General features: G+C 32.1%; 86 protein-coding genes and 2 tRNA genes (2 of these 88 running past the window's edge). 32 read left to right on the plus strand and 56 right to left on the minus strand.

The annotated features are described in order from the left end of the window. The 3 genes from ACSIGE_RS07850 to ACSIGE_RS07860 all read right to left on the minus strand — a co-directional run. A protein-coding gene (locus ACSIGE_RS07850; RefSeq protein ID WP_440879321.1) for a Fur family transcriptional regulator crosses the window boundary here: on the minus strand, positions 1–21 show its beginning. 369 nt of this gene lie to the left of the window's left edge; only the first 21 of its 390 coding nucleotides appear in the window; the start codon lies at positions 19–21; its stop codon lies off the left edge, out of view. 304 nt (positions 22–325) lie between these two features. After that, the gene (locus tag ACSIGE_RS07855) at positions 326–1471 is read right to left on the minus strand and encodes a cystathionine gamma-synthase (RefSeq protein ID WP_440879322.1); all 1146 of its coding nucleotides are present in this window, start codon (positions 1469–1471) and stop codon (positions 326–328) included. 115 nt (positions 1472–1586) lie between these two features. Then, on the minus strand, positions 1587–2042 hold the full coding sequence (locus ACSIGE_RS07860) for a DinB family protein (RefSeq protein WP_440879323.1): 456 nt from the start codon (positions 2040–2042) through the stop codon (positions 1587–1589). Positions 2043–2091: 49 nt separating this feature from the next. Between ACSIGE_RS07860 and ACSIGE_RS07865 the strand changes: the two genes are divergently transcribed. Continuing rightward, positions 2092–2439 carry an arsenate reductase family protein gene (locus ACSIGE_RS07865; RefSeq protein WP_440879324.1) on the plus strand — a complete coding sequence of 116 codons (348 nt, stop codon included), beginning with the start codon at positions 2092–2094 and terminating at the stop codon, positions 2437–2439. A gap of 35 nt (positions 2440–2474) precedes the next feature. Here the strand turns inward: ACSIGE_RS07865 and ACSIGE_RS07870 are convergent. Continuing rightward, positions 2475–2545, minus strand: a tRNA-Gln gene (locus ACSIGE_RS07870). A 66-nt stretch (positions 2546–2611) separates the two neighbouring features. Beyond that, positions 2612–2682: transfer RNA gene (locus ACSIGE_RS07875), tRNA-Gln, on the minus strand. Positions 2683–2849: 167 nt separating this feature from the next. Here ACSIGE_RS07875 and ACSIGE_RS07880 point away from each other — a divergent pair. Then, positions 2850–5972, plus strand: coding sequence for a glycosyltransferase family 117 protein (locus ACSIGE_RS07880; protein WP_440879325.1), 3123 nt, complete (start codon positions 2850–2852; stop codon positions 5970–5972). Between the two features lie 3 nt (positions 5973–5975). After that, entirely contained in the window at positions 5976–6617 is a 642-nt protein-coding gene (locus tag ACSIGE_RS07885) for a polysaccharide deacetylase family protein (protein WP_440879326.1), read from the plus strand. Here ACSIGE_RS07885 and ACSIGE_RS07890 read toward each other — a convergent pair. Further along, a complete protein-coding gene (locus ACSIGE_RS07890; RefSeq protein WP_440879327.1) occupies positions 6614–6907 on the minus strand; it encodes a thioredoxin family protein in 294 nt (97 codons plus the stop codon). The two genes, ACSIGE_RS07885 and ACSIGE_RS07890, sit on opposite strands and share 4 nt — an antisense overlap. An 85-nt stretch (positions 6908–6992) precedes the next feature. Then, on the minus strand, positions 6993–8216 hold the full coding sequence (locus tag ACSIGE_RS07895; protein WP_440879328.1) for a metallophosphoesterase: 1224 nt from the start codon (positions 8214–8216) through the stop codon (positions 6993–6995). 150 nt (positions 8217–8366) lie between these two features. Between ACSIGE_RS07895 and polA the strand changes: the two genes are divergently transcribed. Beyond that, complete coding sequence (polA, locus tag ACSIGE_RS07900) at positions 8367–11195, plus strand: DNA polymerase I (protein ID WP_440879329.1); 2829 nt, start codon at positions 8367–8369, stop codon at positions 11193–11195. A 551-nt stretch (positions 11196–11746) separates the two neighbouring features. Here the strand turns inward: polA and ACSIGE_RS07905 are convergent. The 8 genes from ACSIGE_RS07905 to ACSIGE_RS07940 all read right to left on the minus strand — a co-directional run bounded on the left by ACSIGE_RS07905 (position 11747) and on the right by ACSIGE_RS07940 (position 20031). Continuing rightward, a complete protein-coding gene (locus ACSIGE_RS07905; protein ID WP_440879330.1) occupies positions 11747–12109 on the minus strand; it encodes a Na(+)-translocating NADH-quinone reductase subunit F in 363 nt (120 codons plus the stop codon). Beyond that, complete coding sequence (locus tag ACSIGE_RS07910) at positions 12109–13467, minus strand: DEAD/DEAH box helicase (RefSeq protein WP_440879331.1); 1359 nt, start codon at positions 13465–13467, stop codon at positions 12109–12111. Before ACSIGE_RS07910 ends, ACSIGE_RS07905 begins: the two co-directional genes overlap by 1 nt. A gap of 438 nt (positions 13468–13905) precedes the next feature. Continuing rightward, the gene (nqrF, locus tag ACSIGE_RS07915) at positions 13906–15213 is read right to left on the minus strand and encodes an NADH:ubiquinone reductase (Na(+)-transporting) subunit F (RefSeq protein ID WP_440882195.1); all 1308 of its coding nucleotides are present in this window, start codon (positions 15211–15213) and stop codon (positions 13906–13908) included. Positions 15214–15227: 14 nt separating this feature from the next. Beyond that, the gene (nqrE, locus tag ACSIGE_RS07920; protein ID WP_440879332.1) at positions 15228–15989 is read right to left on the minus strand and encodes an NADH:ubiquinone reductase (Na(+)-transporting) subunit E; all 762 of its coding nucleotides are present in this window, start codon (positions 15987–15989) and stop codon (positions 15228–15230) included. A gap of 90 nt (positions 15990–16079) precedes the next feature. Next, positions 16080–16724, minus strand: a complete 645-nt coding sequence (locus ACSIGE_RS07925; RefSeq protein WP_440879333.1) for an NADH:ubiquinone reductase (Na(+)-transporting) subunit D — start codon at positions 16722–16724, stop codon at positions 16080–16082. A gap of 2 nt (positions 16725–16726) precedes the next feature. Further along, the gene (locus ACSIGE_RS07930; RefSeq protein WP_440879334.1) at positions 16727–17467 is read right to left on the minus strand and encodes a Na(+)-translocating NADH-quinone reductase subunit C; all 741 of its coding nucleotides are present in this window, start codon (positions 17465–17467) and stop codon (positions 16727–16729) included. A 2-nt stretch (positions 17468–17469) separates the two neighbouring features. Further along, positions 17470–18675, minus strand: coding sequence for an NADH:ubiquinone reductase (Na(+)-transporting) subunit B (locus ACSIGE_RS07935; RefSeq protein WP_440879335.1), 1206 nt, complete (start codon positions 18673–18675; stop codon positions 17470–17472). A 3-nt stretch (positions 18676–18678) separates the two neighbouring features. Then, complete coding sequence (locus ACSIGE_RS07940) at positions 18679–20031, minus strand: Na(+)-translocating NADH-quinone reductase subunit A (protein ID WP_440879336.1); 1353 nt, start codon at positions 20029–20031, stop codon at positions 18679–18681. 158 nt (positions 20032–20189) lie between these two features. Here ACSIGE_RS07940 and ACSIGE_RS07945 point away from each other — a divergent pair, with 158 nt between their 5' ends. The 3 genes from ACSIGE_RS07945 to ACSIGE_RS07955 are packed head-to-tail and all read left to right on the plus strand — an operon-like array spanning position 20190 to position 22976. Continuing rightward, entirely contained in the window at positions 20190–21416 is a 1227-nt protein-coding gene (locus ACSIGE_RS07945; RefSeq protein ID WP_440879337.1) for a DUF5103 domain-containing protein, read from the plus strand. Between the two features lie 55 nt (positions 21417–21471). Further along, on the plus strand, positions 21472–21858 hold the full coding sequence (gene apaG / locus ACSIGE_RS07950; protein WP_440879338.1) for a Co2+/Mg2+ efflux protein ApaG: 387 nt from the start codon (positions 21472–21474) through the stop codon (positions 21856–21858). Beyond that, positions 21855–22976 carry a DUF3667 domain-containing protein gene (locus ACSIGE_RS07955; protein WP_440879339.1) on the plus strand — a complete coding sequence of 374 codons (1122 nt, stop codon included), beginning with the start codon at positions 21855–21857 and terminating at the stop codon, positions 22974–22976. The genes apaG and ACSIGE_RS07955 overlap by 4 nt, the downstream gene beginning before the upstream one ends. Before the next feature lie 35 nt (positions 22977–23011). On the opposite strand, the gene ACSIGE_RS07960 is transcribed toward ACSIGE_RS07955, so the two are convergent. After that, positions 23012–23725: an NRDE family protein gene (locus ACSIGE_RS07960; RefSeq protein ID WP_440879340.1), complete on the minus strand. Its 714-nt coding sequence runs from the start codon at positions 23723–23725 to the stop codon at positions 23012–23014. Positions 23726–23849: 124 nt separating this feature from the next. Between ACSIGE_RS07960 and pruA the strand changes: the two genes are divergently transcribed. Continuing rightward, positions 23850–25475 (plus strand): L-glutamate gamma-semialdehyde dehydrogenase, encoded by a 1626-nt coding sequence (gene pruA, locus ACSIGE_RS07965; RefSeq protein ID WP_440879341.1) that lies wholly within the window; start codon positions 23850–23852, stop codon positions 25473–25475. A 233-nt stretch (positions 25476–25708) separates the two neighbouring features. On the opposite strand, the gene trhA is transcribed toward pruA, so the two are convergent. Both trhA and ACSIGE_RS07975 read right to left on the minus strand, forming a co-directional pair. Beyond that, positions 25709–26335, minus strand: coding sequence for a PAQR family membrane homeostasis protein TrhA (trhA, locus tag ACSIGE_RS07970; RefSeq protein ID WP_440879342.1), 627 nt, complete (start codon positions 26333–26335; stop codon positions 25709–25711). Between the two features lie 79 nt (positions 26336–26414). Further along, positions 26415–27305 carry an Omp28-related outer membrane protein gene (locus ACSIGE_RS07975; RefSeq protein WP_440879343.1) on the minus strand — a complete coding sequence of 297 codons (891 nt, stop codon included), beginning with the start codon at positions 27303–27305 and terminating at the stop codon, positions 26415–26417. Between the two features lie 142 nt (positions 27306–27447). On the opposite strand from ACSIGE_RS07975, the gene ACSIGE_RS07980 reads away from it, so the two are divergent. Together ACSIGE_RS07980 and ACSIGE_RS07985 are read left to right on the plus strand one after the other, a co-directional pair. Beyond that, positions 27448–27927: a TlpA family protein disulfide reductase gene (locus ACSIGE_RS07980; protein ID WP_440879344.1), complete on the plus strand. Its 480-nt coding sequence runs from the start codon at positions 27448–27450 to the stop codon at positions 27925–27927. A 22-nt stretch (positions 27928–27949) separates the two neighbouring features. After that, positions 27950–29602, plus strand: a complete 1653-nt coding sequence (locus ACSIGE_RS07985) for a DUF6029 family protein (RefSeq protein ID WP_440879345.1) — start codon at positions 27950–27952, stop codon at positions 29600–29602. A gap of 31 nt (positions 29603–29633) precedes the next feature. Here ACSIGE_RS07985 and rsmG read toward each other — a convergent pair whose 3' ends face one another. Continuing rightward, on the minus strand, positions 29634–30263 hold the full coding sequence (gene rsmG / locus ACSIGE_RS07990; RefSeq protein WP_440879346.1) for a 16S rRNA (guanine(527)-N(7))-methyltransferase RsmG: 630 nt from the start codon (positions 30261–30263) through the stop codon (positions 29634–29636). A gap of 145 nt (positions 30264–30408) precedes the next feature. Between rsmG and ACSIGE_RS07995 the strand changes: the two genes are divergently transcribed. After that, the gene (locus tag ACSIGE_RS07995; protein ID WP_440879347.1) at positions 30409–31500 is read left to right on the plus strand and encodes a fatty acid desaturase family protein; all 1092 of its coding nucleotides are present in this window, start codon (positions 30409–30411) and stop codon (positions 31498–31500) included. Between the two features lie 26 nt (positions 31501–31526). Beyond that, the gene (locus tag ACSIGE_RS08000; RefSeq protein ID WP_440879348.1) at positions 31527–32738 is read left to right on the plus strand and encodes a pyridoxal phosphate-dependent aminotransferase; all 1212 of its coding nucleotides are present in this window, start codon (positions 31527–31529) and stop codon (positions 32736–32738) included. Positions 32739–32964: 226 nt separating this feature from the next. Here the strand turns inward: ACSIGE_RS08000 and ACSIGE_RS08005 are convergent, their stop codons facing one another. From ACSIGE_RS08005 to ruvB, 4 genes are all read right to left on the minus strand, one after another. Then, the gene (locus ACSIGE_RS08005; RefSeq protein ID WP_440879349.1) at positions 32965–33267 is read right to left on the minus strand and encodes a rhodanese-like domain-containing protein; all 303 of its coding nucleotides are present in this window, start codon (positions 33265–33267) and stop codon (positions 32965–32967) included. Between the two features lie 76 nt (positions 33268–33343). Next, positions 33344–34753 (minus strand): MBL fold metallo-hydrolase, encoded by a 1410-nt coding sequence (locus ACSIGE_RS08010; RefSeq protein WP_440879350.1) that lies wholly within the window; start codon positions 34751–34753, stop codon positions 33344–33346. 23 nt (positions 34754–34776) lie between these two features. Further along, complete coding sequence (locus ACSIGE_RS08015; protein WP_440879351.1) at positions 34777–36507, minus strand: SulP family inorganic anion transporter; 1731 nt, start codon at positions 36505–36507, stop codon at positions 34777–34779. 108 nt (positions 36508–36615) lie between these two features. After that, positions 36616–37638 carry a Holliday junction branch migration DNA helicase RuvB gene (ruvB, locus tag ACSIGE_RS08020; RefSeq protein ID WP_440879352.1) on the minus strand — a complete coding sequence of 341 codons (1023 nt, stop codon included), beginning with the start codon at positions 37636–37638 and terminating at the stop codon, positions 36616–36618. Between the two features lie 260 nt (positions 37639–37898). On the opposite strand from ruvB, the gene ACSIGE_RS08025 reads away from it, so the two are divergent. Beyond that, the gene (locus ACSIGE_RS08025) at positions 37899–40565 is read left to right on the plus strand and encodes a GEVED domain-containing protein (protein WP_440879353.1); all 2667 of its coding nucleotides are present in this window, start codon (positions 37899–37901) and stop codon (positions 40563–40565) included. A gap of 312 nt (positions 40566–40877) precedes the next feature. Here ACSIGE_RS08025 and ACSIGE_RS08030 read toward each other — a convergent pair whose 3' ends face one another. The 8 genes from ACSIGE_RS08030 to ACSIGE_RS08065 are packed head-to-tail and all read right to left on the minus strand — an operon-like array spanning position 40878 to position 52167. After that, complete coding sequence (locus ACSIGE_RS08030; RefSeq protein ID WP_440879354.1) at positions 40878–42647, minus strand: cytochrome c oxidase subunit I; 1770 nt, start codon at positions 42645–42647, stop codon at positions 40878–40880. Positions 42648–42669: 22 nt separating this feature from the next. Further along, on the minus strand, positions 42670–43677 hold the full coding sequence (locus ACSIGE_RS08035; protein ID WP_440879355.1) for a cytochrome c oxidase subunit II: 1008 nt from the start codon (positions 43675–43677) through the stop codon (positions 42670–42672). 38 nt (positions 43678–43715) lie between these two features. Continuing rightward, a complete protein-coding gene (locus ACSIGE_RS08040) occupies positions 43716–45158 on the minus strand; it encodes a quinol:cytochrome C oxidoreductase (RefSeq protein ID WP_440879356.1) in 1443 nt (480 codons plus the stop codon). A gap of 23 nt (positions 45159–45181) precedes the next feature. After that, on the minus strand, positions 45182–45727 hold the full coding sequence (locus ACSIGE_RS08045; protein ID WP_440879357.1) for a c-type cytochrome: 546 nt from the start codon (positions 45725–45727) through the stop codon (positions 45182–45184). A 10-nt stretch (positions 45728–45737) separates the two neighbouring features. Then, positions 45738–46265, minus strand: a complete 528-nt coding sequence (locus ACSIGE_RS08050) for a DUF3341 domain-containing protein (RefSeq protein WP_440879358.1) — start codon at positions 46263–46265, stop codon at positions 45738–45740. Continuing rightward, complete coding sequence (nrfD, locus tag ACSIGE_RS08055; RefSeq protein WP_440879359.1) at positions 46255–47655, minus strand: NrfD/PsrC family molybdoenzyme membrane anchor subunit; 1401 nt, start codon at positions 47653–47655, stop codon at positions 46255–46257. The genes ACSIGE_RS08050 and nrfD overlap by 11 nt, the downstream gene beginning before the upstream one ends. 26 nt (positions 47656–47681) lie before the next feature. Beyond that, positions 47682–50840, minus strand: a complete 3159-nt coding sequence (locus ACSIGE_RS08060; protein WP_440879360.1) for a TAT-variant-translocated molybdopterin oxidoreductase — start codon at positions 50838–50840, stop codon at positions 47682–47684. 31 nt (positions 50841–50871) lie between these two features. After that, positions 50872–52167 (minus strand): c-type cytochrome, encoded by a 1296-nt coding sequence (locus ACSIGE_RS08065; protein ID WP_440879361.1) that lies wholly within the window; start codon positions 52165–52167, stop codon positions 50872–50874. A gap of 228 nt (positions 52168–52395) precedes the next feature. On the opposite strand from ACSIGE_RS08065, the gene ACSIGE_RS08070 reads away from it, so the two are divergent. Next, on the plus strand, positions 52396–52746 hold the full coding sequence (locus ACSIGE_RS08070) for an SPOR domain-containing protein (protein WP_440879362.1): 351 nt from the start codon (positions 52396–52398) through the stop codon (positions 52744–52746). A gap of 24 nt (positions 52747–52770) precedes the next feature. On the opposite strand, the gene ACSIGE_RS08075 is transcribed toward ACSIGE_RS08070, so the two are convergent. Beyond that, a complete protein-coding gene (locus ACSIGE_RS08075; RefSeq protein WP_440879363.1) occupies positions 52771–53283 on the minus strand; it encodes a CvpA family protein in 513 nt (170 codons plus the stop codon). A gap of 88 nt (positions 53284–53371) precedes the next feature. On the opposite strand from ACSIGE_RS08075, the gene ACSIGE_RS08080 reads away from it, so the two are divergent. Together ACSIGE_RS08080 and ACSIGE_RS08085 are read left to right on the plus strand one after the other, a co-directional pair. Continuing rightward, on the plus strand, positions 53372–53728 hold the full coding sequence (locus tag ACSIGE_RS08080) for a hypothetical protein (RefSeq protein ID WP_440879364.1): 357 nt from the start codon (positions 53372–53374) through the stop codon (positions 53726–53728). A gap of 189 nt (positions 53729–53917) precedes the next feature. Continuing rightward, positions 53918–55285: a TlpA family protein disulfide reductase gene (locus tag ACSIGE_RS08085; protein WP_440879365.1), complete on the plus strand. Its 1368-nt coding sequence runs from the start codon at positions 53918–53920 to the stop codon at positions 55283–55285. 44 nt (positions 55286–55329) lie between these two features. Here ACSIGE_RS08085 and ACSIGE_RS08090 read toward each other — a convergent pair whose 3' ends face one another. From ACSIGE_RS08090 to ACSIGE_RS08100, 3 genes are read right to left on the minus strand one after another with little or no spacing between them, the layout of a single operon-like run. Then, a complete protein-coding gene (locus ACSIGE_RS08090; RefSeq protein ID WP_440879366.1) occupies positions 55330–55692 on the minus strand; it encodes a YraN family protein in 363 nt (120 codons plus the stop codon). Positions 55693–55702: 10 nt separating this feature from the next. After that, positions 55703–56689: a S66 peptidase family protein gene (locus ACSIGE_RS08095; RefSeq protein WP_440879367.1), complete on the minus strand. Its 987-nt coding sequence runs from the start codon at positions 56687–56689 to the stop codon at positions 55703–55705. Then, positions 56689–57126 carry a GNAT family N-acetyltransferase gene (locus ACSIGE_RS08100; RefSeq protein ID WP_440879368.1) on the minus strand — a complete coding sequence of 146 codons (438 nt, stop codon included), beginning with the start codon at positions 57124–57126 and terminating at the stop codon, positions 56689–56691. The genes ACSIGE_RS08095 and ACSIGE_RS08100 overlap by 1 nt, the downstream gene beginning before the upstream one ends. 145 nt (positions 57127–57271) lie before the next feature. Here ACSIGE_RS08100 and metG point away from each other — a divergent pair, with 145 nt between their 5' ends. The 11 genes from metG to ACSIGE_RS08155 all read left to right on the plus strand — a co-directional run bounded on the left by metG (position 57272) and on the right by ACSIGE_RS08155 (position 77620). Then, complete coding sequence (gene metG / locus ACSIGE_RS08105; protein WP_440879369.1) at positions 57272–59335, plus strand: methionine--tRNA ligase; 2064 nt, start codon at positions 57272–57274, stop codon at positions 59333–59335. Beyond that, positions 59329–60231 carry a histone deacetylase family protein gene (locus ACSIGE_RS08110; RefSeq protein ID WP_440879370.1) on the plus strand — a complete coding sequence of 301 codons (903 nt, stop codon included), beginning with the start codon at positions 59329–59331 and terminating at the stop codon, positions 60229–60231. Before metG ends, ACSIGE_RS08110 begins: the two co-directional genes overlap by 7 nt. A gap of 253 nt (positions 60232–60484) precedes the next feature. Next, positions 60485–63565: a SusC/RagA family TonB-linked outer membrane protein gene (locus tag ACSIGE_RS08115; RefSeq protein WP_440879371.1), complete on the plus strand. Its 3081-nt coding sequence runs from the start codon at positions 60485–60487 to the stop codon at positions 63563–63565. A 6-nt stretch (positions 63566–63571) separates the two neighbouring features. Then, complete coding sequence (locus tag ACSIGE_RS08120) at positions 63572–64957, plus strand: RagB/SusD family nutrient uptake outer membrane protein (protein ID WP_440879372.1); 1386 nt, start codon at positions 63572–63574, stop codon at positions 64955–64957. Positions 64958–64969: 12 nt separating this feature from the next. Next, entirely contained in the window at positions 64970–66214 is a 1245-nt protein-coding gene (locus ACSIGE_RS08125; RefSeq protein WP_440879373.1) for a DUF4929 family protein, read from the plus strand. Between the two features lie 23 nt (positions 66215–66237). Beyond that, positions 66238–69027, plus strand: coding sequence for an insulinase family protein (locus ACSIGE_RS08130; RefSeq protein WP_440879374.1), 2790 nt, complete (start codon positions 66238–66240; stop codon positions 69025–69027). 525 nt (positions 69028–69552) lie between these two features. Next, positions 69553–70434, plus strand: a complete 882-nt coding sequence (locus ACSIGE_RS08135; RefSeq protein WP_440879375.1) for a DUF2911 domain-containing protein — start codon at positions 69553–69555, stop codon at positions 70432–70434. 19 nt (positions 70435–70453) lie between these two features. Continuing rightward, complete coding sequence (locus ACSIGE_RS08140) at positions 70454–71329, plus strand: DUF2911 domain-containing protein (protein ID WP_440879376.1); 876 nt, start codon at positions 70454–70456, stop codon at positions 71327–71329. A gap of 316 nt (positions 71330–71645) precedes the next feature. Continuing rightward, the gene (locus ACSIGE_RS08145) at positions 71646–73094 is read left to right on the plus strand and encodes a hypothetical protein (RefSeq protein ID WP_440879377.1); all 1449 of its coding nucleotides are present in this window, start codon (positions 71646–71648) and stop codon (positions 73092–73094) included. Between the two features lie 193 nt (positions 73095–73287). Then, the gene (locus ACSIGE_RS08150; RefSeq protein ID WP_440879378.1) at positions 73288–75411 is read left to right on the plus strand and encodes a Tex family protein; all 2124 of its coding nucleotides are present in this window, start codon (positions 73288–73290) and stop codon (positions 75409–75411) included. 139 nt (positions 75412–75550) lie between these two features. Continuing rightward, positions 75551–77620 (plus strand): PAS domain-containing sensor histidine kinase, encoded by a 2070-nt coding sequence (locus ACSIGE_RS08155; protein ID WP_440879379.1) that lies wholly within the window; start codon positions 75551–75553, stop codon positions 77618–77620. 96 nt (positions 77621–77716) lie between these two features. On the opposite strand, the gene ACSIGE_RS08160 is transcribed toward ACSIGE_RS08155, so the two are convergent. Then, positions 77717–78244 (minus strand): hypothetical protein, encoded by a 528-nt coding sequence (locus ACSIGE_RS08160; RefSeq protein ID WP_440879380.1) that lies wholly within the window; start codon positions 78242–78244, stop codon positions 77717–77719. A 322-nt stretch (positions 78245–78566) separates the two neighbouring features. Then, positions 78567–78902, minus strand: a complete 336-nt coding sequence (locus ACSIGE_RS08165; RefSeq protein WP_440879381.1) for a single-stranded DNA-binding protein — start codon at positions 78900–78902, stop codon at positions 78567–78569. Between the two features lie 185 nt (positions 78903–79087). On the opposite strand from ACSIGE_RS08165, the gene ACSIGE_RS08170 reads away from it, so the two are divergent. After that, on the plus strand, positions 79088–79588 hold the full coding sequence (locus tag ACSIGE_RS08170; RefSeq protein WP_440879382.1) for a GNAT family N-acetyltransferase: 501 nt from the start codon (positions 79088–79090) through the stop codon (positions 79586–79588). A gap of 27 nt (positions 79589–79615) precedes the next feature. After that, entirely contained in the window at positions 79616–79966 is a 351-nt protein-coding gene (locus ACSIGE_RS08175; protein WP_440879383.1) for a hypothetical protein, read from the plus strand. An 18-nt stretch (positions 79967–79984) separates the two neighbouring features. Here the strand turns inward: ACSIGE_RS08175 and ACSIGE_RS08180 are convergent, their stop codons facing one another. Beyond that, positions 79985–80458, minus strand: coding sequence for a CBS domain-containing protein (locus ACSIGE_RS08180; RefSeq protein WP_440879384.1), 474 nt, complete (start codon positions 80456–80458; stop codon positions 79985–79987). A gap of 109 nt (positions 80459–80567) precedes the next feature. On the opposite strand from ACSIGE_RS08180, the gene ACSIGE_RS08185 reads away from it, so the two are divergent. Then, complete coding sequence (locus tag ACSIGE_RS08185; protein WP_440879385.1) at positions 80568–82862, plus strand: M28 family peptidase; 2295 nt, start codon at positions 80568–80570, stop codon at positions 82860–82862. A 64-nt stretch (positions 82863–82926) separates the two neighbouring features. On the opposite strand, the gene ACSIGE_RS08190 is transcribed toward ACSIGE_RS08185, so the two are convergent. From ACSIGE_RS08190 to ACSIGE_RS08225, 8 genes are all read right to left on the minus strand, one after another. Then, complete coding sequence (locus tag ACSIGE_RS08190; RefSeq protein ID WP_440879386.1) at positions 82927–86418, minus strand: DUF4347 domain-containing protein; 3492 nt, start codon at positions 86416–86418, stop codon at positions 82927–82929. A 233-nt stretch (positions 86419–86651) separates the two neighbouring features. Continuing rightward, complete coding sequence (locus ACSIGE_RS08195; RefSeq protein ID WP_440879387.1) at positions 86652–87362, minus strand: hypothetical protein; 711 nt, start codon at positions 87360–87362, stop codon at positions 86652–86654. 179 nt (positions 87363–87541) lie between these two features. Next, a complete protein-coding gene (locus tag ACSIGE_RS08200; protein WP_440879388.1) occupies positions 87542–88081 on the minus strand; it encodes a hypothetical protein in 540 nt (179 codons plus the stop codon). A gap of 680 nt (positions 88082–88761) precedes the next feature. Then, positions 88762–90189, minus strand: a complete 1428-nt coding sequence (gene pyk / locus ACSIGE_RS08205) for a pyruvate kinase (RefSeq protein WP_440879389.1) — start codon at positions 90187–90189, stop codon at positions 88762–88764. A 3-nt stretch (positions 90190–90192) separates the two neighbouring features. After that, positions 90193–90660, minus strand: coding sequence for an IPExxxVDY family protein (locus ACSIGE_RS08210; protein WP_440879390.1), 468 nt, complete (start codon positions 90658–90660; stop codon positions 90193–90195). An 81-nt stretch (positions 90661–90741) separates the two neighbouring features. After that, positions 90742–91479 (minus strand): ribonuclease III, encoded by a 738-nt coding sequence (gene rnc, locus ACSIGE_RS08215; RefSeq protein WP_440879391.1) that lies wholly within the window; start codon positions 91477–91479, stop codon positions 90742–90744. A 5-nt stretch (positions 91480–91484) separates the two neighbouring features. Beyond that, complete coding sequence (gene fabF / locus ACSIGE_RS08220; protein WP_440879392.1) at positions 91485–92735, minus strand: beta-ketoacyl-ACP synthase II; 1251 nt, start codon at positions 92733–92735, stop codon at positions 91485–91487. Positions 92736–92742: 7 nt separating this feature from the next. Continuing rightward, positions 92743–93180, minus strand: coding sequence for an acyl carrier protein (locus ACSIGE_RS08225; RefSeq protein ID WP_440879393.1), 438 nt, complete (start codon positions 93178–93180; stop codon positions 92743–92745). 180 nt (positions 93181–93360) lie between these two features. Between ACSIGE_RS08225 and purN the strand changes: the two genes are divergently transcribed. Next, entirely contained in the window at positions 93361–93930 is a 570-nt protein-coding gene (gene purN, locus ACSIGE_RS08230; RefSeq protein ID WP_440879394.1) for a phosphoribosylglycinamide formyltransferase, read from the plus strand. After that, positions 93923–94561 carry a ribonuclease H1 domain-containing protein gene (locus ACSIGE_RS08235; protein ID WP_440879395.1) on the plus strand — a complete coding sequence of 213 codons (639 nt, stop codon included), beginning with the start codon at positions 93923–93925 and terminating at the stop codon, positions 94559–94561. Before purN ends, ACSIGE_RS08235 begins: the two co-directional genes overlap by 8 nt. 10 nt (positions 94562–94571) lie before the next feature. Here ACSIGE_RS08235 and ACSIGE_RS08240 read toward each other — a convergent pair whose 3' ends face one another. The 10 genes from ACSIGE_RS08240 to ACSIGE_RS08285 form a co-directional block, all read right to left on the minus strand. Next, a complete protein-coding gene (locus ACSIGE_RS08240) occupies positions 94572–94916 on the minus strand; it encodes a toxin-antitoxin system YwqK family antitoxin (RefSeq protein ID WP_440879396.1) in 345 nt (114 codons plus the stop codon). 422 nt (positions 94917–95338) lie between these two features. Then, a complete protein-coding gene (locus tag ACSIGE_RS08245) occupies positions 95339–97405 on the minus strand; it encodes an OmpA family protein (RefSeq protein ID WP_440879397.1) in 2067 nt (688 codons plus the stop codon). Positions 97406–97416: 11 nt separating this feature from the next. Further along, positions 97417–98340, minus strand: a complete 924-nt coding sequence (locus ACSIGE_RS08250; protein WP_440879398.1) for a PorP/SprF family type IX secretion system membrane protein — start codon at positions 98338–98340, stop codon at positions 97417–97419. Between the two features lie 39 nt (positions 98341–98379). Further along, positions 98380–101301: a DUF7507 domain-containing protein gene (locus ACSIGE_RS08255; protein ID WP_440879399.1), complete on the minus strand. Its 2922-nt coding sequence runs from the start codon at positions 101299–101301 to the stop codon at positions 98380–98382. A gap of 135 nt (positions 101302–101436) precedes the next feature. Further along, positions 101437–106845 carry an Ig-like domain-containing protein gene (locus tag ACSIGE_RS08260; RefSeq protein ID WP_440879400.1) on the minus strand — a complete coding sequence of 1803 codons (5409 nt, stop codon included), beginning with the start codon at positions 106843–106845 and terminating at the stop codon, positions 101437–101439. Between the two features lie 114 nt (positions 106846–106959). Then, complete coding sequence (locus ACSIGE_RS08265; RefSeq protein WP_440879401.1) at positions 106960–111489, minus strand: hypothetical protein; 4530 nt, start codon at positions 111487–111489, stop codon at positions 106960–106962. An 845-nt stretch (positions 111490–112334) separates the two neighbouring features. Further along, complete coding sequence (gene tsaB, locus ACSIGE_RS08270; RefSeq protein WP_440879402.1) at positions 112335–113015, minus strand: tRNA (adenosine(37)-N6)-threonylcarbamoyltransferase complex dimerization subunit type 1 TsaB; 681 nt, start codon at positions 113013–113015, stop codon at positions 112335–112337. A 72-nt stretch (positions 113016–113087) separates the two neighbouring features. Further along, positions 113088–114413, minus strand: a complete 1326-nt coding sequence (locus tag ACSIGE_RS08275) for a TolC family protein (protein WP_440879403.1) — start codon at positions 114411–114413, stop codon at positions 113088–113090. A gap of 214 nt (positions 114414–114627) precedes the next feature. Then, on the minus strand, positions 114628–114834 hold the full coding sequence (locus ACSIGE_RS08280; protein ID WP_440879404.1) for a hypothetical protein: 207 nt from the start codon (positions 114832–114834) through the stop codon (positions 114628–114630). Beyond that, on the minus strand, positions 114827–115343 hold the 3' portion of the coding sequence (locus tag ACSIGE_RS08285; RefSeq protein WP_440879405.1) for a DUF420 domain-containing protein. 14 nt of this gene lie beyond the right edge of the window; the window shows 517 of its 531 coding nt (coding positions 15–531); its start codon lies beyond the right edge, outside the window; it ends in the stop codon at positions 114827–114829. Before ACSIGE_RS08285 ends, ACSIGE_RS08280 begins: the two co-directional genes overlap by 8 nt.

A 115343-nucleotide genomic window follows, 5' to 3' on the forward strand; every position in this document is an offset into this window, starting at 1 on the left:
TAACGAAGTTGTTTTCCTCATACCTGTCATTTTTATCGTTTATATCTTCAAAAGTAATATAACAAAAATAATAATTCTATTTTCTTAATATATAAAATAGGTGCCGAAAAAATCGGCACCTATTGAAGACAATAGAATTTAATAACTTTAAACCCAAACAAAGCTAATTAATGAGGTAAATTGTCTCTTAAAAAATATTAAATTAAACAGTTGCAAAAATCGCAACACGGTTGCAATATAGTGTATTTTTTTCAATACAGCAAGTTAGTTGCAATAAAAAAAGACATGCTATACACATGCCTTTTATTTTAAATAATTTTTATGACTAAATTAATGCTTGTTCTATGTCAGAAATAAGATCACTAATATCTTCTATTCCTACACTCAAACGAATTAAAGAATCAGTAATACCAATCTTCTCTCTCGTTTCTTTTGGGATTGATGCATGTGTCATTGAACTAGGATGATTTACAAGGCTTTCAACACCTCCGAGCGACTCTGCAAGTGTAAAAACTTTTGTATTCTCTAAAAACTTAAAAGCTGCCTCTTTACTTTCATCTTTTAATATAAAAGATACCATACCTCCAAAATCATCCATTTGTTTCTTTGCTATTAAATGGTTTGAGTGATTTTCAAGACCTGGATAATAAACTTTCAAAACTTGTGGGTGCTTTGCAAGATAAGCAGCAATTGCCTTACCATTTTCACAATGTCTTTGCATTCGAATATGCAATGTTTTGATACCGCGTAATGCTAAAAATGAATCCATTGGTGATGCAACAGCTCCTCCTGCAAACTGGATAAAATGAAGTTCTTCTGCCAATTTACTATTTTTAACCATTAAAGCCCCCATAACCAAATCTGAATGCCCCCCTAAATACTTTGTTGCCGAATGCATTACTATGTCTGCCCCCAAATCCAAAGGACGCTGCAAATAAGGAGTAGCAAAAGTATTATCCACAGCAATTAATATAGCACTATTTACTTCCTTTACAGCAGTCGTTATTCCAGCTATATCTGCAATTTTCATCAAAGGATTCGTAGGAGTTTCTAACCAAATTAATTTAGTTTTTTCATTTATCACGTTTGTTACATTTGTGACATTATTCATATCTACAAACTGAAATTTAAGTCCATATTGACTAAACAGCTTTGTAAACATCCTGTAAGTTCCTCCATACAAGTCATCACCAGCAACAACCTCATCTCCAGGCTTTAAAAGACGAAGAACACAATCTATCGCTGATAGCCCAGACGAAAAAGCAAAACCATGTGTTCCATTTTCAATGGATGCAAACGCATTTTCCAAAGCTGTCCTAGTAGGATTTGCAGCTCTTGAATATTCGTATCCCTTATGGATACCAGGGCTGGACTGAGCATAAGTAGATGTTTGAAAAATAGGAGGCATTACGGCTCCTGTCGCCTCCTCATGCTTTTGTCCACCATGGATAGTTTTTGTATTAAATTTCATTATTTTTCTTTTTTATTGACCTAATTCTACCTAATAGTTTAATTATAAAGAGTAAATTCTTACTACTCATTAACATTAATAAACAGGGCTATTATACTTAACAAATCTACAAAAGTTAAACTAATTTTTTCATAGCCATCACGACTCCTAAATGTATACCTTCATGAAGATTATTAAAAGTAATTGCATGCTCAAGAGAACGTAACACATACCCTGTACTAGTTTCATACTCCTCATAGCCGTTAAAGATACCAGCTCTGTAATCTTCTCTCAATGTATCCGGTAACCCCATTAACAACTCCTTAACTTCTTGAAATTCCTCTTGAGAAAAACATTTACTTGGCCTTGTTCCTTTTCGGTGACTATCAATTAATTCATCAGGAATTAAACATGGTAAACCTGATAATTTATAATGAAGTAATTGCTGTGTAACAACTAAATGAGCCACATTCCAGGCAATATTATTATTAAATCCTTTCGGCACCAAATGTAATTGATCCATAGTTAAACCATCTATCATGTTAACAACTATTTCCCTTGATTTTTTCAACACATCAAACTGTACATTCATTTTTCTGATTATTTTAGCCCAAATATATTATTATCATTCGTATACATACATGAAGAAAGTTTATTTTTTAAAAAGCTGTGACACCTGCAGAAAAATTTTGAAAGAGGTAAATATCGAAGGTTTCGAAAAACAAGAAATAAAAACCGATCCTATTAAAATAGATCAGTTAGAGCAAATGCACTCCTATAGCAATAGCTATGAAGCGTTATTTAACAAACGAGCTAAACTCTACAAGGACCTAAAGAGCAAACAACCAAACCTATCTGAAATAGATTATAAAAACCACATTTTAAAAGAATATACATTTTTAAAACGACCTGTGTTTATTGTCGATAATGATATATACATCGGAAATAATAGAAAAGTAATTGAAGCTCTCAAAGAAAAGTTAAATTAACAAAAAAGTTCTGATATTAATTATCAGAACTTTTGTTGGCCTACAAGGACTCGAACCTTGAATATCGGTACCAAAAACCGGTGTGTTACCATTACACCATAGGCCAATATAGCTTTACAAATATAAAACTTTAGTTTAAATTTCACAAACTAGATATAACTAAAGCTTTTTGTTGGCCTACAAGGACTCGAACCTTGAATATCGGTACCAAAAACCGGTGTGTTACCATTACACCATAGGCCAATTACTTATTGCGGGTGCAAATATAAGGTAGAAATTTATTTTGACAAATTTTTTTAATAATTTCTTTTAACAGAAATTTATTCTAATAAAAAAATCAAAATTATATTTTTGCTTTCAATAAAAAACGCTAGTTATTAGTACATTCGCAACAACTTATTAAAATTAATATGAACAAATTCAACTACAAAAAGTGGAATATTATTTTAGGCTGGGTTTCATTTATCGTAGCTTTAATCACTTATACGCTTACGTTAGAGCCTACTGTTAGTTCTTGGGATTGCGGAGAATACATTTCTACATCCGTTAATTTAGAAGTTGGACATCCTCCTGGAGCTCCTTTATTTCAAATGCTAGGCGCATTTTTTGCTATATTCAGTAAAGATACAAGTCAACTTGCAATAATGGTTAATTTCATGTCTGGGTTAGCAAGCGCATTTACCATTCTGTTTATGTTTTGGACAATTACGAATTTAGCAAAAAGAATTGTTGAAAAGAATGGCAAATTAGAAGTTAACGAAGCTTATGCTGTTTTAGGAAGTGGTTTAGTTGGTTCTTTAGCCTACGCCTTCTCTGATAGTTTCTGGTTCAGCGCTGTAGAAGGCGAAGTGTATGCTATGTCTTCTTTTTTAATGGCACTACTCTTTTGGCTAGGTTTAAGATGGGAAAACGAAATAAACTCTCCTAGAGGAAATAAATGGCTTGTTATTATTTGTTTTATAGTAGGACTTTCTTTCGGAGTTCATATATTATCTCTGTTGGTAATTCCATCAATATTTATGCTTTATTTTTTTAAAACTTATCCTAAGATAACTATAAAAACTACTGCTATTGCTACAATTATTTCAATTCTTATTCTTGCTTTCGTTTTTAAACTTTTATTTCCATATACTTTAAAATTCTTCAGTACCTCTGAGTTATTTTTTGTAAATCAAATCGGGTTACCCTACAACTCTGGTACTATCATTGCAGGATTTACCTTAATTGGATTTTTTTACTTTGCAATTTCATATACTAGGAAAAAAAATTTAGTTACCATTAACACACTAATAATTTCTGTTTTATTTATTGTAATCGGTTTTTCTTCATGGTTAATGCTACCTATTAGAGCTAATGCTGACACTGTTATTAACGAAAACAATCCCTCTAGTGCACGTGAATTACTAGCCTATTATGAACGAGAACAATATGGCGATGCAAATGTTTTTTACGACAAATACTACTCTTTTGCTTACAAACAGGAACGAGATCCAAATACTCCTACTAGAGACGAAAAACCAAAATATGAACAAAAAAATGGTAAATATGTAATTGTTAACAAATATAAAAATGTCTTACCCAACTACTCCGACAAACATAAAGGGTTCATTCCTAGAATGGTAGACCCTGGGTCTCAAGAACACTATAAGAAAATTGCTGGAATACCATTAAAAAGTACAAGAAGACCAACTTTTGGAGAGAATATAAAGTTTATGATTGACTTTCAGTTTGGATATATGTATGGTCGTTATTTTATGTGGAACTTTGTAGGTAGACAGAACGATATTCAAGGACATCTAGATATAGAAAACGGAAACTGGTTAAGCGGTATTGACTTTATAGACGAGATGCGCTTAGGCTCTCAACAAAACTTACCTGAAGATATTAAGAATAATAAAGGTAGAAACACTTATTTTTTCCTGCCATTAATTTTAGGTCTTATTGGATTATTATATCAAGCAGGTAGAGATCAAAAAAGCTTATATACACTAGCGCTGTTTTTTGCGTTTACTGGTTTTGCAATTATATTTTACACAAACCCCAAACCTTTTGAACCAAGAGAGCGAGACTATGCCGTGGTGGGTTCATTTTATGTATTTGCAATTTGGATCGGTTTTGGCGTGCTTGCACTGTATGATTATTTTAAAAAATATGCAAACAATAAAACGGTTGCATTTGGTGTCTCAATAATATCTTTGGTTACGGTTCCATTATTAATGGCAAATCAAAATTGGGATGACCATGACAGATCTAATAGATATTTAGCTCAATTAAATGCTCAAACATATCTTGAAAGCTGCGATCCTAATGCAATAATCTTTACAATTGGAGACAATGACACTTTCCCTTTATGGTATATGCAGCAAGTTGAAGGCGTTAGAAAAGATATTAAAATTGTAAATACGAGTCTTTTTCAAACAGACTGGTATATTGACCAAATGAAAAAGAAAACGTATGATGCAGACCCCATTCCTTCAAAATTAACACATGACCAATACAGATACGGAACACTTGATGTTGCCTATCATATTCAACATCCAAGATTTAAAGACTCCATAATATCTATTAATAACTTCATGAGGTGGATTGAAAGTGACAATGATGGAACTTATTATATAGATGAAGAGAATAATATTCACGAAAAATTCTATCCAACAAATCGTATTAGAATTCCAGTAAATAAAGACAATGTATTGAAAACAGGTCTTGTTTCAAAAAAAGATGCTGATAGAATCGTTGATTTTATTGATATTGAGATTGATGAAAGTGCCATTACCAAAAATCGAATTTTAATGCTCGATATTTTGAATAATTTCAACTGGGAACGTCCAATTTATTTTACCGGTGGGGCTAACGCCGATGAAGAATATATTTGGTTAAAAGATTACCTGCAACTGGATGGTATGGCTTATAAATTAGTACCTATAAAAACACCTAATAAAGGTAAGTCTATGTTTGAAATGGGACGAATAGACCCTAATAAAATGTATGAGAATGTAAAAAAATGGGATTGGAAAACTATTAATGACGGAAAAATTTATTTAGATGAACAAAGTAAACGGAATGTAATTTCATTAAGAAATAATTTAATGAGACTCTCTGAAGAGTATATAGCAAGGAAAGACACATTAAAAGCTAAAGAAATTTTAGACCTGTCTTTAGATAAAATGCCTATTAAGGATTTTGGACATTTCAGTTTATCTCTTGGTTACCCTGAACTTTATTATAAAGTTGGTGATATTAAAAAAGCAAGACAAACGGCTGCAACCTTAATTGATATTTTTCAGCAATACCTAAAGTATTACAGTACCTTTCAAGAATCAGACATTGAGCTTATTATTGAAAATATCGACACGAAATTGTATATGTATAGAAATATCGTCATGCAAATAATTGAATACGATACTAAAGAATACTCTGATACCGTTTTTAATAACTTTGTGAATATAGGGCGCTTATTCAAATACTTAATGCCAGATGAAAATAAAGCTCCTTCTTCTTTAAAGAATGAGTCTGATACTATTATTCCTTAACTAATGAGGTTATACCCTTTAAGGACACCATATATATTTAGAAAATATTTTTCTAAATATATATGGTGTTTTAAATCCAGTACTCAAAAAGCTTATCTTACTTTCGATGATGGACCTATTCCAGAAGTTACAGAATTCGTTTTAGATAAACTTAAAAAGCACAATGCAAAAGCTACCTTTTTTTGTGTAGGCGATAATATCCAAAAACATCCTTCTATTTTCAAAAAAATAATCGAAGGCGGACACAGTATTGGAAATCACACTTATAATCATTTAGATGGATGGAAAACTAAAAAAAAGGACTATTTAAATAATATTTTAAAAACTGAATTATTAATAAGTAACTTTAATAATGTTATTCAACCAAAAATATTCAGACCTCCCTATGGAAAAATCAAAAACTCTCAGACATCAGCCCTAATTAAAAAAGGGTATAAAGTGATTATGTGGAGTCTTCTCTCAGGTGATTTTGACAAAAATATTTCAAAAGAAGAATGTGTTTCGAATATCTTAACAAAAATAAAAAACGGAGATATCATTGTTTTTCATGATAGTGAAAAAGCTAAAGAAAACATTTACTATTCTCTTCCAATTATACTAAAAGAATTAAGTATTAGAGGCTATCAGTTTGAGAGAATTATTTAGAAAAACTGTTTGACTAAACCAATAAGAGTATTAGCATCTTGCTCTCCTGTTTGTCGCCATTTCATTTCACCATTTTTATATATTATAAAGGTCGGATTACCCTTAACCCTTAGTGCTTCTGCTAAAATTTGATTTTTCCTGATATCTATTTTAATAACTTTTGCTTTATCTCCTAGAGCAGCTGCGACATCACGAAGTGTTTGAAGACTTGGCTCAGAATCACTCCAGTCTGCATAAAAATCAATTAAAACAGGTTTATCAATTCCTATAATATCTCCAAATTTTGTCATAAAAACAAATTTTTACTGTAAAAACCTTAAAAGTACAAATTTTTATTTTCATTAAAAGTCATATCCTTAATAAAAACGATCACTTTCAAGATTTTTTTAATTCTATCACTGTAATTTCAGGCCATATGCCTACTCTCCCTGGAAATGCATGGTAACCAAACCCTCTATTAACATTTATATATCTTCCAAACTCTTTATATAAACCAGCCCATTGCTTATAAACATATTGTGAAGGGCTCCATCTAAATAGGCCTGGAATTTCAATGCCAAACTGAAGACCATGTGTATGACCACTAAGTGTTAATTGATAATTAAATTTATCTTGTTTAACCTTATACTCCCAATGACTTGGGTCATGACTCATCAATATCTTAAAATCTTTCTTGTCTACTCCTTTCGAAGCTTGTTTCAAGTCCCCTGCCTTATTAAAACCTTTTCCCCAATTCTCAACACCTACTAATGCTATTCTTTGTCCATTTTTTTCAAGATACCTATGTTCATTCAGTAATAAATCAAAACCTATTTTAGGATGAATTTCTTTTATTGCCTGAAAGTTAGCAGCTTTATCTTCATCACTTTTCCATTCCGCATAATCACCATAGTCATGATTTCCTAAGATCGAAAATTTCCCAAAGGGGGCTTCTAATTTAGAAAAAGCTGAAAGCCATGTATCCATTTCGCTAGCAAAATTGTTAACTATATCACCCGTAAAAAGTATAATATCTGACTTTTGTTCATTAATTAAATCAATTCCATAAGCGATTTTCTGATTATTGTCAAAGCTTCCAGAATGAATATCTGTAATTTGGGTAATTTTAAAACCATCAAAAGCTTCAGGTAAATCATCAAAATTCAACTGATACTTTATGACTTTATAATTATACTTTCCCTTAAAAATACCATATAAAATACCCGCAAAAGGAATTGAAGCTAAACCTAATGCTAGCTGGGAAATAAATTTTCTTCTACTTACTAAGCTTTTTGTTTCTCCATTAGAAAAATAAGTAAACCCTTTCTGAATATACCTAAAAATATCTTCTCCTAGCATAAAAACTAAAACAATCAATTTTGGCAAGAGTACTAGTAAAAGTAAACCAACAGCCCACTGAAACTCTCTTGTTTGACCAGCACTTCTATCATATCGAAATATGACATAAAAGAAATTGACATAAGCTATGCCTCCAAGTAATAACCACGAATATCGAAAAACTTTATTTTTTGATACTATTTTTATAGCTTGAAATGCGTAAACTTCAAAAACAATAATAAAAGCAGAGAATATTATCAGAGGAATTAACCAGCGTAACATAAATTTGTTTTAAATATCTCGTAAAGATACATTTATTAAAAAAAATCAGTTTTTAACTTCTTGTTAAAGTTTTGTAGTTTTACAAACTGCGATTCTACATAAGGATACTTTAAATTAACACTCTTAACAAATCAATAGATTTTACAGAAAATGGCAAACAGGAAACGACTTTTTTTACTAGACGCTTATGCTTTAATATTTAGAGGTTATTATGCATTTATTAAAAACCCAAGAATTAACTCAAAAGGGCTTGACACCTCTGCTATATTAGGTTTTACCAATTCTTTACTCGATGTTATTAAACGAGAAAAACCAGACTATTTAGCCGTATGTTTTGATAAAGGCGGTAGTGTTGATAGAGTAAACGTCTTTCCTGACTACAAAGCAAATAGGTTAGAGACTCCGGAAGCTATTAAAATTGCTGTACCCTACATAGAAAACATATTAGAAGCTATGAATATTCCTGTTATTGTTAAAGAAGGATTTGAAGCTGATGATATTATTGGAACTTTAGCCAAAAAAGCTGAGCAAGCAGGATTAGAAACATATATGGTTACTCCTGATAAAGATTATGCGCAATTAGTTTCTGAGCACATTTTCATGTTTCGCCCTCCAAGAATGGGCAACGGATATGAAAAGTGGGGTGTCGAGGAAGTAAAAGCTAAATTCGAAGTAGAAAAACCTGAACAAGTAATAGACTTCTTAGGGATGATGGGGGACTCCGTAGACAATATCCCTGGGCTACCTGGTGTTGGTGAGAAAACAGCGAAGAAATTTCTTGCTGCTTATGGAAGTATGGAAGGTTTATTTGAGAACACTCACGAACTAAAAGGTAAAATGAAAGAGAAAGTGGAAGCTAACAAAGAACTCGGTTTATTATCTAAAAAGCTAGCCACGATCATGTTAGATGTTCCTGTGGAATTAGAAGAAGATAAGCTCGTTTTTGAACAGCCAGACATTCAAAAAACCATTAAAATTTTCGATGATTTAGAGTTTAGAAGAATGGCAGATAGCTTTAAAAAAACTTTCTCCATTTCTGATCCAGATTCAACATCCAACAATTCAAATAAGACTTCTTCGAATGCTAATGCACAGCAATTTGATTTATTTGCTGCTCCTGGAAGTGGTAATACCACTTCAACCGATGAAGATAATATGAATGGATATAGAACTATCAACAATACCAATCACTTATATCAAGTAATTAATACTCCTTTAAGTAGAAAGTTACTTTTAAATAAATTACTTCAACAAACTTCTGTTTGTTTTGATACAGAAACAACGGGCTTAAAAGCCCTAGAGGTTGAGCTTGTTGGAATTGCATTTTCTTGGGAAATTGGAAAAGGCTACTACTTAGTACTCCCCGAAAATCAAGAGGAAGCACAAGACGTTATTAATGAATTTATTCCTTTCTTTGAAAATGAAAATATCGAAAAAATAGGCCACAATATTAAATACGATATTAAAGTTCTTTCCAACTACAATATTAACGTAAAAGGGAATTTGTTTGATACGATGATCGCTCATTATCTAATAAATCCTGATATGAGGCACAACATGGATATTCTTGCAGAAACCTACCTAAACTATCAGCCGGTTTCCATTACTGAGCTTATAGGTAAAAAAGGTAAGAACCAGCTTTCAATGCGCGATATTGCTTTAGATAGACAAAGTGAATATGCTGTTGAGGATGCCGATATTACCCTACAACTAAAAGAGCATTTCACCAAAGAACTTGAGAGTGGGAATGTAACTAAACTGTTTCAAGATGTCGAAACACCAATAGTATCTGTTTTAACAGCAATGGAAATTGAAGGTATTAACTTAAATACTGAATTCTTAAAGTCATTATCTGGCGAACTTTCGACTGATATTATAGACTTAGAACAACGTATTTATGAACAAGCTGGGGAGGAATTCAATATTGCCTCACCAAAACAACTTGGTCCTATTCTTTTTGAAAAACTAAAGTTGGTAGACAAGCCTAAAAAAACTAAAACAGGACAATATTCGACTGCGGAAGATGTGTTATCTTATCTAGCCAACGATCACAAAATTGTTGCTGATATTTTGTTATACCGTCAATATAAAAAACTACAGAGTACTTACGTTGATGCCCTACCTGAAGAAGTGAATTCGAAAACTGGCCGAGTACATACAGTTTATGCGCAAGCTGTAGCCGCTACAGGAAGATTAAGTTCTAATAATCCGAACTTACAGAACATACCTATTAGAACCAAAAGAGGTCAGGAAATTAGAAAAGCTTTTATTCCAAAAAATAATGATTATGTACTCCTTGCTGCGGATTATAGCCAGATAGAGTTAAGAATTATTGCCGCTTTAAGTGAGGAAGAAACCATGATTGAAGCTTTTAAAAACGGAGAAGATATTCACGCTTCAACGGCTTCAAAAGTATTTAAAGTTCCGATTGAAGAAGTTACTCGTCAACAAAGAAGCAACGCTAAAACAGTAAACTTCGGTATTATTTATGGGGTTTCTGCTTTTGGATTAAGCAATCAAACAAGTTTGGACAGAAAAGAGGCAAAAGCATTGATTGAAGCTTATTATGAAACCTATCCAAAACTTAGGAATTATATTTCGAAGCAAGTTGATTTTGCAAGAGAAAATGGCTATGTAGAAACCGTATTAAATAGAAGACGCTATTTAAAAGATATTAACTCTCGTAATGCTATTGTTCGAGGAGCTGCAGAAAGAAATGCTGTAAATGCTCCTATTCAAGGGAGTGCTGCAGATATTATTAAATTAGCAATGATCAATATTCATAAGCGATTTAATGCCGAAAACTTCAAATCAAAGATGTTACTTCAAGTACACGATGAATTGGTTTTTGATGCTCATAAAGACGAATTAAAAAATATAAAACCAATTATTAAGGAAGAAATGGAAAATGCCTTTAAACTTTCTGTTCCTCTTGATGTTGAAATCGGGTTAGGTCAAAACTGGCTTGAAGCGCATTAAATGAACTTACGATATATAATAAATCATATACTAGAATCTATTATTAAAAATAACATCAATATTAGATGTTATTGATAAATTTAGTAGCACCAAATAACCAAATGGATCAATAATAAAATTAATTTTTATGAAAAGCAATTGATTTATGATTCTCCTAGGCTTAAGGTGAAAGCTCTAATAAATATTTTATAAAAGAAATACAATAATTGTTTGTCTTAGGCGTTATTTTAATAATAAAAAAAAACACTCGTCATAATTTAACGAGTGTTTTCCTTCAAAATCTTTGTAAGCTACTAATGATTAATAGCGTATCCGGCTCCTTTACCGAATTCTGCTAAAATTGCTGAAGCACTTTTAAAAAGATTTTGAATCCCCTTGAATAATTTTTTTCCCATGATTTGTATATTAAATTTCCCGGGAGCAAAATTACTATATAACTCTTGTAAATAACACTACTTTTTAACTTTATGTATCTTTTGATCAGAATTGCACATAAATGGTATTCTTTTAGTCATAGACATCAATAAAGTAGTATCTAATAGTATGAAAATTTATAAAATTTTTATGAAACCATCAAAAGAAAGGTAATATGGAGCATCCTTAAACACCGGTAGATCAACACTTTGAGAATTCGCAACACCAACACCAGCAAACCAAACTTTTGCATTTTGCTTTTTAGCATGCTCCTTAAAAGTTTCCATCCATAACCGATCATATTCTTGAGGATTTTGTATATTCTTTGAAACTTTAACCAAAACAAAAATAGTGGGCTCTCCTTTTTTGAATAAAACAAATTGTGGATGTTTTTTTAAAGTACTATTTACTGCGACAAATTCATACCCTAATCTTTCTAATTCTTTGCCGACTATGTTCATTCCAAGGTTATGCAACTCCTGCTCGGTAAGTTGTCTCATTATTTTTTCTTCTTATTTCGTTTATTGAAATTCTTATCTCCTCTAGTTTTAGGCTTTTTATACTTCTTAGCAATCTCTCTACGATATGTTCCTCCTAGATTTACTTTTTTATTTTTAGCCTTTTTTTCGTGAAATGCCTCTCCTGGAATATACTCTTGCGAAGTTCTATTTGCAGACTGTTGTCTATCTTCTTTCGGTCGTTCCTCTTCAGTTAACTGCTTTGAAATTTCTACATTCTCAGGAATATCAATCAAAGGTATTTCAAAATTCATCAATTCCTCAATACGTCTCTTAGCTTCTTGTTCTTTTTCTGTTGTGAATAAAATTGATTTTCCTTTTTTCTCCGCCCTACCCGTTCTACCAATTCTATGCATATAATTTTCTGGATACTGCGTAGGGTTAAAATTGACAACATGCGAAATTTCATGCAAATCTAAACCTCTTGCAATAACATCAGTAGCAATTAAAATTCGATGATTTCCACTATTGAATTCCTCAATCGATCGTAAACGATAGTTTTGAGTTTTATTCGAGTGAATTACGCATACTTGACCTGGAAACTCCTCTTCTATTAGGTTAAAAATCCTATCAGCATTTCTCTTATTAGGAGCGAATACCAATACTTTACTAAAATCAGATTTATCAAATAATAAATCATTCAACAAGTTCATTTTCGTGTAAAAGTTCGGCACATTATAAGCAGTTTGATCGATATTCTCAAGAGGAGTACCGCTAACCGCAATTGCAATCTTTTTAGGCGCTATAAAATAATCATCAATCAAAGTCTCAACATCTTCAGTCATAGTAGCAGAAAACATTATATTTTGCCTTCTCTGAGGCAGTAAATCAAAGATATTAAGTAATTGGAAACGAAAGCCCAAATCAAGCATTACATCAACCTCATCTATTACCAACTTTTGTATCGATTTTAATTTAAGCACATTACTCAATGCCAAATCATATAAACGGCCAGGAGTTGCTACCAAAACATCAGCACCCAGGGCTACCGCTTCCTTATGTCGGTTCAAATTAACCCCTCCATAAACTCCAATAACACGTAGCGTGATGTACTTTGCTAATTTTTCGATTTCTTCAACAACCTGAACAACCAATTCTCTTGTTGGTACTAAAATTAAAACTCTAGGATGTTGTTGTTTTGAGAATTTTAAATCTCTTAAAATTGGTAAAAGATAAGCAAAAGTTTTTCCCGTACCTGTTTGTGCAATACCTACTATATCCTTCCCAGAACGCACTACTGGAAACGCTTGTTGCTGGATTGGTGTTGGATGCACTAATTCGAGCTCTTCTATTGCATTACGCAATGGATTCGATAAGTCTAAATCTTGAAAAGAAACCATTCAATTAAAATTTGTACAAAGGTACGGTTTCTATTTTTTAGATAAAGAAAGTTTCTATTTTATGATTACCATGTGTAAAAATGTTGATCTATAATTAAAACACTTATACTTTTTACTCGAAATTATGAGTCGTTGAAGCACAATTCTCTTTTCTCTTCTCAGATATTGAGATTGACAGTTTGGGCAGTTCATGTATATTAGTTTTTACCCCCACTAAACGAATAACCCAAGATATTTGAAAGAATATGTGGTAGTCCCCTTTCGAATAGATCAGATTTAAATACTTTGATCTATTTATTAGTTTGGCTTAATATTTCAAAAGCCCCAAATTACCTCTATTAATACTAACTAAACATTTCCTAGTAGTTATACTTATAATAATTGCAAAAAAAGCCGATACAATTATTGCATCGGCTTTTCATACTATTTAGTGAGATTTTATCCTCCGAAATCGTCGAAACGAATGTTTTCATCTGGTATACCAAAATCTTCTCCCATTTTTTGAACGGCTTTATTCATTAATGGTGGTCCACAGAAGTAAAGCTCAATATCTTCAGGAGCATCATGTTTGCTCAAGTATTGCTCAATAACACAGTTATGAACAAACCCAACGAATCCATCACCTTCAGCATCAATATTTTCTTTTACTTTCCAATTATCTTCCTCTAACGGTTCAGATAATGCGATGTGGAATTTAAAGTTAGGGAATTCCTTCTCTAACGCCCAGAAGTGTTCCAAGTAGAATAACTCACGTTTAGAACGACCTCCGTACCAGTAAGAAACTTTTCTACCAGTTTTTAATGTTTTGAATAAGTGGTATAAGTGAGAACGCATTGGTGCCATTCCAGCTCCTCCACCAACATATAACATCTCTGCCTCAGATTCATTGATAAAGAATTCTCCATAAGGTCCAGAAATTGTTACTTTATCCCCTTTCTTTCGTGAGAATACATAGGAAGAAGCAATTCCTGGATTTACATCCATCCATCCATTTTTAGCTCTATCCCATGGCGGTGTAGCAATACGAACATTTAACATGATTTCTCTACCTTCAGCTGGATAAGAAGCCATAGAATATGCTCTTTCTACGAGTTCATCATTCTTCATTACTAACGGCCATAACCCAAACTTATCCCACTCCATTTTAAATTTATCTGGAGTTTCATGTTCTTCTGGATGTGCAGTGATATCCATATCAGCGAATTTTACTTCACACTTAGGAATTTCAATTTGGATATACCCTCCAGCTTTATAGTTCATATCCTCGGGGATTTCAACTACAAACTCTTTAATGAAAGAAGCTACGTTGTAGTTACGTACAACAACCGCTTCCCATTTCTTAATTCCAAAAATCTCTTCTGGAATGGAAATATCCATATCTTGTTTGACCTTTACCTGGCATGCCAGACGAACTCCATGCTGTAGTTCTTTTCTTGTAAAATGCGGCGTTTCTGTAGGTAGTGCCTCACCACCACCTTCATGAACGTGACATTCACATTGAATACATGACCCACCACCACCACATGCAGATGGTAAAAATATTTTTTCATTCCCTAAAGTTGATAACAACGTACCACCTGATGGCACTTCTATTACCTTATCTCCATTTACTGTAATTTTTACAGGACCTGATGGTGCTAACTTTTGCTTTACAAATAGTAATAAAGCAACTAATAACAGTGTTAATGCCAAGAATGCTACAACTGTAATTAGTACTGTTCCTCCTGTACTTGCTGCTAATGCTATCATTATTCTGTTATTTATTTTGTGTTATTAGCTAATTCTTTTGAAGCTATTTTAGCCTCTTCCTTTTTATCAACTGGCTCCATCTCCACTACATCTTCTTTTACAGTTTCAATAACTTCAGTAGCTGCACTTTTTTCTTTCTTACTAGCAGCATCATCTCCTCCAGTAAGCATTCCTCCAAAACTCATAAAACCAATAGCCATAAGACCAGTAGTAATGAAAGTAATTCCTAAACCTCTTAAAGCAGGTGGTATTTGAGAATAACGAATCTTCTCACGGATAGCAGCAATCGCCAAAATTGCTAAGAACCAACCGATACCAGAACCAATACCATACACCAATGAAAGTCCTAAAGTTGGAATTTCACGAGATTGCATGAATAATGACCCTCCTAAAATCGCACAGTTTACTGCGATTAATGGTAAAAAAATACCTAGTGAGTTATATAAGGCAGGTGCGAATTTTTCAACTATAATTTCTACTAATTGTACCATGGTTGCAATCGTTGCAATAAACATGATAAATGATAAGAAACTTAAGTCATAATCAGCATACTCGCCCCCTAACCAAACCAATGCTCCTGGCTTTAATATATATTGATCTAACAGCCAGTTTACAGGCACCGTTACTGCTAGTACGAAAATTACCGCAGCACCTAAACCAACAGCCGTAGATACTTTTTTAGATACAGCAAGGTAAGAACACATTCCTAAAAAGGTTGCGAATACCATGTTATCTATGAATATCGACTTGAAAAATAATTCTAAATGTTCCATATTTTTATAGTATTGAGTATTGAGTAGTTAGTATTGAGTTTGTATACGATTTATAAGACTCAATTCTTGTTCTAACACCTCATTACTATTTTAATCTTCAATTAATGCTTTATTTCTACTACGCTGTATCCAAATTATAATTCCAACTACAATTAATGCCATTGGAGAAAGTAACATGAACCCATTATTTTCGTATCCTAAAGAATATAATCCAGTTTTTTCGATTGGATCACCTAACACTTTAAACCCTAATAACGTACCAGAACCTAATAATTCTCTAAAGAATCCTACAATAATTAATATTACTGCATATCCTAAAGCGTTTCCTATTCCATCTAAAAATGATTTCCAAGGACCATTTCCTAGAGCAAATGCCTCAAAACGTCCCATAATAATACAGTTTGTAATAATTAACCCTACGAAAACCGATAGTGTTTTACTCAACTCGTACGCAAAAGCTTTTAGTACTTGATCAACGATAATTACTAAAGCTGCTACTACGATTAACTGTACAATAATTCTAATTTTTGAAGGAATGATATTTCTCATTAAAGAAATTACCACATTTCCTACTCCAAGTACAAACAATACAGAAATAGACATTACGATTGACGCCTTTAATTCTGCCGTAATTGCCAAAGCAGAACATATACCTAATACCTGAATTGTAATTGGGTTGTTATCCGCTAATGGGTCTTTTATTAACGCTATATCTTTTTTTGATAATAATCCCATAACTATTTTAATGTTTTAAAGTAAGGTACATATAATGCTAACTCTGATTTAATCATTGCAGCTACACCGTCACCAGTAATAGTTGCTCCAGCAATTGCATCAACTTCGTTATCATTTTTATCTTCATTCTTAGGATCAGCATTTGATTTAGAAACAGCTATTCCTTTGAATACACCATTGCTCATTAAATCTTCACCTGTGAAATCGTCCATAAAGAAACGTTGCTTGATGTTAGCTCCTAAACCAGGAGTTTCCCCTTTATGATCAAAGAATACTCCTTTAACCACCATGTTTTTATCCATGGCAACGTATCCCCAAATAGCATCCCAAAGCCCCTTACCTCTAATTGGAGCTATGTAAAAAGTTTTACCATCTTTTTCTCCAATAAATAAAGGTAATTTTCTTGTTTTACCATCTTTTGCTAATGCCTGTTCTTTTTTAACATCAATTAAAAAAGCTTTTTCATCTTCAGTCACGTTTGAACCTTCGATAACAATTTGCTTTTTAATATTCTGAGAAAATGCTTCAGCCACTTTATCCTTAGAGATAAAAACTGCACTTGTTTCATCATTTTCATTTACGCCCATTGCATACAAGATATTTTGTTGCTTTTCAACACGCTTGTTTGCATTAATCATAGGCTTAAGAGACGACGCTGTAAAAGCTAATAACGCCCCTACCACTAATACCATTCCTATTGCGAATATTAGCGTATATCCATTACTATCTGTCTTTTTACTCATAACTAGGCAGTTTTAGCTTTTAAACGTTTTAATCTCTTCTTTACATTACCTTGAACTACGTAATGATCGATTGTCGGAGCAAATACGTTCATTAACAAGATTGCTAAGAACACTCCTTCTGGGTAAGCTGGGTTGAATACACGAATCATAATAGAAATAAATCCGATTAAGAATCCGTAAATCCATTTACCCTTATTCGTTTGAGAAGCTGTTACCGGGTCTGTTGCCATAAACACCGCACCGAAAGCTAAACCTCCAATAATTAAATGTTTCCACCATTCTGTACTCATTAAACCGTAAAACTTACTAGTATCTGTAATTAAACCAGTATCTGCAACCGCATTAAATATAAGCCCCATTACCGCAGCACCAATAAACGTTGATATAATAATTCTCCAACTACCAATTTTCGTGAAGATTAAAAATGCTGCACCTAATAGAATTAAGAATGTTGAAGTTTCTCCAACAGAACCCGGAATAAACCCAAAAAACATATCAGATACTGAATAACTTGGTGTTAAATTTTGAGCATAACTACCTAAAATAGTTTCTCCAGAAATAGCATCAGCCGATCCTGCTCTACTTACTGCATCATGAACCCATACCTTATCTCCTGACATCCAAGTTGGATATGCGAAAAATAAAAATGCACGAATTGTTAACGCCGGATTTAATATATTCATTCCTGTACCACCGAAAACTTCCTTTCCTATCACAACTCCAAATACAACTGCAACTGCAAGCATCCAAAGAGGCAAATCAACTGGCACAATTAATGGGACTAACATTCCAGTTACTAAATAACCTTCTTCTACTTCGTGTCCTTTGATTACAGCGAATATAAATTCAACCAATAACCCTACACCATAAGAAACAATTACTAATGGTAAAATTTTAGCAGCTCCAATCCAAAGATTTGCTAAGCTCCAAAAATCACCGCTAAAAAAGCCTTCCACAGGTTTTACATCTCCAATCGCGAGGTGATGTTGATAACCTGCGTTGAACATACCAAATATTAAACAAGGAATCAATGACATGATTACAGTGTTCATTGTACGTTTTAAATCATCTGCTGCCTTAATGTGGGTTCCATTATGGGTAACCTCATTGGGCAGGTATAAAAAGGTATGGATGGCGTTAAATGCAGGGGCCATTTTGGTACCTTTATACTTCTCTTTTAAATTATGTAAATTTTGTTTTAACCCCATGTCTTATCCTAATTCTGATCTCATCAAATCTAATCCTTCACGAATTATTTTTTGATGAGGCTGTTTTGAAACACAAATAAATTCCGTCAAAGCAAAGTCTTCCGGAGCAATCTCATAAGCTCCTAAGCCTTCCATTTCATCAAGATCCTTATACATACAAGCCTTTAATAACTGCATTGGATAAATATCCAAAGGAAACACTTCTTCATAAGATCCAGTTACTACAAATGCACGATGTTCACCGTTCGTATTTGTATTTAAATCATACTTCTTCTTTGGATTTAACCATGAAAATGTCAATGCTCTACTGGTTGATATTTTATTAAAAACTGGCTTATTCCATCCAAAAAACTCATAGTCATCACCTTCTGCGATTGCAGTAAACTGATTATCATAGTATCCTAAGAATCCATCTTCATCAACCTGAGCTCCAGACAACACGTTTCCACTAATAACACGAACGTTATCAGTATTTAAATTTCCTTTTACAACATCAGAAACTTGAGCTCCTGCTAATGCCGTTACATATTGGGGCTTATCGAATTTAGACCCTGTTAGAGCAACAGTTCTTGTAATATTGAATTTCCCAGTTAATAACAACTCTCCAATTACTACTAAATCTTGTGGAGTAACTACCCATACAACTTCACCTTTGTTGATAGGATCGATTTGTGCAATTTGAGTACTTACATTACCCACAGGATGTGGTCCAGAAACTTTATGTAACTCAACTCCTTTTAACTTTAAAAATGGTGATTCGTTTGAATCTTTCGCAATAGAAACATGAACTTTTCCTGATGTTAGTTTAGAAAGTGCCTTTAGAGCGGCCTGCAATTCTGCCTCTTTCCTTCTTAGAGTGTAATCATAATCAGCTGCCAAGGGAGCACTTGCGTAAGCAGATACAAAAATAGCCTTGGGTTCTTGATTAGGATTCGCTACAACATCGTAGGGTCGTTGCTTGATAAATGGCCAGCATCCAGAGTTAAAAAGGTGACTCTTAACTTCCTCTCCTGACATTTCATCAATATTTTTCTTACCAAAATCTACATGCTTCTGCTTTTCATCTGCAGTGATTTTAATTGCTAAAACTTTTCTTCTTGCTCCACGAACGATTTCAGAAACTTTCCCACTTACGGGACTCGGAAATAAAACACGTTCATCACTTTTACTATGGAAAAGTGCTTCACCTGCTTTTACTTCTGTACCCTCTTTTGCTAAAATTTTTGGAATTACGCCGTGAAAATCATCTGGTCTAATTGCAAAAACACTACCCAAAGAATATTCGGTAGTTACTTTTTCTGCTTCACCAATAAGGCTGATGTTCAGACCTCTTTTAATACGGATGTCTTTTGACATAGTAACAGATTAATTTGATTTTCTTAAAAACACGCAAATTTAAAAATTTTGAAAGCCATAGTCAGATATTTCTTTTATATCTTTAGTAAAAACACCTATTTATACTAGTTCTAAATAAAATACATCCATTTGAAGTTTAATTTGGTACTTTTGTTATCATGAATAAAATTTCAATTACTTTTTGCTGCCTTGGATTTACTTCGATCTTATTATCACAAAATATAAAGAGTATATTGCTCAGACCAGTAAATAATCCAAAACAATACAGCTCAGTTGTTAAGCTAGGAAAATCGTTAGAATTATCCTTTGATGATCTTGATGCTGATAATAAGGACTATTATTACAAAATTGAACTGATGACATATGACTGGAAGCCAAGTGGCTTAATTAGCAATCAATATATTGATGGTTTTAATCAAAATTCAATAATTAATGTTACAAACTCCTTTAATTCTCTACAAGCTTACACTCATTATTCAGTTAATATTCCAAATAGCAGTTCGATAATCACGAAAAGTGGAAATTATATTATATCCGTATTAAATGAAGACTACGAAACTGTTTTTAAAAGACGTTGTGTATTTTATGAAGACAAAAGTACCGTAGGCTTAAATGTTTTAAGAAGTAGAAATGCTAACTCAAATCAGACCGATCAAACAGTTCAATTTAGAGTCAATCATCCAAGTATAACATTGAATAATCCGAGTCAAGAAATCAAAGCTAGTTTAATACAAAATAACGATTGGAATACTATTATCGAAAATATTCCACCTGCTTTCATACAACATAAAACACTTATATACAACCACGTAAGTCTAACCAATTTTTCAGGAAATAATGAATTTTATTTTTTCGATACTAAATATGCTAGAAATACAAGTTTAAATATTTCAAAAGTAGAAAGGGATACTGTTTACAATACCTACTTGTTTACTGATCAACCAAAATCAAGAAGATCATACACTTATAACCCTGACATAAATGGTCAATTTTTAATAAACTCAAAAGATCCTAACACCAATGATTCCAGAACAGAGGCAGATTACACAATGGTCCATTTTTCATTAGCTTACGATACTCCTTTAAAAAACACGCAACTTTATGTTTATGGAGGTTTTAATAACTTCGAACTATCAAGAGAAAACAGAATGGAATATAATTTTAAAACTAGAACTTATGAAGCCTCTATTTTGTTAAAGCAAGGGTTTTATAATTATACCTACGCAATTGTTGACAATAATTCTGGCATAAACTTAAAAGAAATAGGTGGTTCTTTTTTTCAAACTGAAAACGAGTACATGGCACTTATTTACTACCGTCCTATAGGAGGTCTATATGATAGAGTTATTGGAATTGGATATGGTGTTTTTAATCAAAACGAATAAGGAAAAAAAACAGTATTGATCTAATTTTTAATTTATTATAGTTACTTTTATTTTTATGTTTCAGCAAATATCAAATGGGATCAAGATCTCGGTTAACACAGAATATAACGGAACGAGGCATAGAGGTCATATGATTTATTACGCTTTCAGTTACCATATTTTAATAGAAAATTACTCTTCACAAACCGTACAATTATTAGAGCGGTTTTGGACCATTTTTGATTCATTAAATACTGTGGAATCTGTGAGAGGCATTGGAGTGATAGGTAATACACCGACTTTAAAACCAAGTGAGATTTACAACTATAAATCAAACTGTTTTTTGATTTCCTCAATTGGTGCTATGAGCGGAAAGTATAAAATGATCAATACTGCTACTTCAAATGAATTCTATGTCAAAATCCCTACTTTCCAATTAACAACAACACCACAGCTTAATTGAAATTAATCAAAAAAAATAAGCCCTCAAAAGTAAAAGACTTAAACTGCCTAAATTGTGGATACCCTTTTACTAGAAATGAAAAATTTTGCCCAGAATGTGGTCAGGAAAATAAAGGAAGTAAAATAACCCTAGCTAATTTTCTAAAGGAAATGTTCCGTGGATTTTTCTCTTGGGATGCAAAGTTTTGGAGAACTCTACTACCATTATTATTCCGTCCAGGGAAAGTTTCTTTAGATTATATTTCAGGAAAGCGAAGTCGATATTCAAATCCTTTTCGTTTTTACTTAACCACATCTGTTTTATTCTTTTTATTGCTCAATACTAATGAAACTTATAAGAAAATCAACAAACTAAATAATGAAGAAAAAAATGAAGAAGAAATATTCAATTTAAATTTGAACACAAATATCAATAAAGATTCACTCACACAAGTAATCGTTCGTGATATTAGAAATCAGAAAAAGATTCAAATGCCAAAGGAGACTCCAAAGAAGATTGTTGACAATTTGAAGAAATCAGATAGCCTTTCAAAAAACATAGTGAACTCTTCTAATATTCTTACCGGGAGTATGTTCATGGATAAAATGATTAATTACAATAAGTACAACCCTGAAATAAAAACTGATCAAGCTCTTAAAAACATGGGGCTCAAAACAAATTTCACAAACCGATTTTGGTATACAAGAGCTAAAAAATTAAATAAAATATTAACAAATAAAGACGAACAAAATAATTTCTTTAAACAAATAATATCAATGGGGTCTATCTCTCTGTTCTTATTGCTCCCATTATTTGCGCTATGTTTAAACTTTATTCAAATTAGAAGGAAATACACGTACGTAGAGCATCTAATATTTGTGTTCCATATTCAAACAATATTCTTTTTACTATTAATTTTATTTCTCATTACAGGCATAATTGTTAATAGAACTTTATTTGACATGAGCCCTATTTTTATACTACTTTTTGCTATTTATCTTTATTTAGCGATGAAAAAATTTTACAAGCAAAGAAACTTAAAAACATTCATAAAATATATTCTATCAAATATACTATTTATAAGTCTTTTAGCAATCGGAATATTAACCATTTCGGTAATCGTGTTTTCCATATATTAGTTATTGTTAAAAAATTTAGTTAACAACACGTTTACCTAAAGTGATTTTAACTCTAACTCAAATAATTGCGAATTTATAATTGATCTGTATTCGAATGAAATATTTGATTCTTTTTTGAAAACACATGTTATGCTAACAGTTTCAACTAATTTTCGCTTCATTTTAACAGCAGTCTCTGGAGTTCCCTTAGAGTCATCCTGGTGGAATTCAATAATATTATTTTTATCAAATCTCTTATTATCTTCCAACCATTCCGAAAACCATTTTTTTCTTTCTTGTTTAACCTCTTCATCATATAAAGAAGAGGAAGACCAAATATGAGGCTTATTATCAATTTTTTTAAAATATTTTTTTACCCCATCCCAAACCAACTCATAAATTTTTAAACCTTTAGACCACTCTAAAAGAATAATTGTAAAAGGCTCAACTCCTTCAAAAGAGATTCGTTTTATTTCACCTATTACATCGTTACTAGATAATAAATGCTTAACTATAACACCTCTACTTATTTTATAAAAAGAAGTTCTTTGATGATTTTTAAACCCTCCATTCAAAAGACAAACTAACCTATGCTTTTCACTTAACCCCAACCATGTTCCTCCAGCCACCTGATCTTTAGGGTATACTAGTTTCACACCATTTTCTCTATAGCTTCTAGGCTCCAAAGTTTTTCTAGCGGGCATTTCATCCCTGTTAGATGTTAAAATAAAATCATTATCTCCTAAGGGTAAAAAGGTTACTGTACACATATTGTTTCTTTTTTAAGTAAATAAGACGTATTAACCATTTATTTATTACTAAAAATAACCTTAACTTTGTTTTTTTCTGTAAGAAATACAAATAAATAATTTTAATAACAAACAACACATAGAAATGGGAAAAGGTTTTTTTCATGTACCGCCTGCTATTAATGAACCAGTTAAGGGATACACACCAGGCTCTCCTGAAAGAGAAGCAGTTTCAAAACAATACAAAGAATTTTTTAACGGATCGGTTGACGTACCAATGTACATTGGTAGTGAAGAGGTAAGAACTGGAAACACCCAAAACATGACTCCTCCACATGATCACCAACACGTTGTAGGTCAATATCATTTGGGAGATAGAACTCATGCTGAAAAAGCTATTGAAGTTGCTTTAGAAGCAAGAAACGAATGGGCTCAAATGCCTTGGGAACAAAGAGCTGCTATCTTTTTACGTGCAGCTGAGTTAATCGCAGGCCCTTACCGTTCTAAAATTAACGCAGCTACTATGATTGCTCAATCAAAAACTATTCATCAAGCGGAAATTGATGCAGCCTGTGAATTGATTGACTTTTTACGTTTTAACGTAGAATACATGTCTGACATTTACAATGAACAACCAAATTCTGATGAAGGAATATGGAATCGTATTGAATATAGACCTTTAGAAGGCTTTGTTTATGCTATTACTCCATTTAATTTTACTGCAATTGCCGCCAACCTACCTGCATCTGCTGCTATGATGGGGAATGTTGTTGTTTGGAAACCATCTGACAGTCAAATTTTCTCGGCAAAAGTAATTGTCGATGTATTTAAAGAAGCTGGAGTTCCTGATGGAGTAATTAATTTAGTATACGGTAATCCTGTTGAAATTACTGATGCTGTTTTGGCTTCTCCTGATTTTGCTGGAATTCACTTTACAGGATCCACTTACGTTTTCAAAGAGATTTGGAAAAAAATTGGAGAGAACATTCACAATTACAAAACATATCCAAGAATTGTAGGTGAAACTGGGGGGAAAGATTTTATAATTGCTCACCCATCTGCGAATCCTAAACAAGTTGCTACGGGCATCTCAAGAGGTGCTTTTGAGTTCCAAGGACAAAAATGTTCTGCTGCCTCTAGAGTTTATCTTCCAAAATCAATTGCTAATAAGGTTCTAGATTTTGTAAAGGAAGATGTTGCTTCTTTTAAAATGGGGTCTCCTGAAGATATGAGTAACTTTATTACTGCTGTTATTCACGAAGGCTCTTTCGATAAATTAGCAAAATACATTGACCAAGCAAAAGAAGATGCTGATGCCGAAATTATTGCCGGTGGTAACTATGATAAATCAAAAGGATACTTTATTGAGCCAACAGTTATCTTAACTACAAACCCAAAATATACTACAATGGAAACTGAATTATTTGGTCCTGTAGTAACTGTTTATGTATATGAAGATGCTGATTGGTCTGAAACTTTAAAATTAGTTGATAGTACTTCTGAGTACGCTTTGACTGGAGCTGTATTCTCAACAGATAGATATGCTGTTGCCGAGGCGACTAAAGCTTTGGAAAACTGCGCTGGAAACTTCTATATTAACGACAAGCCCACAGGTGCTGTAGTTGGACAACAACCCTTTGGTGGAGCTAGAGCTTCAGGAACAAACGACAAGGCTGGATCTGCACAAAACTTATTGCGCTGGGTATCGCCTCGTTTAATCAAAGAAACTTTTGTTTCTCCAACTGATTATCGTTATCCGTTTTTAGGTTAAAACACATATAATTTCAAATATTTACAAAAAAAGGCTACAATAATGTAGCCTTTTTTTATAATTTTATTTAAAAACAAGTCTAAACGCGAGGCAATAAAACTCACTTAGAAATATTTATTACTATTATCAGAATAGTATATTTGAAAAAATTCTCACAAAATACTATTATCTATACATTGAAAGTTGTTGACTTTATCCTTCCTTAATATTAGCATGTTTTATAAATTACATAATTATTTTATAACATGATTTAATACCATAAAGTAATGACAAATAGCGCCTCCTAAAACAAAGAAATGCCAAATAACATGGTGAAAAGGTATTTTTTTTACTGCATAAAAAATTATTCCTATAGTATAAAATGCACCACCTGCCCATAAAAGATGTAACCCATCTTGACTCATAGCTAATTTCAAAGCTTTAAAATCGAATACAATTAACCATCCCATAAACAAATATAGCAATGTAGATAAAAAACCATATTTACCAGTATAAAAAAGCTTTAATATGGTACCTATAAAAGCAATACCCCAAACTATAAAAAACAATAACCAACCTTTACTTTGAGATAATAACAATAATAATACAGGTGTGTATGTTCCAGCTATAAGAAGATAAATACTAATGTGATCAATAATTCTGAATTTTCTTTTTCTCTCCTCAGTTTTCGTAGCGTGGTACAGAGCCGAAGCACTAAAAAGTATAATAACAGAAACGCCATAAACTATAATACTGAAAACACTCCAAGGTTTATTTGTGTTGACCAGCAACAGTACTGCAAGTCCATAAATTCCCATAACAGCACCAACCGCATGGGAAATCGTATTCCATTTTTCTTCTGTTGGTGTTTGAATATCCATAAAACAAAAATATAAAAAGAGCACATATTATTAGTATAATATGTGCTCTTTTTATAGAGGATCCTCAATTCTAAGAGAATTACTTATTTTGAAAATCGTTACTCTCGTTAACCTTGACTTCTCTAGCGTTTAAAACTTCATTAGTATCAGCATAAGAAACCACTGCAACAAAACTCAAATTGGCCACATCCTCTATATAATCAGGGACATTGGACTCAAATGTTTTTTCTATTATAGCTCCCTTGATTGTTCTAGAATTAGACATTATTTCCCCAGAAATTTCTTCAGAAAAAACAAATCTAAGAACATCGTTATTCACAAACTTATCAATTTTTGTAGCTTCTCCAAAATAATCAGTGTAGTTTAGCTGTACTTTTCTAACCCCATCTTCTATAGCCATTAAAGTAAACTTTAACCCCTTGCTTATTGTTGTGCCAAATCCAATAGTTGCTTTTATTTTCATTAGATTTCCTGAAACTGTTGATGACAATTTAATCCCTAAAGGAGTGTCAGTGTTAATTAGGTCTGTTACTTGATCTAAATTATCCGGTTCAGGAAAATCCCAAACATATTTTCTATCAATGTAAGCCGTAGGAAAATTATCAACATCAAATAAAAGTCTCATTTTTCTTGTAAACTGGTTCTGTAGGGAATCTAGCTCATGTATTGCCACTGTAATTACATTTTCCGTTCTTTTATTCACCTCTTCTATGGCATGAGTTACTCTTGGGCACCATCCACACCAAGCCCCTGTGTAATCTTCAATCAGCACATTTTTTTGAAATGTTTGACCTTCCATCTCTAAATTTATTTCGTACTTAGTATTCTCAGAAAAAGCGGTATTTGAAACCGATGATGCTTCAACCGTTGAATCTTCACTCAGATCTGATCCTGAACAGGACAAGAGAAAAAGAGTTAAAACTATACAAATTAAATGATTGAATTTTCTTCTTTCCTTTATTTTCATCATATCGATATTTTTTAAATTTAAAATAATTGATCTGTTGAAACAAGACAATAGAAGTTTACCCTAAAAAATAACGAAAAAGAATTTTAGGGGAAACTCTAGATTCTCTGTTATACTCGGTGAAATAAATAAAACTATTAAAATTATGAGGCCACTTTTAACACTATGCTTGTTTATTACAACCGCATATTCTTTTTCTCAAAAAAAACTTCCTAATAAAAATATTTACCTTCTAAATAATAGTTCTTCCAATATTGAAAAGGAGATTGATAATCATAAAATAACTATTATTAGTTTTTGGGCAACTTGGTGCGTTCCTTGTTTAAATGAACTTGACACGATAAATGAAGTATATGAAGAGTGGCAAGATGAGTTAAATATTGAATTAATTGCAATTTCAACAGATGATTCCAGATCTCAGAAAAGAGTAAAAGCACTGATCAATGGAAAAGGTTGGCCATATAAAGTTCTATTAGATAAAAATCAGGAGTTAAAAAGAGCTTTAAATATACATACAATTCCAGAGCTTATTATTGTAAAAGGGGGCAAAATAATTTATCGTCATTCGGGGTATTCTCCAGGTTTCGAAGATGAACTTTATGAAATAATAAAAGAAAACTCCTAACTTATAAAACACTTACTACTTAATGAAAAAGCTCTACATAATGCTTTTAGGCTGTTTTTCTTTCAGTTTTACGCTAAAAGCACAAAACGATCATAACCTATCATTAGGTTTTGAATCGAATTCGCAATACTACGTCGATGATTCGAAAACGGGCCCATTTCTGGAGCCTGAAAGATTTAGATCTAATAACTACTTAACTGTTTTATATGAGTATAAAGATTTTTACGCGGGGATTCAAGCTGAAAGTTATTCGCCAATGGCATTATTGAATTACGATGCCAGATTTAAAAAAACTAACCTTGGTTTGTACTATGCCGGATATAAAAACAAAAAGTTTGAGGTTACCTTAGGCCATTTTTACGAACAATTCGGAAACGGTTTGTCTTTACGATCATGGGAAGATCGTCAATTGGGAATCAATAACGCATTACGAGGAGCTAGAATAAAATACTACCCAACTAATTTTATTGAGTTAAAAGCTATCTATGGTAAACAACGAGCAGGTTTCGAGCATTCAAAAGCAGATATTTTCGGATTTGACTCTAATATTGGTTTATCAGATTTTTTGAATCTTGAAAACTCGTATTTATCATTTGGTTTGAGTTATGTTGGTAGAAACGATGAAACAGCTTTAGCTAGTTTTAACCTACCTGAAATAACCAATGTTTTTGGAGGAAGAATCGATTTCTCTTCGGGTAATTTTTACTCAGGAGTTGAATTCTTAACAAAAAATGAAGATGCTATTTATGTAATGAATAAACCTAGAGGTGCAGAAAAAGGTAATGCCTTTTTCTTGAATTTTGGATATACTCAAAAAGGTCTTGGCGTTGATGTAACACTTAGAAGACTTGAAAATATGGGCTTTTATTCGGATAGAGAGACAACTGGAAATATATTCAATCAGTATATTATAAACTACTTACCAGGATTAACAAAGCAACATGATTATTTACTTACAAATATTTATGTTTATCAAGCTCAAGCTCAAGGAGCTTTTAATCCCATTCCTAAATTTGGTGAAATTGGAGGTCAGATAGACTTCTTTTACAAATTTAAAAAAGGATCGGTCTTAGGAGGTAAATATGGGACTAAGATTGCAGTTAATGCATCGTATTGGTATGGTCTTAAAGGAGAAGCTGATTTAAGCAACTCTTCGAAATTTACTTATAATACATCTAACTTCGGTTTTGGGGAAAAATACTTCTCTGATTTTAGTTTAGAGATTCGTAAAAAATGGTCTAAACAATGGAGCAACATCTTCTATTTTGTAAATCAGTATTACAATAAACGTTATATTGAAGAAACCGTTGGAGATGTTCATGCTAAGATCTTGGTTGGAGAAACAACCTATAAGATAGGAGGTGGAAAATCTCTACGATTTGAAGCTCAACATTTGTGGACTGAAGATGACAGGAAAAATTGGGTTGGAGGAACACTAGAGTGTAATCTTTCTTCAAGACTTGGTTTTTACTTAAATGATATTTATAACTACGGAAGTGATGAGACTAGTGAAAAAATCCATTACTACAATTTTGGAGGTAATTATACCTATGGATCGTATCGATTTAGTTTGAATTATGGCAGGCAACGAGGAGGACTAATTTGTGTGGGAGGTGTCTGCAGAAATGTTCCAGAAAATACAGGACTTACAGCTAATATTAGCATGAGCTTTTAAAAATACATAAAGAGAGCCAAATGGCTCTCTTTTAACCTTTATACTTTATGGGGATGTGAACTACTTTTTTAGTCTCGAAAAATAATTCATCAAAATAATTCGGTAAATCGTAAATAGTAGCCCTCGGAAATCCACTTAACTCTTCAGTTAAATCTCCTCCTTTTAAATACAAAATTCCATTTTTTAATTCATGGTTTTGCTTTTTTTGAACCTTTCCTTTTACCCACCTATGAAAAGTTTCCATTTGCGCAACAGCCCTACTTACTATAAAATCATATGTATCTTTTACCTCTTCAACTCTTCCATGTGTTGTTTCAACATTTTTCAGCTCTAAGCCCTCAACTACTTCATCAACTACTTTAATTTTCTTCCCTATTGAATCTACTAAATGAAATTTAGTTTCAGGAAATAAAATTGCTAATGGAATACCTGGAAAACCTCCTCCAGTTCCAACATCCATAACTTTTGCTCCAGCTTGAAAAGAGGCTACCTTTGCTATTCCTAAAGAATGTAAAACATGTCTAAGATATAACTCATCAATATCCTTTCTAGAAACAACATTGATTTTCAAATTCCAATCTTCATAAAGCTCTTGTAACTTTGAAAATTTTTCTTCTTGTTCTCCTGATATATTAGGAAAGTATTTTTTGATGATTTTCATTCAAATGTATTTTCTGTACAAAAATAAAAAACTAAATTGTTATTGTTTATTTTTACATCAAAGATATCATTCTAGTTAAAAAGTTATTTTAGATACTGATAGTCACTCAAAAACACTTATTTTAGCTTTTAATAACAAACAACAAATGAAGACGGTAAACTTCTCTCGGATAGATAAACAAAAGTTCTTTAGAACATTAAACAAGCGTGTAAATAATTATTTTAAAGAAAACAATATTAAACGGACTGGAAACTGGAAACTTTACAGTAAAGCTATTGTTATGTTTTCAATATTTTTAGTTCCTTTTGTCTTGATTTTAACAGTAGACATGTCCCAATGGTTAAAATTAATGCTTTCCATTATTATGGGAGTAGGGATGGCTGGTGTAGGAATGAATGTAATGCATGATGCCAATCATGAATCTTTCTCAAGCAATAAATGGGTTAACAAATTAATGGGAAGCAGTATTTATATACTAGCAGGTAACGTATACAACTGGAAAGTTCAACATAATGTTCTCCATCATACTTATACCAATATCAAAGACCATGACGAAGACATTGACGCGGGAAGAATTATTCGTTTTTCCAAACATTCAAATTGGTTATGGATTCATAAATTCCAAAAATATTATTCTTTCCTTCTTTATGGTTTACTTACCATCAATTGGGCTATAACTACAGATTTTAAACAAATGAAAAGTTTTTTAAAGAGAAAGTTATCCTATGGGAAATTTCCTAATCCAACGACGGAATGGACCAAGTTAGTGATTTCAAAACTCATTTACTATTCATTATGGATAGTTCTTCCAATAGCAGTACTTAAAATTTCATGGTGGAAAGTACTAATCGGTTTTTTTGTAATGCATTATACTGCAGGAATCATATTAAGTATCATTTTTCAGTTGGCTCATGTGGTACCTAAAACTGACATGCCTCTTCCTGATGAAAATGGTAATATGAAAAATACTTGGGCAATACACCAACTTTACACAACAGCTAACTTTGCTCCTAAAAATTGGTTTATTAATTTTTACACAGGAGGTCTAAACCATCAAGTAGAACATCATATTTTTCCTAATATTTCACATATTCATTATAAAAAACTTGCTCAAATCGTAAAGGAAACAGCGATGGAATTCAATCTTCCTTATAACGAGTATAAGACAACTAGAAAAGCAATTATTGAACATTTTAAACACTTAGCTGAACTAGGGAAAAAACCACAGCTAGCATAAAATCAACAACAGAATTAATACAAACAATGTCAAACGAATTATCAAACAGAATTAAAAGTTTACCCGTTTCTCAAACTTTAGCTATGGCAGCAAAAGCGAGGGAGCTAAAAAATGAAGGTAAAGACATTATTAGCTTAAGCTTAGGCGAGCCTGACTTTAACACTCCTGAATTTATTAAGGAAGCCGCTATTGAAGCAATTAATCAAGACTTTAATTCATATACACCGGTTGATGGATACTTAGATCTCAAAGAAGCAATTTGTCATAAATTTGAAAGAGATAACAACATAAAATATAAACCCAATCAGGTTGTTGTATCTACTGGAGCGAAACAATCCATAGCGAATGTTGCGCAAGTTTTATTAAACCCAGGAGATGAAGTAATACTTCCTGCTCCTTATTGGGTAAGTTACTCAGCAATAGCAACGCTTTGTGAGGCAAAATTTATTGAAATTCCTTCAAGTATTGATAACGACTTTAAAATTACTCCAGAGCAATTAGAAGCGGTTATTACACCAAAAACAAAAATGGTCTTCTTTAATTCGCCTAATAACCCAAGTGGTTCTATTTATAGTGAAGAAGAATACAGGGCTTTGGCTGCTGTTTTAGAAAAGCATCCTCAAATCTATATACTTTCAGATGAGATTTACGAGCATATTAACTATGGTAGTAAACTATTTAGTTTTGCTGCTATTGAAAGTATGTATGATAGAACTATTACAGTAAATGGCTTGGCTAAAGCTTTTGCTATGACTGGATGGAGAATCGGATATATTGGAGCTCCAGAATGGATTGCCAAGGCATGTACTAAAATGCAAGGTCAAATTACTTCAGGTACAAACTGTATTGCTCAAAGAGCTGCTATAACTGCAGTTTTAGCTCCACCTTCTAAAGTAAAATATATGGTTGATGAGTTCAAAAACAGAAGAGATTTAGTTTTAAAATTGTTAAATGAAATTGAAGGATTTAAATTAAATATTCCTGAAGGTGCTTTTTATATATTCCCAGATATTTCTGCCTTTTTTGGAAAAACACTAAAAGGAAAAGAAATAAAAAATGCAAATGACTTTTCAATGTTCTTACTGGAAGAAGCCAACGTTGCTACCGTTACAGGTGATGCTTTCGGAGCTCCAAACTGCATTAGAATGTCTTATGCTGCATCTGAATTACAATTACGAGAGGCTATAAAACGAATTAAGGAAGTTTGTAAATTAAAATCTAGTGCAAGCTTAACATAAATTCAAACCAATAAATAAAAAAGCGAAATATTTTTCGCTTTTTTATTTATTTAAAAGTACTTAATTTTCTTTTCGAAACTTAATCAATTGCTTATCCTAAATAAATTATCAATTTACTTTCCAACTGATTCAAAGACGTACTTTAATTAATACTTTGTAAGATACTTCCATATAATAAAAATATTATAGTGGTACAATTCTTTAATATTCAGAATCTCGTATTTTTCTAATTAGCTTTACTTTCCCAATTTATATAGCCCCCCTCTAAGTTATAGACCTCAAAACCCTTATTTATCAGTATTTTGGATGCAATAACACTTCTACCTCCAGACCTGCAATATAGATAAACTGGTGAATCTTTTTTTAATGAATTCGATACTCTTTCTTCAAAATTATCTGAAGTAACATCAATATTAATCGCGTTGTTTATTTTTCCTTCAGCATATTCTTCGGGTGTCCTTACATCAACTAATTGAATGTCTGAATGGGTACTTAATACTGTTTTTAAATCTGATGTTTTTATATTCACAAAATTTTTATTTTTTTGTTCGCATGAAATAAAAAATAATATGACGAAGTAAATTCTTATCAATTTTATCATAAACTTATTGCTTTTTTAATGAACAAGCCTGCATCGTTCTTGGTATAGTTGTTTCTTTAATTGCTTTGTACCCTCCTGCTACATCAATAACATGATGATAACCCCTTGCTTTTAATATAGAAGCAGCAATAACAGATCGATAGCCTCCTGCACAATGAACGTAAAAATCCTGATCAAGAGGAAATCCTTCAATAAATTTATTCAAAAAATCTAATGGAGTATTTGGCACATTTTTAATATGTCCAATCTCATACTCTCCAGGTTTTCGTACGTCAAAAACTAGTGCTTTATTTAATAATTTATTTTCTAGCTCATATGCTGAAATTGACAACAAGGTGTCTATTTCTTTACCAGCATCTTTCCAAGTTTCAAAACCGTTATCTAAATACCCTAAAACATTATCAAAGCCAACTCTAGAAAGTCGAGTTATTGTTGTTTCTTCTTCTCCCTTTGGCGTTATCAGTAAAATAGGCTGATGAATATCCTTAATTAAGGCCCCTACCCATGGAGCAAATGTACCTTTTAAGCCTATAAAAATAGATTGAGGAATAAATCCTTTTATAAATTCTGATTGATGTCTTACATCAAGGATTATCGCATCGGTTTCATTTGCTTTTTTTTCAAACTCATCTGGCAAGAGAGATCTTGAACTATTTTTAATAACATCGTCAACAGACCTGTAGCCCTCTTTATTCATTTTAACATTTAAAGGAAAGTATGCCGGGGGCGGTAATAAACCATCCGTAACTTCATTAATAAACTCTTCCTTAGTCATATCATGACGAAGTGCATAGTTTGTTTTTCTTTGATCTCCTATCGTTCCAATAGTTTCTTTACTTAAGTTTTTACCACAGGCAGAACCAGCGCCATGTGCAGGATAAACAATAACATCATCTTCTAATGTCATGATTTTATTTCTAAGACTATCAAATAGAAAACTTGCCAACTCTTCTTGAGTTAAATCATTTGTTTTTTGAGCTAAGTCAGGCCTCCCTACATCTCCTAAAAAAAGTGTATCTCCACTAAATATAGCATGGTTATTACCATCTTTATCCTTTAACAAATAAGTGGTACTTTCCATAGTATGCCCAGGTGTATGTAGCGCTGAAATAGTTATTTCTCCTAATTGAAAAACTTCATAATCTTCGGCTATATGTGCCTTAAACTTTGTTTTTGCCGTTGGACCATAGACTATAGTTGCCCCAGTTTTTTCAGCTAAAGTAACATGACCACTAACAAAATCAGCATGAAAATGCGTTTCAAAAATATACTTAATCTTAGCTTTGTTTTCCTTTGCTTTGTTTATATAAGATTGAACCTCTCTCAATGGATCTATAATGGCGACTTCTCCTCCGCTTTCAACATAGTACGCCCCCTGAGCCAAACAACCTGTATAAATTTGTTCTATCTTCATAATATAAATATATTATTTGTTTATTATCGATACGCTTGATGAATGTATTGTGCGTATTTTTTTTGATTTAAATTATCTCCTGTTTTAAAATAATGAACTGCACCATTTGCTCTCATGAAAAAGTGATCTATTGAAATTTCATCTAATACACCACCTCTAAAAAGAGCATCTCTAACAGGACCTTTTACCCCTGCCAAATAAAAAGTGATTTCCTTTTTCTTATAAAATCGAATTCTTTCTATTAGCATATCAACACCTGTACTGTCAACTCTATTAATACTTTCTGCATCCAATACTATCAACTTTAATACCGCTCCTTTTTCACCTGTCATTTCCTCTAATTTATCTCTAAAGTATCCAGCATTAGCATAAAAGAGTTGTGCGTCAAACCGAAATACCAGAACCTGGTTATCTATCAGAACTTCTTTAAACCTGTTTTTATTTCTATAAAAATCTGAATTAGGAACCTTTCCTAGCTCAGTAACATAAGGTCTTGATGTTCTATAAATTAATAAAATCAATGAAAGCCCTACTCCTACCAAAATACCATATTCAATTCCAAAAACCAAAGTAGAAAAGAAGGTAGCTACTAATAACCAAAAATCAAGATTATTTGCACTCCATAATCGTCTAGCCTCTCTTATGTTAATTAAATTAAATACTGCCACAATAATAATTGCCGCCAGTATTGATTTAGGAAGGTAATAAAAGACTGGTGTAAGATATAATAATGTTAACATAACAAGTATAGAAGATACAAAGGCTGCAACCCCTGTTTTCCCATTAGACTCAGCGTTAATTGCTGATCTAGAAAAACTAGAAGCAGAAGGGTATGCTTTAAAAAAAGATCCTAAAATATTGCTAAGTCCTAATGCTATTAGTTCTTGATTAGGTTGAACTCTATATTGATCTTGTTTAGCTTCTAAAGTTTTTCCTATGGAGATAGTCTCAAGATATCCTACCATAACTAAAGTTAATGCTATTGGCATTAATTCTTTTATTAATGGAATATCGATAACAGGAATAGAAAAACTTGGTAAACCTGAAGGTACCCCTTTTACGATATCAACACCTTCCCAACTATCACCAAAGTACTTTATTAAAATAATTCCACTTGTGACTACGATCAACGCATTTGGAATTTTTTTATTTAATTTTCTAAATAAAAAGATTGTAATACAAGCTAGCAGACCAATTATAGTTGTTTTAATATTTAAAAACTGAATTCTGTTAATAATATCATCTACCAAAATATGAATCTGATCACTTTGAAGGAACTCTACACCAAGAAGATTTTTAAATTGATTTAAACCAATAGTCAAAGCAACTGCAGAAGTAAATCCCGTAATAACGGGTCTAGATAAAAAGTTAACTATAAAACCTAATTGAAAAACTCCCATAAGCAATTGCATACTTCCTACAATCATTGCTAATAGTATTGCTATAGATATATAGCTTTCTGATCCTACCAAAGCTAACGTAGAAACTCCCGTTGCTACGATAAGTGAATCCATTGCTACAGGACCTATCGCAACCTGACGTGATGATCCAAAAACTGCATAAATAACTTGAGGAACTAAAGCTGTATATAACCCATAGATTGGAGGTAAACCAGCTATTAAAGCATATGCAATACTTTGTGGTATTAAAACAATGGCAACAGTGATTCCTGCAAATATGTCATTTTGTAAATACTCCTTTTTATAGCTTGGTAACCAAGCAAAAACAGGTATTAACTTCTTAATCAATTTCATCTTTAAGTTAAATAAACTAAGCTTTTAGCATTAATTTTAAATAAATACCAACGTTTTGATTTTCGTATCGTTATAGTAACCACATTAATAAAATAGATTACTAATCAATTAAAACAATTCCCCCTGAGACGAACTTCTTGTGCGTCCCAAATGTTTATAGGCTAAATCCGTGACTTCTCGTCCTCTGGGTGTACGCATAATGAATCCCTGCTGAATTAAAAAGGGTTCATATACTTCTTCTATCGTCTCCGCATTCTCTGCTACAGCTGTTGCTAAAGTAGTCAGACCAACTGGTCCGCCTTTAAATTTATCAACAATTGTGCTTAAAATCTTATTATCCATTTCATCTAAACCATATGCATCTACATTTAAAGCCGTTAAAGCATATTTTGCTATGCCAACAGTAATATTTCCATCTCCTTTAATCTCAGCAAAATCTCTAACCCTTCTGAGTAAAGCATTGGCAATACGTGGCGTTCCCCTACTTCTTCCTGCTATTTCAATCGCTGCTTCTAGTGAAATAGGGACCTTCAAAATAAAAGCACTACGTTCTATAATTGTACTTAGTAACTCGGTTGAATAATATTGTAACCTACTACTAATTCCAAATCTTGCCCTCATTGGAGCTGTTAGTAAACCAGAACGAGTTGTGGCACCAACCAGAGTAAATGGCTCCAAATTAATTTGAACGGTTCTTGCGTTTGGTCCCGACTCTATCATAATATCTATTTTAAAGTCTTCCATTGCAGAATATAAATACTCTTCAACAATAGGACTTAACCTATGAATTTCATCTATGAACAGAACATCTCTCTCCTCTAAGTTAGTTAATAAACCGGCTAAATCTCCCGGTTTATCTAAAACAGGACCTGAAGTTACCTTGATCCCTACCTTCAATTCATTTGCTAAAATATGAGCTAACGTAGTTTTTCCAAGTCCAGGAGGACCATGAAATAACGTATGATCTAAAGCTTCTCCCCGCCTATTAGCAGCCTCTACAAAAATTTGTAGATTTTCAAGTGCCTGATCCTGCCCAGTAAAATCACTAAATGAAAGAGGTCTAAGCTTTTTCTCTACATCTAACTCTTCATGAGAATAGTTATTTTTATCTGGATTTAAATGTTCATTCATACACATACAAATATACTCCAAATATAGTATCTGATTTGTAATAAATGTTACTCACAACCAATGAATAGTTCAAATTATTTTAATTTATTTTATAATTTACAAATTTATTTTAACTACAATTTTATTTCATCACCCCCCCCTTTAACACTGAAAAATAACGTTTTATAAAAAAAAAGAAGTATTTTGCATGTTTATTAAAAACCTTAGTTTAGGATATAGAGTAAATATAAATTTCCCAATCATACAAAATAAAACTTGAAATGAGACTTAAGTATCTACCCTTCATGATGTCGATAATTTTGACTTCAGTACTATTTGGTCAAAAGACATCCCAAAAAACAACATGGACTGGACAATTGAAATACAACTTTATACCAAGTATAAAAGAACAGATTAAAAGAGGTACTTTGATCTCACCATCGAAAAATAAGAAAACCCCTTACGCTAAGGATAAAAAAATTAAGGGGAATAAAGTTATACCAGGAAAGGGACTTCCTAGACAATTTGATCCGCTATTGAGTACGCAAAAAAGATCCGCTACAAAAAAAATAAAATCAACTAAATTTACATTTGAGTCAACAAATCAGACTGATTCTCCTTCAGATCCAACAGGAGCCGTTGGTAGGGATTATTATATCACGGCCTGGAATACAGCCTTTAGGATTTTTAATAAAGATGGTACACCCGCATCAGAAGCTATTAGTTTAGAAACATTGTTTCCAGGAAGTGCCGATGGTGATCCTATTGTACTTTATGATTCAGAAGCTGACAGATACATTGTTACCGAATTTGAAGATAACCCAAATGGATTCCATATCGCTATTTCACAGACAAATGATCCCGTGAATGGAGGCTGGCATACATATAGTGCAGATTCATTTCAAACAGGAACTTTTCCAGATTATACTAAGTTTTCTATTTGGTCAGACGCCTACTATGTGACAGCTAATATCTCTGAAAGTGATGATTCAAACAATATAAGGAATGGTCAAGTTTGGGCTTTAGAAAGGGATAAGATGCTAAATGGAGATAGCAGTGCTAGTATTCAATCTTTTACCTTAACAGGTATGGTTACTAACGGATTTTACAGCCCGCAAGTATTTAATGTAATTGATGACAACTTGCCTTCAGATGGTAACGCTACTCTTGTATACTTGCAAGATGATGCTTGGGAAGGGATTGACACTGATCATCTAAAATTATGGAACATTAATATTGACTGGAATAACCCTGTTAACTCCTCAATATCGGCACCAATTGAGATACCCACAACACCATTCACATCAGTTTTTGATGGCGGTGATTTTTCTAATTTATCGCAACCAACAGGACCTGATATTGACGCTATGCAAGGCGCAATTATGAATCAAGCTCAGTTTAGAAAGTTTAGTACTTACAATTCTGCCATATTTAATTTTGTCGTAAACACGAATACTACAAACGAATTGGCAGGAATAAGGTGGTATGAATTAAGACAAAATGGGGATGGTCAACCTTGGTTTGTTCATCAAGAAGGTACTTATACTGCTCCTGGTAATAGACATGCTTTTGGAGCTAGTATGGGAATCGACGAACAAGGTAATATTGCTATGGCATATTCATCTGTAAGTACAGATGAAAGTATTTCATTAAGATACACAGGTAGATTTCATGACGATCCACTAAACGTAATGACGGGACAAGAAGAACTAATTGTTTTAAGTACATCCGACAATCCAATTTATAGATATGCTGACTATTCACATCTCACAGTGGATCCATCTAACAATTCTGATTTTTGGTTTGTAGGTGAATATTTTAATAATGGAAATAGGAGTAATATGGTTGGTGTATTTCAAATTAGTGAACCATTGAATAATGACATTGGTGTTTCTCGTATAGTAGCCCCAACTGGGGCAACTCCAACGAGTTTAGAGGAAGTGACTGTTCTGATTACCAATTACGGAAAAAATAGTCAAAGTAATTTTACAATTAGCTACTCAATAAATGGAGAATCAAAGATTACAGAAACATTCAAAAATACTTTATTGCCATACACATCTGCAGTTTATACATTTGATACAACTTTTGATATGTCCGTATTAAATGTTAATTATGAAATAAAAACAAGTACCGAGTTGGATGGCGACGAAAATTCACAAAACAATAGTAAGATTATAAATATAACCAATTCAATTAGACATTGTGTTCCTGAAGCTAAATTTGGGTGTATGGAGGATGGTATAAAGCAGATAATTTTAGGGAATATTAATGTAGATAATGGAGAAGATGGTTGTAATTCAACCGGAAATATTCTTGGGTATGTAGATAGAACAAAATACATAACTGATTTAAATCGAACAGAACAACATGTATTAGAAGTACAACATAATTGGAGTGAAAGTCCATCAGGGCAAACAATATCTGTATGGATTGATTACAATGATAGTAGCTCGTTTGATGAAAATGAACATGTAATTAAGGGAGAAATGTTCAGTGTCGCTAATTCGTTAGAAAAATTTGAATTTACACTTCCTCCTGATGCTAATTTAGGAAAACACAAATTGCGAATAAAAGCGATTGCTGAAATAGGAGATGGTGATATTAAGGATCCATGCGGTGATTATGGATTTGGAGAGGTTCATGATTATTTAGTTAACATAACGGATGAAAACACAAACAATAATATCATTATAAAGGATTCTGATCTAAAAGTACTGACATTGCCCAATAAGAAATATACTTTTCTTTTAAAAACAGGGTATACAGGAATACTTACCTTCAGGGTTTATGATATATTGGGTAAAACAATCGTTTTTAATAATATTTCAAAATCAGGCGCTGAATATAAGTATGATCTTGACATGTCCTATGCAAGTACAGGTACTTATATCATAAAAATTGGTGCTAAATCCAATTACAAAGAGTATAAAATCGTAATCAAATAAAAAAGAATATTAGATTCCTTTTTCTACTTGTTTTGCATATCTATAAGATATTTTATTTTAAAACTTAATTAAGTATGCTTCCTATTGCTGATAAATAATCTTATTAAAATTGTTTAAAATGAGGAAGTTTATTCTCTAATCTTTATTAGATAATCATATTTATAAGATAGTATAATTATTGAGAATAATATTTAATGACATTTTAGGTAAAAATAAATATTAAAGACTAGAGTAGTAATAATCATTATGAATAAAACCGGCCTTAGATTTAAAAATCTAAGGCCGGTTTTATTCATAAATTTTTTGAAATAATTACGAAGGATCCTCTCCATTTAAAAGAGGTGTATTTTGAGGAACAAAATCTTTTCCATGTATGTAATTATTATTTTCATCAGTTTTACTGTAATCATAAGCCCATCTATGAACTTCTGGAATAGCTCCAGGCCAATTTCCATGAATATGTTCTACTGGAGTAGTCCATTCTAATGTATTTGAGTTCCATGGGTTTTGAGTTGCCTTTTCTCCTCTATATATTGAAATAAAATAATTAGCTAAAAATATTAACTGTGCTAAACCTCCGATAATGGCCATTACTGTAATAAAAACATTAATATCAGCTAAATCATCAAACATAGGGAAGTTAGTATTTGTATAATATCTTCTAGGAAGTCCAGCTAACCCAATAAAATGCATTGGAAAAAATACACCATACGCAGATATAATGGTAATCCAAAAATGCCAATATCCCATTGTTTTATTCATCATTTTACCATACATTTTAGGAAACCAATGATAAATTCCGGCAAACATTCCAAATAATGCTGAAACTCCCATTACTAAATGGAAATGCGCTACAACGAAATAAGTATCGTGAACATTAATATCTAATGCAGAATCTCCTAATACAAGCCCTGTTAATCCTCCTGTAACAAAAGTAGATACTAAACCTATCGAAAACAACATTGCGGGATTCATTTGTAAATTACCTTTCCACAAAGTTGTCACATAATTAAATGCCTTAACAGCTGATGGAATTGCAATTAAAACTGTAGTAAATGTGAAAACTGAACCTAAGAAAGGATTCATTCCCGAAACGAACATATGATGTCCCCAAACTATTGTAGATAAAAAAGCAATTGCTATAATTGATCCGATCATTGCACGATAACCAAAGATTGGCTTACGGGCATTCGTTGAAATTACTTCAGATGTTAAACCTAATGCAGGTAATAAGATAATATAGACTTCAGGGTGTCCTAAAAACCAGAATAAATGTTCAAACAAAACAGGTGATCCCCCCTGATAGTGTAGTACTTCCCCTGAGATAAAGATATCGGAAAGGTAAAATGAAGTTCCAAAACTTCTATCAAATATTAATAATAAAGCAGCTGACAATAGTACAGGAAATGATATCACCCCAATAATCGCTGTTATAAAAAATGCCCACATAGTTAAGGGTAGCCTTGTCATCTTCATACCCTTTGTTCTGAGGTTTAAAACTGTAACAATATAATTTAAAGATCCAATTAAAGAAGAAGCAATAAAAATAGCCATTGATACGAGCCATAGCGTCATTCCTGTGCCTGAACCTGGAATAGCTTGGGGCAAAGCAGATAAAGGAGGATAAATTGTCCATCCTGCAGAAGCAGGCCCTGCTTCGACAAATAAGGAAATAACCATTATTATTGATGAAAGGAAAAATAACCAATATGAAACCATATTTAAGAAACCAGAAGCCATATCCCTAGCACCAATTTGCAAAGGAATCAAAAGATTAGAAAAAGTTCCGCTTAAACCGGCTGTTAATACAAAGAATACCATGATTGTACCGTGTATTGTAACTAATGCTAAGTACATATCAGGATCCATTACTCCGTCTGTTTGGTGATGACCTAGAAATGCTTCAATTATCGAAAAAGAAGTTTCCGGCCAAGCTATTTGTAAACGAAATAACATGGACATAAAAACCCCAATGATTCCCATAAACATACCAGTTATTAAAAACTGTTTAGAGATCATTTTATGGTCTGTAGTGAAGATATATTTCGTTACAAATGTTTCTTTATGATGATGATCTGACATAATCTATACGTTTTAAAATATCTTATTTAATAACTTGAGCCAAGGTTTTTTGCTCTGACAACCATTTTTTATAATCAGCTTCTTCTACAACAGTAATTTTCATTTGCATATTGTAGTGAGAAGCCCCGCAAATTTTATTACATAAAAGTAAATAATTAAATTCATATAATTCTTCACCCTTGGCTGCACGAATTTTATTAATACCCTTAGTTTTTTCAATTACCTCAGAATTATTTCGCATTTCCTCTGTAGTATATTTTGGAGTAAAGGCAAACTGAGTGACCATTCCAGGAACACAATTCATTTGTGCTCGAAAGTGTGGCATATAAGCTGAATGTAAAACATCCTGTGAACGGAATTTAAATAATACTTTCCTTCCTTTTGGTAAATACAACTCGGTTACCTGCTTATCATCTTTTGAGTTTGGATCAGTCATATCAACTCCCATGGTATTTATACCCTTGATGAAATTAACGTTACCTAAACCTAACTCATTATCTTCTCCAGCATAACGGGCATCCCATCTAAATTGTTGTGAATAAACTTCTATAACAATTGGATTTTCATCATCTCCTATAGACATAACATTATTCCATTGCCATAGCCCATAACCAATCAGTAAAACTATAGTAATGGCAGGAATTGTTGTCCAAATTAGTTCTAGTTTGTGACTATCGGCAAAAAACAAAGCTTTTTTGTCCTTTCTACCTCTATATTTGAAAGAAAAATAAAATATTAAAAATTGCATTGCAAACTGAACAATCCCAATAAGCCAAAAGGTTATATCAAAAAGATTGTCATCGTGTTCACCTTCAACACTAGCGGCTTCTGGTAACATAATTACATTCCAAGCAAGTAAACTGTAAATCATTAACGCGTATAGAATTACTAAGAATCCAATAGCTATTTTTCCTTGTGTATCGTTATCTTTATCGGTAGCAATTACAGAGCGGAAATTCATAATACGAGTTATTTGCCAAAAACTAACTCCTATTGCAACTGCTATAAAAATGTAAAATAAAGCGAGCATAATATATAAACTATTATTGTTTTTAATTTATTTATTTGTTAATGATGATTACTATCTTCACCCTTGTGTTCTATAATGTAATAATGGTGCGTTTCACTTTCATGTAAAAAAGGATTCCCTTTTGCTAAAACTTCAGCCTTAGAAAAAGCACTAAATGTTGCGTAAATAAATAAGCCTATAAAGAACAAAATAGCACTAATCTCTCCTATACCAAATCCCCACTGAGCACCAACAGTACCAGGCATGATCATCACGAATAAATCTACATAGTGACCGATTAATATAGCAACACCACCTAAAATTACAAGCCAAGGTATACTCTTAAAATCACTATTGATTAATAATAAAACAGGAAAAGCAAAGTTTAAGACCACCATCCCTAAAAAGGGTAACTTGTATTCATTAAATCGTTGAGCAAAATAAGTTGTTTCTTCTGGCATATCTGCATACCAGATAAGCATAAATTGAGCAAACCATAAATAGGTCCAAAATACAGAAAAACCAAACATAAACTTAGCTATATCATGTATATGACTCTCATTTACAAAAGGTAAAACTCCTTTAGATCTTAAATAAATAGTAACCATAGAAATAACTGTTAAAGCAGAAACAAGCAATGTAGCTAATACATACCATCCGAACAATGTAGAAAACCAGTGAGGATCGATTCCCATAATCCAGTCCCATGACATCATAGATTCCGAGATCATGAAGAAAACTACAAACCCTACGCTAATATTGTAAAGATTCTTATGAAGCTTTAAACTTCCGTTATCTTGTTCTATAGATTTTTTTCTAATAATTAGCCTAAAAATGTTCCAACCTGCTAAGTAAAGAAAACTTCTGATAGCCCACCCAGGAACATTCATCCACCAATGTTTTTTATCAACAATTGGATCATAATTTGGACTTTGAGTGTCAAAAACGCCCTCGGCCATCCATGGAAATAAATGGTTTTTATGCATTACCGTCAATCCAATAAAAATTATCATGAATATACTTACGTAATGGATATTGTTGGTTATCGCCTCAAAAACTCTAAATAAAACAACTGACCAACCCGCATGTGCAATTCTTTGGGCGGCATAAAATGCTAAGACTAATAAACTGATCCCAAGCGAAAATAACATAGCAACATAGAATGCAGACCATGGTCTATTCTGCATTTGATGAAAAGCATGCGCTACATGATGATCTGAGTGATCATTATGATGAGCAGAGGAGTCAGAAGATGCGTGCTTATCTTCTTTGCTGTCATGATGTGATTCAGCGTGAACTTTTGTTGAATGATGGTTGGTATTTTCATGATGAACATTGGCTTCATCATGGCCACCATGATGTGCACCTTCTTGCTTTGCTATTATTTCTTTAGCTTCTTCTAAGGTACTAGGAGCCGATATAAAATTATAAACAGTACCTAATAACCCAACTACCATTAAAGCAAGTGCAAATATTTTTAATTTTCCTGTAAACTGATACATATCTTTAAATATCTAAAATAGAATTATTTTAATTCGCTTCTTAATTTCTCTACATACTGAACAACTTGCCAACGTTCTTTGTATCTTAGTTGTGAAGCATGTGACCCCATCAAATTCTTACCATACATAATAACATGATATATATTACCTGCATTTAAGTCTCTATCTTTATAATTAGGAATCCCGTTAAACTTATCTCTCTGTGATAAAATTCCATTTCCATCACCTTTTTTTCCATGACATGCAACGCAATAGATATTATAAAGCTCTTTTCCTTTAGCTAAATTCTTCTCATTAGTTACAAAAGGGTTTTTTAATTCAGCTTTCGCTTTTTCATACCCCTCGTTAGTATCTGCGATATCATAGGCTACGATACCACTTCTGCTAACTGTTCCGGCTACAGGCTTTCTGTTTACTGGAACTCCTCCCGCAGAGGTAACTCCATTGGCATCATAAGCTACAGAAACATACATATCAGGCATATATTGTACCTGTGATTTTCTTTTATCGTTACAAGATATGATACTTGTAACAACTAACAAAGTCAAAAATATTTTTAAACTATTCATACTTTACTTATTAATGCTTTTCAACTACGTTAATCTCAACGGCTCCAGTAGAAGCTAATAGCGATGTTAACTCATCTTCGTTATTATTTACTGCAATTTCCATTAAAAAATGATCATCAGTTGTCCTTGGATCTGGATTTTCAGCATCTTTAAAAGGCCATAATTTACTTCTCATATAAAAAGTTATAACCATGAGATGTGCCGCAAAGAACACTGTTAATTCAAATAATATAGGTACAAATGCAGGCATATTTTCTATCCATGAAAAACTTGGTTTTCCGCCAATATCTTGTGGCCAATCAGCAATCATGGTATACCAGGTAAGCCATATGGCAACACTGGTACCTGTAATTCCGTATAGAAAAGCTGTTATTGCTAACCGAGTTGGAGCTAACCCCATTGCTTTATCTAAACCGTGAACTGGAAAAGGTGTAAAGACCTCTTCAATATGATGATGCGCTGCTTTCACCTTCTTAACAGCATCCATTAAGATATCATCATCATTATATAATGCGTGAATTACTTTACTAGTGCTCATTGTTCTTCTCTCTTATTTTTTTAAAATTCTCTCCAGATGATTTCAAAATTGTTTTTACTTCTGCCGTAGGAATTACGGGAAAAGTTCTTGCGTATAACAAGAATAAAACACCAAAGAAACCAATTGTTCCTATAAAGATACCTACGTCAACGAAAGTAGGCTCGAAACGCCACCACGTAGATGGTAACTGTCCTTTACTTAATACAATTGCAATAATATCAAATCTTTCGAACCACATTCCAATATTAATTGCAATTGAAACCAAGAATGAAACGATAAAACTTCTTCTAAGCTTCTTAATCCATAGAATTTGCGGTATAATGATATTAAAAATCATTAACGACCAAAACGCCCATCCGTATGCACCCGCCTCTGCTCCGAAAGACAAATAGGTATAATTTTCGTACGGTGAACCTGTATACCAAGCAATGAAAAACTCGGTAGCATATGCAACAGCAACTATTCCTCCTGTTAATATAATTACAATATTCATATATTCAACATGAAGACGTGTTATATATGCCTCTAAATTAGTTACCTTACGCATAACCCCTAAAAGGGTTTGAACCATTGCAAATCCTGAAAAAATTGCACCTGCAACAAAATAAGGCGGAAAGATAGTAGAGTGCCATCCTGGATTAACGGATGTTGCGAAATCAAAAGATACGATCGTATGTACTGAAAGTACTAAAGGAGTTGCTAAACCTGCTAACACCAACGATACCTCTTCAAAACGTTGCCAATCTTTGGCCCTACCTGACCATCCGAATGATAATAATGCGTAAATTTTCTTTTGGAAAGGCTTTACAGCTCTATCACGAATGGTTGCGAAATCAGGTAATAAACCTGTCCACCAGAATACTAGTGAAACAGATAAATACGTAGAGATCGCAAATACATCCCATAATAAAGGCGAGTTAAAATTTACCCATAACGAACCGAATTGGTTAGGAATTGGTAATACCCAGTAACCATTCCAAGGACGTCCCATATGAATAATTGGGAATAAACCTGCCTGAAATACTGCGAAAATTGTCATGGCCTCCGCTGAACGGTTAATTGCCATTCTCCATTTTTGACGGAATAGCAATAATACGGCAGAAATTAGAGTACCAGCGTGACCGATACCTACCCACCATACAAAGTTGGTAATATCCCAAGCCCAACCGATGTTTTTACTTAATCCCCAAACACCTATTCCTGTTCCAACGGTGTAAAAGATACATCCAAATCCCCATAACATACCTGCCAGGGAAATATAGAATGCGATATACCAATTCTTGTTTGCCTTACCTTCAATAGGCCTAGCAATATCCTCAGTAATGTCATGGTAACTCTTATTACCTAAGACAAGAGGTTCTCTATAAGATGATTCGTAATGAGACGACATAATCTATATAATTGTTTATTTTATTATTAAGCTTCGTTTGTATTTCTTACTTTCACTTGATACACTACATTCGGTTTTGTTCCAATATAGTCTAATACATGGAAAGCTCTCTTATCTTCAACTAACGGTGTTACTGGATCCTCTGGATTATTTACATCTCCAAATACCATGGCACCAGAGGAACATGCTGCAGAACAAGCACAAGCATCATTAAACTCATCTTTTCTTACAGTTCTACCTTCTTTTTTAGCTTTTAAAATTACCGCTTGAGTTGATTGAATACAGAAAGAACATTTTTCCATAACACCTCTTGAGCGAACTACAACATCTGGATTTAACACCATCTTTCCATACTCATTGTTCATATTGAAATCAAACTCATCGTTGTTTGCATAATTGAACCAATTGAAGCGACGTACTCTGTAAGGGCAGTTATTTGCACAATAACGAGTACCCACACAACGGTTATATGCCATTTGGTTTTGACCTTGACGACCGTGAGAAGTTGCAGCAACAGGACACACCGTTTCACATGGTGCATGATTACAATGCTGACACATCATTGGCTGGAAAGATACCTGAGGATTCTCAGCTGGATTTTCCAATGCGTCAAATAAGTCTCCTTTGCTTAGCTTTAATACTTTTTCAGTATAGAGCCTTTCAACTTCTTGATTTGCAACATTAGGATTTTGAACTTTAAACTCTTCGAGAGTCATTTCAGCTTGCTCCTTATCATATTGTTTATCTTGAACGGTTGAAGAATAATAACGGTCAATACGTAACCAAGCCATATCTCTACCGACTCTTAATTCATCTTTACCCACAACAGGAACGTTGTTTTCAGCGTGACAAGCTACAACACATGCCCCACAACCTGTACATGATGTAAGGTCAATAGACAACTTAAAATGATGCCCTAATTCTCTATCATGATCATCCCACAAATCAATCGTACTCCCTTCAACTTCCTGATGATCATAAGACACCATGAAAGGTTTATTCCATGTATGTTTTGGATCTAAATTCTTGTCATTTACTTCTTTTAATGAAGCTTCTCTTAAAATATCATGACGTCCAGCTAATGTACTTTGAACTTGCATGCAAGCAAACTTATGCCACCCTGCTGCCTTTTCGATTGTTACATTATACTGTACATTATTTCCATCTTTATAGAAAGGATAAGCATTTACACCTACCTGCATCTCATCTTTCATCCCGTGTTTTCTACCATACCCTAGAGCAAGCCCAAATGAACCTTTTGCTTGACCTGGCTGTAAAATAACTGGAATATTATTAATTGTTACCCCATTTACAGTAACATTCGCATAGTTTCCGTCAATGGCTCCATTATCTTTAACAGGGTTTTCAAAACCAAGTTCTTTTGCATCAGCTAAAGAAACAGTTAAGTAATTATCCCAAGAAGCTCTTGTAATAGGATCAGGTAATTCTTGAAGCCAAGGGTTGTTCGCTTGTTTACCATCGCCTAATGCGGTAGAACTAAATAAGTTTAATTCGTATTGAGAAGGCTTCGTTGCTTTTAGTAAATTAGATACAACGACAGCTATATCAACCGAAGTCTCAAAGTTTTCTGTTTCCTCAGCATCTAACTCATTCACATTGAAATACCCATCATGCAATGCTTGATTCCATGATCTACCGTTTAATATATTGGTTGACCAAAATTCTTTTAATGAATCGTAATAGTTTACTTTGCTACCTGACCAATTTAGTAAAACATCTTGAACTTGACGTGTATTAAATAATGGTTGGATTGTAGGCTGAACTAACCCATAATTTCCTTTAGTTAACTGAACATCACCCCAAGACTCTAAGTAGTGTGGCGTAGGTAAACTATATTGAGCTAAAGCAGAAGTATCATCATTTTGAGTAGATAAAGCTACTGATAATTTCAACTTCTTAACTCCTTCAACAAAGCCAGCAGCATTTACGTGGGAGTAGGCAGGGTTTACATTGTAAGTAATTAAACCTGAAACCTTACCAGCACTCATATCAGCTACTAATTGGGCAACTTGAGCGTCATTACCCTGTCTTGTATATAACGGGTTTTGAACATCAAGAACCTCACTATTTAAAGCCTTGTTAATAGCTAAAGCAACAATTTGAGCGTTCTTATCATTTAAACCTGTAACAACAACACCTTTCGATTTTGCTTTCTTTAATGCAACAGCTAACTTCTTCACCTCAGTATCAGCTGGAGTAGCTTTCGAAGGCAAGTTCTCTCCAGTTACTTCGTTGTATAGATTAATTAATGCAAACACCTGATCAGATGGTTTTATTACCACTCGTTTATCAGCATTTGCACCAGTTAATGAAAGGTTACTTTCGAATTGAACATGATAAGACATTTTACCTGTGTTCACTCTTCTTCCATCTAAATAACTCTTTTCAAAACCTCCATGCCAATCTCCCAGGAAATCAGCTCCTACAGAAGCAATTACATCTGCTTTTGAAAAATCATAATTAGGCAACGCTCTTTTACCGTAAACCGCTTCAAATGCTTCTAATGCTCCATCCTCAGAAATTGCATCATAAACTACGTGCTTAACATTTGGATAAGCTGAAATAAAATCAGCGATTACTTTTTCTGTTGAAGGACTTGCCAAAGTACCTGTTAATAAAACAACATGCTCGTTGGCATCCCTTAACTTTGTAAGTTTTTCTACAATTTCTTTATCTAAATCATTCCAGGTGATATTTGCTTCACCTTTCTTTGGTTCTTTTAAACGTAACTTTTCGTCATATAATGATAATACAGAGGCGACAGTTCTTGCATTAATATCAGCACCTGCCTCTTTATTTGGCATAACCAAAATTGGTCTACCTTCTCTAGTTTTAACTAAAACGTTTGCAAAATCAAATCCGTCTGCCATGGTAGTTGCATACCAGTCTGCTATTCCAACTACTACATCATTAGGTTGTACTACATAAGGAATTGATTTTCTAACCGGACCTTCGCAAGCTGCTAACGATGCAGCCGCGGTTGTAAATCCGACATATTTTAAGAAATCTCTACGTGAAGTTGATGAAGTTTCTAATGTTTCTTTATCCGATAAAAACTCATCAGTAGGTATTTCTTGAACGAACTCTTTATTACGTAGCGTTTCAACAATAGAACTATCATTTAGTTCCTCAACACTTTGCCAGTATTTTTTGTTTGAAGCCATTTATATACGTGTTTTTCTGCTTTCTAATTGATTAATAGTGGCACTTACCACACTCTTTTCCACCTAACTGAGCAATAGTCACTTGCTCTACTCCATACTTCTCTGCTAAATCCTTATGGATTTTAGCATAGTATTCATTACCCTTTAAGTCTACTTTTGTCTCCTTATGACAATCAATACACCATCCCATTGTTAGTGGTGAATACTGATACATCTCATCCATTTCTTCAACTGGTCCATGACATTTTTGACACTTAACTCCCGCGACAGTGACATGCTGTGAGTGATTGAAATACGCAAAATCAGGCAAATTATGTATTCTCACCCATTTAATGGGTTTTGTTTTTCCTGTATATTCCAACTTCTCTGAATCCCATCCTACAGCATCATATACTTTAGCGATCTCTTTATCCAACTCTCTCTTTCCGAGTGTTATGTCGTTGTAAGCGACTTTAGTCCCTTCTGCCACCTCTGCAATGTTTTTATGACAGTTCATACAAATATTCCCTGATGGAATCCCTGAATGCTTACTGTGCTTTGCAGCTGAATGACAGTACTGACAATCTATTTTATTTTCTCCTGCGTGAATTTTATGTGAAAAGGCAATAGGCTGAACAGGCATATAACCCGTTTCTACTCCAATTTTAAACAAGGTTCCAAACAAAACATAAGCAGTCATTAAAGCACCAAAAATTACAAACATTACATGAAGAAATGTGTTTTTCTTTATCCCAACCCACAATTCAGCTGCCTGACCAAGTAAACCTGGTGTTTTAGGGGCTCCTTTCAACTCACTGATCGTTTTCAAAAGACTTCCTATTATCAGGAACGCAACAACAATTGCTGCAGCCAATATATTTATAAGCCATTTGGGACCACCTCCACTACCATCTTTTCCAGAAACCTCTGGATTTTCTGAAGCCACAACGGGTTTCGGATCACCAACAGTCGTATAGTAAAGAATATCGTCAATATTTTTATCTGTCAACTGAGGGAATGCAGTCATATTCGACCCGTTATATTCCTCATAAATAGCGATTGCTTCTTTATCTCCAGAAGCTCTCAACTCAGCATTATTACGAATCCATTTTTTCAACCAATCGTTTTCTCTTCTTTCTTCAACCTTACCAAGTGCAGGCCCTACAAGCTTTTTATTCAACTTATGGCAAGAAGCACAAAGAGACTTAAATAATTTTTTCCCTTCTTTTTGCCGAGCCACATCAATTTCCTGTGAGTAAACTGAAAAACTAACTAAAAAAACTAAAAAGAAAGCTAACCCTTGTAAGAGTGTTCGAGTTAATTTACTGTGATGATTCACACTTTTCATACTATAAAATATAAGTTTTGTATCGATTTTGGTACAATTCTTTCTGCAAACTACACAAAAAACAAGGAATACAGAAAGTTGGACAAAAGTACTACTTATCTATAAAATGTGAAATATTAGGAGATTTGTAATTGTTAATTTATATCAATTCTAAATAAATTAGAACTACAATCTTTTTCTTTACAACTCGTTATTTTTGCAAAAAGATCTGGTAAACATATGAAAATCATGAAAGCAATATTCCTCTTAATAATTATGGCTTTAGGTACGATCGTTGCAAGTGCCCAAGAGATGTATAATAATAAGCCTGCTATTCAAAAAATGATAGAAAAAAAAAGAGAATACAATAAAACACACAAAAAAGGATACCTAATACAGCTGTATAATGGGCTCGAAAACATTGCTAAAAACACTAGAAAACGATTTAAAGAGGAGTTTCCTGAAATCCCAACAGAACTTGAATACAAAGCACCAGAATGGAAAGTTCAAGTTGGGAATTACAAAACTCGACTTGATGCCGATAGAGCTCTCAACAAAATAAGAGAAAAATTTTCAGGGGCAATTGTAATCCCCATGTAAAAAAAGATTATACACACTTCTTTTCTATGTCTGTTGATTAGGCTCTTTTTCTTGATCAACATTTATTATAGATGGAAAAATAATTGAGGCTATACTCTTTACAGGTTCATACAAGATAGATTTTTCTAAACTTTCTTGTTTCACAAAAGGAATAAAATTGTTCATTTTTCCAAAAAAAATAAAAGCAACACTTAGTATTAAACTTACCTTTAAAAAACCGAATACTCCCCCCAGAATTTTATTTAAAATACCTAAAGCTGCAAAATCTGCTATTTTTGTAAATATTTTTCCCATTAAATTAATTACTATAACAATCACGATAAAGGTTCCTGCAAAAGCAACTAATGATATATATTTTTGATCCCATTGAAAATTTTTTTTCAACCACTCCCCCAAAAAATGTGAAAAATGAATACCTCCGTATACACCCGATAACAAAGCCAATAAAGAAGATACTTCTACAAAAAGCCCTCTCCACAACCCTTTAACAAATCCATATAATAAGCATACGGCAACTATAAAATCAAATGTGTTCATTTTTATTAAATTATCTTAAGATAAATTTTATCCAATACCTAATTAGCAAATATAAATAACTCATTCGTATCTTTGTAATTTTGGAGAAATGAATAAAAAAGTAGACTTAAGGGAAAAATGGGAGCTAATTATTAAAAAACTATCCTCTCAATTTGCAGATGGCGACGTATTAGATGTAGATGCAATTATATATTTAATCGGAATACAGGAACTTGGAAAAGGACGCCAAACTTTTAAGAAAGACGAAAAAATAAATTTAATGCATATAGCTATATGCAAGCTTCTAGAACCTTACGGCTACTATGAATTTGATTTTTTTGACCAAGATGGATGGCCACACTATAAAACGATAAATGAACTTCCAAACTTAAAACCCGGAGAGCAATCGGTATTAATCAAAGAAGCTATCATAAGTTATTTTCAAAATTTAGGCTTTTTCAATTAAACAGAAGATTTTGTTTCAATTATCAAACGCAATCTATTGTTATTTTGATAAACTATTATATATTTACTGAGTAATTTTATTGTTTTAAATAACAAGCCTAATAAATTATAGTTTTTGGTATGCTTCTTGAAATGTGTTTATTAGGAAATATTTTTAACCCCTTTATAATAATTTATCAAAACTCATATGATGAAAAAATTACTAAGTTTAATTCTACTAATTAATTCAATAGCTAACGCACAATTTTCAATAAAAGGAACCATGACTCCTCCTGAAGATAGTGATTGGGTAATGCTTCATAAGTTGCAGGGTGTAAAACCAAAATACATTACAAATGCAACTATCAAGTTTGACACTATTGTTATGGGAGCTCAAAAACAAGCCTTAGGAAAGTTTTCTTTTGAATTACCTAATAATGCAGAACCGGGAGTTTACAGGGCAACATATAGAACAAAAGGTTCGGGTTTTATTGACTTTATATTCAACAAAGAAAATGTTGAATTTATTTTTAACCCTAAGTATCCTGAGCAATCCATTGTGTTTAATAGTTCACGTGAAAACAAATTATACTCTCAATATCAAGAAGCTTGTGCAAAAGTTCAAAACAAAATATTTGAACATCAAATGAATTATTTGAAAGACCCTTCAAAGGATACTAAGAAAAAGTACAAAACAGAATTAAAAAACTTAAAAGATATACAAGAAAAATACGAGAATAAGTCTGAAGGAATGCTGTCTCATAACTTCATAAAAGCTTCGCAACGTTTTAACTCTTCAAATATAATTGACGAAATGCCAGACTATCTTGAAGCTACCAATGATAATTTCTTCAAATATATAGATTTTGACGATGAAGTACTTTACAACTCTGCTTTTTTAATTGATCGTGTTAACGACTTTGTCTTTTATCTTAATTCTTCTGAAGATCAAGTAACAAGACAGGAACTCCACAAAGAATCTATTGAAAAAGCACTTGGATTTATCTCTAATAAAAAAGTAAAAAAAGAGGTTATTGAGTTTTTAGCTACTAGTTTTACAGACAAAAGAAATTCTGAAATTGTAGATTGGTTATTTACTGAATTCTATGACAGATTATCAAATAGCGATGAAAAATTTAAAAGAAAGAAATTAGATCAATTAAGTGTTTCTGTTGGAAGAGAAGCTCCGGACTTTACTTGGAAAGAAGGTGAGCAAGAATACAAGCTTTCAGAATTAAGTGATGGTAGAAATTATTTATTAATTTTTTGGAGCACAGCGTGCCCACACTGTACAAGAGAAATACCAGAAGTACATAAATTCATGAAAGATTTTAGCGGTACTTCGGTAGTTAGTTTTGCTATTGAAGATAATGATACGGAGTTCAAAAAGTTTAAAGCTAAACTTGAGGGATGGCACCATGCTATCGGAACACATCCTGAATATAAGTTTGACAATGAGGTTGTTAGGAAATATAAAATTGATGCAACACCTACCTATTTTGTACTAGATCAAAATAAAAAGATTATTGCCATTCCAAATACAATTGATGATGTTCATAAATATTTTGAAAACCTATAAAAAATATTATATATAATAAAAACCTGCTTTTGCAGGTTTTTTTATTATTGAAAAAATAAAAAAGCATCTTCAATATGCTCAATTGAATAGTTATTATTGCGGTAAATTATCGCAATAACATCAAAGCGAATTTCTAGAGAAATATCATTACTTTCAACACAATTATTAATTGCTCCAACCAATAAACTTATTTTCTTCTTATTAATAAAATCTTGAGGATTCCCAAAATAATCTGACGTCCTAGTTTTCACCTCAACAACAACTAATAAATCATTTACTTGAGCGATTATATCAATCTCAGCTTTTCGAAATCGATAATTTCTAAAAAGTATTTGAAATCCTTTTTCTATTAAAAAATTACAAGCAAGCTCTTCTCCTTTTTTGCCTAATTCATAATGGTCTGCCATCTTTACTCATTTACTCAAATGATAATGTAGAAGTGTTATTTTTTCTTATATGAAGCTTAACTAATCTCCCCATTATCAATGCTCTATTATCCTTTTCATGCCCAGCGGGAAAATTAAAAAGAATAGGAATTTCTTTTGGGATAATTCGTAAAATCAATTCCTCTATTGAGCATCCCCAAGATGTTGTATTCTTTTTAATCTTAGTCATATCTCCTACTACCACTGCTTTTACTTTTGTAAAATATCCTGCTCTTTTCAAACTCTGTAACATCCTATCAATAGAATACTTATACTCCCCTATTTCTTCTATAAACAACACCTTTTCTCTTGTAGAGATTTGACTGTTTGAGCCAAGCATTGAAGCTAATATTGCTATATTACCTCCAACCAATTCACCATATATATTTCCTTCTCTATTATACTTCGAAGACGGTATCTTGTAACTCAACTTTTCTCCGAAAAGCGCCTTTTTAAATGTTGTAATTGTATGAAGTATTTCTTCTGGTTTGTCTTGCATACTTGTTCCCATCATAGCATGCAACGTTTCCACTCCTAGATTGTGAATATGATTATGAAAAGCTGTAATGTCAGAATAACCTATAATCCATTTTGGTTTTTCTTTAAATTTTGAAAAATCCAATAAGTCTAAAATTCGAACAGAACCATAACCACCTCTAGCACTCCAAACAGCTTTTATATTCGGATTATCCAAAGCTTCCTGAAAATCTTGACATCGTTCTTCATCGGTTCCTGCGAAATGATGATTCTGATTAAACATATTTTTTCCATATACTACTTTTAACCCCCAACTCTCAGCTAACTTTTTCGCTTTATCAATTACATGCTTTCTGTTCTTAAGAATTCCTGCTGGTGCCACTATTGCAATCGTATCTCCTTTCTGTAAGGTTGGAGGTGTAATTAATTTTTTAGCTTCCGCTTGACTGTAAACCATGATATTTATACCTATTAAGAATAAAGTGATTATTTTCTTTCTCATTATGACATATGTTTAGACAATAATAGTACTTTTTTTGTGTAACCAGCATTTTTATTACACCATACATTTTTATCAAAAATCTCCTTTAGAAGCAAAGCTTTCGGTATGTTAAATCCAAATTCATTATGAAGCCCTTCAAGGTTTTCGAAAGGTAAACACCAAATATTTTTATGTGTCCAATCAATCTCATCACATAAAAACGAAACTATTACTATTCCCATTCCTCTGTATTGATCATCAACAAAAATTCCGTCTAGCTCACAATTCTCTTCATCTAGTTTAAAGAAGCGGCCTAAACCAAATTTTTGATTATTAAATTCAGCAACTACAATAAATTCATTCGAAAACTCAGATTTTTTAAACCCTATTTTCTCGTAACATGAATTTAACCATATTACTTCATCCTCTTTGGTTTTTCTTACTCTAATATCGCTCATTATTATATAGAATCGACATCCATCGTTTTATTAATCAGATTGAAGTAATTATAAATTCTTAGCTTCAAGTAAATGTATCTAATTTTGAGCAGTCTAAAAAATAGCTTTTTTGTATTTTTACCCTTTAATTTTTAGCGTAACATTCATGAACAAACCAAAAAGATATACAATAACAGCAGCATTACCTTATACAAATGGTCCCATTCATATTGGACATTTAGCAGGTGTTTATGTACCAGCAGATATTTATGCACGTTTTTTACGAGGTACTGGTAAAGATGTAGCTTATATATGTGGCTCAGATGAACATGGGGTGGCAATTCCTATGCGCGCTAAAAAAGAAGGAGTTTCACCACAAGATATTATCGATAAATACCATAGTATTATTAAAAATTCTTTTGTTGACTTCGGAATTTCTTTTGATAATTACTCTCGTACTTCTGCTGAAGTTCATCATAAAACAGCGTCAGACTTTTTCCAGAAATTATATAGAGATGGAGAATTTATTGAAGAGGTAACCGAACAATTATACGATAAAGAAGCGAATCAATATTTAGCAGATAGATTTGTTATTGGTACTTGCCCGAAATGTGGTAATGAAGAAAGTTATGGAGATCAATGTGAAAAGTGTGGTACTAGCCATAATGCTACAGACTTGATAAATCCGAGATCAGCCATTACCGGAAACGTTCCAACATTAAAAGAAACAAAACACTGGTTTTTACCTTTAGATAAACATGAAGACTTTTTAAGAGAATGGATTTTAGAAGGTCATAAAAACGACTGGAAACCAAATGTGCTTGGACAAGTAAAATCATGGATTGATGACGGTTTGCGCCCACGTGCCGTAACCCGTGATTTAGATTGGGGAATTCCTGTTCCTGTTGAGGGGGCTGATGGAAAAGTATTATATGTTTGGTTTGATGCTCCTATTGGATATATTTCTTCTACGAAAGAATGGGCAGAAAGAGAAGGTAAAAATTGGGAAGATTATTGGAAGAAAAATGATACCAAATTAGTACACTTTATTGGTAAAGATAACATAGTATTCCACTGTATTATTTTCCCTGCAATGTTAAAAGCACATGGGAATTATATTTTACCGGAAAATGTACCAGCCAATGAGTTCTTAAACTTAGAAGGAAATAAATTATCTACTTCTAAAAATTGGGCTGTTTGGTTACATGAATATTTAGAAGAGTTCCCTGGGCAACAAGATGTATTACGTTATACATTAACGGCGAATGCCCCTGAAAACAAAGACAACGATTTTACTTGGAAAGATTTTCAAGCTAAGAATAATAATGAGTTAGTTGCTGTATTTGGTAACTTTATTAACCGTGTAGTTGTATTAACTAACAAATACTATAACGGACAGGTACCACCTGCTGGGAATTTTTCTGAAGCTGATACAGATGTTTTAGAGCAGTTAAAACAATTCCCTGATATAATTGCCAAATCTATTGAACGTTATCGTTTCAGAGAAGCATCTCAGGAAATGATGAATTTGGCGAGACTAGGCAATAAATATTTAGCGGACGAAGAGCCTTGGAAAGTTATTAAGGAAGATGAAGAACGAGTAAAAACAATCATGTATGTAGCACTGCAAATCGCTACTGGTTTAGCTGTTCTTTGTGAGCCATTTTTACCATTTACTTCGTCGAAGTTAAAAAACATTTTAAATATAAATACCCCTGAAGCTGACAACAAGTGGACTGACATTTCTGAGAAGGAAGTACTTTTAGATCCAAGCCATCAAATAAATAAAGGGGAGCTATTATTTACTAAAATTGAAGATAAAACAATTCAAATTCAGCTAGATAAGCTAAAAACAACAAAAAAAGCAAACGAAATGGCTAACAAAGAAGTAGAACCTCAAAAAGAAACTATTCAATTTGATGATTTTACCAAAATGGACATTCGTGTAGGTACTATTATTGAGGCCGAAAAGGTGGCTAAAACTAAAAAACTTTTAAAACTTACCGTTGATGTAGGTATCGATACTCGTACCATCGTATCAGGTATTGCTGAAAGTTTTAAACCTGAAGACATTGTAGGACAACAAGTTACCGTTCTTTGCAATTTAGCACCAAGAAAGTTACGCGGTGTTGAAAGCCAAGGAATGATTTTAATGACCGACACTCTTGAGGGAAAATTAGCATTTATGGAACCAAAAGAAAAGGTTATCAACGGATCTCAAGTGTGTTAAAAATAGCGTATCATAAAATATACAATCATCCGTTACCTGACAACCACAGGTTTCCGATGATGAAATATGATTTATTGCCTCAACAATTACTTCATGAAGGAACTTGTGTTGAGGCAAATTTCTTTACCCCAGAAATCCCAAATAACAAGCACTTTTTTACCGTTCATACCCCTGAATATTTCTTTGATTTATTAAATATTACACTATCAAAAAAGGAAGAACGCAAAATTGGTTTTCCACTTACAGAGCAACTTATAACTCGAGAAATGATTATTGCAGATGGTACTATGAAAGCCACTCATTATGCTTTGGAAAATGGGATAGCCATGAATATTGCAGGAGGAACGCATCATGCTTTTTCTGACAAAGGTGAAGGTTTCTGCTTATTGAACGATCAAGCAGTCGCCGCAAAGTATTTACAGAGACAAAAATTAGCTAACAAAGTTCTAATTGTTGATTTAGATGTACATCAAGGTAATGGTACCGCCGAAATTTTCAGTAATGACAACTCAGTATTCACCTTTTCCATGCATGGAAAAACAAATTACCCCTTCAAAAAAGAAAAATCAGACTTAGATATTTCTCTAGAGAATAACACTTCTGATGATGAATACATTTTTTTATTAAAAAAAGTACTTCCACAACTTATTAAAAATGAAAAACCTGATTTTATTTTTTATTTATCTGGAGTAGATATCTTAAAAAGTGATTCGTTAGGTAAGTTGGACATCTCTCCAGAAGGCTGTAAAGAAAGAGACATATTTGTTTTACAAACGTGTTATCAAAATAAAATACCTGTAGTCTGCTCTATGGGGGGTGGCTATTCTAAAGACTTAAAAATTATTATTGAAGCACATGCTAATACTTTTAGAGCAGCACAAGATATTTATTTTTAAATCTTCCTCAATTCTTTTACCAAGTAGCCAAAAACCAAAACATCTCTTTCAAGCTTTTATTTTATAAGTTTTCATTAACTTATTAGATAAAATTTTCAGTGTAAATCCATGGATTAATCCCTTTACTCACTCGTTTTGGTAAAAATTATTAAACAACTTCTTTCCTAAAAAGTGTAAAACACTGACAACAACTACGATAATATAAAAAAAAATAATACATTTGCAAACTATTTATATTAAATCTAAATAAATATTGCGTAAAGTTATTTTAATTTCATTTTTACTTTTATCGGGTACACTAATACAATCTCAAAATATTTTAATCAAAGGTAAGGTATTAGACATGCGCACCAAGACACCTTTACCAGGTGTAAACATTTTTGATTTTAATAAAAAAACAGGAACATACTCCAATTTTAATGGAGATTTTAAGATTAAACTCAAACCAGGAGACTCTATAGTCTTTAGTGCCATAGGTTACAAAAAGCAAATAAAAAAAGTAGTAACACCTAATATTATAATATTCTTGAAAGAGTATTCAAACACGCTTGAAGAGGTTGTTCTTAGTCCTAAAACAAATATAAATGATACAGATATTCGAAAAGCAACTGGATCTATAAATACGCTTTCTACTAGAAAAATAAAAGACAGGCCTTCAGTTAATATTTTAGAATCACTACAAGGTCAGGTGGCAGGTTTAACTATTAAATCAGATGGTGAACTAGGTAAACCTTTAAAAATAAGAATAAGAGGAACTTCAACACTCCCTATCAAAAAACCATTTAACACCTTAAGTGATGACGAAAAACAAAATATTGATAATAAAGCCAATCAACCATTATTTGTTTTGGACGGGCAAATTATAACACCTGAAGCTTTTGCCACCCTTAACATAAATGATATTCAAGAGATAAAAGTACTTAAAGATGCCGCAGCTAATGCACTATATGGAATAAAAGCTGCTAATGGCGTTATTGAAATTTCGGGTAAACGAGGTGTTAATGGTAAAACACAATTTTCATTTTCATTACAACAAGGACTAACACTAAAAGGAGTTCCAAGTGTAAAAATGATGGAAACCGACGAAAAACTTGAATTTGAGAGAATTTCAAAAAATATAAACACCCCAGGATACAATCTATCAGAAGAATATTTCAGAAGATACTTCGGTAATGCTTCTAATTTAAATCAACTTATAATTGATGGAAAAAACAAATTAGATTCGATAAAAAAAATAAATACAAACTGGTTTAATAAGCTATCAAGAATAAATACCTACCAGTCCTATAATATCAGCTCAAGAGGAGGAGATGACAAAAAAAAATTCTACATATCTGGAAACTATACAAAACAAGGTGGAAAGTTTGACGGAAATAATATTGATCGATTTACCGGAAGACTTAATTATGAATATAGTCTCTCAAAAAAGACATCGATTATTTTTAATTCTGGTTTTGGAATTTCTGAAAATAACACGTCCAATTCATCAGACTACAATCCATCTCAACTTATTTATGAATTAAACCCTTATGAACGGATTGAAAAAGGAACATTAATTTCTTTTCCTAACCGAACATTTAAAGATCTAGTAAATCAATATAATAAAAAAACAAAAGAGAATCGATTTAATTTTTCAGGTAATATATCAGCTAAACTGTCCAGAAACTTAATTCTTAATTCAATTATTGGAGCAGATTTTTTATTTCAAAGATCACTTGCGATAGTTCCTAGAGATTCATACTCTGAAACAGTATCTGGTACGTCAATAATAGAACGTGGAAAAGCAACTAAAAATCAAAACACGAATATAAATTTTAGCGCTAATACACGTGTAAATTATAATAAAAACATAAATATGCACCATTTTTCTGCTAGTGCCAATATAGACTTTTATAAAAACAATGTTGATCTTATTGGCATTAAAGGTTATGGTTTACCTAGTAAACTAAATTCAGCTGCCGGTATTAACAATGATATATCAGGGGCAAGGCGTTCGATAACGTCTTCAAAAAATATATCTACCGCACAAATTGGATTTGGTTATTCTGGACTATACAATTATAATAATATTTACGAGGTTTACGGTAGCTACAAAACTGATGGATCTTCATTAATGCCAAAAGATAAACGTTGGAACACTTTTTGGGCAACAGGGTTTGGCTACACTATTAGTAATGAAAGATTTTTAAAAAATAACAAGTATCTAAGGTATTTAAAGTTAAGAACTACCTATGGTGTAACTGCTAGTTTAGCGGGAGTCGATGCTTCTTTAACTGTGCCTACTTTTGCGTACAATACCTCTAGTTACCAAGGAATACGAGAGTTTTATTTAAAAAACCTATTCAATACCGGTCTACGCCCCGAACAAAACACCTCTATAAATATAGGCCTAGATATAGGTATTGCTAATGGCTTCAATATTTCAATTGATGCGTATAAAAGAAGAACTAAAGATATGTTATTAACAGTTCCTATTGCTCCCTCAAACGGTTTTACAACTCAGTTAAAAAATGTAGGAATAATGGATAATAAAGGAATAGAACTTTCTGTTTATACAAGCATTTTTAATAATGATAACTTTACCTGGAGTACTTCTGCAAATTTATCCTACAATAAAAATATAGTAGTAGACTTATACGAAGGTTCCGAGTTAAGTTTAAGTAATGAATATTATCCTGACTATAAAGAGGGAGAATCTGCCGATATAATATATGGATTGATAAATCTAGGAGTTTATCCAGCCGACGGTATTACCAGATATCAAGCTGCTAACGGTTCCATTCTAAATGGTGCTCTCGATAGACCCAAGCCAGAAGACTTTATCGTTTTAGGAAATAGTACTCCTCCTTATAGCGGTGGTTGGTACCATAATTTCAATTATAAAAACTGGGAGTTATCAGTAGATCTATATTATAATTTTGGTGGAATTGCAAAATATACGAACAAATCTGTAATTGAAGATGAAGAGGACGTTATAAAAAATGCTGTGGCTGGACAATTAAAAAACACCTGGTTTAAACCGGGTGATGAGAATAAAATTTATCAAGGTCTAAATAGTGTATATGGTGATGTTTACCTCAATAACTCATTTGCATCAACCAGTACTGTTGGTCAAACTGATTTTATTAGGCTAAATAACATAATGCTACGATATCAATTTGATGATGAATTTTTAAAGATAATTTCAAACAATAACATTTCAAGTTCGCAACTCTATTTGCAATTAAAAAATATAGCTACCTGGTCTAGTTTTGGAGGTGGAGACCCTGAGTCTGCAAATTTGGAAGGTTCTTCTCAACCAATTATTACAATGGGCATTAACCTATCTTTTTAACAAAAAATGATTAAATTTATATACATAATTATTTTAGCTATCATCGTTTCCTGCTCTTTAGATATTCCTGTTGAGGACGAAATAACAGGGCTAGACGCTATCGATAATGCTGACATAGCGGATGAAACTTTATCAAGCGTTTACCTAAGCTACCCTAAGAACAAAATATTACTCTCAGTATTAACGGATGATCTCTATCCCAATCGTTATATTTCTACAAATAAGTCGACTTATGACTTTTATCAATGGCAAACCCAAGAAATAATATTATTTTCTAATTCGCTATGGACCGACTACTACAGAACGGTTAATAAAGCTAATATACTTTTAATAAGAATAAATGAAATTATATCAGAAGAACAAATAAACATCCAAAAATTAAAATACATCAAAGCGCAAACACTTTGTTTAAAAGCATTAGCTTACTTTGATTTGCTACAATTATACGCTTCAACATATTCAGAAACAACAAAAAATAATGCAGGTATTATTTTAAAAAACAATTTAACTGCTGAAGAATTACCAAGATCTGATATTGAAACTTGTTTTCATGAAATAGAACAAATATTATTAGAGGCTATAAATCTGTTTCAAGAAAATTCAAACAATACTACAAATACCATCTTCCGATTTTCTTTAAATAGCGCAAAAGCATTACTGGCAAAAATATATTTAAGCTGGAATAAATACGAAAAATCAATTGTTTTATGTAACGAGCTTATTTCCTCTACAATCCTAACAAAACAAGATCATGAGAAAGTATGGACCTCTCCTTTTGCCAATCAAGAAACTTTATTAGCTTTTGAAAATAATGTTTTTAATTATGGTAGTATTTTTGATAATTCTTCTCAACAATATATATTTTTCTGTAATACTTCATTAACATTTGACAACAATGATTACAGAAAAGATATCTGTTTTATACCCTCAGAATATATACAACTAAACAACAATAAGATATATGTAAATTACTTAGGAAAAGGGCAGACTGATTTATCAGGAAGATCAATAAACCCAATTATAGCCTTGAGAACTGCCGAATTATATTTTATCAAAGCAGAAGCACAGTACGAAACTTTTGATAAGGAAGCTGCAAAAAAAACAATTAACACTTTTCTATCAATGAGAAATTCTCAAGAAATTACCTCAACAGGAGAGTTATTTTTCAGAGATCTTTTGCATGAGAAACAAAAAGAATTTATTGGGGAAGGCTTACGATACTTTGATCTAAAACACTACAAATTAGATCTAAAAAAAATAAATTATAAAACAAACGCCTATATAAAAACAATTACTCCTGAAGATTATAGGTGGTTACTCCCCATACCATCTAGCGAAATCAAGAATAATAAGAATATAATACAAAACCCCTTTTGGGATACATTTATTTAAACACTGATCGAAATGAAAACAATTAAATCATTCTTTTTTTTACTCCTCTTCACTATTACAATAATTTCTTGTGAAGAAAATGAACCAGTTCAATTCACTAATCCGATAACAGTAAACTTATTAACTAATAAAGGATTACAAGTTACAGAGGGAGACTCAAAAGAATTTACACTTGATGTAATCTTAAGTAAGTCTTTTAACCAAGAAATTAAGCTCACTTTTGACTTGGAAAATACATCAAATTATCCAGATCTATTATCTATAGAAACTACTCCTGTAGTAATCTCGAAGAACGAGACAAAAGGTACTTTGAAAATTATTGCTAAATACAAGCCAAATATTGAAAACATTTTAACAGAAAACACAAATTTTAAAATTAATCTAATTTCCTATGAAGGCACTGAAAAAAATATTGTTTTAGAAGGATCTCAAACAATAATAGTTATGCCAGAAGAAAGTTTTACCCCATTAACTCAATCGCAAAAAACACTTATTGAGCACTATAAATCGCAAGGCATAGACCTCACTCCTTGGATTGGTAAAATTCCTGTAGAAGTGGAAGTAATAACAGCTGCAGGTGGCGGTTTTGCTCCCTTTGAAACTTCTGAAACCCTGTCTTATACGGGTACAACTTACATTACCTTAAGTGATAATGCTACTAGAGATAAGCCTTTATTAGTAATGACAAGAAATGCTTTCGGTTTAAATGAATATTTGCAATATGTATTTAGAAATGAAACTATTTTAAATACAGTGTATTGGAATAATGCAGGATCACCTTCATCATCTGCTGTTCTGGTAGCCATAGGTAATGATAGAGTAACTAAATGGAAAAATAAAGAGTATGATTTCAATGTTACTGTTGATGACCTTGAACTTAAAACAGACAACACCGTGACATTTATAAGAGAAGATGGTGCTTATGATTACTATTCTAATTTTTTACCTGGAGGAGAAAAATATAAAGTCTCTGCTGTAAACTTCAACTATGAGTTTGAACTATGGAACGAACTAGTCATACTGGCTAATGGTAATTCCGAGTTAACTGAACAGATACAACAAGGTGGCTCTCTTCATCCAAACAATTATATTACAGGTGGTTCTGTTTTATCTGATGAGTGGGAAGAAGGTAACTGGGTTGACCCGTCGGGGAATTATAATAGTTCAGATAAAAAAATGACCTTTGAATTTAATATTGACCACTCAAATTCAGGAGACTACGACATCATTAAAGTAAGTTTCACATCACCTAACTAACGACCAAAATAAAACTGACTTAAATGAGCATTTTTAAAATAAAAAAAACATCTGTATTTCTTATTGTAAGGATGCTCATTTGTTTTGTGTACTCGTTAACTTTTTCTCAAAATACAAAGCCAATAAAAAACAAACTAAGTAATGACTTCTCTTATTATATTCAAAAGAACAATTATCCTTCTCAGAAAGCACTTTTCTGCTTAGTTGTTAAAACAGGCTCCATTAATGAAAACAAAAATCAATTGGGGTATGCACACTTTTTAGAACACATGGCCTTTAAAGGAGGAAAACGTTTTAAAAACAAACAGTTTACAAAGTTCTTAGAAGAACAGGGTATGGAAATAGGCACTCATTTCAATGCCATTACAAACTACAACTATACCGTTTATAGAATATCTTTTCCTAAAAAAATAACATCCGAAATAGTAAGAAAAGTAATGGTTTTTTTCGCTGATATTTTAAATGGACTTCATTTAGATTGTCAACAAATAGAAACTGAAAAAAAAATAGTTCTAGAAGAAAAACGAACTACACCTTCACCCAGCAAGTACTATAATTTTAAGTTAGGAAATAGCCTTTATTTAAATAGATTGGCTATTGGTACCGATAATAGCATTAATAATATTACACAACAAAAACTAAATATATTTTACAAGCAATGGTATCAGCCTAAAAACTCAGCTGTCTTTATTGTTGGTGATATTGATTCAAAGAAAACTAAAAATATCATAAAAAATATTTTTACTCCTATTGAAAACAATACTTCGTTAAATAAAGAAACTGAAAACCAATTATATAATTTTATTAACACTAACTGTATGGTTAATAAAGTTACAGAGAAAACATTATCAAAAATATACCTGGACTGGGCTTTTAAACAGGTTCTTACATCTCCTAAACAAGAGCTCGTTAAAACAATAACGAAAAAACTGTTTAATAGAATTTTACAAAGAAGACTAGATAGCTTATTAGCTAACGATATAAAATATCCTTCAATAAAAAGCAATTACTTTCTTTCTGATGTTAGTTATTCGTCAATTTCTTTTGAGGTAAAGTCTTCTATTAAAAGAAGTATTGAAAAAATATTAGACGAGATTCAACGATTAAGATTACATCTAATTTCTGAAAAAGAATTACAATTCTATGTAAAACAAGAGCTTTACAAGTTAAATAAAAAAAGAAATCAAAAGAAAAGTTCGGAGCAAATTTTGAATGCTAATATAAATCAGTATCTAGGGCTAAAATTTAACATATCTGAAATTAAAGAAAAGAAATTAAAACAAGAGGCTTTAGAAGAAATTACCGTCGAAAACATACAAGAAGTCGCCAAGCAACTTCAAATGTCAAATAAATCACTTATTTTCATTGAACAGTCTAACGAAAACGATAGGTGTCTTTCATTACAAGAATTTAAAAACATAAAAGCAAGAGTTCGAAATAAAAATTTAAAAGCAATTGTTTTTGATGTTCCTGACAAGGCGGAAGAAAAAAATAATAATTCTTTTAAACTATTAACCCCAAATATAAAACCAAAACAACCTAGTCAAAAATCTTATTATCATGACTTAAATATTACTAAATTAGAATACAAAAACGGAATTGAAATATATTTAAAAGAAATAAGAGACAGCAGCAACGAAATAAAAATTTCAGGAATCTCAAAAGGAGGAACCTCATCGATCCCCGATAGTCTTTACTATCATTATGAATTTACTGTTCCATATATGGAACTCGGAGGGATTTCAAATTTGAATTCAAAACAACTTGAGGCTTATCATGAAGGCAAAAACTTTGGGGCTTCTTTTACTATATCAGAATTTGAACGAAATATATTTGGACACTCCACAACAAACGAAATCAATGAGTTTATGAAGTATTTATTCTTAAAAATGACAAAAGCTACTGCAGACACACTAGAATTCAACGCTGTGATAAAAGATGAAATACAAGCATTAAAAGAACAAAACAGGATACTTTTCAAACAAAACACATATAACAAAAAAGTAGCTGAACTAAAAAACTTATATTTTCCAAACCGCAATATTACTTACTCTACAAAACATTATGAAAATTTAGACATCTTCAGAATGCAGAAATTTTATGATCGTGCTTTTAATAATGCATACGACTGGAAATTTATTATAACAGGTGATTTTTCTACTAGTACGCTTATACCTATTCTAAACTTCTATCTAGGTAATTTGAATAAGAACTCTAAATTAAAAAATGTAAAATTATTCGATAAAAGTAAATTTTCAAATATTTTAAGAACCCCATCATCAAATAATAAAAAAACAGTAACAACAACTTTTCTATTATATAATTACTTTAAGCCTAATTTAAAGAATACAATTTTATATTATTTGACCGAAAAATATTTACGTAACAGAATACATAAAGTATTACGAGAAAAAAATGGTTTAGTATATACCCCTATTGTTACTGTCGAAAAAAGTAAAAGTTTAAAAAACTTTTCAATACTTGAGATTCAGTATCAAAACAAGGCTACAAATACAGAAAAAATTAAACAAATTGTTGTAAAATCAATAGAAGAAATATTGACTAAAAGGTTAACAGAAGAAGAACTCTTATGGTATAAAAAAAGTGCTTTAATAAACCATAATACTATTTTAAATAGTAAAGATAGTCATGACTGGAACACTTATATTCGTCAAAGCTTGTCTAATATCAATAATATTGAAGATCAACAAAACTTTAAACGCGAATTAGATAGCATTTCTTCTCGTGATGTCTATAGCTTTATTAACAAAATCATAAACTTCAAAGACATTAAAATTGTTCATGATAAATAAATTATATTTTATGATAAACTGGAATACTCACTGCCAAAAGAGTAAATACCTTTTAAATGTTTAACTCCGATCTAATCTACAGAAAAGTAAACTATTCTTTCTAAAAAATAAGACGTAAAAACTTCTATAGAGTTATATTCTTACGCCTTTGGAGTGCCAAAAGGCACTAGTTTAAAATCATTGAAACCAAACTAAAAAAGTACGTTAACACTCCTTGGTTTAATTGGCTTCAAAAAACGCAAAACACTGTTAAACAATAGTTAAACAATTAAATCCATCATCAACAGTTCAAAATAATATTTTACCTTCAGAACAAATTCTCCAATTGAAGTAAAAGTTTCCAATCATATTATAAAAAACAAATATCGTTGTTGTTTGTTTATAATTTATAAAATAGATCTAAGACCAGTTCAGATAAGAACAACTAACCTAGCAATTCATTAAATTTGAAAAATGATCTATAATAAATTAAATACTTAAACTTCAATTTTGATAATAAAAATCAATAACTAAAATAAATAAATTATGGATCGAATCTTATTAAATTCAACCGCGTTATTCTTATTTATAATTTTAAGTACTTTAAAATTACAAGCACAAGATCTACCTCCATTGAGTGGTTACTCTGAAATAAACGAGAAAATAGGATATACAGATATTAAAATTGAATATTCACGACCATCTGCTAGAGGTAGAAAAATATTTGGTGATCTAGTAAGCCTCGGAAGAATTTGGCGGGCTGGTGCTAACGAAGATACCAAAATTACGTTTAGTACAGATGTAGAAATTAACAACGAAACCCTAAAAGAAGGTAGTTATTCCATTTTTATAAAACCAAAAGAGAAATCTTGTGTATTTTATTTTTATCAAAAATCTACGACTGACTGGGGAGGAGTTCCTCCTAAAAACTCAAAAGAACAACATGCTTGGAATCCTGAAAAATTAAAATTAGAATTTGAAGTACCCATAAAACAAGTTGAGTATACAGAAACATTAACTTTTGGCATCCAAAATATTAGCCTAAGTAGAGGTGAATTATTTATGGCCTGGGAAGAAATAAAAGTAGCAGTACCGTTTACCACCAAATCAACTGGACAAGCAATCAAATCAATCGAAAAAAGACTACAAGAACCAACACCTTGGCAATACTATGATTACGCAAACTTTTATATGGGCAATTCTATCAAATTGAAAGAGGCTTTAAAATATATAAATATTGCTATTAATAAAGCTGAAAACAGTAGTTGGTGGTTTTTAAGATGTAAATCTCAAATTCTCGCAAAACTTAAAAGGTATGATGAAGCTATTGAAACAGCTAAGGAAGGCTTAAAGGAGGCTAAAAAAGAAAAATCAAATTTTTACACAACACAAAGTAATAATGATATCAAACGTTGGATTAATATTTAAAAGAATAAACATCAAAATTATGAAATCATTAGTTAATTTATTTATTACAAGCTTTATTTTTGTTCTCACAGCTTACAGTCAAGAAACAAACTTAACAGAAGTGTTGTTACCAGAGCGAAGTCCTAAATCATTAATAGAGCAATCCGTAGGACTCACAAAATTTAAAATAAGCTATAATCGGCCTAGTAAAAAAGGAAGAGTTATTTTTGGAAATCTGGTTCCGTTTGGAGACTTATGGCGAACTGGAGCGAATGCAAATACTACCATAACTGCAAGTACTCCATTTACCATAGCAAAAAAACAAATAAATGCTGGAACCTATGCTATTTTCACTATTCCTAATAAAGAGTATTGGGAAATAATTCTATACTCGGACCATAATGGTTGGGGTACCCCTGAAAAAATTGATGAATCAAAAATTGTTCTAAAAACTAAAATAAACACAAAACATCTTACCTCAGCTGTTGAATCATTTTCTATCAATTTCACAGACCTTAATTCAAATAAGGCAAACTTAAATTTAGAATGGGAAAACACACGAGTAACTATACCTATTTACTTAGATACTAAAAAATACGCTTTAAACAATATCAATTCATTTTTAAGTCCACACGAATTAAATTTTCGGAAAATGGCTAACTATTTAATATCCGAAGGAATCGAATTGGAAAAGTCTTTAGATATCTGTGATCAAATTATAGAAAAAAATAAAGGACAGTTATCAGGGGTATGGGGATATCACTTTAAAGCCCTAGCATACAAAAAATTAAATAAACCTAGAGATAGTAAATCACAGATTGAGCAAGGTATAAAGTATGTTAACTCCATAGAAAGCCTGAGCAATGAGTATAAGAAAGAGTTGATTAATATTTTAAAAGAAAATAAAATATTTTAGTTTTGATAAGCTTTTAAATTTAACCTCGCTTTGAAGCGAGGTTTTTAAATAGGCAGAATATTTTACTAAAAAAACATCACAAAATATTTTACCTGATATGAACAACCATCTAAAATAAATGGTGATCAGATATACGTTTTTTACATGAAGATTCAAAAGTGTTATTTGTGTTTACTGAAATAAAACATTCTCTTAGAAAACATCAAAAAAATCCTATAAAATGTAACAACAATTTTATCAAAACAAGAACGCACCTATCTATTAGTATTTTTATATTTTTGCGCCAAAAAAAATTGTTTTTATAGTTATAAAAATCATGCAAAAATCAAAATTACTATTCGCTCTAACTCTCCTCTATTGTTTAATTAGTGAAGCACAAACAGAAATTACCCAATTTAAAAATGATTTAAAAACAAGCTATTCTTTTGTTAAAAATATTATTCCAACTGTAAACAAAGACACTAATGAACTTGTTATTTTTATTATGGATCCCAAAAAAGTCTACACCTATAAATTAAATGAGAACTTTAAAGTTGTAGACAAAATTACTTCCGAGAATAAAAAAAGAAAATACAAAACAATTTTAGGTAGTACAATAAACAAGGATGATTGCATGCTTTTCCTTTCAAATAGCAATCAAGAAAAGTTTGCTTACGTCAACTTGTCTTTTCAGAATAAAACAACTATTTTTCAAGAATTCTCTCTTCACAAAGGGGATAACTTTGTACAATCTTTTTCTTATAAAAATCGATTTTACATGTTAGCAATAAATAAAGATTCAAAAGATATTTTACTCTACGAATTCAACTCAAAAAATAAAAAAATTGATAGAAATAAAATAGACGAAAAAAATAACTTTTTATTAACTAAAAATGATCAGGTTAAGAGAATTGCTGATGTAATAAATAAGTACGGGAGGAGGATACAAAAATTTGAAAAAGATACCCCTAACTCAATAGAATCAGCATCTAATTTGATAAAAATGTACTTGAAAAATAATGAAATTATATTATCCTTTGATGAAAGCTTGAAAGGCACTCAAGTAATTACAATAAATATTGATAAAAAAACTATCACGAAAAAAACATTCATGAATCCCTTATCAAAGATAAAATCTTTTCGAAAAAAAAGTAATTCCTTTATCTATGATGATATAATTGCACTAATCTCAGGAGATGCAAACATATTTAAAATGCATATCTTAAAATACTCCTCTGGTGAACTTATCCAAGAATATGCGATAAGTAAAGACGAAGAAATATCTTTCAAAAATACTCCAATAATACAAACGGGCGGAGAGTACGCTAAATTTCGAGAATTTGAAAAAACATCTAAATTTTTAAGAAAAATAAGTGCAAGCAATATGGGGGTCTCTATTATCAAAAATAATGATGATTATCAATTTACCATAGGAGGTTATGTAACACGTAATAGTCCTGGTGGTGCGATACCCATGATGGGGATGGGGGCTTTTGGAGGAATTCCCTTAGGAAGTGTTAGTAACGTTACGTTTTACTTTAACCCGACAATGTTTGCATATAATTCTTTTAACACTACTAAATCCACAAAAATAGAATGCTTATTTAATAAACATCTGGAACATATTGAAAAAGAGGAAAGACTTGAAACTATCTTTGATAAAATCAAAAAACATAAAGTATCAAACACAAGTCATGAAACATTATTTAAATATAAAAATTTCTTTATTCAGGGATACTACAGTAACTTAAATAAAAGTTACTATCTAATTAAATTTACTCAGTAAAAACAAAGTCTTATAAACTGATTCTAATTTTCAAATAAAACTAAAAAATTAATAGAGAGTATACTTGAAGATAGTTCATATATTATTAGATGCAATTATATTCCCTTAGAAAATTGAACAGCCAAAAATAAACCTTTATTATCTTAGCAACTACTCCAAGGTTTCATGGAGTTCTTTTTAAAAAACACACTATATGCAACTTATCACCTATATTTCTTCACATGTTCAAGTTTCTCTAAAATCAATTGAAAGTACAATTGAACTATTAAATGAAGATTGTACTGTTCCTTTCATCGCGAGATATCGAAAAGAAAAAACAGGAAATCTAGATGAAGTTGAAATAGGGCAAATTGTTCAATTAAAACAACAATTTGAAGCTTTAGAAAAGAGAAAAAAGGCTATCTTTAAAGCAATTGATGAGCAAGGCAGTCTAACAGATGAATTAAAGGCTAAAATTGAAAGAACAGACAATTTAACTACTTTAGAAGACCTTTATCTACCCTTTAAAAAGAAAAGAAAAACAAAAGCCGAAACAGCAAGAAAAAACGGATTAGAACCATTAGCTAAAATCATTATGAGTCAGCGTAGTGATAATTTAGAACATGTGGCTTCAAAATACGTGAAGAACGAAATAGAATCAGTGGATAAAGCCCTAGAGGGAGCACGTCATATTATTGCCGAATGGATTAACGAACGTACCGATATTCGTAATATGGTTCGTAGAGAATTGGAACGATACTCAACCATAGCCACCAAAGTTGTCAAGTCTAAAAAAGACGAAGCAGACGCTCAAAAATACAAAGACTACTTTGACTGGTCGGAAAATTTACGTCGAATTCCATCTCATAGAATGTTGGCTATTTTAAGAGCCGAAAAAGAAGGATTTATTCGCGTCAAAATTGAAATTGACGATACGAATGTTTTAAATAAAATTGATCACAAACTCATTAAATCGAATAATGAAAGTGGTGCTGAAATTCAAGAGGCTATTGATGACTCTTACAAACGTTTATTACTTCCTTCATTAACTACCGAAGCAATGAACCTTGCGAAAGCAAAAGCAGACGAATCGGCCATCACTGTCTTTGCTAAAAATCTACAACAATTATTACTGGGTGCGCCCTTAGGTGAAAAGCGAATACTTGCTATTGACCCAGGTTTTCGAACGGGATGTAAAGTAGTTTGCTTAAATAAACAAGGTGATTTGTTGGAAAACGACACTATTTTCCCACATCCACCTCAAAATAAATCGAAAGAAGCCTCATATACAATTGAACACCTAGTTAAAAAACATCAAATAGAAGCGATATCTATTGGAAACGGAACGGCTTCGAGAGAAACGGAACGCTTAGTACGAAATATTTCGTTTTCATCACCTATTGAAATTTTTGTAGTAAATGAAGCTGGGGCATCAATCTATTCTGCTTCAAAAATTGCGCGTGATGAGTTTCCAAATCATGATGTTACGGTAAGAGGCGCTGTTTCTATTGGTCGTCGTTTAGCCGACCCTTTGGCTGAATTAGTTAAAATTGACGCCAAATCTATCGGTGTTGGACAATATCAGCATGACGTCGATCAATCTAGCCTAAAACAATCGTTAGATACGATCGTGGAACATTGTGTAAACAAAGTTGGAGTCAATGTAAACACAGCAAGTGCATCACTTTTAAGTTATGTTTCTGGAATTGGTCCGAAACTGGCTGAAAACATTGTCAACTACCGAAATGAAAATGGAGCATTTAACAACAAAGTTGCTATTAAAAAAGTGCCTAGATTAGGTGGAAAAGCTTTTGAACAATCTGCAGGTTTTTTACGTATAAAAAACGGAAATAATCCCCTAGATAACTCTGCCGTACATCCCGAACGCTATGATGTAGTTAAGCAGATAGCAAAAGATGCTGGTAAAGACATTCATGATTTAATAGGAAACTCAGGAATTTTAAAGCAAATTAAACTTCAAACATATATTACCGACTCTTTCGGGTTACCAACACTTCAGGATATTATTAAAGAACTTGAAAAACCAGGATTAGATCCGAGGTCAAAAGCTAAAGCATTCATTTTTAACGAACATATCAAAACCATCGATGATTTGAAAATAGGAATGGTTTTACCAGGAATTGTAAACAACATTACTAATTTTGGTTGCTTTGTTGATATTGGTATTAAAGAGAGTGGATTGGTTCACGTATCAAATGTTTCAAATACCTATATAAAAGATATTAATAACCACGTAAGCTTACAACAACAAGTACAAGTTAAAGTTTTAGAAGTAGATTTAACCAGAAAACGAATTCAGCTAAGTATGAAGCTCTAGGTAGTTATTTCGTTAGGCAGTGAAAATATTTATAGCTAATACTTTAGCATAATACATTAGTTTTCATTATTTTAATAAAACATTTATTATCATTTACTGATAACAATACAATTTTATTACAAAGTCTAACTAACCACTCATGAGTCATAACAAGAGGCAATTATTGGAAACTTCTCTCGAAAATGAAAAAACTGCCCATAAAGAAACTGAGATAGCTTTGCAACAGGCATCGAAGGCTCTCCAAAATAAAAATCAAGAACTAGAAAATGTTAAATTAAAAACACTAAAACTAGTAAATGAAAAACAAATTGAACTTGACAATTTATTCCGCACGATAATTGACCCTTATATTCTCATGGATCTTAAAGGTTATGTTATACAGATGAATAATGCTGCAATCGATTTTTTTGGTACTTCTTTAAAAAAGGGAAGTTTTAACGTAAAAAACAACATTTATGAAAAAGACATGAAGCATATGGTTGATGCGTTTCATGAATTTTTAAAGGTAGGAAGTCTTCGTAATTTTCAAATACGCCTATTTGATAAAAATAAAAATTTAAAATGGGTAGATATTAATTGTAATATAATTTTTGATGTCAATCAAAAGCCAAAACTAGCACAAGGAATTATAAGAGATATTACACACCAAAAACAACAGCAAGAATTTTTCAACATGCAAAAGCAACAATTAGACATTATTGTTGAAAATTCGTCCTTAGGTATAGCACTAATAGAAGATGGAAAAATTTTAAAAACTAACAAAACCTTTAGAGATCTATTAAACTACGAAGAAGGAGAACTCTCAGGACTTCCTTTTACTCATATCTTGATCGAAGAAGATCGAAGAAAATTTAATAATCATGTTAAAAAGCTTGCTAATAAAAAAGCCCATAGCTTTTCTATCATTAAAAGATATAAAACAAAGAACGCTAAAATATTCAAGGCTAAAACAAAAGTTTCGCTAGTTATTAATACAGACAATAAAGACCTTAAAGTAATTGTCATTGAAGACATTACCAAAGATTTTATAAATCAGTCTTTGCTCATGTCTTTAAATAGATTGATGTACTCTGTTTTAGGAAAAACTGACATACAAGAAATAGCTAAAGAAATAGTAACGAACACATCTAGACTTCTTGCCCTTGAAAATTGTGCTATCCAACTCATAGACCCAGTAACGAAAGAACTAAAAAAAGCAGCAAATTATCCTAAAGAACAAGAATGCTCTGTATACAATAAAATTGCTAATGATGTAATAAAAAAAAATAATACCCTAATAATAAATGATGTAGTTAACGATAAGAGGTATACAAAAGAAAATATAACATATGGCTCGATAATTTTTATTCCAATCATTGTCAAAAAACATGTTATTGGTTTGCTGTATTCTAAGCATTCAAATAAAAATTTCTTTTCAAATCATCTTTCTAAAACATTAACTACTATTACTAATCTTGCAGCCGTAAAACTGGAAAGTGCCACCAACTTAAAGTTATTAATTGAAACAGGAAATAAAAATAAAGAGCTAGTTAAAAATCTACGACGAAGCAATAAGGAACTCGATGATTTTGCTCATGTTGTTTCGCATGACCTAAAATCTCCATTACGAAATATGAATGCATTGACTAGCTGGATACAAGAAGAAACAGAAGATACTGAAAATGATTCAATAAAGGAAAATATCCAAATGTTATTCAATCAAATAGACAAAATGGATCACTTAATAAATGGGATATTAAAATACGCTAGGATTGACCAAGTAAACTCGGTAAATAGAAAAATAAATATTCAAAATTTGGTCGAAAACTTGATTAAAACTTTATACATACCAGAACATGTAACCGTGCATATCAACTCTAAATTACCGCTTATAAAAATGGATAAATTTAGATTACATCAATTATTTCAAAATCTACTAAGCAATGCCATAAAATATTGCGATAAAAACAACGGTTTTGTCACCGTAGGTGCAACAGAGGAAAACACTTGCTGGAAATTTTACATAAAAGATAATGGTCCAGGTATTCCTGAAAAATACCATGATAAAGTTTTTAAAATTTTCAAAACTTTAAAAGATCTTAATTCTTCAACAGGTGTAGGGCTTTCAATTGTAAAAAAAATTATAGACATGCACGATGGAAAAATATGGATTGACTCAGTAGATCAAAAAGGGACTACCTTTTATTTTACTTTGCCTAAACCTAAATAATAAAACTTAATTTATATTTATCTCAGGCTGTTAATATCATAAATATTATGAAAGCCGTATTTTTTTTTAATCAATTATATTTCGATTATAAAAAATCTATTTAGGTCCAACAGCTATAAATGAAAACCAAGAGTCTTCTACATTATTCTCCCCTTCGTTATCGTGAATAATAACAGTAGCTCTTGAATTGGACAAGGATATAATATTCACAACATTATCTTCATAACTATTAAGCGCTGTTAATTCACCTGCTGTAAATGTTATCGATGGTATAGCTTTAAATGGTGATAAAAAATCAATTTGATATCTCGAATTTGTGAGTTTTTTAACAGTAAATCCTGTACCCTGAGCAATTGTACCGTTCTCATTTACATTACCTCTTATGAGCTTTAAATCTTCACCTAAAGAAGTTCCTAAACCTATTGGAACCCACTCACTACCAGTATACTTATATAGTCTTTTATCTGTAGAATTGTAGACTAATCCTCCTTGACTTATTGTTGTAATGCTATTCATTTCTACGTTACTTAAAGCTGGTAATACAAATACAGAATTTGCATCAATCTGAGATGTAACATAAGAGGTATAGCACATCAAAAAAAACACGAAAAATTTTCTTTTCATAAAATTTTAAATTAATTATTCTTTTAAAAAGTATATCAAATTTACCCTTTATCAATTGAGCAAATATAATTCAATTGTCTAATAATTTAACTTACTAACCCAGTCTTTATGCAGTAAATGAAGATATTTCAAAATTTTATTATCTGATTAAAACCTAGCCCCCTATTTATCAAACGATTGAAAAAACTAAAAAAAAACAAATAAACTTCATCTATTTTACAGCAAAAAAAGAGTTGTCTTCATAAACAACTCTTTCTTTCTTTTTCATTTATTTTTTGAACATCAAAAATAATTCATTTGATACTTCTAGCAATCCTCCCAACTATTTACGACCTAACATTAATAACTCGTTACAAACGATTTCAGTAAAATATCGTTTATTACCATCTTTATCATCAAAAGATCGTGATCTTAATCTTCCTTCAATAATCACGTCGCTTCCCTTTTGTAAAAATTGCTCAACAATACTTGCAATATTATTCCAAGCTATAATATTGTGCCATTGTGTATCTGTTACTTTTTGACCCGAAGAATCTTTATACGTTTCATTTGTTGCTAATGAGAATTTAGCTATTCTTTTTCCATCATCAAGAGTAATAATTTCAGGTGTTGTTCCTAAATTTCCAATCAACTGTACCTTGTTTTTAAGTGCATTCATAATTATTATTTTTTTGTTAAACAGTTAAGATTTAATTTGTCTTATAAGTAAAATATTAAAGACAATGCAAAGGTGTAACAACATAAAAATTATATTCGGTTATTAAACGTTTGTAGTCGTTTGTAGTCGTTTGTAGTCGTTTGTAGTCGTTTAATTTTATTGTATATTCGCTTAAATATTTTGTTATGGGACTATTTTTAGAAACTAAAAACTTAATACTAAGAGAATTTAAAGAGATTGATATAGCGCATATCTTTGAACTAGATTCGAATCCAGAAGTTCATAAATATTTAGGGAATAAGCCTATTTCACCCCATAAAGAGTCAGAGGACACACTTACTTTTTTCTTAGATCAATATGCCTCTCGAAAAGTTGGAAGATTTGCGCTATTTGAGAAATCATCTGGCTATTTTGTAGAGTGGTCTGAACTAAAACTAAATACCGGCATCAAAAAACAGTTAAACAGTTTTACAAATTTTGTCGATATTGGCTATCCTCTGATTCCTAAATTTTGGGGCAATGATTACGCTACAAAATCCGCTATAAAATGCTTAGATTATGGTTTTCGAAAAAAATATCTTATAATTTATGGTGCTGTAGTAGCAGCGAATGTAGGGTTTAATAAAGTTCTTGAAAAAATAGGCTTAAAGTTTATTAAAAAATTTCCTTTGAACGGAATGAAATGAAATGGTATGCATTAAACAAATTTGAATATGAGTAATAGAAAATGTTTGGATTGTGGTGAAAAAATTTCGGGCAGAATCGATAAAAAATTCTGTACTGATTATTGTCGAAATTCCTATAATAATAAAGCGGACAAGGGTAATAAAAATTTAATTCGAAATATTAATAATAGATTACGAAAAAACTATAAAATCCTAACAGAACTTAATATTTCCGGTAAAACTAAAGTAACTAGAAGAAAACTATTTGATAAAGGTTTTGATTTTAAATTTATCACTACCTTATACACAACAAAAGCAGGGAATACCTACTTTTATGTGTATGATCAAGGATATTTGGAATTAGAAAATGAATGGTTTTTATTAGTTAAACAAGAATAACCTTATCAACTATAATCATCATTCTATTTTCCAAGTATTTCCTTTTAGCTTTATTGCTGCTTTTAAAACATCTTTTTGGCTTATTTGACCTATTAACTTACCATCCTTTATAATCGGAAATCGCCTTAGTTTTGATTCTACAAATTTATTAGCAGCGTCAAAAATATTCATATTTCCGTCTATTGTCTCAACTTCTCTAACCATTGCCTTACCAACGGTTCTTTTTTTATCTATGGGCATATTATAATATCTACTTTCAGAAATCTGTTTCATACAATCTCCTTCTGAAATTATTCCTATCAACTCATTTTTTTCATTGACAACAGGACCTCCTGAAATTCTGTTTTTAATCAATGCTTCTATTACTTCTTCTATCGATTGCTCTTCTTTAAAAGAAATTATCTTTGTTGTCATATAATCAGATACCAAAATAGGCTCTGAATTATCCTTTTGAACAGGGCTTCTTTTACCCTGAAAATTAATAATTCCCATATTTAATTGTTTTAAATTATCCTATTAAAAACACCATTCCAAAAAATAGATTGATGTTCATTAAATTTTACCTTTCAATTTAATATTTTTATCTAACAAAAACTATTTAATGAAAAAATCAAATAATTTTATTGCAATCATCATTATTATAACTTCAATTTTATGGAGTTTAAGTGACACTTCTCCTAGCAATAATGATATTGAAAAACTGAAAAAAGAAACGCTATTTTCCATTGACAATGCGCTACATCATTTAAAAAACATTTCTCAAAAACCTCATTTTACAGGAAGTAGTGAGCATAAAGAAGTTCAACAATACATTATAAATGAACTAACAAAAATAGGTCTTAAACCAACCATAAAGCGTCAAGTTGCTTATAATAAAAAATGGAAAGCAGCTACTACAACAGAAAATATTGTTACTAAAATTAAAGGTAGGTCAGAAAAAAATGCATTGCTTTTACTTACACACTATGATTCACATCCACACTCATCAAAAGGAGCCAGTGATGCTGGTTCTGGGGTTGTAACAATTTTAGAAGGTATACGTGCATTTCTTTCCAAAAACAAAGAATTTAACAATGATATTATTATTGTTTTTACAGATGCTGAAGAACTTGGATTACTAGGGGCTCAATCTTTTGTCGATAATCATCCATGGGCATCACAAATAAAACTAATTTTAAATTTTGAAGCTCGAGGTAGTGGTGGTTCTAGCATTATGCTTATGGAAACGAATGGTAAAAACAAAAAACTTTTCGAAGAATTTAGAAAGGCAAATGTTAATTTTCCAATCTCCAACTCTTTACTTTATAGCATTTACAAAATCTTACCAAATGACACAGATTTAACTGTATTTAGAGAACATAAAGATATAAATGGTTTTAATTTTGCCTTTATAGGTGATCATTTTGATTACCATACCGAACAGGATTCTTATGAGCGTCTTGATAGAAAATCATTGATACATCAAGCCGATTATTTAATGAATTCATTAAATTATTTTGCAAATTCAGATATCTCAAATTTAAATAGTGACGAAGATTTAATTTTTGTCAACTTCCCTTTTATAAAAATGATTTCTTATTCTTATAAGTGGATTTTTCCATTACTATTGTTTTCTATATTTCTATTTGCAATAGCCTATTTTTTAGGAGTAAGAAAGCAAATAATTTCTATAAATAATAGCGCACTAGGGTTTGTTCCCTTTTTAATAAGCTTGCTTGCTTCATCAGGAATTAGTTTTTTGTTATGGCAATTGCTTTTATTTATTCACCCTGGCTACACTGACATGTTGCATGGCTTTACTTATAATGGCTATATCTATATGTGCGCCTTTACAGCTCTTACCCTATGGGTTTTATATAAGGTATATAGCTATTTTACGTACATTAAACCAACTGATCTTTTTATCGCTCCCATTACGTTTGGAATCTTATTAAATGTATTAGTAACAAGCTACCTTCCTGGTGCTACGTTTTTAATCATCCCTGTCCTTATTGCTATTATCATACTATTAATTAGCCTATTTTTAAAAATCAAACAGCAGCCACTTATATATGCAACACTTTCAATACCTTCTATTTACATACTAGCTCCACTCATCAAACTATTCCCTATTGGTCTTGGACTCAAAACATTATTTATCTCATCTATTTTCATTACTTTTTTATTTGGCTGGCTTATTCCTATTTTATTGAGAGAAGATTATAAAAGCAGGTGGCAAGTTGTTGCTGGTTTAAGCACCTTTATTTTATTTATAATCAGCTTTATAAACAGTGGTTTTGATGTAAACAACAAAAAACCAAACAGTTTAGTTTTTATCGAAAACTCTAATACAAAAACATCATACTGGGCAACCTACAACAATACTTTAGATACCTATACAAAACAAATTTTTAATAAAAACTACATTAAAGGAAATATTCCTGAATCTTCTGGGAAGAGCAAATACAATACCCCTTTTAAATATTATAAACCAGAAAAATATCAAAATATAGCTAATTCAAAGGTTTCTATTTTGATCGATACTATTTTTGAAAAAACAAGAGAAATTAGCCTTTTAATAACACCTCAAAGAAAGATTAACAAATATGAAATCCATACTTCAACCCCATTTGAAATAGAGGGGATTTGTATTAATGGTGTATCTCATGACTATAAAACACCTTTAAAAATAAACGAAGGAGTTGTTTTTACCTATCAAATGACACCATTCGAAAACGATATTAGCTTACTATTAAAAATCCCTAAAAACACGAAACCATCTCTTACTTTAAATGAAGTATCTTATGACTTATTAAAGACCTCTTTATTTAATTTATCTCCGAGAAATGAAAACATGATGCCAATGCCTTTTGTTAATAATGATGCTATTATTACTTCACAAAAACTTGAATTATAACAAAAACATAAGGTATCTAAAATTAGATACCTTATGTTTTTGTGAATATAACAGAGTTTTATTTTTAATTTGTTAAAACAGTATTGTTATAATATATAATATCCTGATCATTATCATTTGTTCTATTAGTTTGTCCACCCGAATCTGATTTAATGGTCACTTTTAAGGGTTTTTGACCTCTTGAATTAATTGGTGATATAAATTCTGCTTTAATTCCAATTTTAGAAATTGTATTTCCTGGAAACACGCCATTATTTCCGATGAATTGAAATTTATGAAGTTCGTTTTCTATCCCAATATAATTCCAATTTGAATTATCAACCTCAACTCCATTTAGTGTTGTTAAATCATTTTGAAAAATAAAATTAAAACTAGTGCTATTTGCAATTCGAAGCTCTACAGGGTTTATTCCATTAGCATCTTGAAGGTTTGATTCTGCAACTATCACTACAAAATCAATTTCTGAGCGACTGCCAACAACAATTGTTTTTTTCGTATATAAAGTAGGTGAATAGTCGGGTGGGCAAAAACAAATCGAAGATGAAAAATCTTTATCGATAACCTTTGCAACATCACCCGTTTTATAAGATGCTCCGACAACCTTACCTGAAACTGTAACTGCTCCGGCGCTTAGCATAAGAGGTTCTTCGAAGTTATTTGGATTGTAATACAGATTTCCATCTCCGTCAGCTAAAGGGTCATTGTAAGCTTCATTTGCATCGCTACAACCATCGGCATCACTATCAGAACTTAAAAAATCAGGTACTCCAAATGAGGTTTCTCTTGGAGTTGTTCCGTTATCATTTCCTTGAGCTGTTTCAATAATATCGGCTAAACCGTCTCTATCACGATCATACTCAAAACCAGCACTATCTAAATTATCTATTCTTCCATCATTATTATTATCTAAACTGTTAGTTCCTGCTTCTGTAATATCGTATATACCATCATTATCGCTATCCAAATCTAAATGATTTGGTACGCCATCATGATCTGTGTCGCAGAAATCAACACTGTAGGCAAAATTATCAAACCCATGCGGGTCATGAGATACTGAACGTATAAAACCACTTGTAACGTCATGTTTTACAACAACTTTGCTAACAGAAGACAACGTAACAAATCCAATAGTATTTTCAATATCATGTCCTGCTTTAAGGTTTCCTTTTAAACGTCCTTTAGCGTCATAAATATTTACCTTTCCTGTTACATCGTTTCCAAAAACATCGCCTTCCAAATATGCTATTAATTTACCATCAGCATATACCTGATACTTAAGAACTGGATGATTATCTGTATAGGTATCAAAAGCATCAATAATATCTAAACTAAAAGCAGTAACAGGTTTGGTAAAGTTAATTTCTATGCTATAACTGTCACCAACTTTTAAGCCTAATTCTGATTCAATATAAGCACCATCGCCACCAGTTCCAGAAATATAGTTATTCACTGTAGTATCTCTGAATTCCGCTCTTCCATTTCTCGATTGATTGTATACATACTTCATAGTACCATTAGGAAAAGTAACTGTACTTAAAATAGCTGTACCGTCACCAAAATGAGTGGCTCTATAATCATTTGCCCCGTTTAAAACTCTTAAACTTTTCCCTTGAAAATATGCTCCTTGTTCAAAACCTGATCTTTCATACCCTAGTCCATCTGTATTTCCTCCACTAGTATAAACATCAAAGCCACCCTCACTCCAAGCAATACGATCTGAACTTGGTGTCGCTGCTCCAGGAATTGCTGCGCACAACTCATCAGTATCTAAAATCCCATCATTATCATCATCTAAATCACAGGCATCACCTATTCCATCGCCATCGGAATCAACATAAGAAGGGCTTTCTTTTGAACAACTATCACATATACTAGAAACCTTACTATCATTGTAGGAAGTTCCACCTTCATAGTTAATACCATTAGGTACACCGTAAGAAGCGCTTGAACTATTTGTATTTATTATTGCCTTTAAACTTCCATTAGAATTAAGATCACTAAAATCGTATGGATTTCCACTACTCTCTATAGCATCAGGACACCCGTCATTATCACTATCTAAATCTAAATGATTAGGAATACCATCTTCATCTGTGTCACAAAAATCAGTGCTATATGCAAAACCATCAAATCCATGAGGATCATAAGAAATTGAACGAATAAAACCACTTGTTACATCGTGTTTAACAACTACTTTACGAACAGAACCAATAGTGACAAAACCAATAGAAGTTTCGATGTTTTGCCCCACTCTTAAAGCTCCTTTTAAGTTGCCATCTGCATCATAAATATTAATCATCCCTGTTTCATCATTTCCTACAACGCCTCCCTCTAAGTAAGCGATGAGTTTACCATCTGCATACACCTGGTACTTAAGAACTGGTAGGTTGTCTTTATAGGTATCAAAGGCGTCAATAATATCTAGACTAAAAGCGGTAACAGGTTTTATAAAGTCAATTTCAATACTATAAGTATCTCCCACTTTAACTCCTAACTCTGATTCTAGGTAAGCACCATCACCTCCAATACCTCCTGATATAAAGTTATCTGCACGTATATCTCTAAACTCTGCTCTACTATTAACTGGATGATTTGATCGGTATTTCATACTCCCATTCGGAAATGTAACGGTACTCAAAATAGCTGTACCATCACCAATATGACTAGCTTTAAAGTCATTTACACCATTAAGTACTGTTAACTTTTTACCTTGCTTGTAAGCTCCCTTTTCAAAACCTGATTTTTTATAACCTAACCCATCCGTGCTTCCTCCAATAGTATATATATCAAAACCTCTTAAACTCCAGCATACATTTCCTAAAATAGGGTTTGCTGCCCCTGGAATGGGAGCACAAAGCTCATTCACATCTAAGATACCATCATTATCGTCATCTAAGTCGCAATCATTGTTAATTCCGTCACCATCTGAATCAAGCCCTGCTGAACAAACACTTGATGTCTGAAGATTATAAGCATAGCTTTCATTATCGATGCATAGCTCAATATTTCCTATTTCTAAATTCCAATCACCGTCGCTACCTGTGATATTATTGGAAGCTGCAACACCTAAATTCAGTGTGTTTTCAAGAAAAGTTATGGCTTTTTTTCCTTTTCTACCTTTCCCAAATTCGCAGCCAAAAATATTAATCTGACAAAGTTTTGTCAGATCTACATTTTCGATTAACCAAACTGCTATCTCGCTTGCATTTCTCCACTGATTTTTGATGAATAACTCTCCTGGCTTTCCATGTGTTATCAAATTAAAAACAGTACTTGAATTTTTAATGGCCCGTTTTATTAATTCAGGCTCTTTAACATTTTTCTCAAAATAAGTGAATTTTATATTTCTTTCGTTCGCAAAAGCATTATGGTAACTTGAAATACTTATAATAAAAAAGATTAAGTACTTAAGGTTTTTATAAAACAGATAAGTAACTTGATCTAATCTTAACCATTTTGATGTAAACTTGAAATCGCCAATTGAACTATTGACTTTGTTGTGATGTATTTTTCCTTTTAAAAAATACCTTTTAACACATAAAAAATCCTCCCACATTTTTTTTTCTTTTAATCATGCCTTTCCAAAAAAATTGAAATCTTATGATGATTATGTTATTATACCAACCGGGGGAAATATTTACTAAAAATAGCGGCAAAAATACTCTTTTTAAAAACAAAATAAAAAAAAACAACCTTAAAATACTGTTAAACAAAGGTTTTTGTTTATTGAATATGCACATTCTATTAACATCAATAGGTTTAAAAACAAAGCACTACACTTTAAAATATTTATCTAACAAATTCTATAACAGTTTCCATTTTACCAACAACAACATTACTATCTTTTTTAGAGTATACATATGTACTATTTTTTAATAATAATCTTTTATTAGTCAATTCCTCTACTACAAATTGTGATCCAATTGGACAATAATTTCCTTGCGAACCTAACGTGGTAAACAAACTACTTTCTATTTGTAATTGATTATCCTTATATAAACTTTTGGTTGTTTTCTTAAGCTGCTTTACTCTGAATTTCTTATTGCTATGCAAAGGATGTGCAGATGATCTAAACACCAAATCATAAAAACCAGAAACAGTAACAGTATTAGCCACATTATCTATTTCTAATAATGAGTTCATATTCTTCGAAAAACTTTTAAAGCTGATAAGCCTACCCTTTTCTTTGGTTTTTCCTCTGGTATCTAGAGCAACCATTTTCCATCTTCCTGAGATAGTTGTATCTATTATTAGATTTTCTTCATTATTACTACAGCTGCCACTAATAATAATTACGAAAAACCCAACTAAATAATGAAGATTTTTATAAAAAATGATGCTTCTTTTAGTTACTTTCAGTGTATTTACAAACTGAAATTTTATGTTAAAAAGTTTATTGCTTAAATTATTCGAATCAATTTTAACTTTTGTGCTTTCTGCACAACATCGTTTTTTATTTTTAAAAAAACAATTTTTGATATTTACAAAATACGTCCCCATTTTATTCATACTTTTTGACACTACTTAATTAAGTAATTGATAATAATAGAATTAAATCAAACGAGAGATAATTTTTGATAAAATCGGCGTAAATTACGCTTTTACCTAGCAACAAACCCTTAAAGTATTGTTAAACAGATAGTTTGAATCACCAACTCACGTAACTTTTATTTTTAATCTTATTTTCTAGAGAATTCCATGACTGTTTCAATATTTCCAGTAATAACAGTTTCATCATTCTCCGGATGAAGGTATGTTATATTCCTTAGCGTTAGTCTGGTATCAGTTAATTTTTCAACTATAAAGCGAGTTCCTATTGCCACGAGTTCTCCTTGTGCATTCAACGAATTAAACAAACTATTTTCTATTTGTAATAAATTGTCATGGTATAGGCTATTGGATGTTCTTGGAGGTTGCTTTACTATTAACTCTCCATAGGTATGCTTTCCATGGATGGAGGATCTGAACACTAGATTATAAGAACCTGAAACGGTTACTGTTTTTGCTGTTTCATTTACCTCTAATGTTGAATTTATATTCTTTGAAAGAGTATTGAATTTAATAAGGTCTCCCCTTTTTTTTGTTATTCCATTGGTTCGCATAGCCAACATTGTCCAAGACCCTGCTATTTCTGACTTTGGGTTTTCTTGATCTCCACCACACCCAGAAATAAGGGTGATGAGCAACCATACAATTATTGAGTATAATTTTTTTTTCATATTTAAATGACAAAAATTTAATTTTACAAAAATTATAGGGTTTTTAATTAAATTTTAAGGCTATTTCTATATTCGTAAAGGTGCTTATTAAGCAAATTAGATTGGTGTAAAAAACAACTACCTCCTTACCTTCTGCAGAAAAAATAGTATTTAATAACACTTAAAATCATGTGCATATTTACAACATATAATGGTTTTTTATGAATTAATTTATCATAATATTTTCAGTATTTTCTGCAAAAAAAATTTTCTAACTATTAAATAATACTTGAAATACTTTTAGACAAATTGTGCTTCTTTTTTTCTCTACAAACGGTATTTTATCAAAACTTCTATTTATGTTATCACCTCCTTCACTGATATGACAGGACTAATCATATATGTATATTAGAGGTATCTATTCATTAGATTTCAAAAAAAACTACCTCACAATTTAATACAAGGTAGCTTCTTTTTAAAATTCTCGTTTTGCCATTATAAATGGCTAATAATATGCTTGTTTCTTTTTAAACCTCCATTTAAATCTTGTCACCATGCTATCGCTAAATGTCAAGATTCAGAAAGATTAATTACAATATTCATTTGAACAAATACGCTTAAACTTTTTAAATAAAAAATTACAGCTCATAATTTTCGTAAACTACTCCTCTAAATAACTAAAGAGAAGTAATTTTAATTTTTTAATCTATGTGAGATATTCTTAATGTATTGACCATTCCTTTTGCTTCTACTGGCATAGAAGATAGGTTAATAATAAAATCACCTGTTTTTACATATCCTTTTTCTTTAGCAATTTCATTAATATCTTCAACGGTATCATCTGTACTCAAGTTTCTATCATAATAGTAAGCTCTAACTCCCCATAACAAATTTAATTTTCCTAATATTCTTTTTTCTGAAGAGAATGCTATAACATGAGCTTTTGGTCTCCAAGCTGATATCTGAAAAGCTGTGTACCCACTATTTGTTAAAGTAGAGATAGCTGCTGCTTTAATATCATCAGCCATTAAAGCAGCGTGATGACAAACGGATTTTGTAATAAAACGATTAGTTCTAATATGTGGCGCTTCTTGAGGAACTTTAATAAGATGTGAATACTCAACACTTTCAATAATTTCAGACATCTTTTTAATTACCCTTAAAGGGTGTTTCCCTACAGATGTTTCTCCAGAAAGCATAACGGCATCAGCACCATCCATGATAGAGTTAGCAACATCATTAACCTCGGCTCTTGTTGGTACCGAATTTTCAATCATTGTTTCCATCATTTGCGTAGCAATAATAACTGGAATCCTTGCTTGTTTAGCCCTATTAACTAAACTTTTTTGTATTAAAGGCACATCTTGCATTGGAACTTCAACACCTAAATCTCCTCTCGCTACCATTAAGCCGTCACAATAAGGAATTAAAGCGTCAATATTTTCTACCGCTTCTGGTTTTTCTATTTTTGCTATTACAGGAACTCTATATCTAGATTTCTGCTTAATTAAATCTCTTAATGTTCTTAAATCTTCTGGCGTTCTAACAAAAGATAGTGCAATCCAGTCTACCTCTTGTTCAAGAGCAAAGACAACATCTTTTTTATCCTTTTCAGTTAAAGCTGGAAGAGATATAGCTGTGTTAGGTAAATTGACTCCCTTTTTTGATTTTAAAACACCTCCAACAATAACTTTCGTAACAACATTTTTTTCTTTATCCGTAGAAATTACTTCAAACATCAATTTACCATCGTCTACCAAAATATTTTCTCCCACTTTTACATCTCTTGGAAAATTTTGATATGTCATGTAAGCCCTTTCTTTACTTCCTTGGCATTCCTCAGTAGTAAAAACAAAGGTATCACCAGCATTTAGCTCTACACCTTCTTCCATAACACCTACACGAAGCTTAGGACCTTGCAAATCTGCTAGAATAGCGACATTATACCCCCTTTCCTCATTTATTTGCCTTATCTGCTGTATTCGTTTTTTAACAATATCGTAGTCAGCATGTGAAAAATTAACTCTAAAAACATTGACCCCTTGCTCGGCCATCTTTTCAAGAATATTCTTTGTATTTGTAGCAGGCCCTAAAGTTGCAACAATTTTAGTTTTTTTATTATGTGGCATATACTAAAAAATTAAAAAATCTTTAGATTTTAATGAATTTATATCTATCTTGTATGATGTTAGCAGTTGAGGAAACTCTTTTAATTTCTGTATCAATTTTGATAAGTAAATAGAGTCGACATCTCCTTCTATTTTTATAAAGTAATCAACTTTTTTTCTTTCAGGAATAAGGTGATGAACTTCATGACTAACATTAAACAAACTGTTATTATCAATAATTACTTTTTTCTTTAAAGTATTCTTGATAAGTAAAAAATTATACTCACCATCAGAATATTCGTAAACAGAAAATGATGTTAAAACATCATTTTTACTCTTCTTATCTATATTGATATCGCTTTTGTTGAATTTATAATCTAGTCGTCTATTTAAAAGATAGGCTAGCTTATAATCTTCTAGTGGTGTGTGTATTGCTAACAATGAATACTCACACGCAGAAAAATCATCAAAGTCTAACTCATAGACTGTCATAAACAACGTTAAGTTTTTGCTAAGTTAGTGAAAGTAGATAATATTTAATACGAAAATAACGAAAAGGTTTTCGACATTACATTAGGATCTTGACATTTTATCCTGCATTGAAAAATAAACTCTTTTGGCAGCTATTTCCTCTGCTTTCTTCTTAGAAGTCGCTCTTCCTTTTGCTACTATAACTCCATCAATACTTATTCGTACACTAAAGTGTTTCTTATCTTGGTTTCCAGTGTCTTCATAAGAATCGAATTTATATTTTTTCTTATTCTTTTGACACCACTCTATAATGAACCCTTTATAACTTGAAATTTTACCTTCTAACTTACTGATATCTACATAGGGTAATATTACTTGCTCATATATGAATTGATGACAATAATTGTAACCTCGATCTAAATAAATAGCCCCAATTAAGGCTTCAAAAATATTACCGTGGATATTTTCACTTATCTGATTATTAGCAACATTACTCTTTACAAACTTTAAAAGTTCCAGATCTTTCCCTAATGCATTCAAGTGCTCTCGACTCACCACTTTGGATCTCATTTGTGTTAAATAGCCTTCATCCCCTTCAGGGACTTTCTTATATAAGTAAGAAGCTATTACAGATCCTAGTATCGCATCACCTAAAAATTCTAATCGTTCATAATTTACCGGATTACCTTTTCTATCGACTAATTTTAGTGACCTATGAGTAAATGCTTTTTTATAATGTGTTAATTTTATTGGTTTAAAGTTCAACAGCTCTTTTAGTTCGTAGTAAAAGTTTACGTCCTCTTTATTTTGGGGCTTAACTATTCTACGAAGAAAATTCATATTAACTACACTATTTTTTTAAACGCTACACAGGCATTATGCCCACCAAAGCCAAAAGTATTACTCACTGCTACTTTGACATCTCTCTTTTGTGCTTTATTAAGTGTCAAATTGAGGTTTGGATTTATATTTTCATCAACTACTGAATGATTAATAGTTGGCGGAATTACACCGTGCTCCATAGCTAATATAGACGCTATTGCCTCAATAGCACCAGCAGCACCTAATAAATGACCTGTCATTGATTTAGTTGAATTGATATTGATATTTTTTGCATGTTCGCCAAAAACCTCTGAAATAGCCTTTAGCTCTGCCACGTCACCTAACGGTGTTGATGTACCATGTGTATTAATATGGTCGACTTCCTCTGGTTTTAAACCTGCATTCTCAAGGCAGTTTTTCATAACAGCAATAACTCCGATACCCTCAGGATGAGGCGCTGTCATGTGATGCGCGTCAGAAGACAATCCTCCTCCAACGACTTCAGCATATATTTTTGCTCCTCTTGCGACCGCATGTTCATATTCTTCTAATACAATTGCTCCGGCTCCTTCTCCTAAAACAAACCCATCGCGCTCTGCATCAAAAGGTCTTGAGGCACTTTCGGGATCATCGTTTCTTGTGGATAGAGCATGCATTGCATTAAACCCTCCCATACCTGCAATTGTTACTGCTGCTTCACTACCTCCTGTTACTACCACATCGCAATGTCCTAACCTAATATAATTCAATGCATCAATCATAGCATTTGCTGAAGAAGCACAGGCAGAAACAGTAGTATAGTTTGGCCCCATAAAACCATTTTTTATAGAAATATTACCAGGCGCAATATCTGCTATCATTTTAGGAATAAAGAATGGATTAAATTTAGGAGTACCATCTCCTTTTGCATAACTTAAAACTTCATCTTGAAAAGTTTCAAGCCCGCCAATACCAGCTCCCCAAATAACTCCAACCCTTAGTTTATTCACCTCGTCTAGATTAATTCGAGCATCCGCAATTGCTTCGTCTGAAGCAACCATAGCATACTGTGTGAATTTATCCATTCTACGTGATTCTTTTCTGTGAATGAAGTCATTCACATTGAAGTTTTTAAGCTCACATGCAAAACGAGTCTTGAACTTGGCAGCATCAAAATATGTTATAGGCGCTGCTCCGCTAACTCCGTTAACCAAGTTTTTCCAATACTCATCTTTATTGTTTCCTATAGGCGTTAATGCGCCAAGTCCAGTTACTACAACTCGCTTTAATTGCATATACTTTTTAATTTTTCGTATCTTCTTTTTTTAATGATGGTATTTTCAAGACTTGACCAGGTAAAATCTTATCTGGGTCTGTCAACATAGGTTTGTTAGCCTCAAAAATCACTGAATATTTCATTGCATCACCATAAAACTTCTTAGCAATTTTACTCAAAGTATCACCACTTACTACAGTATGAAGCTGTGACATTTCTTCTCCAGCTTCAGAATTATTACGCTCTATATAAGTTATCGCTTGTCCAACGGTAGCAATATTTTCAGCCTGATCATCCGGTATTTGAATATCAAATTCTTTTTCGAACTCCATGATTAACTCAACTGTATCTAACGAGTCAGCTCCTAAGTCATTTGTGAAGCTCGCTTCAAATGTTACTTCACTATCGTCTACACCTAATTTGTCTACGATAATTGCTTTTACTCTTGATGAAATGTCTGACATAATTTTATAAGTTTTAAAATTTAAAATCGTGGCAAAAATACAAATCTTAAGTTTTAATTCTAATTTTTCCTCAAAAATGTGTTGACTAAAATAAAAAAAATACCGGAATATTTTATTCTATAAGCTGTGTTTATTGATAATTATTCTTTTTTTTGCATTTGTAAAGTAAAGTCATAAAACATGAAACGAATCGTTATTTTTTCCTCAGGATCAGGAAGTAACGCTGAGAACATAATTAATTACTTTAAAAATTCGAGAGAAATTTTAGTAACTCATGTTCTTTCCAACAACAAAAAAGCAAAAGTATTTGAAAGATGTAAACGTTTAAAAATTGAAGCTTCTTTATTTAGTAAGAATGACTTTTATGAAAATGATGTTGTTATGAAGTTTCTGCTAGCGAAAGCGGACTTTATAATTCTTGCGGGCTTTCTATGGAAAATGCCAATTAATATTATTGACGCTTTTCCAAATAGGATTATTAACATTCACCCTGCTTTATTACCTAAATTTGGTGGCAAGGGAATGTATGGAATGAATGTTCATAAAGCTGTTAAAGAACATAATGAAAAAGAAACCGGAATCACTATTCATTATGTTAATGAAAATTACGACGAAGGGGCTACTATATTTCAAGCGAAAACAGAAATTCTACCAAATGACACACCTGAACAGATTGCCAACAAAGTACATCTTTTGGAATATAAATATTTTCCTAAAATTATTAAAAATATATTACTAGGAAATGAATAGTAAAAAAAAATATTATGTTGTTTGGAAAGGAAAACAATCAGGTGTTTTCAATACTTGGATTGCGTGTAAACAACAAATAACAGGCTTTCAAGGGGCACAATATAAGTCATTCTCCACTAAGAAAGAAGCTGAAGAAGCTTTTAAAAAAACATATGATGACTATAAAGGTTTAAAAACAAACACCAAAACACTATCTGAGTCTGAGAAAAAAAAGTTTGGTTCTCCGGTTTTGGAAAGTATTTCAGTAGATGCTGCTTGCTCTGGAAACCCTGGAATTATGGAGTATAGAGGCGTTTTAACACACAATAAAAATCAACTTTTTTTAAAAGGACCGTTTAAGAAAGGTACTAACAATATTGGGGAGTTTTTAGCATTGGTCCATGGAATTGCTTTTTTAAAGCAAAGAAAAATGTTTAACACTCCTATTTACTCTGACTCAAAAATAGCAATTAGCTGGATCAAGCAGAAAAAATGCAAAACGAACATTCTTTTTGATAATTCGAATAAGGATTTATTGGAATTAATAAAAAGAGCTGAAATATGGCTTCAAAATAACAGTTTTAAAAACCCTATTTTAAAATGGGAAACAAAGGCTTGGGGTGAAATACCCGCAGATTTTGGAAGAAAATAAAGAAAAACTTCTACTTAATTGCTATTTTAGTTTCTTCTCTCCAATTTTGCACGCTAGCTACCATATTATTTTTGTAATTCACTTCTCTCAATCCATCCTTGTGCCATAAAAACCATTTTCCGATTTTTTTTCCATTTTTGTAATGCGCGATTGCTGTCTTATTGCCTCTTTCGTCAAAACTGAGCCAAGTCCCTTCTAATTTTTTATTTTTAAAAAAACCTTTCTCTCTAACTGTTCCATCTTTATAGAAATAGGTAACTTCTACAAGGTCTCCAACACTCTCATATTTAGGTTCCGTTTGAGCCTGTAAAGAAAAAACAAATAGAAGAAAAGCATAAAATACCACTTTTTTCATATCATATATTTTTATTGATTAACATCTAGTTAAACAAATATACTATATATTTCACACTCAAGCAACGTTTTGGTAACATTAATTTAACATAAGATGTTTAGTGATTTTAAAACATGAAGATATATAGCTAAATTCAACGCTTTAACAGTTCCTTTTATAAAACAAATCTTATTATTGAATAGGTTTCGATGTGTTCTTATTAAAATTGCATTGAGAATAGCATTTTAAAAATGGAATCTATTATAATTATACAAAATAAAACACTGACTTTTAACTATAAAATTGAAACAACCAATAGGACAAATAAAATAAATTATCTAGAATTAATCCATTTAAAAAACAAAAAAGTCGTTTGAGTAAACAAACGACTTTCAAGGATAATGGAGGTACATTGACCAATGTTATTCTTTCACAAGAGAAAACTACATGTTCCCTCTTAATTTTTTGATTTTAGATCTTCTTTTTTCAATTTCTTTTATTGCTTTTTGTCTTTCTCTTTCTGCCCTATCTATAATTGATTCTTTTCCTTCAACGATTATAAAATAAGATCTTCTATTTAACTGATGTTCCTCCTCAGAACACTTACTTTGATTCTTATCGTTGCAGTTATTCAATAATTTAGATTCTCCAAACCCTTTGGCGCTTCTTATTCTTTCTGAAGAAACACCTCTTTTAACAAGATAATTTCTAGTTGAGCTTGCTCTATTTTGAGATAACTTTAAGTTATAAGCAGCACTACCCCTACTATCTGTATGCGATTCTATTTTTATCACCAGTTTGGGATGATTTTTCATAACTCGATAAAGTTTCTCTAATTCGTATTTTGCATCCTCACGAATTTTATATTTATCTAAATCAAAATAAATAGGTTTTAACTCTATTCTATCTCCAACAACCAACCTATCTAAAACAACATTAAAGCTTTCTATTTTATCCGAAGTTAACTTTAAATCTCGTTTTGAAGGCTCATAATCAAACTTTTTAGCAGTTATCTTATAATTAGTGTTACATGGAACATTATCCAAACTGTATTTTCCTTCTGAATTAGAAAGAACCTCTTCAATAATTTCTCCTTTTTGATTTAGTAAAGAGACTGTAGCAAAAGCGATATTCTCTTTTGAATTTGAATCGACGATATGTCCTCTAATTACAGTATTACATGCTGGCGGTGGTGCATAAATAAAAAAACTATATATATCATCACTTCCTTTTCCTTTATCTCTGTTGGAAGAAAAGAATCCATACTTACCTTCGTCATTTATAAAAAATGCAAAATCATCTTTTTTACTATTTAAAGGCTTTCCTAAATTTACAACAGTATCTTTATTATCAACCCCTTCTCCTATTTTTGTTTGAAAAATATCCAACAATCCTAAACCTGTATGACCATCAGAAGAGAAATAAAAGGTGCCATCTTTTCCTACAAAGGGAAATTCATCCCTACCACGAGTATTAATTTTACTACCTAAATTAACGGGAACCCCATAGTTATCTTCCGCATAAATTTCTACCATGTACAAATCTGTCATACCATGTCCTCCAGGCATATTAGAAGTAAAATACAATACTTTTTCATCTGGACTTAATGCTGGATGTCCAACAGAATATGAATCGCTATTAAAGGGTAACTCAACAACATTAGTCCATACACCATTGATAAAAGAAGCCTTATAAACTTTTAGGTTCACAGTTCTCTTTTTATCCTTTCTAACTCTTTTACCATCATAATTATTTCTTGTAAAGTACATCGTTTTTCCATCTTTAGAAAAAATAGGCTTCCCTTCATGATAATCCGTAGTGACCGGATAATTAAGTATTTCAGCTTTACTTAAAGTTAAAATTGTATCATTTTTACTCCATTCTAAAGATTGTACTCCTGTCTTTGCTTTAAAAATATTTAAAAAAGGTTCTTTATTCCAAGCATAAATCTTCTGCTTCTTCTTTGCTTGTAAAGCAGAGGAAGTAAAATAGGCATTTCCATCTAAAATAAAACCACCATAATCAGAATACTCAGAATTTACAGACAAATTATTTATACTAATTCGCTTCTCTTTCATCTTAGAGTGTTCAAGGATATAATCAGAGCTTTTCATTCCACTTTTTGTAATATCTTCAGATAAAGAGCTTAAAGATGCCAAAATGGAATCAGACTTTGTATAGTTCCCTACACTTCTTAATACTTGAGCGTATTTAAACAGATAATCTTCAGACAAATCTTTTTTATACTTATTAACAAGTTTAGTATACCAAATCTCAGCCTCTGTAACATCTGCATTGTTATAATATGAATCTGCTAATCTAGACAATAAGTGCTTTGAATCATCACCTTTTTTATTATATATTTCTTTGTATAACTCAGCTGATCGAACATAAGAAAACTCATCAAAATACCTATCTGCTACCCTCCTACTTTGTGCGTAAAAATTAATACTACCCACAAATAAACAAAGAAAAAATAATTCTTTGCCTTGTCTTATTTTTATTTTCATAAATAGTTCTATTAGAAAAATCTTGGTGATCTATACGTTAAATCTTTAAAAATATCATAACGTATCATAATTTCATGTGTTCCAGAATTGGTTACGTTATAATTAGAAGTAGTAAGATCATATGCATACCCAATTAAAAATGATTTGCTTACTTGAAATCCTAACAAAGCACTTATCGAGTCATCCCATCTCCATGCGAGCCCAGCTCTAAACTTTTGATTAAACATTGCTGTAACTGATATATCCAAAGATAATGGAGCTCCTGATACGGCTTTTAAAAGAGTTGCTGGTTTTAACCTAATACTTTCCGTTACATCAAACACATACCCTCCGATAAAGTAGAAATGCATTCTCTCTACTGCTGTCGTTTGGAGCGATTGTAGGTTGCCATCATAGTGTTCAGACTTTAAAAAGTTAGGAACAGATAATCCTACATACCATTTTGGTTCATGATAGTAAACTCCAGCTCCTACTGTTGGTAAAAATCTACCACTAATATTATTGGCAAAAATTGGCTCATTTTCATCTACTTGACCTTTTGACCAATCGATATTTAAAATTCTACCACCAAGCCTTAATCCAAAAGCAAGATTACCTTGCTGACCTGTTTCAATATTATATGAACCATTTACATCAAAATAAAATTCATCTGAAGGCCCTATTTTATCATTTAACAAATTAATACCTAAACCAAGACCTGAGTAACCTAGGGGTGTGTCAAAACTTAAATTTTGAGTATCCGGAGCCCCATTAAAACCGACCCACTGTGACCTACCAAGCGCTGTAATCACTCCATGTCCTCTTGAACCTGCATAAGCAGGGTTTACACTCATTGTATTAAACATATACTGAGTATAATGAGGATCTTGTTGAGCACAAAGCTCAACAAGACCTATTATTGTAAGAAAAAAATATAATCTTATTATTATCTTCATTTTTTCAATCTATTTTGAAAATTTCACAACTAGGTAAATTTATCTGTTAAGATATAACCAACCTTTTAACACATCACTTCCGTTACCTAAATCAATCATATAAAAATATGTTCCCGTTGGCAACTCCTCATCTACTCTTACATTTACTCTTCCTTTAGATTTCCCAGCGAATAAAATTGTAGAATTATTGTATCCTTCAATACTATATACGAGGTTACCCCATCTGTTGAAAATCTCAACTACATTTTCAGGATAATCTCTAATACATTCTATTTTAAAATATTCGTTAACACCATCTCCATTCGGACTAAACTCGTTATAAATTTTTATACACGAATCTAATATTAGATGAGTTACATCATTTGTAGGATCACCATCAGGGTTTATATCACTTTCTTCTGTTAACGGATCTTCTATAATTTCTCCAAATTCATCTGTCCCAGCATCTGAAACCACCGTGACATCATCTATTCCTTCTGGACTATCTCCTGTAGCTGTAGCTGAATTACTATAACTTCCATTATAAATATTTATTTCATTTACGGCGTATTGAGCTTTCACTGTAGCTGAAGCACCTGGAGCTAAACTTGCAATAGGGTTACCTGAGATTATCGTCGCTCCTGGATCCTCTATCTCAATATTAGAAAGAACCGTGTCTCCAGTATTAGTTACAACTAACTCGTATTTAATTAATGAACCAACACCATATGGCCCCACAGAAGTTACACTTTTAATGAGAGTCATACTTGAATCATTTACTCCTCCGTTGGATGAGAGATCGATAATTGTCGCATCATTTGTTGGATCATCATCAGTATCTGGACCGTCAATTTTTAATGGATCAGGAATAACATTTCCTTGTTCATCTGTACCAGCATCTGAAATTACAGTTATGTCGTCTGTTCCATTAGTACTATCTCCAATGGCAGTGGCTGAATTACTATAACTTCCGTTATCAACATCTAACTGAGTAATCACATACATAGCTGTTACAACAAGTGATTCACCCGGAGCTAAGTTTGCTATAGGATTTCCAGAGGTTATGGTAGCTCCATCATCTATTACTTCTATATTAGATAACACAACATTTCCTATATTAGTAACCACCAATTCATAAGTTAAGGTATCACCTAACGAATATGGGCCAGTAGAGGTAACACTTTTAATCAAAGTCATAGCTCCACCTAAATTTAAAACAGTTGCGTCATTGGTTGGATCATTATCAGTATCAGGACCATCAACTTCTAAAGGATTTTCAATCTCATTTCCGTTCTCATCTGTTCCTGCATCAGAAATCACAGTAACGTCATCTACTCCAGTTGTACTATCTCCTGTAGCTGTTGCAGAATTACTATATTTTCCGCTATCCAGATCAGCCTGAGTAATTGTATAGGCCGCAGTTACTACTACTGAATCACCTGGAGCTAAAATAGCTATTGGATTTCCTGAAATTATAGTAGCCCCTGGATCTTCAACTTCAATATTACTTAAAGTAACTGTACCAGTATTAGTAACTACCAAATCATATGTAATCGTAGAACCAGAAACATAAGGCCCACTTGAACTAATGCTTTTTATTAAAGTCATACTTGATACACTCTCATTGGTAATATTAATAATTGTAGCATCATTTGTAGGATCATTATCAGCATCAGGTCCGTCTACATTTAGCGGATCGATAATTTCATTCCCGTTTTCATCTGTTCCTGCATCAGAAACCACAATAACGTCGTCTACTCCAGTTGTACTATCTCCTATAACCGTTGCAGAATTGCTATAACTACCTTTATCAACATCTTCTTGAGACAATGTATAGCTCGCTTCAACTACTACAGATTCTCCTGGTGCTAAACTAGCAATTGGATTTCCAGATGTTATTGTTGCTCCTGGATCAGTAACTTCAATATTACTTAAAGTAACCATACCTGTATTGGTTACTACTAACTCATAAGTTAGTTTAGAACCTACAGTATACGGTCCATTAGATGTAATACTTTTAATTAATGTCATAGCAGGATTTTGATCTTTTGATAAATCAAGATCCGTTGGATCATTTGTTGTATCGGTATCTGAATCAGGTCCATCTACATTTAATGGATCTACAATCTCATTTCCATTTACATCTGTTCCTGCATCTGATATCGCCATCACATTATCTTCACCTCCAAGGCTATCTCCTATGGCTCTTGCCGTATTTCTATAGCTTCCTTTGTCAATATCTGCTTGTGTCAAAGTATAACTGGCATTAACAATTGAAGATTTTCCAGGAAATAAGCTTGCTATTGGATTCCCTGATGTTATTGTTGCTCCTGGATCTGTTATTTCTATATTAGATATGATTTCATCTCCTGAGTTAGTAACTTCTATCTCATAATTAATAACTGTACCAACCGAAAACTCTGAAGGCACGTTTACAACAGATTTAATCACTTCTAATGAAGATTCTGATGTGTATGTAAAGAAACTTGTATTTCCATCTGCATTAGTATCTGTTCCTAACGCTGATATATTGGCATTAAAACCATTTAAACTCTCAGCTCTTGAAGAGTTTTGAGTCACTTTTACCGGAAAACTTATTTCTCCTAAGAAATCTGCTGGAATCACTTCCTTCTGTCGAAATGTAATTATATTATCTGTAGTATTAAATTCAATATCAAATAATGAAACTACGTTTACTCCGTTCGAAGTACCAGTAATATCTCCTATTACACCATTTAAAGTAATATAATCTCCTAGGTCAAGAACTACTTTAACATTTGGTTGACCTCCAAATACAGACGCTTCAATGTCTGTTCCTGACATTTCCTGAATTCTAAAACTTGCTACTCCTTGTCCTAAGTTCTCAACCGTTCCCAATGGAGCAGGGGTAATAAAACCATCCTGCAAACTTATTGATTGCGAGAAACCAACTTGAGAAAATATTAGAAACAAAAAAGCACATAATTTAATTATCCCCCCCATATATTCATTATGTTTATTTTTATTATTTTTTATATACTAAAATCCTTTAAAATTAAAAGAAGCATATTATACTTCATTTTATATTATAATGTTAGCACCAGAGAGCTTACAACCAGTGCTAACATTTTAAAAGATTTATTCTTTATTACTATACTTTATAGTATCAGAGTCATTATCATTACTCCTATTAACCTGACCACCTGAGTTACCTCTAATTGTAGCTTTTAATGGTCTTTCTCCTCTTGAGTTAGCTGGAGAAACAAATTTTGCCTTAACTCCAATTCTTGAGAATGTATTTCCAGCAAATATTTCTCCGTTTCCGATGTATGTAAACTTATGAAGGCTACCTTCTAATACATGTTCCCAATCAGCGTTAGAAACAGTCTGACCATTTAACTCGGTTAATGAATCTTCATATGTAAATTGAAAGTTTTGACTATCTGAAATTCTGAATTCAACCTTATTCAAACCATTTGAATCAAATCCATTTCCTTCACCGATAAATATTACAAAATCAATGTCGCCTCCAGCTCCTACAATATTTGTTTCTCTTGTGATTACAGAAATTGTATAATCTGGAGCCATAAATTTCTTAACCAAAATAATTACTGTAGCAGTATCACATGCTTTAGGTGTACCGCTATCGCATATTTGATAAGTGAAACTATCTTGACCACTAAACCCTGGCTTTGGTTGGTAATTAAATGTCCCGTCTGATTTTATAGTTAATGTACCATTACTAGGATCTGTATTTAATTCTACTGTTTGGTCATGTCCTTCGGGATCAAAATCATTAGCCAACACATTCCCTGCAATATTATTATTTGCGATGTCAGCAGTAGTAACAAAAGCATCGTCATTCGCTACCGTAATATTCCCAGACTCTTGATTAACTTGGATTTCTACCGTAGCTGTATCACATAATGGTGTAGGATCCGCATCATCACAAACAGTATACGTAAAGCTAACCGTTCCTGTAAAGTCAGGTACTGGTTCATAGGTAAATGTACCATCTGAATTCAATGTCAACGTTCCACTACTAGGGTTTGTGTTCGAAGTGATCTTTAACGCATCTCCATCTGGATCAAAATCATTACTTAATACATTAATTTTTACGGGTACTCCTTCCTCTGTTATTGCTGTATCTGCATTCGCAATAGGAGCATTATTTGATGAAGTTGCATCCGGTAATACTTCAATAAATACGATTGCAGTATCACATGCTTTAGGCGTTCCATCGTCACAAACCTCATAAGTAAAACTATCTTCTCCTACAAAATCACTTGCTGGAGTATAGGTATAATTACCATTAGCAAAAACTGTGAATGCTCCCCCATTAGAAGTTGTACCACTTGCCTGCTCTGTTGCCAACTGTGTATCTCCCTCTAAATCATAATCATTCGTCAATACATTTCCACTAACAGTTGTACCTTTATTAGTATTCACTATATCGTTAACCGCAACAGTTGTATTTGCTACGCCTCCTACTGTAATTATTACTGTAGCTGTATCACACGCAGGCGAAGCATTCTTGTCACAAACAGTATAGGTAAAACTATCAGTCCCAATAAAATCAGATGCTGGTTCGTAGGTAAACGTACCATCTGGATTTAAGTTTAATGTACCATTACTTGGATTTGTATTTGAAGTAATTTCTTGTTTATCCCCTTCTGGATCAAAATCATTTGCTAACAAATCTCCTCCTGTTAATACTGTACCTGGTGTTGTAGTAAATGCATCATCATTCGCTACTGTAATATTCCCTGTATCTGGATTAACATTAATTTCTACTGTGGCTGTATCACATAAAGGTGTAGGATCTGCATCATCACAAACAGTATACGTAAAACTATCCTTCCCAATAAAATCAGGTGCTGGTTCATAGGTAAATGTACCATCTGAATTCAAGGTCAATGCCCCATTGCTAGGATTCGTATTTGAAGTAATTTTTAATGTATCCCCATCTGGATCAAAATCATTACTTAGTACATTAATCTTTACAGGTACTCCACCTTCTGTTATTGCTGTATCGGCATTTGCAATAGGTGCTTCGTTTGCCGCTGTACCAGAATCTAATACCTCTATAAATACTTGGCCTTCATCACATGCTTTAGGCGTTCCATTATCACAAACCTGATAGGTAAAACTATCTTCTCCTACAAAATCACTTGCTGGAGTATAAGTATAATTACCATTAGCAAGAACTATGAATGTCCCCCCATTAGAAGTTGTACCACTAGTCTGTTCTGTTGCCAACTGTGTATCTCCCTCTAAATCATAATCATTCGTCAATACATTTCCACTAACTGCTATATTTTCATATGTATTAACTATATCATTAACCGCAACAGTTGTATTTGCTACGCCTCCTACTGTAATTATTACTGTAGCTGTATCACACGCAGGTGAAGCATTCTTATCACAAACAGTATAGGTAAAACTATCAGTCCCAATAAAATCAGATGCTGGTTCATAGGTAAATGTACCATCTGGATTTAAGTTTAATGTACCATTACTTGGATTTGTATTTGAAGTAATTTCTTGTTTATCTCCTTCTGGATCAAAATCATTTGCTAACAAATCTCCTCCTGTTAATACTGTACCTGGTGTTGTAGTAAATGCATCATCATTCGCTACTGTAATATTCCCTGTATCTGGATTAACATTAATTTCCACTGTGGCTGTATCACATAAAGGTGTAGGATCTGCATCATCACAAACAGTATACGTAAAACTATCCTTCCCAATAAAATCAGATGCTGGTTCATAGGTAAATGTACCATCTGAATTCAAGGTCAATGCCCCATTACTAGGATTCGTATTTGAAGTAATTTTTAATGTATCCCCATCTGGATCAAAATCATTACTTAGTACATTAATCTTTACAGGTACTCCACCTTCTGTTATTGCTGTATCTGCATTTGCAATAGGCGCTTCATTTGCTACAGAACCATTTGATAGTACTTCAATAAATACTTGGCCTTCATCACATGCTTTAGGCGTTCCATTATCACAAACCTGATAGGTAAAACTATCTTCTCCTACAAAATCACTTGCTGGAGTATAGGTATAATTACCATTAGCAAGAACTGTGAATGCTCCCCCATTAGAAGTTGTACCACTAGTCTGTTCTGTTGCCAACTGTGTATCTCCCTCTAAATCATAATCATTCGTCAATACATTTCCACTAACTGCTATATTTTCATATGTATTAACTATATCATTAACCGCAACAGTTGTATTTGCTACGCCTCCTACTGTAATTATTACTGTAGCTATATCACACGCAGGCGAAGCATTCTTATCACAAACAGTATAGGTAAAACTATCAGTCCCAATAAAATCAGATGCTGGTTCGTAAGTAAACGTACCATCTGGATTTAAGTTTAATGTACCATTACTTGGATTTGTATTTGAAGTGATTTCTTGTTTATCCCCTTCTGGATCAAAATCATTTGCTAACAAATCTCCTCCTGTTAATACTGTACCTGGTGTTGTAGTGAATGCATCATCATTCGCTACTGTAATATTCCCTGTATCTGGATTAACATTAATTTCTACTGTGGCTGTATCACATAAAGGTGTAGGATCTGCATCGTCACAAACAGTATACGTAAAACTATCCTTCCCAATAAAATCAGATGCTGGTTCATAGGTAAATGTACCATCTGGATTCAAGGTCAATGCCCCATTGCTAGGATTGGTATTTGAAGTAATTTTTAATGTATCTCCATCTGGATCAAAATCATTACTTAGTACATTTATCTTTACAGGTACTCCACCTTCTGTTATTGCTGTATCGGCATTTGCAATAGGTGCTTCGTTTGCCGCTGTACCAGAATCTAACACCTCTATAAATACTTGGCCTTCATCACATGCTTTAGGCGTTCCATTATCACAAACCTGATAGGTAAAACTATCTTCTCCTACAAAATCACTTGCTGGAGTATAGGTATAATTACCATTAGCAAGAACTGTGAATGTCCCCCCATTAGAAGTTGTACCACTAGTCTGTTCTGTTGCCAACTGTGTATCTCCTTCTAAATCATAATCATTCGTCAATACATTTCCACTAACTGCTATATTTTCATATGTATTAACTATATCATTAACCGCAACAGTTGTATTTGCTACGCCTCCTACTGTAATTATTACTGTAGCTGTATCACACGCAGGTGAAGCATTCTTATCACAAACAGTATAGGTAAAACTATCAGTCCCAATAAAATCAGATGCTGGTTCATAGGTAAATGTACCATCTGGATTCAAGGTCAATGCCCCATTGCTAGGATTGGTATTTGAAGTAATTTCTTGTTTATCTCCTTCTGGATCAAAATCATTTGCTAACAAATCTCCTCCTGTTAATACTGTACCTGGTGTTGTAGTGAATGCATCATCATTCGCTACTGTAATATTCCCTGTATCTGGATTAACATTAATTTCTACTGTGGCTGTATCACACAAAGGCGTAGGGTCTGCATCGTCACAGACAGTATACGTAAAACTATCAGTCCCAATAAAATCAGATGCTGGTTCATAGGTAAATGTACCATCTGGATTCAAGGTCAATGCCCCATTGCTAGGATTGGTATTTGAAGTAATTTTTAATGTATCTCCATCTGGATCAAAATCATTACTTAGTACATTAATCTTTACAGGTACTCCACCTTCTGTTATTGCTGTATCGGCATTTGCAATAGGTGCTTCATTTGCTACAGAACCATTTGATAGTACTTCAATAAATACAATAGCTGAATCACATGCTGCTGGATTAACATTGTCACAAACCTGATAGGTGAAACTATCTTCTCCTACAAAATCACTTGCTGGAGTATAGGTATAATTACCATTAGCAAGAACTGTGAATGCTCCCCCATTAGAAGTTGTACCACTTGCCTGCTCTGTTGCCAACTGTGTATCTCCCTCTAAATCATAATCATTCGTCAATACATTTCCACTAACTGCATTGCCCGCATAAGTATTATTAAAATCGTTAACTGCTGTAGTTGTATTCGTTGTCCAAGTAAAAAAGGCAGCATTCCCCTCTGCATTTGTATCAGAACCAAGAGCAGCAATATTAGCATTAAATCCATTGTTTGCTTCAGCTTCACTTGAGTTTTGAATTACTTTTATAGGAAAGGTAAAAAGTATATTAGCATCATCAGGAATATCTTCACCTGTTTGTTCAAACTTTAAAATACGACTTGTTTCATCGTAACTTCTTGTAAAAATAGAACTTCTATCATCCCCTGATCCTGCATCTACAATTGTAATAGTACTTAAAGACGCAATTCCATTTGGAAGATCTATCCAATCTCCTAAATCTACCGTAATCGTTACATTCGGTTGACTCCCAAAAACAGGAGAGGTAACAGGACTTCCTGAAGTCTCTTGCAATCTAAAACTAGCTTGTCCACTACCATTTACCTGAACAGACGGCAATGGCGCAGGGCTAATTGATGCATCCGTTAAATTAACGGACTGGCCATATCCTATTTGGACACAGCACAAAAATGTTATTAAAAAAGTAATTTTTCTTATCATACGAAAACATTTTAAAATTATTAAACTAAACCTACCTATTTTAAATGCTAATAATTATCCAGTAAACTGTTATCAATCTCCCCCATTACTTGTTGATTACTAATTATTAACTCTTTAATTCTTATTATTATATTCTATTATATCTTGATCATTATCATTCCTGGTGTTTACCTGTCCTCCAGAATCTGATTTCACAGTCACCTTTAGAGGCACTTGTCCTAAAGCATTCTCTGGTGAATGAAATGTTGCATTTACACCTATTCTAGAAAACGCATTTCCTAAAAACACCTCGCCATTTCCTTTGTATATAAACTTATGTAATCCCGATTCTTTTCTGTAACTCCAATCCGAATTGTTAATTTTTGTCCCATTTAATGTTGTCAAGTTTTTGTCAAACTCAAAACTAAACCTATCACTATCTGCAATCCTGACCTCTACAGGGTTCAGACCATTTGCATCCTCACCATTGGCTTCTGCAACAAAAATGATAAAGTCTATTTTGGCAGTCTTACCGTTAACAACTGTTTTTCCTGTAAACAACGTAGGATAATAATCAGGTGGACTAAAGCAAATTGATGAAGAAAAGTTTTTATCAATAACTTTTGCTACATCTCCCAAATTATAAGGAGCCTCGACTACTTTACCTGAAGCTGTAATTGCTCCAGAAACTAGTGTAAGAGGTTCTAAGAGATTATTAGGGTTATAGTAAATTTCTCCAACTCCGTCAATATTTTTATTATCATATGCTTCGTTAGCATCAGAACAGCCGTCATTATCACTATCTGAATTCAAATAATCATCTATTCCAGAAGTTGTTTGTCTTGGTGTTGTTCCTTTATCGGGGCCATTTATTCCCTCAACTATATCCGAAACTCCATCTGAATCATTATCTAAATTATTGTCTACCCTACCATCTTTATCAACATCTAATAAGATTGTTCCTGCTTCTACGATATCATATATCCCATCATTATCACTATCGAGATCTAGATAATTTGGTATTTGATCTTTATCTTTATCAGAAGGTATACAAGCTCCATTATAAAAGTTTTCATTTGCCCTTTTTATTTTTACCCATAGTTCTTCAAATTTCCCTGTTGTAGCCAGTGTAGTTCCTGAAACACCAACAAGTCTGAAGCGAGATGAAGGAAAATCTAAATTTGTCACTATTATATCTCCTCCCCCATTAGAGTCATATATGCCGGTTGTAGTATAAGGTAACGCTATGTTAACCCAACGATTATTAGAATAATCTTTTGCTTGTAACTGAATAATTGAGCCAGGCTCAAAAGTACCTTGTGCAGAGCCTGCATTACCAGAATAATCATGCTCTATCTCTTTTAAAACAACAGCATTTGTCAGTTCAAATCTATAAATTACTTTACCTGCTATACTTTTTCCACTTGGATATTTTATTGAATTAGCATCTGTATAAGCTCTATCAAATAACACTTGTAAATCACCTACTCCACTTCCACTTCCATTAGTAATATTTGCCATATTAGTATGAAAGGCAGAAACAACGATATTCTTATTTTCTAACGCAATTGGAATACTAGAGCTTCCATTCCAAACATCCGAATTGCTAAAACAACGGGGATTCTCTTTTGCATCTAGAATTCCATCGTTATCATCATCAAGATCGCAAACATTATTTATTCCATCGCCATCTGCATCATTTTGTGTTATTATGCCAGCCACTGCTCCATCTGAACATGGATTTAGGGTATTGCATATAGAAATAGTTTGATCTATTACTGAGGGAATGTTTCCTAAATTATAATTAGCTCCAATTACTTTTCCACTGTTCATTACAGCTCCTGAACTAATTGTAAGGGGCTCCTGTAAATTATTTGGATTGAAGTAGGTATCATTATTGCCGTCAGCCAAAAGGCTATTCTGTCCCTCATTAGCATCACTACAATTATCACCATCACTATCTGCATTTAAATAATCCACTCTTGTAGAGTTAATTGTATTTCTTGGCCTCGTTCCTTGATCATTACCATTAATCGATTCAACACTATCTGCAAGCCCATCACTATCTAAATCAAGAGAACTTCCTAAAATATTCATACCGTCAATAAAACCATCCTTATCAACATCTAAAAACGCTGTACCTGCCTCTACAATATCGTATATACCATCGTTATCACTATCTATATCTAACGCATTAACAACACCATCGCCATCAAAATCAGCACAAATATCTTTTTGGTATTTAGTAGTTAGAAAAACTTCTTCTAAAACAGTGCTATTAACATCACCTTGATTTACTGAATTAGTACCACAAGGAAAGCTACCTCCGAGATTTAGTACTTGAATATCTCTTAGTTCAGAGTCTTTACTATTTCCATCTAACGTATTTTCAAAAACGATAGTCGTCTGATTTCCCTGTGCTGTAAAATTCATTACAATATCCTCACAATGAGGCATCCTAGAATTCCAATTTACAGAAGCTATTGTATTACTTGTATTAGAAGAACCATTTCTTGCAGATGCAACTCCAGCAATATCGCCTCTTTCCCCACCTGTATTTTTTCTTTGCTTAAACCTTAATTGGTATTGCACTCCTGCAGTCGTATTAAATGTTCTCCATAATTTCAAACCAGTTCTGCCTCCACAGTTATCAAAACGAACTACGTTGGTATTAACACATCCATCTCCTCTAAAAAATGTAAAATCAAAACAACCTCCACCTGATGTATTCCAACCACTCTGACTAAAATTAGTGTAATCTTTCCAGTTACATGGTTTAGGTGCAACTTGTCTTGCTTGAGAGGTAGTTCCCTTAACTCCTAAAAGTCTATATTTAGTAGCTATCACATCTTTAGTTGTAGATAATAAAATGCCTTGTCCATTTGAATTTAAAGGCCCTCCAGACACAATTAAGTCAGAAGAAATATCTATCCAGCCAGTATTCGAACCATCTATTAGTGCTTGTAGTTTAACTACTGAACCTTCTGAAAACAAGTTTTCACTATCTCCAACTTGATCATGCTCCAGTCCATCTATTACTACAGGGCATTCGGTAGTAAAACCATAGATAACCTTATTCGTTATATCTTGATTAGGTTCAAAACGAATTCCGTTTGCTATTGAGCTAACATTATCTCCCAATAAGTCAATACTATTGCTATATCTTAAATCTCCAGGCTGCCAAGTGATATTGTTATTAGCGTTTTTTAATGGAATCATAGTGGATCCGTTCCAAACACAGTTAGTCCCACAATCTTTGTTTTCTTCCTTGTTAGATATTCCATCATTATCCCAATCTAAATCACAATTATTATGAATACCGTCACCGTCCCAATCTAATTCTCTGCTCGATGTAGAGCAATTGTTAGAATTACATACACTAGACGCAGCATCTCTATCTGTGACTTTAATATTATCTCCACTCCTGTACGATGCTAAAATCACTTTACCTTTATTATCTACAGTACCGGAAACTTGTCTTAATGGCTCTGGTAGATTGGTTGGGTTATAATAGGAATTTCCATTTCCGTCAATACTTTTACTATTATAGGCCTCATTGGCATCAGAACAGTTATCTCCGTCACTATCTGCATTTAGATAATCTGACACTCCAATCGTTGTTTGCCTTGGCGTAGTTCCTTGAATTATTCCTTGATTCGTTTTCTCAATATTATCATCAATCCCATTCTTATTGTTATCTTTAAGCCTATCAACCATGCCATCTTTATCAGAATCCAGATTTGCTGTTCCTGCTTCGACTATGTCATATATACCGTCATTATCACTATCTAAGTCTAAATGATTAGGGATTCCATCTTTATCAAAATCGACTCCTGAACAAGACAGAACTCCTCCTGAAATAGAACTAAAATTTTGTCTTGGTATTGATCTCCACCCTGTATTATTGATATTCCATTCTATTGTGGAACCGTAGAAATCTGCCCCATCGGAAATAGCTATTCCTATTCTCATCCATCCTCCTTGAACCCCTCTATTGAATGCATAACTTTTATCCTGAATTTTATACCCTCTGTAATTAACTTTATACCAAGAAACTTTTTTCAAAAAAGCTTGATTTGTAGAAATTCTTCCTTCACTATTTAATGATATATGCAACGTTATCAAACCCTCTCTTACACCACCTCCTACAGGAGAAGCAGGAGATCCAACAGATCGAACTCTAAGCTCTAGATTATTTACAGTGGGTACAATTAAGTAACCTTCAATCTGAACGAAATTACCATCATTCGGATTCCTTCCACCTGGTGAAGCATCATAAAATGGAGGTCTAGTCAGATCTAAAATAAAAGAGGAATCCTCATTTGGTCGAGAGTTTCTTGCTGGAAAATCACCATAAACAATTTTATCGTTCCTATGACGTTGCGTAAGGTCATTATAAAATCCGTCCCAGAACCGTAGCTCAGGTAAAATCCATTCTTTGTAGTTCAACATTCCATTTCCCAATGAAGTAACACACCCCTCGTCAAAATTGGATATACCGTCATTATCAGCATCCAAGTCTTGATTATTAAAAACCCCATCATTATCACTATCGATAAATGATCTATTTAATAAAGATGTGTTAAACGAACTATTAGGAACTTGTGAGATAGTATTTTTTATCTGTGCATAGACATTTATTTGAATAAAGCTTAAAAAAAACACAATATTGAATAAACCAAATGTTAAAAGATTTTTATTGTGAGTAAAATAACTTATTTTTGCATTAAATATTGACGAGCATTTCAAGTTAACCTTTAATGCACATCTAAAAAAACACTTTTTAAAAGCTATGATATAAGTAAAAATAAATATACTTACACATTTCGTAAAATCTTTGGCTATACAATAATTAAGCCATTTTAATAAATTATCCCCCACCACAAAAAAAATTAAAACGAAGTATTTTCGTTATTTAAATTTGCTAAACATTTAACATACCTAATGGCATATTTATAAGTTAACTACAAACATTGTTAATGCTTGTATGCAATAAATTCGGGGGGTGTTTTCTAATAAAGTGGTACAAATATACATCAAAAAAACACTCTCGCAAAAAAACAACCTCTTTTAATGCCTTAATAACCAATATTTTATTTTATCTTCCCTGTTATCGATAGTTACCCGCATTTCACAGAACTCTGTAATACAGTTACTTAACAAAAAATAAAACAAAAACAAGTAATCTTCAATATTTGATCTTTTTTACTAGAATTCTCCACTAATTATATTGGTGAAAACGGTTAATTTTCTTATAAAACCATTTTTATTAAGCTACAGCACCTTATCAACGGTTATATTATTATCTTAAATTCAGCCTATCTTATTTTAAAAAGATCAACTGAAAATTTAAAATATTTAGATAATTATTTTTTATGTAAGGCTAAAGAAACGCAATTTTTTTTTATACTAGTGACTTACAAAACATAAAAGATTATAATGACTAACTTCTTCAAAAGAATCCAATATTTACTTTACTACACCGTTACAAGTAATCTGAAATTTATTTATCAAATCAGCTTCTTCTTACTTGGGGTCACTATAAAATCTTTTAAATAAAATGGTTCAAAATATGCAACATCCTCAAAAGAATTACTTATAAACATATTATAACTTATTGGCACCATATGTTTTGAAGAGGGGAGTTTATTTTCATAAAAAACTGCGTTGCTGTTTTGAATTAACTCCTTACACTTACTTGATCCATCACCTAAAAAGTGAACCTTAGTACTTATTAATAAATCTTTAAAGGAATCTTCATTTATAATTTCTGCTTCAATATCTCTTCTTCTAGTATAGTCTTTTTCATACACTGCTGAATAGACTTCCATTCGCCTAGCATCTATCATTGGAACAATATATCCTTCCTCGATATCAATACTTGTTGCGAGGGAATGTAAAGTCTCAACGGCAATCAAAGGGATATTATTTGCAAAGCACAATCCTTTCGCTGCTGAAACACCAATTCGCAAACCTGTGTAAGAGCCAGGGCCTTTACTAACAGCAATAGCATCAAAATCATTGATACTAAGACCGGATTTATCGATAACACTTTGAATAAAAGGATGTAGCTTTTCAGCATGAGAATAACCCATATCACTCAATTCCTCCAGAGCAATAAGCTCCCCCATGTTTCCAATACTTACCGAACAATTTTTCGTTGCTGTTTCAATATTTAATATTAATGCCACAATAAATATATTATGAAACAAAGATAAAAATAAAAGGTGCTTTATGAACTTCTTTCTTAGTTTTAAAATAATTTAATTAATCACGGGCTCTCCAGAATAAAATTTTAATACTCTAGTTTTAAATATATAATCGTACTTAGCTCTTATCATAGCACTCTCGGCAGCTACTAATCTATTACGAACTTGATCAAAATCAAATTGCGTAGTTGCTCCGTAATCATAACTCACTTGAGCGTTTTTAAAAGCCTCCTTTTGTGCTATTAATGAAACTTCAGCTGCTTCAAAAGCCTTTGCTGCGGCTTTAGTATCTAAATAAGCTTGTTCAATTGTTTGTTTTAATTGAAGTTTTTCATTCTCTAAAGCTATCTCTGATACTTCTTTATTTATTAGAGACTTGGCTAATCGATTTTTTGTTTGAAATCTATTAAATATAGGTATTCTCAATGAAGCACCAACACTATACTGAACTCTATCATTTATCTGACTAAAAAAATTATCATTTGAAAATCTTAAATTATTAAATTGATGGAAATAAGAACTGCCCACCCCTAAACTCAATGACAAGGTAGGTAGGTAGCTCCCTTTAGAAATTTTAATATTAAACTCAGCATTATCTATATCTAAAATCGCTCTTTTAATTTCAGGTCTATTGTCTAATGCATTGCTAAAAATTTCTTTTGAATTATCAAAAAATAAAGTTGATGACACAATATCAATTTCAATATTTTCTACATCAAAATTATCGCTAGAAATTTGCAATAATTGTGTTAATTGTAAAAATGCCAAATTTAAAGCATTTTCTTGTAAAACGACATTTTGTAAATCATTAGCCACAGTAGATTTTGCATTAAGAAGGTTTCCTTTGGGAATTACTCCTGCTTCAAATTGAGCCTGAACTCTTTCAATCTGTTTTTTACTTATGTTGTGTTGAATTTTTGCAACCTCTAAATTTTCTTTCGCAAATAATGTGTTTAGATAAGTATTTATAATTCTTAAAATAATATCATTTTCAATTACCTCTAAATCTAACTTACTAGATTTCACACCTAACTGTGCTTGCTTATATGTATTTAAATTTCTAAATCCATTAAAAACAGTAACTTCACTAGACAAATTAAAACTACTATTAAAATTTTGAGTATTTTGCAAAACTCCATTACGATCTTGAGATAATCCAGAAGTGAAACTACCATTTGTACTAGCACTTAAATCTGGCAAAAAACTACCTCTAGCAATTGCCACATCTTTTTCCGCTAATTCAATATTAAGTTCATTTTGCTTTATTGTGATATTATTTTTCAAGGCATGCTCCACACATTCTTTTAATGTCCATTTTTTTTGAGCAAATAAACTATATGTTGACAATATTGATAAAAATAATAAAATTTTAATTTTCAAAATACTTTTCTTTTAAATTCGTTTAGTTCAATCAATTGCCATTCCGTAAAAAACAAAAAACACAAAGCGCTGAAAAACAGTTTTTTAAATAAATTTTGATTTTATCAACGTGTTCAAAAACGAACATAAAAAACACTTTATGACAATTCCTATGAATAGGACGAATAAGTTTTAACTATGTTACAATTAGTATATAAGTAGAAAATTTAATCTCTTACTTTTTACGATATTTATAAATGAAATAAAATAAAATCCCCACTAAAATATAAGGAAAAACCATTAAATACGTTATTCCATTATTCACACCTTCAGCTACAGATTCGTTCCCGCCTTCAATCACAGCTTTACACATTGCACATTGAGAGAAAATGCTAAAATTGTAAAAACAAAAAACGATAGAGAGTATAATTCTTTTAAGCATAATATGGGGATATCATTAAATAAACTAACACACCTGTAACTGAAACATAGAACCATAACGGATGAGCCAATTTTGCAATTTTTTTGTGATCATTATACTGACCTAACTTCGCTCTCATAAATGTAATCAATACAAAAGGTATAATGATTACAGAAAATAATATATGTGTTATTAGTATAAAATAATAAACATATTTTATAAGCCCCTCTCCTTCAAACCGTGTTGAGTCTGAGGTCATATGATATGCAACGTACATAACCAAAAACAAAGCTGAAAGAATTATTGCCATTGTATTCAATCGTTCATGTAGCTTCCTATTTCCATTTTTAATAGCAACAACTGATAATATTAACAAAACTGCTGTAACACCATTTATACTAGCATAAATTGGTGGTAAAAAAGATAAAGGTTCGACATTTGGAATTTTTATTCTAAAAAGAGCGACTACTGCTAATGGAATTACAATAGAAATTGTAATTATTATTTTCTTATAATTTGCTTCTTTTGAT

The sequence above is a fragment of the Tenacibaculum profundi genome (genome assembly GCF_052050075.1).
GTDB lineage: Bacteria > Bacteroidota > Bacteroidia > Flavobacteriales > Flavobacteriaceae > Polaribacter.

Excerpts from the sequence above, each read along its gene's own strand:
- ACSIGE_RS08255 (WP_440879399.1), bottom strand. The coding sequence starts at position 101,301 with ATGGGGGGGATAATTAAATTATGTGCTTTTTTGTTTCTAATATTTTCT.
- ACSIGE_RS08030 (WP_440879354.1), bottom strand. The coding sequence starts at position 42,647 with ATGTCAGATCATCATCATAAAGAAACATTTGTAACGAAATATATCTTC.
- ACSIGE_RS08140 (WP_440879376.1), top strand. The coding sequence starts at position 70,454 with ATGAAATCATTAGTTAATTTATTTATTACAAGCTTTATTTTTGTTCTC.
- ACSIGE_RS08000 (WP_440879348.1), top strand. The coding sequence starts at position 31,527 with ATGTCAAACGAATTATCAAACAGAATTAAAAGTTTACCCGTTTCTCAA.
- ACSIGE_RS07885 (WP_440879326.1), top strand. The coding sequence starts at position 5,976 with ATGAGGTTATACCCTTTAAGGACACCATATATATTTAGAAAATATTTT.
- ACSIGE_RS08125 (WP_440879373.1), top strand. The coding sequence starts at position 64,970 with ATGAAAACAATTAAATCATTCTTTTTTTTACTCCTCTTCACTATTACA.
- ACSIGE_RS08150 (WP_440879378.1), top strand. The coding sequence starts at position 73,288 with ATGCAACTTATCACCTATATTTCTTCACATGTTCAAGTTTCTCTAAAA.
- ACSIGE_RS08045 (WP_440879357.1), bottom strand. The coding sequence starts at position 45,727 with ATGAATAGTTTAAAAATATTTTTGACTTTGTTAGTTGTTACAAGTATC.
- ACSIGE_RS08225 (WP_440879393.1), bottom strand. The coding sequence starts at position 93,180 with ATGTCAGACATTTCATCAAGAGTAAAAGCAATTATCGTAGACAAATTA.
- ACSIGE_RS08050 (WP_440879358.1), bottom strand. The coding sequence starts at position 46,265 with ATGAGCACTAGTAAAGTAATTCACGCATTATATAATGATGATGATATC.
- polA (WP_440879329.1), top strand. The coding sequence starts at position 8,367 with ATGGCAAACAGGAAACGACTTTTTTTACTAGACGCTTATGCTTTAATA.
- ACSIGE_RS08155 (WP_440879379.1), top strand. The coding sequence starts at position 75,551 with ATGAGTCATAACAAGAGGCAATTATTGGAAACTTCTCTCGAAAATGAA.
- pyk (WP_440879389.1), bottom strand. The coding sequence starts at position 90,189 with ATGCCACATAATAAAAAAACTAAAATTGTTGCAACTTTAGGGCCTGCT.
- ACSIGE_RS07940 (WP_440879336.1), bottom strand. The coding sequence starts at position 20,031 with ATGTCAAAAGACATCCGTATTAAAAGAGGTCTGAACATCAGCCTTATT.
- rsmG (WP_440879346.1), bottom strand. The coding sequence starts at position 30,263 with ATGAAAATCATCAAAAAATACTTTCCTAATATATCAGGAGAACAAGAA.
- ACSIGE_RS08260 (WP_440879400.1), bottom strand. The coding sequence starts at position 106,845 with ATGATAAGAAAAATTACTTTTTTAATAACATTTTTGTGCTGTGTCCAA.
- nrfD (WP_440879359.1), bottom strand. The coding sequence starts at position 47,655 with ATGTCGTCTCATTACGAATCATCTTATAGAGAACCTCTTGTCTTAGGT.
- ACSIGE_RS08120 (WP_440879372.1), top strand. The coding sequence starts at position 63,572 with ATGATTAAATTTATATACATAATTATTTTAGCTATCATCGTTTCCTGC.
- ACSIGE_RS08065 (WP_440879361.1), bottom strand. The coding sequence starts at position 52,167 with ATGAAAAGTGTGAATCATCACAGTAAATTAACTCGAACACTCTTACAA.
- ACSIGE_RS07910 (WP_440879331.1), bottom strand. The coding sequence starts at position 13,467 with ATGGTTTCTTTTCAAGATTTAGACTTATCGAATCCATTGCGTAATGCA.
- ACSIGE_RS07890 (WP_440879327.1), bottom strand. The coding sequence starts at position 6,907 with ATGACAAAATTTGGAGATATTATAGGAATTGATAAACCTGTTTTAATT.
- nqrE (WP_440879332.1), bottom strand. The coding sequence starts at position 15,989 with ATGGAACATTTAGAATTATTTTTCAAGTCGATATTCATAGATAACATG.
- ACSIGE_RS07995 (WP_440879347.1), top strand. The coding sequence starts at position 30,409 with ATGAAGACGGTAAACTTCTCTCGGATAGATAAACAAAAGTTCTTTAGA.
- ACSIGE_RS08180 (WP_440879384.1), bottom strand. The coding sequence starts at position 80,458 with ATGGGAATTATTAATTTTCAGGGTAAAAGAAGCCCTGTTCAAAAGGAT.
- ruvB (WP_440879352.1), bottom strand. The coding sequence starts at position 37,638 with ATGAATGAACATTTAAATCCAGATAAAAATAACTATTCTCATGAAGAG.
- ACSIGE_RS08075 (WP_440879363.1), bottom strand. The coding sequence starts at position 53,283 with ATGAACACATTTGATTTTATAGTTGCCGTATGCTTATTATATGGATTT.
- ACSIGE_RS07925 (WP_440879333.1), bottom strand. The coding sequence starts at position 16,724 with ATGGGATTATTATCAAAAAAAGATATAGCGTTAATAAAAGACCCATTA.
- ACSIGE_RS08170 (WP_440879382.1), top strand. The coding sequence starts at position 79,088 with ATGGGACTATTTTTAGAAACTAAAAACTTAATACTAAGAGAATTTAAA.
- ACSIGE_RS08250 (WP_440879398.1), bottom strand. The coding sequence starts at position 98,340 with ATGAAGATAATAATAAGATTATATTTTTTTCTTACAATAATAGGTCTT.
- ACSIGE_RS07985 (WP_440879345.1), top strand. The coding sequence starts at position 27,950 with ATGAAAAAGCTCTACATAATGCTTTTAGGCTGTTTTTCTTTCAGTTTT.
- ACSIGE_RS07980 (WP_440879344.1), top strand. The coding sequence starts at position 27,448 with ATGAGGCCACTTTTAACACTATGCTTGTTTATTACAACCGCATATTCT.
- ACSIGE_RS08190 (WP_440879386.1), bottom strand. The coding sequence starts at position 86,418 with ATGTGGGAGGATTTTTTATGTGTTAAAAGGTATTTTTTAAAAGGAAAA.
- ACSIGE_RS07960 (WP_440879340.1), bottom strand. The coding sequence starts at position 23,725 with ATGTGTACAGTAACCTTTTTACCCTTAGGAGATAATGATTTTATTTTA.
- pruA (WP_440879341.1), top strand. The coding sequence starts at position 23,850 with ATGGGAAAAGGTTTTTTTCATGTACCGCCTGCTATTAATGAACCAGTT.
- ACSIGE_RS07880 (WP_440879325.1), top strand. The coding sequence starts at position 2,850 with ATGAACAAATTCAACTACAAAAAGTGGAATATTATTTTAGGCTGGGTT.
- ACSIGE_RS08195 (WP_440879387.1), bottom strand. The coding sequence starts at position 87,362 with ATGGGGACGTATTTTGTAAATATCAAAAATTGTTTTTTTAAAAATAAA.
- ACSIGE_RS08280 (WP_440879404.1), bottom strand. The coding sequence starts at position 114,834 with ATGCTTAAAAGAATTATACTCTCTATCGTTTTTTGTTTTTACAATTTT.
- ACSIGE_RS07935 (WP_440879335.1), bottom strand. The coding sequence starts at position 18,675 with ATGGGGTTAAAACAAAATTTACATAATTTAAAAGAGAAGTATAAAGGT.
- ACSIGE_RS08090 (WP_440879366.1), bottom strand. The coding sequence starts at position 55,692 with ATGGCAGACCATTATGAATTAGGCAAAAAAGGAGAAGAGCTTGCTTGT.
- ACSIGE_RS07855 (WP_440879322.1), bottom strand. The coding sequence starts at position 1,471 with ATGAAATTTAATACAAAAACTATCCATGGTGGACAAAAGCATGAGGAG.
- ACSIGE_RS08210 (WP_440879390.1), bottom strand. The coding sequence starts at position 90,660 with ATGACAGTCTATGAGTTAGACTTTGATGATTTTTCTGCGTGTGAGTAT.
- ACSIGE_RS07895 (WP_440879328.1), bottom strand. The coding sequence starts at position 8,216 with ATGTTACGCTGGTTAATTCCTCTGATAATATTCTCTGCTTTTATTATT.
- fabF (WP_440879392.1), bottom strand. The coding sequence starts at position 92,735 with ATGCAATTAAAGCGAGTTGTAGTAACTGGACTTGGCGCATTAACGCCT.
- purN (WP_440879394.1), top strand. The coding sequence starts at position 93,361 with ATGAAACGAATCGTTATTTTTTCCTCAGGATCAGGAAGTAACGCTGAG.
- ACSIGE_RS08035 (WP_440879355.1), bottom strand. The coding sequence starts at position 43,677 with ATGCTCGCTTTATTTTACATTTTTATAGCAGTTGCAATAGGAGTTAGT.
- ACSIGE_RS08095 (WP_440879367.1), bottom strand. The coding sequence starts at position 56,689 with ATGAGAAAGAAAATAATCACTTTATTCTTAATAGGTATAAATATCATG.
- ACSIGE_RS07975 (WP_440879343.1), bottom strand. The coding sequence starts at position 27,305 with ATGATGAAAATAAAGGAAAGAAGAAAATTCAATCATTTAATTTGTATA.
- ACSIGE_RS08165 (WP_440879381.1), bottom strand. The coding sequence starts at position 78,902 with ATGAATGCACTTAAAAACAAGGTACAGTTGATTGGAAATTTAGGAACA.
- trhA (WP_440879342.1), bottom strand. The coding sequence starts at position 26,335 with ATGGATATTCAAACACCAACAGAAGAAAAATGGAATACGATTTCCCAT.
- ACSIGE_RS08070 (WP_440879362.1), top strand. The coding sequence starts at position 52,396 with ATGAAAGCAATATTCCTCTTAATAATTATGGCTTTAGGTACGATCGTT.
- ACSIGE_RS08080 (WP_440879364.1), top strand. The coding sequence starts at position 53,372 with ATGAATAAAAAAGTAGACTTAAGGGAAAAATGGGAGCTAATTATTAAA.
- ACSIGE_RS08135 (WP_440879375.1), top strand. The coding sequence starts at position 69,553 with ATGGATCGAATCTTATTAAATTCAACCGCGTTATTCTTATTTATAATT.
- ACSIGE_RS08085 (WP_440879365.1), top strand. The coding sequence starts at position 53,918 with ATGAAAAAATTACTAAGTTTAATTCTACTAATTAATTCAATAGCTAAC.
- ACSIGE_RS07865 (WP_440879324.1), top strand. The coding sequence starts at position 2,092 with ATGAAGAAAGTTTATTTTTTAAAAAGCTGTGACACCTGCAGAAAAATT.
- ACSIGE_RS07905 (WP_440879330.1), bottom strand. The coding sequence starts at position 12,109 with ATGAGACAACTTACCGAGCAGGAGTTGCATAACCTTGGAATGAACATA.
- ACSIGE_RS08235 (WP_440879395.1), top strand. The coding sequence starts at position 93,923 with ATGAATAGTAAAAAAAAATATTATGTTGTTTGGAAAGGAAAACAATCA.
- ACSIGE_RS08130 (WP_440879374.1), top strand. The coding sequence starts at position 66,238 with ATGAGCATTTTTAAAATAAAAAAAACATCTGTATTTCTTATTGTAAGG.
- ACSIGE_RS08160 (WP_440879380.1), bottom strand. The coding sequence starts at position 78,244 with ATGAAAAGAAAATTTTTCGTGTTTTTTTTGATGTGCTATACCTCTTAT.
- ACSIGE_RS07860 (WP_440879323.1), bottom strand. The coding sequence starts at position 2,042 with ATGAATGTACAGTTTGATGTGTTGAAAAAATCAAGGGAAATAGTTGTT.
- rnc (WP_440879391.1), bottom strand. The coding sequence starts at position 91,479 with ATGAATTTTCTTCGTAGAATAGTTAAGCCCCAAAATAAAGAGGACGTA.
- ACSIGE_RS08025 (WP_440879353.1), top strand. The coding sequence starts at position 37,899 with ATGAGACTTAAGTATCTACCCTTCATGATGTCGATAATTTTGACTTCA.
- ACSIGE_RS07945 (WP_440879337.1), top strand. The coding sequence starts at position 20,190 with ATGAATAAAATTTCAATTACTTTTTGCTGCCTTGGATTTACTTCGATC.
- ACSIGE_RS08060 (WP_440879360.1), bottom strand. The coding sequence starts at position 50,840 with ATGGCTTCAAACAAAAAATACTGGCAAAGTGTTGAGGAACTAAATGAT.
- ACSIGE_RS08185 (WP_440879385.1), top strand. The coding sequence starts at position 80,568 with ATGAAAAAATCAAATAATTTTATTGCAATCATCATTATTATAACTTCA.
- metG (WP_440879369.1), top strand. The coding sequence starts at position 57,272 with ATGAACAAACCAAAAAGATATACAATAACAGCAGCATTACCTTATACA.
- ACSIGE_RS08200 (WP_440879388.1), bottom strand. The coding sequence starts at position 88,081 with ATGAAAAAAAAATTATACTCAATAATTGTATGGTTGCTCATCACCCTT.
- apaG (WP_440879338.1), top strand. The coding sequence starts at position 21,472 with ATGTTTCAGCAAATATCAAATGGGATCAAGATCTCGGTTAACACAGAA.
- ACSIGE_RS08240 (WP_440879396.1), bottom strand. The coding sequence starts at position 94,916 with ATGAAAAAAGTGGTATTTTATGCTTTTCTTCTATTTGTTTTTTCTTTA.
- ACSIGE_RS08040 (WP_440879356.1), bottom strand. The coding sequence starts at position 45,158 with ATGTATCAGTTTACAGGAAAATTAAAAATATTTGCACTTGCTTTAATG.
- ACSIGE_RS08100 (WP_440879368.1), bottom strand. The coding sequence starts at position 57,126 with ATGAGCGATATTAGAGTAAGAAAAACCAAAGAGGATGAAGTAATATGG.
- ACSIGE_RS08145 (WP_440879377.1), top strand. The coding sequence starts at position 71,646 with ATGCAAAAATCAAAATTACTATTCGCTCTAACTCTCCTCTATTGTTTA.
- ACSIGE_RS07930 (WP_440879334.1), bottom strand. The coding sequence starts at position 17,467 with ATGAGTAAAAAGACAGATAGTAATGGATATACGCTAATATTCGCAATA.
- ACSIGE_RS08175 (WP_440879383.1), top strand. The coding sequence starts at position 79,616 with ATGAGTAATAGAAAATGTTTGGATTGTGGTGAAAAAATTTCGGGCAGA.
- ACSIGE_RS08010 (WP_440879350.1), bottom strand. The coding sequence starts at position 34,753 with ATGAAGATAGAACAAATTTATACAGGTTGTTTGGCTCAGGGGGCGTAC.
- ACSIGE_RS08015 (WP_440879351.1), bottom strand. The coding sequence starts at position 36,507 with ATGAAATTGATTAAGAAGTTAATACCTGTTTTTGCTTGGTTACCAAGC.
- ACSIGE_RS08245 (WP_440879397.1), bottom strand. The coding sequence starts at position 97,405 with ATGAAAATAAAAATAAGACAAGGCAAAGAATTATTTTTTCTTTGTTTA.